This window comes from Pseudomonas sp. G166, assembly GCF_037027455.2.
GTDB lineage: Bacteria > Pseudomonadota > Gammaproteobacteria > Pseudomonadales > Pseudomonadaceae > Aquipseudomonas.
Map to the genome: position 1 here is coordinate 6532814 of NZ_CP146985.1, position 80769 is coordinate 6613582.

71 protein-coding genes are annotated in these 80769 nt (G+C 58.7%); 22 read left to right on the forward strand and 49 right to left on the reverse strand.

Annotated features, from left to right (window positions below):
- Positions 1-131: 131 nt before the first annotated feature.
- Positions 132-1094: a LysR family transcriptional regulator gene (locus tag SGN16_RS29065; RefSeq protein WP_246883063.1), complete on the forward strand. Its 963-nt coding sequence runs from the start codon at positions 132-134 to the stop codon at positions 1092-1094.
- Here the strand turns inward: SGN16_RS29065 and SGN16_RS29070 are convergent.
- Positions 1036-1245 (reverse strand): hypothetical protein, encoded by a 210-nt coding sequence (locus SGN16_RS29070; RefSeq protein ID WP_109752921.1) that lies wholly within the window; start codon positions 1243-1245, stop codon positions 1036-1038. The genes SGN16_RS29065 and SGN16_RS29070 overlap by 59 nt on opposite strands.
- 140 nt (positions 1246-1385) lie before the next feature.
- Positions 1386-2252, reverse strand: coding sequence for a transcriptional regulator HexR (gene hexR / locus SGN16_RS29075; protein WP_003187110.1), 867 nt, complete (start codon positions 2250-2252; stop codon positions 1386-1388).
- A 439-nt stretch (positions 2253-2691) separates the two neighbouring features.
- Between hexR and SGN16_RS29080 the strand changes: the two genes are divergently transcribed.
- Complete coding sequence (locus tag SGN16_RS29080; RefSeq protein WP_335944969.1) at positions 2692-3006, forward strand: hypothetical protein; 315 nt, start codon at positions 2692-2694, stop codon at positions 3004-3006.
- A 56-nt stretch (positions 3007-3062) separates the two neighbouring features.
- Here the strand turns inward: SGN16_RS29080 and SGN16_RS29085 are convergent, their stop codons facing one another.
- The gene (locus SGN16_RS29085; RefSeq protein ID WP_210642100.1) at positions 3063-5933 is read right to left on the reverse strand and encodes an EAL domain-containing protein; all 2871 of its coding nucleotides are present in this window, start codon (positions 5931-5933) and stop codon (positions 3063-3065) included.
- 260 nt (positions 5934-6193) lie between these two features.
- On the opposite strand from SGN16_RS29085, the gene uvrD reads away from it, so the two are divergent.
- The 3 genes from uvrD (at position 6194) to SGN16_RS29100 (ending at position 10080) form a co-directional block, all read left to right on the forward strand.
- The gene (gene uvrD / locus SGN16_RS29090) at positions 6194-8377 is read left to right on the forward strand and encodes a DNA helicase II (RefSeq protein ID WP_210642101.1); all 2184 of its coding nucleotides are present in this window, start codon (positions 6194-6196) and stop codon (positions 8375-8377) included.
- A 281-nt stretch (positions 8378-8658) separates the two neighbouring features.
- Positions 8659-9534 carry a Tim44 domain-containing protein gene (locus SGN16_RS29095; protein ID WP_210642102.1) on the forward strand — a complete coding sequence of 292 codons (876 nt, stop codon included), beginning with the start codon at positions 8659-8661 and terminating at the stop codon, positions 9532-9534.
- A 138-nt stretch (positions 9535-9672) separates the two neighbouring features.
- A complete protein-coding gene (locus SGN16_RS29100) occupies positions 9673-10080 on the forward strand; it encodes an SMI1/KNR4 family protein (RefSeq protein WP_003187120.1) in 408 nt (135 codons plus the stop codon).
- 22 nt (positions 10081-10102) lie between these two features.
- On the opposite strand, the gene SGN16_RS29105 is transcribed toward SGN16_RS29100, so the two are convergent.
- Entirely contained in the window at positions 10103-11866 is a 1764-nt protein-coding gene (locus tag SGN16_RS29105) for a cation:proton antiporter (protein WP_335944970.1), read from the reverse strand.
- Positions 11867-12145: 279 nt separating this feature from the next.
- On the opposite strand from SGN16_RS29105, the gene SGN16_RS29110 reads away from it, so the two are divergent.
- On the forward strand, positions 12146-12631 hold the full coding sequence (locus SGN16_RS29110) for an acyl-CoA thioesterase (RefSeq protein WP_210642104.1): 486 nt from the start codon (positions 12146-12148) through the stop codon (positions 12629-12631).
- A 139-nt stretch (positions 12632-12770) separates the two neighbouring features.
- Here the strand turns inward: SGN16_RS29110 and pdxY are convergent, their stop codons facing one another.
- Positions 12771-13643 (reverse strand): pyridoxal kinase PdxY, encoded by an 873-nt coding sequence (gene pdxY / locus SGN16_RS29115; RefSeq protein WP_335944971.1) that lies wholly within the window; start codon positions 13641-13643, stop codon positions 12771-12773.
- Positions 13644-13762: 119 nt separating this feature from the next.
- Here pdxY and SGN16_RS29120 point away from each other — a divergent pair, with 119 nt between their 5' ends.
- Complete coding sequence (locus SGN16_RS29120; RefSeq protein WP_335944972.1) at positions 13763-14185, forward strand: DUF3301 domain-containing protein; 423 nt, start codon at positions 13763-13765, stop codon at positions 14183-14185.
- A 12-nt stretch (positions 14186-14197) separates the two neighbouring features.
- On the opposite strand, the gene SGN16_RS29125 is transcribed toward SGN16_RS29120, so the two are convergent.
- A complete protein-coding gene (locus tag SGN16_RS29125) occupies positions 14198-15163 on the reverse strand; it encodes a CobW-like GTP-binding protein (protein ID WP_335944973.1) in 966 nt (321 codons plus the stop codon).
- A gap of 27 nt (positions 15164-15190) precedes the next feature.
- Between SGN16_RS29125 and SGN16_RS29130 the strand changes: the two genes are divergently transcribed.
- Positions 15191-15544, forward strand: coding sequence for an NADH:ubiquinone oxidoreductase (locus SGN16_RS29130; RefSeq protein WP_335944974.1), 354 nt, complete (start codon positions 15191-15193; stop codon positions 15542-15544).
- Here the strand turns inward: SGN16_RS29130 and SGN16_RS29135 are convergent.
- Both SGN16_RS29135 and zigA read right to left on the reverse strand, forming a co-directional pair.
- Positions 15541-16191 (reverse strand): DUF1826 domain-containing protein, encoded by a 651-nt coding sequence (locus SGN16_RS29135; RefSeq protein ID WP_335944975.1) that lies wholly within the window; start codon positions 16189-16191, stop codon positions 15541-15543. The two genes, SGN16_RS29130 and SGN16_RS29135, sit on opposite strands and share 4 nt — an antisense overlap.
- Positions 16191-17399 carry a zinc metallochaperone GTPase ZigA gene (gene zigA / locus SGN16_RS29140; RefSeq protein ID WP_335944976.1) on the reverse strand — a complete coding sequence of 403 codons (1209 nt, stop codon included), beginning with the start codon at positions 17397-17399 and terminating at the stop codon, positions 16191-16193. The genes SGN16_RS29135 and zigA overlap by 1 nt, the downstream gene beginning before the upstream one ends.
- 162 nt (positions 17400-17561) lie before the next feature.
- Between zigA and SGN16_RS29145 the strand changes: the two genes are divergently transcribed.
- The 5 genes from SGN16_RS29145 to SGN16_RS29165 all read left to right on the forward strand — a co-directional run bounded on the left by SGN16_RS29145 (position 17562) and on the right by SGN16_RS29165 (position 21391).
- The gene (locus tag SGN16_RS29145) at positions 17562-17963 is read left to right on the forward strand and encodes a glutamine synthetase (protein ID WP_335944977.1); all 402 of its coding nucleotides are present in this window, start codon (positions 17562-17564) and stop codon (positions 17961-17963) included.
- Between the two features lie 113 nt (positions 17964-18076).
- Entirely contained in the window at positions 18077-18973 is an 897-nt protein-coding gene (folE2, locus tag SGN16_RS29150; RefSeq protein ID WP_210642111.1) for a GTP cyclohydrolase FolE2, read from the forward strand.
- On the forward strand, positions 18970-19638 hold the full coding sequence (locus SGN16_RS29155) for an ATP-binding cassette domain-containing protein (RefSeq protein ID WP_335944978.1): 669 nt from the start codon (positions 18970-18972) through the stop codon (positions 19636-19638). The genes folE2 and SGN16_RS29155 overlap by 4 nt, the downstream gene beginning before the upstream one ends.
- Positions 19638-20504, forward strand: a complete 867-nt coding sequence (locus SGN16_RS29160; RefSeq protein WP_210642113.1) for a metal ABC transporter permease — start codon at positions 19638-19640, stop codon at positions 20502-20504. Before SGN16_RS29155 ends, SGN16_RS29160 begins: the two co-directional genes overlap by 1 nt.
- 11 nt (positions 20505-20515) lie before the next feature.
- Positions 20516-21391, forward strand: coding sequence for a metal ABC transporter substrate-binding protein (locus SGN16_RS29165; protein WP_335944979.1), 876 nt, complete (start codon positions 20516-20518; stop codon positions 21389-21391).
- A gap of 131 nt (positions 21392-21522) precedes the next feature.
- Here SGN16_RS29165 and SGN16_RS29170 read toward each other — a convergent pair whose 3' ends face one another.
- Positions 21523-22044, reverse strand: coding sequence for a DUF3617 domain-containing protein (locus tag SGN16_RS29170; protein ID WP_335944980.1), 522 nt, complete (start codon positions 22042-22044; stop codon positions 21523-21525).
- 142 nt (positions 22045-22186) lie between these two features.
- Here SGN16_RS29170 and cls point away from each other — a divergent pair, with 142 nt between their 5' ends.
- Positions 22187-23626 (forward strand): cardiolipin synthase, encoded by a 1440-nt coding sequence (gene cls / locus SGN16_RS29175; protein ID WP_335944981.1) that lies wholly within the window; start codon positions 22187-22189, stop codon positions 23624-23626.
- Here the strand turns inward: cls and cfaB are convergent.
- The 5 genes from cfaB to SGN16_RS29200 form a co-directional block, all read right to left on the reverse strand.
- Entirely contained in the window at positions 23623-24810 is a 1188-nt protein-coding gene (cfaB, locus tag SGN16_RS29180) for a C17 cyclopropane fatty acid synthase CfaB (RefSeq protein WP_210642117.1), read from the reverse strand. The genes cls and cfaB overlap by 4 nt on opposite strands.
- A 184-nt stretch (positions 24811-24994) precedes the next feature.
- Positions 24995-26911, reverse strand: a complete 1917-nt coding sequence (locus SGN16_RS29185) for a heavy metal translocating P-type ATPase (protein WP_210642118.1) — start codon at positions 26909-26911, stop codon at positions 24995-24997.
- Positions 26908-27960 (reverse strand): protease modulator HflK, encoded by a 1053-nt coding sequence (locus SGN16_RS29190; protein ID WP_335944982.1) that lies wholly within the window; start codon positions 27958-27960, stop codon positions 26908-26910. The genes SGN16_RS29185 and SGN16_RS29190 overlap by 4 nt, the downstream gene beginning before the upstream one ends.
- Entirely contained in the window at positions 27957-28994 is a 1038-nt protein-coding gene (locus SGN16_RS29195) for a protease modulator HflC (RefSeq protein ID WP_335944983.1), read from the reverse strand. The genes SGN16_RS29190 and SGN16_RS29195 overlap by 4 nt, the downstream gene beginning before the upstream one ends.
- Positions 28991-30952 (reverse strand): protease modulator HflK, encoded by a 1962-nt coding sequence (locus SGN16_RS29200; protein ID WP_335944984.1) that lies wholly within the window; start codon positions 30950-30952, stop codon positions 28991-28993. Before SGN16_RS29200 ends, SGN16_RS29195 begins: the two co-directional genes overlap by 4 nt.
- Positions 30953-31173: 221 nt before the next feature.
- On the opposite strand from SGN16_RS29200, the gene lpdA reads away from it, so the two are divergent.
- Positions 31174-32574: a dihydrolipoyl dehydrogenase gene (gene lpdA / locus SGN16_RS29205; RefSeq protein WP_335944985.1), complete on the forward strand. Its 1401-nt coding sequence runs from the start codon at positions 31174-31176 to the stop codon at positions 32572-32574.
- 138 nt (positions 32575-32712) lie between these two features.
- Here lpdA and SGN16_RS29210 read toward each other — a convergent pair whose 3' ends face one another.
- The 4 genes from SGN16_RS29210 to SGN16_RS29225 all read right to left on the reverse strand — a co-directional run bounded on the left by SGN16_RS29210 (position 32713) and on the right by SGN16_RS29225 (position 37893).
- Complete coding sequence (locus SGN16_RS29210) at positions 32713-34863, reverse strand: hypothetical protein (RefSeq protein WP_335944986.1); 2151 nt, start codon at positions 34861-34863, stop codon at positions 32713-32715.
- The gene (locus SGN16_RS29215; RefSeq protein WP_335944987.1) at positions 34850-36043 is read right to left on the reverse strand and encodes a DUF3142 domain-containing protein; all 1194 of its coding nucleotides are present in this window, start codon (positions 36041-36043) and stop codon (positions 34850-34852) included. Before SGN16_RS29215 ends, SGN16_RS29210 begins: the two co-directional genes overlap by 14 nt.
- Positions 36044-36239: 196 nt before the next feature.
- Entirely contained in the window at positions 36240-36866 is a 627-nt protein-coding gene (locus tag SGN16_RS29220) for a glutathione S-transferase (protein ID WP_335944988.1), read from the reverse strand.
- Positions 36867-36990: 124 nt separating this feature from the next.
- Complete coding sequence (locus tag SGN16_RS29225) at positions 36991-37893, reverse strand: LysR family transcriptional regulator (RefSeq protein WP_210642125.1); 903 nt, start codon at positions 37891-37893, stop codon at positions 36991-36993.
- Positions 37894-38224: 331 nt separating this feature from the next.
- Between SGN16_RS29225 and SGN16_RS29230 the strand changes: the two genes are divergently transcribed.
- Positions 38225-40438 (forward strand): LTA synthase family protein, encoded by a 2214-nt coding sequence (locus tag SGN16_RS29230; protein WP_335944989.1) that lies wholly within the window; start codon positions 38225-38227, stop codon positions 40436-40438.
- Between the two features lie 47 nt (positions 40439-40485).
- On the opposite strand, the gene nudK is transcribed toward SGN16_RS29230, so the two are convergent.
- Entirely contained in the window at positions 40486-41082 is a 597-nt protein-coding gene (gene nudK / locus SGN16_RS29235) for a GDP-mannose pyrophosphatase NudK (RefSeq protein ID WP_210642127.1), read from the reverse strand.
- 191 nt (positions 41083-41273) lie between these two features.
- Between nudK and SGN16_RS29240 the strand changes: the two genes are divergently transcribed.
- Positions 41274-43163 (forward strand): methyl-accepting chemotaxis protein, encoded by a 1890-nt coding sequence (locus tag SGN16_RS29240; RefSeq protein ID WP_335944990.1) that lies wholly within the window; start codon positions 41274-41276, stop codon positions 43161-43163.
- 7 nt (positions 43164-43170) lie between these two features.
- Here SGN16_RS29240 and nadE read toward each other — a convergent pair whose 3' ends face one another.
- Genes nadE through SGN16_RS29255 form a run of 3 tightly spaced genes read right to left on the reverse strand, consistent with a single transcriptional unit; the run spans position 43171 to position 45895 of the window.
- Positions 43171-44007 carry an ammonia-dependent NAD(+) synthetase gene (gene nadE / locus SGN16_RS29245; protein WP_335944991.1) on the reverse strand — a complete coding sequence of 279 codons (837 nt, stop codon included), beginning with the start codon at positions 44005-44007 and terminating at the stop codon, positions 43171-43173.
- 1 nt (position 44008) lies between these two features.
- Entirely contained in the window at positions 44009-45238 is a 1230-nt protein-coding gene (gene pncB, locus SGN16_RS29250; RefSeq protein ID WP_210642130.1) for a nicotinate phosphoribosyltransferase, read from the reverse strand.
- Positions 45239-45247: 9 nt separating this feature from the next.
- Positions 45248-45895 (reverse strand): isochorismatase family protein, encoded by a 648-nt coding sequence (locus SGN16_RS29255; RefSeq protein WP_210642131.1) that lies wholly within the window; start codon positions 45893-45895, stop codon positions 45248-45250.
- Positions 45896-46076: 181 nt separating this feature from the next.
- On the opposite strand from SGN16_RS29255, the gene SGN16_RS29260 reads away from it, so the two are divergent.
- Both SGN16_RS29260 and SGN16_RS29265 read left to right on the forward strand, forming a co-directional pair.
- Positions 46077-46622 carry an adenylyltransferase/cytidyltransferase family protein gene (locus SGN16_RS29260; RefSeq protein WP_335944992.1) on the forward strand — a complete coding sequence of 182 codons (546 nt, stop codon included), beginning with the start codon at positions 46077-46079 and terminating at the stop codon, positions 46620-46622.
- A 1-nt stretch (position 46623) separates the two neighbouring features.
- A complete protein-coding gene (locus SGN16_RS29265) occupies positions 46624-47331 on the forward strand; it encodes an NUDIX hydrolase (RefSeq protein WP_210642133.1) in 708 nt (235 codons plus the stop codon).
- 244 nt (positions 47332-47575) lie between these two features.
- On the opposite strand, the gene SGN16_RS29270 is transcribed toward SGN16_RS29265, so the two are convergent.
- From SGN16_RS29270 to SGN16_RS29295, 6 genes are all read right to left on the reverse strand, one after another.
- Positions 47576-48574 (reverse strand): DUF4917 family protein, encoded by a 999-nt coding sequence (locus SGN16_RS29270; protein WP_335944993.1) that lies wholly within the window; start codon positions 48572-48574, stop codon positions 47576-47578.
- A gap of 372 nt (positions 48575-48946) precedes the next feature.
- Entirely contained in the window at positions 48947-49630 is a 684-nt protein-coding gene (locus tag SGN16_RS29275) for a helix-turn-helix transcriptional regulator (protein WP_335944994.1), read from the reverse strand.
- A gap of 215 nt (positions 49631-49845) precedes the next feature.
- Positions 49846-51780, reverse strand: a complete 1935-nt coding sequence (locus SGN16_RS29280; protein ID WP_335944995.1) for a hypothetical protein — start codon at positions 51778-51780, stop codon at positions 49846-49848.
- 114 nt (positions 51781-51894) lie between these two features.
- Complete coding sequence (locus tag SGN16_RS29285; protein WP_335944996.1) at positions 51895-52812, reverse strand: SIR2 family protein; 918 nt, start codon at positions 52810-52812, stop codon at positions 51895-51897.
- 82 nt (positions 52813-52894) lie between these two features.
- Complete coding sequence (locus tag SGN16_RS29290; RefSeq protein WP_335944997.1) at positions 52895-54151, reverse strand: hypothetical protein; 1257 nt, start codon at positions 54149-54151, stop codon at positions 52895-52897.
- A gap of 24 nt (positions 54152-54175) precedes the next feature.
- Positions 54176-54604 (reverse strand): hypothetical protein, encoded by a 429-nt coding sequence (locus SGN16_RS29295; protein ID WP_335944998.1) that lies wholly within the window; start codon positions 54602-54604, stop codon positions 54176-54178.
- Between the two features lie 324 nt (positions 54605-54928).
- On the opposite strand from SGN16_RS29295, the gene SGN16_RS29300 reads away from it, so the two are divergent.
- From SGN16_RS29300 to SGN16_RS29310, 3 genes are all read left to right on the forward strand, one after another.
- A complete protein-coding gene (locus tag SGN16_RS29300; protein ID WP_335944999.1) occupies positions 54929-56644 on the forward strand; it encodes an AAA family ATPase in 1716 nt (571 codons plus the stop codon).
- Complete coding sequence (locus tag SGN16_RS29305) at positions 56637-58013, forward strand: UvrD-helicase domain-containing protein (RefSeq protein ID WP_335945000.1); 1377 nt, start codon at positions 56637-56639, stop codon at positions 58011-58013. The genes SGN16_RS29300 and SGN16_RS29305 overlap by 8 nt, the downstream gene beginning before the upstream one ends.
- Positions 58014-58446: 433 nt before the next feature.
- Complete coding sequence (locus SGN16_RS29310) at positions 58447-59121, forward strand: hypothetical protein (protein WP_335945001.1); 675 nt, start codon at positions 58447-58449, stop codon at positions 59119-59121.
- A gap of 798 nt (positions 59122-59919) precedes the next feature.
- Here SGN16_RS29310 and glmS read toward each other — a convergent pair.
- From glmS to rpmH, 21 genes are all read right to left on the reverse strand, one after another.
- On the reverse strand, positions 59920-61752 hold the full coding sequence (gene glmS / locus SGN16_RS29315; RefSeq protein ID WP_335945002.1) for a glutamine--fructose-6-phosphate transaminase (isomerizing): 1833 nt from the start codon (positions 61750-61752) through the stop codon (positions 59920-59922).
- 1 nt (position 61753) lies between these two features.
- On the reverse strand, positions 61754-62530 hold the full coding sequence (locus tag SGN16_RS29320; protein ID WP_210642141.1) for a DeoR family transcriptional regulator: 777 nt from the start codon (positions 62528-62530) through the stop codon (positions 61754-61756).
- Positions 62531-62739: 209 nt separating this feature from the next.
- Positions 62740-64107, reverse strand: a complete 1368-nt coding sequence (gene glmU / locus SGN16_RS29325) for a bifunctional UDP-N-acetylglucosamine diphosphorylase/glucosamine-1-phosphate N-acetyltransferase GlmU (protein WP_210642142.1) — start codon at positions 64105-64107, stop codon at positions 62740-62742.
- Between the two features lie 114 nt (positions 64108-64221).
- On the reverse strand, positions 64222-64647 hold the full coding sequence (locus SGN16_RS29330; RefSeq protein ID WP_003207087.1) for a F0F1 ATP synthase subunit epsilon: 426 nt from the start codon (positions 64645-64647) through the stop codon (positions 64222-64224).
- Between the two features lie 45 nt (positions 64648-64692).
- On the reverse strand, positions 64693-66069 hold the full coding sequence (gene atpD / locus SGN16_RS29335; protein ID WP_014340987.1) for a F0F1 ATP synthase subunit beta: 1377 nt from the start codon (positions 66067-66069) through the stop codon (positions 64693-64695).
- A 27-nt stretch (positions 66070-66096) separates the two neighbouring features.
- Positions 66097-66957: a F0F1 ATP synthase subunit gamma gene (atpG, locus tag SGN16_RS29340; protein ID WP_135847917.1), complete on the reverse strand. Its 861-nt coding sequence runs from the start codon at positions 66955-66957 to the stop codon at positions 66097-66099.
- A 50-nt stretch (positions 66958-67007) separates the two neighbouring features.
- Positions 67008-68552, reverse strand: a complete 1545-nt coding sequence (atpA, locus tag SGN16_RS29345) for a F0F1 ATP synthase subunit alpha (RefSeq protein WP_003207093.1) — start codon at positions 68550-68552, stop codon at positions 67008-67010.
- Positions 68553-68573: 21 nt separating this feature from the next.
- On the reverse strand, positions 68574-69110 hold the full coding sequence (locus SGN16_RS29350; RefSeq protein WP_210642143.1) for a F0F1 ATP synthase subunit delta: 537 nt from the start codon (positions 69108-69110) through the stop codon (positions 68574-68576).
- A gap of 12 nt (positions 69111-69122) precedes the next feature.
- A complete protein-coding gene (locus tag SGN16_RS29355; RefSeq protein ID WP_047230097.1) occupies positions 69123-69593 on the reverse strand; it encodes a F0F1 ATP synthase subunit B in 471 nt (156 codons plus the stop codon).
- Between the two features lie 58 nt (positions 69594-69651).
- Complete coding sequence (atpE, locus tag SGN16_RS29360; RefSeq protein WP_003097235.1) at positions 69652-69909, reverse strand: F0F1 ATP synthase subunit C; 258 nt, start codon at positions 69907-69909, stop codon at positions 69652-69654.
- Positions 69910-70040: 131 nt separating this feature from the next.
- Complete coding sequence (gene atpB, locus SGN16_RS29365; RefSeq protein WP_003187195.1) at positions 70041-70910, reverse strand: F0F1 ATP synthase subunit A; 870 nt, start codon at positions 70908-70910, stop codon at positions 70041-70043.
- Positions 70911-70926: 16 nt separating this feature from the next.
- Positions 70927-71334, reverse strand: coding sequence for a F0F1 ATP synthase subunit I (locus tag SGN16_RS29370; RefSeq protein WP_210642144.1), 408 nt, complete (start codon positions 71332-71334; stop codon positions 70927-70929).
- Positions 71335-71482: 148 nt separating this feature from the next.
- On the reverse strand, positions 71483-72355 hold the full coding sequence (locus SGN16_RS29375) for a ParB/RepB/Spo0J family partition protein (protein ID WP_053161608.1): 873 nt from the start codon (positions 72353-72355) through the stop codon (positions 71483-71485).
- Positions 72356-72364: 9 nt separating this feature from the next.
- Positions 72365-73162 (reverse strand): ParA family protein, encoded by a 798-nt coding sequence (locus SGN16_RS29380; RefSeq protein ID WP_003187199.1) that lies wholly within the window; start codon positions 73160-73162, stop codon positions 72365-72367.
- An 18-nt stretch (positions 73163-73180) separates the two neighbouring features.
- Positions 73181-73816, reverse strand: coding sequence for a 16S rRNA (guanine(527)-N(7))-methyltransferase RsmG (gene rsmG, locus SGN16_RS29385; protein WP_335945059.1), 636 nt, complete (start codon positions 73814-73816; stop codon positions 73181-73183).
- Positions 73817-73821: 5 nt separating this feature from the next.
- Positions 73822-75714, reverse strand: a complete 1893-nt coding sequence (gene mnmG / locus SGN16_RS29390) for a tRNA uridine-5-carboxymethylaminomethyl(34) synthesis enzyme MnmG (RefSeq protein ID WP_210642145.1) — start codon at positions 75712-75714, stop codon at positions 73822-73824.
- Positions 75715-76277: 563 nt separating this feature from the next.
- Positions 76278-77648, reverse strand: coding sequence for a tRNA uridine-5-carboxymethylaminomethyl(34) synthesis GTPase MnmE (gene mnmE, locus SGN16_RS29395; protein ID WP_335945003.1), 1371 nt, complete (start codon positions 77646-77648; stop codon positions 76278-76280).
- Between the two features lie 79 nt (positions 77649-77727).
- Positions 77728-79410, reverse strand: a complete 1683-nt coding sequence (yidC, locus tag SGN16_RS29400) for a membrane protein insertase YidC (protein WP_210642147.1) — start codon at positions 79408-79410, stop codon at positions 77728-77730.
- A gap of 2 nt (positions 79411-79412) precedes the next feature.
- Positions 79413-79658: a membrane protein insertion efficiency factor YidD gene (yidD, locus tag SGN16_RS29405; RefSeq protein ID WP_010465488.1), complete on the reverse strand. Its 246-nt coding sequence runs from the start codon at positions 79656-79658 to the stop codon at positions 79413-79415.
- Positions 79651-80052: a ribonuclease P protein component gene (gene rnpA, locus SGN16_RS29410; protein ID WP_003207107.1), complete on the reverse strand. Its 402-nt coding sequence runs from the start codon at positions 80050-80052 to the stop codon at positions 79651-79653. The genes yidD and rnpA overlap by 8 nt, the downstream gene beginning before the upstream one ends.
- Positions 80053-80068: 16 nt before the next feature.
- Positions 80069-80203: a 50S ribosomal protein L34 gene (gene rpmH / locus SGN16_RS29415; RefSeq protein ID WP_003213577.1), complete on the reverse strand. Its 135-nt coding sequence runs from the start codon at positions 80201-80203 to the stop codon at positions 80069-80071.
- Positions 80204-80769: the final 566 nt, after the last annotated feature.

An 80769-nucleotide genomic window follows, 5' to 3' on the forward strand; every position in this document is an offset into this window, starting at 1 on the left:
CCAGATGTAACAATTGGTCGCAGCTCCACACTAGTCCTGGCTGGGGATTAACAAAAATGAATAATTATTGGGTCATGCATAAGCAAAGACTTATAGTTGCGCTATCCATTTCGCTCCCGAGTGCTTAGAAAATGCGTAAGTCATTGATGCGTATGACATTGCGTCAATTGCAGATTTTCAACGAGGTGTGTGACCTGAGGTCCTACAGCCGTGCAGCTGACGAAATGTCTCTCACACAACCGGCCGTTAGCCTACAGATTCGATCCCTTGAAGAGCTGATAGGCCAACCGCTGTTCGAGTATGTCGGCAAAAAACTCTATATGACCGAAGCCGCCGAAGCGCTGCAACGCGCCAGCCGGGATATCTTCGGGCGCCTGGAAAACCTCGACATGCAGCTCTCGGACATGCAGGGTTCGCTGCAAGGGCAGCTCAAGCTTGCAGTGGAGTCCAGCGCCAAGTATTTCGTGCCGCACCTGTTCGCTGCGTTCAAGCGCCAGCACCCGGAGGTCAACCTCAACCTCACGGTGGTCAATCGCGGGCAGGTCATTCGACGGCTTTCGGACAACCGGGATGACTTGGTCATCATGTCCATGGTGCCTCAGGACATGGGGCTCGAGTTCCTGCCGTTTCTCAACAATCCGATCGTCGCCGTGGCACCGCCCGACCATCCACTGTGCCACATGGGCCCACTGCGCCTGCAGGATCTGGAGCCGTATACGCTGTTGCTGCGCGAGCCTGGCTCAGGCACACGGCTGGCTTGCGAGGAGTATTTCAAGGAGAAACGGGTGCACTTCACCCAGACACTGGAGGTGGCGTCAGCAGAAGCCCAGCGCGAATGCGTGGTGGCCGGGCTGGGCGTGGCGCTATTGACGCGCCACGCCGTGAGCCGGGAGCTGTCGTCCGGCGCACTCATCGAGTTGCCGGTGGAGGAACTGCCGCTGTACCGCAGTTGGTGCCTGGTACAGGCCAGGGCGAAACGCTTGTCACCCGTGGCCCACGCCTTCCTGGCGTTCGTTCGCGGCGAGCGCGCTCAGATCACTGGCCTGGTTGAGCGTTTCGACGGGAAGCCGCCGGTGTTGCCTGCCAATAATTGAATTCTGTCGCATCGGGAAATTCGCTGATCTCTGCCAGGAGCTGGCGCTGCTCATAGCGGTCTTCGATCGCACGACGGAACGCCATGCGACGCTGGTCTTCCTGTTGACGACGGGTTTTGACGGCGCTGCGTTCTTCGTAGGACTGGGTCATGTCGAGTCTCCCAAGACGTATACGGGAGCTTTACGATGAAGGCGCGCGATGACCGTTTGGCGGCGCATGCGTTACAGAACGATGAATTCTCAGATGCCCCCTCGCCGCCAATAATCCCCTGTCCCATTCGTAGCAACCGATCAGTCGTCCAGCGCTTTTACCGACTTGGGCGACAGCCGCAGGCTGCGCAGGCTGCGCTTCACGCTCTTGAGATGGTTGACCAGGCTCGGGCCGCGCGCCATGGCGACGCCCATCGCCAATACATCGATCACCACCAAGTGGGCGATGCGCGAGGTCAACGGCGTGTAGATCTCAGTGTCTTCATGCACGTCGATGGCCAGGTTCACCGTCGAGAGCTCGGCCAATGGGGTCTGGCTTGGGCACAAGGTAATCAGCGAGGCACCGCTTTCGCGAACCAGGTTGGCGGTGATCAGCAGGTCCTTGGAACGCCCCGACTGCGAAATGCAGATCGCCACATCGGTGGGTTTCAACGTCACCGCCGACATCGCCTGCATATGCGGGTCGGAATAGGCCGCCGCCGTGAGCAGCAACCGGAAAAACTTGTGCTGGGCATCGGCCGCTACCGCGCCCGAAGCACCAAAGCCATAGAACTCGACACGCTGGGCCTGGGACATGGCGGTGACGGCCTTTTGCAACGCCACCGGATCGAGCTTCTCGCGAACTTCCATCAGCGTGTGCAGGGTCGTGTCGAAGATTTTCAGGCTGTAGTCCGCGACCGAGTCGTCCTCATGGATCGCAAACTGGCCGAAGCTTGCCCCGGCTGCCAGGCTTTGCGCCAACTTGAGCTTCAGGTCCTGGAAACCCGAGCAACCGATGGCCCGGCAGAAACGCACGATGGTCGGTTCGCTGATGCCGACGCTGTGGGCAAGATCAGCCATGGAGCTGTGCATCACGGCCGCAGGATCAAGCAGTACGTGATCGGCGACTTTCAGCTCCGACTTGCGCAGCAGGTGGCGTGACTGGGCGATGTGTTGCAACAGGTTCAAGGGACTGGACTCTTGTTATTGGCAGCTGCCGGGATGTAGCAAGCTTGTAGTTATACTACAAGAATCGGCTCTTTGCCCGCCCCAATACGTAACCGAATCAGCTTGCCACCCCTTGTTTTCGCGGAGAGCGCGCCATGTAGCCATTCGGGCCGGCTGTGATGAGGGAGAAAATTTCATTCATCCCGGGACCTGGGACTCCTTCGCCCCTCTTGCTTGGCGAAAGCGGCTGTCAGGTTAGTTAGTTCACGCGGTATAAAAACCAAATACGAACTCGCTCTATATACTTTTTCACAGCCACTCACTTTCATGTGCACTTACAACAAATCGCGCACACATACTCTTTCAAATTCTCAGCACTTACCTCTTTCCCAAGCGGCAGCGCATACTTATATTAGCGACGCAGGACGCAATTCAATCTCAACTACAGGAGTTACTTAATATGACCATTAACACCAAAGACTGGACCGCACAAATTGACCGGATGCCCGGCGCAGCCTCCTTCCGCGCCTATGGAACGGTAGAGGTATCGAACGGCGGCATCACACCTAAACTGGTACTGAGTGAAAAACAGGATAAATCCTTCGATCTGCGCCTGGATCTGGTACTCGAACAAAGTGAAGAAGTTTCGCTACAAGTGATCACGCACAAACATGTCGAGTATAAAGTTCTCGGTGATTCTAACGTAACCGGCGTCAGCATCTTCTTCGAAGATGAACTCGTTCATCATATTGATGAAGTCATCATCACGCATTAATACATAATAATCTTCCCGTCGGAGCGACACCGGGCGTGACACTCCGGCGGGAAGCTTCATTCCAAGCGCTGCTCTCGCAGCAGTTGGGCCAGCCCCTCGGCCTCAACCGGCCGGCTGATGAGGTAGCCCTGGACCTCGTCGCAGCGTTCGGCCTTCAGAAACTCAAGCTGCTCCTGGCGCTCGACACCTTCGGCCACTACCTTGAGCGACAACCCATGGGCCATTGCAATGATCGCCCGGGTAATCGCCGCATCCTCTCCCCCCTCCTCCAAGCCACGAATGAACGCCTGGTCGATCTTCACGTAATCCACCGGGATGCGCTTGAGGTAACTCAGGGACGAGTAGCCGGTGCCAAAATCGTCGATCGCCAGCTTGACCCCAAGGTCGCGCAGTTGCTGGAACGTCGCGATGATGTGTTCAACGCTGTCGAGTAGTTGGCTTTCGGTCAGCTCCAACTCCAAGTACCGGGGCTCCAGGCCGGTTTCTTCCAGCACTTGCCGCACGAGGCTGACCAACTTGCCCTGGCGCAACTGGTGCACCGACAGGTTGACCGACACCCTGATCGGCGCAAGGCCCTGACGCTGCCATTCGCAAGCCTGCCAGCAGGCTTGGCGCAACACGAACTCGCCAATCGGCCCGATCAGCCCGGTCTCTTCCGCCAGGCCGATGAAGTCCACCGGCGGAACCTGGCCCATGACCGGATGATCCCAGCGCACCAACGCCTCGGCGGCGTTCAGGCGGCCCGTTACCAGGCACAACTTGGGTTGGTAGAAGACCTTCAATTGATGCTCTTCAAGGGCCTTGCGCAGTTGATTCTCCAGCTGCAGGCGCTCCAGCGTGCTGGCCTGGAGGCTGTCGGTATAGAACTGGAAATTGTTGCCGCCCAGATGCTTGGCATGTTGCATGGCCATGTTTGCCTGGCTGACCAACGTAGAAATTTCCCGCGCGTTATCGGGCAGCATGCTGATACCGATGGAGGCACTGACCACCAGTTCATGACCTTCGATGGTCAGCGGCAAGCGCAGCTTGGCGGACAAACGGGTCGTCACCCGCGCCAGGCTGGAAAGGTTGCCGTAGGCGTCGAACAGCACGGCGAACTCATCGCCGGACAATCGAGCGATGGTGTCGGCTTCGGGCAGTGCATTGATCAGGCGCCGGGCCATTTTCTGCAACAGCTGATCGGCAATGTCATGGCCGAGGCTGTCGTTGAGCAATTTGAAGCGATCCAGGTTGATATGCAGCAACGCCAGGCTGCGCCGTCCGCCCTGGCGCACCCGCTGGTGGGCCTCGTGCAGGCGCTCGCGGAACAGCGAGCGATTGGCCAACCCGGTCAACTCGTCGTAATGGGTGAGGTAGCGCATCCGTTCTTCGGATTCGCGTCGCGCCGACAGATCGGCGAAGAAGCCTACTATGTGGCTGACATTTCCCCGGCTATCACGCACCACATTCAGTTGCAGCCACTGTGGATAAAGTTCGCCGTTGGCCCGTGCTTCCACCAGCTCACCCTGCCAGGTGCCATGTTGCTTGAGGGCTTGGCGGATGACGGGGTAGTGCCGGCGCGCGTCGCGACTGCAGGGCAGGTCCACGACGTTGTGCCCGAGCATGTCCTCGATATTGAAACCGGTGACCCGGGTGAACGCCTGATTAGCGGCGAGCAGCACGAAGCCGGGATCGAAAATCACAATGCCTTCGCTGGCGGCCTCGAATACCGTAGCCGCCAGCTGTTGTTGCTGCTCGAGCTCTTTACTGGTGCTGATGTCTCGCCGGGTGCCGACCATGCGCAATACCCGACCGCTCGCGCTGCGTTCCACCGCACGTCCACGGTCCTCGATCCACACCCAATGACCGTCGCCGTGGCGCACACGATATTCGATCTGGTAATCCTCGCTGCGGCCTTTGAGGTGCTCGACAAGTGCACGCTTGAGCGCCGGCAGGTCCTGGGGATGCAGGCGCGGCGTGAGATGGCTGAGCATGGCCGTGACGTACTCAGGCTCCAGGCCGAACAATTCCTTGAGTTGGGTGTGATGGACTTCGTCGGTCTGCAGGTTCCAGTCCCACAAACCCAGCTCACTGGCCTTGAGGGCCAGGGCCAGGCGCGCCTCGCTCTTGCTCAGGGCTTGGCTGGCCGCGTCCAGTTCGAGGCTGCGCTGCGCGACCCGCGCCTCCAGGCCTACCTGGGCCGTCCGCAGTTTCTCCTCGGCGCAGCGCCGTTGATCGACCTCTCGGGCCAACGCCTCGTTGAGTTGTGCGCTGCGGGTTTGCGCCTGCTGCAAATGCTCGATCAATGCCTGGTTCTGGAACCGGCGCAATAGGCCATTTTGGATCAAGCGGTTGACTTGCCAGGCCACCACACTCAGCGAGATCAGCACTACCAACCCAAGCCAGCCCCAGCCGTGTTGCTGCTCATCACCGCCCCAGAAGAGATAGCCGATGGCCGGTAACAGGCACGGCAAGGTAAAGGACAGAAACGCCGGAAGGCTCACGGCATAGGCAACGCTGGCCGACAGGGTGGCCGCGCCAATCAGGCCGAACACCCAGGCCTGCTGCTGGAAGCTGTCGGCCGGAACCAGGGCGATGCCAGCCCCGGCCAGCGTCAGGCCGGTCATCGCCGAGCCGAGCAAAAACATACGCAACCAGACAGGGTGTGCCTGACGGCTGGGCATCGCCGAATCGAAGGCGGCCACCTGAATCACCCGCAATGCCACCAGTGACAGCAACCAGACCAGCCAGACGCTGACCAGAAAATAGCGAGCCGGCTCCCATAACAGGACGGCGCAGACCAGGCCGTTGACCAGCATGAACAGCGTGGGCAGCAATGAACCCTGGTACAGCAGACGTGTGCGTTCGACCGCCATTTCCATGGCGTACTGCTTGCAGATGACCCGCGGTTCCACACAGGGGCCCGCCAGATCGGAATTGAGGGTCATAGGCACTGTTCTTGTTCTTATTCAGTAGAGCGTGGAGAACCCGAAACGAGCACCGAGCATACACAAGCCAAACGCCATCCCACACTGCCCCAGCTCATAAAAGTGCGGAAAAAGTCGCTATTTTATTGGGCCGCGCGGCCTTCAAGCGAGCCCCGCCAGGGCCTGCAGCCAATGACCAACCGGTCATCATCAAGCGGTCTTTTATCGGCTGAGGCAAAGCTCGGTTTGCCCGGGGTGACGCCGCACCCTAGAATGCTCCGATGCGCGATGATCTCTCCCTTCTGCTGAACTCTCTCAACGATGCCCAACGCCAGGCCGTAGCCGCCTCCGTGGGTCGTCAGTTGGTCCTGGCCGGTGCCGGCTCCGGTAAGACCCGAGTGCTGGTGCACCGTATCGCCTGGTTGATCCAGGTCGAAAACGCCTCGCCCCATTCGATCCTGTCGGTGACCTTCACCAACAAGGCCGCTGCCGAGATGCGTCATCGCATCGAGCAGTTGATGGGCATCAACCCGGCTGGGATGTGGGTCGGTACCTTCCACGGCCTGGCGCACCGCCTGCTGCGGGCGCACTGGCAGGAAGCCGGCTTGAGCCAGACCTTCCAGATTCTGGACAGCGACGACCAGCAACGGTTGGTCAAGCGGGTGATCCGCGAGCTGGGCCTGGACGAACAGCGCTGGCCGGCCCGCCAGGCCCAGTGGTTCATCAATGGCCAGAAAGACGAAGGACTGCGTCCACAGCATATCCAGGCCAGTGGCGATCTGTTCCTGGCGACCATGCGTAGCATCTACGAAGCCTACGAGGCGGCGTGCCAGCGCGCAGGCGTCATCGACTTTTCCGAGCTGCTGCTGCGTGCGCTGGATCTGTGGCGCGATCACCCGGGCCTGCTGGCTCATTATCAGAAGCGCTTCCGGCATGTATTGGTGGACGAATTCCAGGACACCAACGCCGTGCAATACGCCTGGTTGCGCCTGCTGGCCAAGGGCGGCGACAGCCTGATGGTGGTGGGCGACGACGACCAGTCGATCTACGGCTGGCGCGGCGCCAAGATCGAGAATATTCACCAGTATTCGGCGGACTTCCCCGACGCAGAAGTCATCCGGCTGGAACAGAACTACCGCTCCACCGCCGGCATCCTCAAGGCCGCCAACGCCTTGATCGCTAACAACACCGGGCGCCTGGGCAAGGAATTGTGGACCGATGGCGGCGAAGGCGAAGCGATCAACCTCTATGCCGCCTTCAACGAGCACGATGAAGCCCGCTACGTGGTGGAAACCATCGAAAGCGCGCTGAAAACCGGCCTGGCCCGCAGCGACATTGCCATTCTGTATCGCTCCAACGCCCAGTCGCGGGTGCTGGAAGAAGCCTTGTTGCGCGAACGGATCCCGTACCGCATCTATGGCGGCCAGCGCTTCTTCGAACGTGCCGAAATCAAGAACGCCATGGCTTATCTGCGCCTGCTCGAAGGGCGCGGCAACGACGCGGCCCTGGAGCGAGTGATCAACGTACCCACTCGGGGCATTGGTGAGAAAACCGTCGAAGCCATTCGTGATCACGCCCGCCACAGCCACGTGTCCATGTGGGAAGGCATGCGTCAGCTAGTCGCCAACAAAGGCGTGACCGGTCGCGCCGCCGGTGCACTCAAAGCGTTCATGGACCTGATTGAAGACCTGGCCGCCAAGTGCGGGGAGATGCCGCTGCACTTGATGACCCAGACAGTCATCGAGCAATCCGGCCTGATCGCCTACCACGAAGCGGAAAAGGGCGAGAAAGGCCAGGCACGGGTAGAAAACCTTGAGGAACTGGTAAGCGCCGCGCGCAACTTCGAGAACACCGAAGAAGACGCAGATCTGTCACCGCTATCGGCCTTCCTGGGCCATGCCTCTCTGGAGGCCGGCGACACCCAGGCCGACGAGCATGAAGACAGCATCCAGCTGATGACCCTGCACAGCGCCAAAGGCCTGGAATTCCCCTACGTGTTCCTCGTGGGCATGGAGGAAGGCCTGTTTCCTCACAAAATGAGCCTGGAAGAGCCCGGGCGCCTGGAAGAGGAACGCCGCTTGGCCTACGTCGGCATCACCCGCGCCATGCAGAATCTGGTGCTGACCTATGCCGAAACCCGACGTTTGTACGGCAGCGAGACCTACAACAAGGTGTCGCGCTTCGTACGCGAAGTACCGAAGGGCCTGATTCAGGAGGTCCGGCTGTCCAACAGCGTCAGCCGTCCATTCGGCGGCGGCCAGCAACAAAGCACCAGCAGCCTGTTCGGCGGCAGCGATATCCCGGAAACCGGCTTCAGCCTCGGCCAGACCGTGCGGCACTCGGTATTTGGCGACGGCGTGATCCTCAATTTCGAAGGCGCCGGGGCCCAGGCCAGGGTCCAGGTGAACTTCAGCGAAGGCAGCAAGTGGCTGATGCTGGGGTATGCCAAGCTGGAAGCAATCTAGAGACTTTCGCAGAACCTTGTGGGAGCGAGCTTGCTCGCGATAACGGTGGGTCACGCTGCTATCGCGAGCAAGCTCGCTCCCACAGGTCGATCGACTCGCCGTATACCTTTCCGATAGAACTTGTCCCCCTTTCCTACAGCCAAAAGCCAACAAGTCCTCTTGCGCGGCTGAAGCTGAACCTAACCTGTCACGCAAAAGCCCGAAACACTCTGCCGCTAGCCAGCAACAGTTCAGCTGTGCAACATGGCGCGCGTGCTATCCACAAATGGGAATGCCTTTATATGAAACGTTTTCTTAGCATCGCCATGGCGTTGTGCATCGGCCTGACGATGGCCATCGACGCCAATGCCGCCAAGCGCTTTGGCGGTGGTAAAAGCTCGGGCGCGGCCCCGACTCACCAGACCAGCCAGATGGCGCCGTCCTCTGCCGCCGGATCCACTGCTGCTACCGCAGGCGCGGCGGGTGCCGCTGGCGCTGCCACCAAGGCCAGCGGTGCTTCGCGCTGGCTCGGCCCTCTGGCCGGCATCGCCGCCGGTGGCTTGCTCGCGTCCATGTTCATGGGCGACGGCTTCCAGGGCATGCAGATCTTCGACATCCTGATCATGGCGGTCATCGCCTTCCTGGTCTTCCGCTTCATTGCCGCCCGTCGTCGCAAGCAGCAAGAGCAATTGGCTCCGGCAGGCCACGCGCCTATGCAGCGCGAAGTGTTCAACCAGCAACCCGCCAGCGCTTCGATCTTCGGTGGTTCGGCAGCGCCTGTGGCCGCCCGTCCGGTGATCAATGCACCGGCCTGGTTCAACGAGCAACGCTTCATCGAAGCCGCACGCAGCCACTTCATGTCCTTGCAGCAACATTGGGACGCGAACGAGATGGACAAGATCGCCGAGTTCGTGACCCCGCAATTGCTGGAATTCCTCAAGCGCGAGCGGGCCGAGCTGGGTGATGGCTTCCAGTCCACCTACATCGACAATCTGCAAGTGCAACTGGACGGTGTCGACGATCGCGCCGACAAGACCATCGCCACCCTGACCTTCAGCGGTGTATCGAAGGACTCTCGCTTCGACAAGGGCGAAGCGTTCAGCGAAAGCTGGAACATGGAACGCGCCCAGGGCGATGACCAGCCTTGGCTGGTGGCCGGTATCCGCCAGAACAGTTGAACCTTTGCACGTTTCGCATGTTGAAATAAAAGAACCCCGGCGCAAGCCGGGGTTTTCTATTTCGCGGTTGCATCTATAGCGAGCTACTGTATAAACCGCTCCATATAAACCGCGCCATCGAGAAAGAGGATCCCGGACGTGGAAGAAATCATCGAACAATTGCGTGAAGCCAACGAGCCCGTACCGGTTCCGCTGGAGTTACCTGACGAAGACTTGCTGGTAGAGATCGAAGAGCAGCTGTTCATCGATATCCCGTTCGTTTTCAGGGAATTTCTGCTGACCGTCAGCGATGTCGTCTATGGCAGCCTGGAGCCGGTCACCGTCACCGATCCACAGTCCCACACCTACCTGCCGGACGTGGCCGCCAATGCCTGGGATGCCGGTGTCGACCGCAGCCTGATTCCGATCTGCCAGGACGGTGACGATTATTACTGTGTCGAAGAAGACGGCACCGTGGTGCTGTGGCAGGCCGAAGAGGAATTGATTGCTGAAGAGACCTGGGAGTCGGTTTGGCATTGGGCACGGGACGTCTGGCTGGAAAGCTGATCCGCAGGTGCTCCAACGCCGGTCAATGCCCGGACGACTCGTTGTGGTTGTCCAGGGTTTCGAGCAAGGCCACCTGCATCCGCGTATGCAGGCGGATGAACCAGCGCCAGAGCAACGCCGCGACGGCAATCGCCACCAATGCAATCAACACCAGCAACTTGTTGGTCGGCAGGATACTGGCCGACAAGGCCGCCAATAGCAGGAAAATCACCAGCAACGAGAGGATCGGGATCACTTCGGCGATCACTCGACGCACACGCTGAGTGTGGCGGCCTGCCATCTCTGGCTTGACGCTCATTTCTGCCAGCAACATCGACAGCGCCTTGAGCTTGCGATACGCGGCGATCAGGAACGGTAGCGATAGCAATAACGCCCCGCCCCAGATCAATGCTTTGTGCCAGCTCGGGTCGCTGATCCACATTTGCAGGTAAGCCGACATCCGTTCGGCAAAAAAACCACCCGAGACAAAAATCGCGATAACCAGTGCGAGGTTGACGCCAACCTGTAGCAAGATCCGCCTGATCATCGAGGCCACCACCGCTCCTTCCCCATGGGGCTGGATGCTGCGCAGCCATTCGCCATACATCCCCAGCACTCGCGTCAACCGTTGCGGCATGACCGTCGCCAACTTGACGGACAACGGATCGGCGGCCCGGATCAGGTAAGGCGTGAGCAGCGTGGTCAATACCGAGACAGCGACCGCGACCGGATAGAGAAAGTCGCTGGTGACCTGCAGGGTCATCCCCAGCGACGCGATGATGAAGGAGAATTCGCCGATCTGCGAAAGTCCCATCCCCACTCGCAGGGAGGTACGTCCATCGTTGCCGGCAATAAACGCACCGAGGCCACAGGACAGCATCTTGCCGAGCACCACTGCGCCAGTGATCACGGCAATCGGCCAGGCGTACTGCAGCAATATCGCGGGATCGAGCATCAGTCCGATCGCCACGAAAAAAATCGCGCTGAACAGATCGCGCACCGGCTCCACCAGGCGCTCGATTTTCAGCAACTGCCGGGACTCGGCCATGATCGCACCGATCAGGAACGCCCCGAGAACCATGCTGTATTCCAACTTCACCACCAGCAGGCAGAAGCCGAAACACAGGCCCAGCACCGTGATCAGCAGCATTTCGTTACTGTCGAATTTCGCCACGTAGGCCAGCAGCCTGGGCACCAGCAGAATGCCAATGACCAGCGCGACGATCATGAATAGCGACAACTTGCCAACCGTGGAAAAAACTTCGCCGGAGCTCACGGTACCGCTCACGGCAATACTCGACAGTAAGGCGATGATGCCTATGCCCAGAATGTCCTCGACGATCAACACCCCGAAAATCAGCTGTGCGAAGCGCTCGTTTTTCATCTTCAGATCGTTGAGCGCCTTGACGATGATGGTGGTCGAGGAGATGGCCAGGATCGCGCCCAGGAACAGCGAGTCCATGGTGCTCCAGTCGAACCAGCGACCAATCTCGTAGCCGATCCAGATCATCAGCACGATCTCGAGGAATGCCGCGATAAACGCCGTGGCCCCCACCTTGAACAACTTGCGCAGGCTGAACTCCAGGCCCAGGCAAAACATCAGGAAAATCACCCCGAGCTCGGCCAGTGTCTTGATCGTATCTTCGTCGTGGATGAAACCGAACGGCGGTGTGTGCGGGCCAATGATGAAGCCGGCCACAATGTAGCCCAGCACAACCGGTTGCTTGAAACGATGAAAGAGCACGGTTACCAGCCCCGCCGCCATCATGATGATCGCCAGGTCTTGAATGAAACTGATGGCATGCATGGTTTGGGGCTCCCTGTTCAAAATGACTCATCGCCGAGCTGGATAAGTCCGTTTCCTTTGTAGGAAAAGCCCTCGCAACGGGCTTTTGAAGGGTAACACCGCGACTTCCGACAAAAAGTCGGTGCAATATATGGAAACAGATCCATCGGGGCGTGACGGCAACCACAGGCGCAGCGTCCCGATATCGGTGGTTTTGAAAACCTAGTGGCCTGTACAAGCCACTCACCAGCACCCGCAGAGGTGCATCCCCGAATTGCTGCCTTGAACCGTGAGTACGTTATGGAACCCGGAAACGCCCAGCTGTCGATGACGGTGTTGATGACCCCCGATATGGCCAACTTCTCTGGCAATGTCCATGGCGGCACCTTGCTCAAATACCTCGACGAAGTCGCTTACGCCTGCGCCAGCCGCTACGCCGGGCGCTACGTGGTGACCTTGTCGGTTGACCAAGTGATCTTCCGTGAGCCGATTCACGTCGGCGAACTGGTGACCTTCCTGGCGTCGGTGAACTACACCGGCAACACGTCGATGGAAGTGGGTATCAAAGTCGTGACCGAAAACATTCGCGAACGCTCGGTGCGCCACACCAACAGCTGCTTCTTCACCATGGTCGCGGTGGACGATCAGCGTAAACCCGCCACCGTCCCGCCATTGCAACCGCAGAACGGCGAAGCAAAACGCCGTTACGAACAAGCCCAGCAGCGCCGGCAGATTCGCCAGGAACTGGAAAAGCGTTACCAGGAGATCAAGGCGGACGGGCCTTAACAGATCGACGAAAACCACAATGTGGGGGCGAGCTTGCTCGCGATGAGGGCATCACATTCAACATAAATGTTGGCTGTGATATCTCCATCACGAGCAAGCTCGCTCCCACTGGGATTTGCAGCATTTTTCACGGGTGCGATCAAAGGCTGATCGGCACTGCCTCAAACCGCACTCGCGGATGGGCGATCCGGTCCTGGGCGCGGACCAGTTCCAGCTCGTAGCTGGCGCATGCCTGGGTTTCCAGCAACACTTCATGCACAGCGGCAGCGGCAAACTCGAACGCCATCACCAGACTGTCCCCCAACAATATCCGCGCCAGGAATAGCCCCGACGTCAGGTCCCCCACGCCCACTGGCTGACGAGGGAAAGCCAGCAGCGGACGGCGTAGATGCCAGCTACCGTCGGCGGTCACCAGCAGCATTTCGAAGCTGTCTTCAGTTTTGCCGGGGTAGACCAGATGTTTGACCAGCACCGCCTTCGGTCCGCGAGCCAATAGCGCGCGGGCCATGGCCAGGCAGTCCAGCAGCGACTGCGCCTTGCGCCCGGAGAAACTGTCCAACTCCAGTTGGTTCGGGCACATGAGGTCCGCCACGGCCGCGGCCTCTTCCAACAGAAACTCACTCACCTCGGGCGCCACGATACAGCCCTTCTCTGGATGCCCCATGACCGGATCACACAGGTACAGCGCCTTGGGATTAGCGACCTTGATCCGCGCCACCCCCGTCAGGATCGCTCGCCCCTGAGCGGCGCTGCCCAGGTAACCGGACAGGACCGCATCGCAATTGCCCAACTCGCCAATCGCCGCGATACCCTCCACCAATGCCGGTATCTGATGAGGTGCGAGCACCTCCCCGGTCCATTGGCCGTACTGAGTGTGATTGGAAAACTGTACGGTATTGAGCGGCCATACGTTCACCCCGACCCGCTGCATCGGAAACACTGCAGCGCTGTTGCCAGCGTGACCGAATACCACGTGAGACTGGATGGCAAGCAGATGAGGTGTACGTTTCATGCGGGAAGTTTCCGTAAAACGATTGAAATTCAAGCCGCGCAGTATGCGACTAAACGCAGCCTGTACGACAGACCGGCGAGACAGTTAAGCTGACCGCAACTTGTTGGAGCACTTCGTTCATGCTGACCCTTGGAAACATTTTCGTGCTGATGCTGCTGGCTACCGGCGGCGCCTGGCTGTGGCACAACCATGGCCTGCGCGAACGGGCCCTGGCGAGGGTCATGCAACATTGCGCCAACCTCAAGATCGAGTTGCTGGACGGCAACGTGGCGCTGAAAAAGATCGGGTTCGTGAAGGATGCAAATGGACGGCGACGCCTGGCGCGTATCTATAATTTCGAATTTACCGTCACGGGTGAGACCCGCCATTCGGGCACCATTACCCAATTCGGCGCCCACAGTGCGCAAATCGAGCTGGCGCCTTACCCGATGCCATTCGAAGAGGCACCCCAGGCGCCTATTGAAGCGGTCCAGCCCAGGCCTCGGGCTGAAGTGATCGAGTTGAGTCAGTGGCGCCAGGAACACAACAAGTGGAAGCCTTGAAACAGCGCTGACTCACTCAGACCGACAACTCACCAGACCTGCTTGCAGAACATCGACATCCTGCGGCTCAGCGAAAATCAGCTCGATCCGTGAGTCTTGTCGCCATTCGCTGGGTAGCCACTGCGCAGCGGCGCCGTCCAAGGCATTGGCCGACACCCAGCCATCGGTGCTGTGGACAACCATCTTCGCCCGTTTCCAGTCTTGGTCTTGCAGCCATCGAGTCAACGCCACCGTGTCGAAGTGCTGGCTCGGGTGCCAGCGCCAGCCGACACTCCAGCTACCTTCCTGTTGCTGGTACAGACAGATCGGCAACTTCGGGTCGGTCCAGATAGCCTGCATCTGGCCTTTGTCCTCGGGCAGCTTGAAGTTGTCCACAGCCCCACACCCCCGAGCCGCAACTCCCGGTAGTCGACCGATGGGTAGCGCCGCCTGTTTCGTCCAGTACAGCACAAGCTCGGGCAACTGCGCAGTGATGCGAGCACGGTCATCCTCGGTGAGGTTCTCGGATTTGTTCAACACCAGCAGGCCGGCGCTGTCCAAGGCTTGTCGTTGTGCATCGGGCAATGGCTTGCCGTCCGCTATCGCCTGGGCATCCAGCACCAGCACGCAAGGCTGCACCGCCAGCACGCCGAGCCACGGCGCTTCGTTCAGTTGTCGTATCAGTTGCGCTGGATGGCCGAGCCCGGAAGGCTCGATGAACAGCCGGTGCGGTCGAGCCTTGCGCAGCAAACGAGCAAGGCCGATCTGGAATGGCGCGCCGTTGACGCAACACAAACAGCCCCCGGCCACTTCGCCCAGTGCGATACCATCGGCGGCCTGGGTCAGCAACGCGGCATCCAGGCCGATCTGACCGAATTCGTTGATCAGCACCGCCCAGCGTTCATTGACCGGGCGCTGTGTCAGCAGGTGCTTGATCAAGCTGGTCTTGCCCGCCCCCAAGGGACCGGCGATGACATGGGTGGGAATGTTCTGCAACATAATCGAAGGCTTTCGATGGAGGTGAAAATGCGGATGATTGGCTGGTTGTTGCTGGCACTGACTTCGAACCAGGCATTGGCCCAGGCTTGTGTGGTGCACAGTCAGGCGGAACGACTCGATGTAAAAGTCTGCCAGCAGAACCGCAACATCCCGCAGAAACTGTTCGCCGACGGCTTCTGCCAGCCAAGCCTCTCCGGGCAAAAAGTCGAGGTGCAGTACGTCGATCAGTGCCCCGGCGGCGCATTTGGCATCTGCAGCAACGCCCAGGTTGCCAATATGCCTTACCGCCAGGATATTCACTATTACGGTGTGGCCACTGACGCAGCTTATCTCCAACCGTATTGTGAAGGTCAAAGCCAGGGCACCTGGCTCAAACCTTAAGCCAGCCAGTCCAGCGTGAGGATCAATCGGCGTTCTCCCGGGCCCAGCTCCGGCGAGCGATGGATCAGGCCGAAACCCTCATTACCGTGCCACTTCTCGCCTTTAAGCAACGCCACATCACCGCTGCAAAGCTGCTGGATCACGCGCGAATCGCCGGGCTTGGCTTGCGGCTGCGACAGCCCCTGCCGGTCCATGGCGCCCTCCTTGAGCCACTGACTGCCGGCGCCGATATAAGTGGTGATTAGCCGTACCGGTACATGGTCAACGTGAAAGCGCGGGCACATTGCCTTGTCCAGGGCGCGCAGACGCAGGCCGACACGTTTGGCACCCAACAGGCAGGTAAACGCACTGACCAGCCAAGAGACATCGGCGACAAAGCCCTCGTAGCCTTGCAGATCGCTGAATCCTGCGGCGAGACCGTGCAGCACTGGCTGAGTGTCTTCCTCCGGCAAATCGAGCACCAGCGACTCGGCCAATGGTTGCTCCATCGAAAGCACCATGGCCGCGAAGTCGCTGATATGCGCCGGAAGCTGACGTTGCCAGACCGCCAGGTTGGTGCCGTCCTCCAGAATTTGTGTCAGGACTCGTGGCGTTTCGTCCCGGACCTGGCGTACCGGTGCAGCCCTTTTCAGGCTGGGCGCCAACATCACGCCGCGACCTCGTCATGCCACGGACCGAACGGATCCGGCAGCAAGCGCCAACTTTCGACACCCTGAGCCATTTCCGCGTCGGTGAGCAGGCAAGCGTCCAGTTCAACGCTGAGCCGGCTGAAGTCGATGTCTTGTCCGATGAATACCAGTTCCTGACGGCAGTCGCCCGTGGCGGGCAGCCAGTTTTTAAGGATGGCAGCGCTACTTTCTTCATCCTGCGGCCATTGGCTTTTCGGCACAAAGCGCCACCAACGCCCGGCAAATCCGTGACGCATCAAGCCGCCGGCTTGGGACCAACTGCCCGCTTCCTCAGGTTTACTGGCAAGCCAGAAGAAGCCCTTGGAGCGCAGGAGTTTACCGTTGGTCCACGGACGGTCGATGAAGCTGAAAAAACGCTGGGGATGAAACGGTCGACGTGCCCGATAAGCCGTCGAAGCAATACCGTATTCTTCGGTCTCGGGCACATGCGCGCCACGCAGTTCCTGTAGCCAGCCGGGTGCTTGAGCGGCACGTTCAAAGTCGAAAAGACCGGTGTCGAGGATGCGCCCCAGGGGAACCTGCCCCATGACCATGGGAATGATCTGCGCCTGGGCGTTGAGGCGCTGCAGAATCGCAATCAATTCTTCCCGTTCATCACGGCTGATCAGGTCGATTTTGCTGATTAAAATCACGTCGGCGAACTCGATCTGCTCGATCAGTAGGTCAGTAATCGAGCGCTCGTCTTCCTCACCCAAGGTTTCGCCTCGCGACGCAAGGCTTTCGGCGGCCTGGAAATCGACCAGGAAATTCACCCCATCAACCACCGTCACCATCGTGTCGAGCCGAGCGACATCGGCCAGGCTGCGACCCTCTTCATCACGAAACGTGAAGGTTTCCGCCACCGGCAAGGGTTCAGAAATTCCCGTGGATTCGATCAGCAGATAATCGAAGCGCCCTTCTCTGGCGAGCTGGCCGACTGCTTCCAGCAAGTCCTCACGCAGTGTGCAGCAGATGCAGCCGTTGCTCATTTCCACCAGCTTTTCTTCGGCGCGGTTCAGGGTTACATCTCGCTGGACTTCGCTGCCATCGATGTTGATCTCGCTCATATCGTTAACGATCACCGCAACCCGTAGATTGTCGCGATTACGCAAAATGTAGTTAAGCAGCGTGCTTTTACCGGCACCAAGAAATCCAGACAGTACCGTTACGGGAAGGCGATTGGGCATCAGGTATATCCTCATCGGGGGCGGCCGTTGCTGACGCTGTTCACGCGCGTCATGGCTCGTTTTTCAGGCTTTGGCTCGGTTCAGGGCCTGGCTGATTTTTATGTTATAGTATAACAACACCATTCAACCAGTCCTGTCACCTCATTGGTCTGAGAACTATCAATGCGCAACTGTCTGAAACTCGTATTTGTCGCGGGCCCATTGTTGCTGTGGGCATTGAGCGCGTCAGCTCAGAGCCCGCTCTTGGCCAACTGCACCCGCAGTGCCAACTTGTTGGCTTGCGTTGACGGGCAAGGCAATACCTACAGCGTCGCAACGAGCGGAAACACCCTGTATTTGCGTGGTTTTGAAGCGTTCAGCCATCGTTATTGGGCACAAACGAACAGTCGTTACGGGCAACTCACCTTTTTTACAGGCTTGGCGTCCGATGGAGAAAGTTGGGTTGGATACAGCCGGCGCGTTGGCTGGACGACTATCAACCGCTTCTCCAGTTCAGGCGGCGGTGGTAGTGCCGGCGCGTTTACATGCGGTCGCATGAACGGTTGCCAGGATTCTTCGCGCTGATGTTTCACGTGGAACATGGAAGGGAGGAAATGAAACTCTGTTCATAAAAGAGGTATCTTCGAACTTACTGTTATACTATAACATTAAATTCGAACCCACGATGGACCTCTCCCATGAACGCGTTAACGCTGCCAGACGTTGCTACGCAGGCTTCACGCCAAGCCCTACCCCTCGATTGGGTCGGCATGTGTGGCATCGCCACACCGGTGTTGATCGACGGTCAGCGTCTGATCGCGACCGCCGACGCAGGTGTCAGCCTCGACGACGGTGAAGCTCGAGGCATCCACATGTCACGTTTGTACCTGGCGTTGGAGTTGCTTGACGGCACGCCACTTTGTGCATCGCTGTTGCGTCGCATCCTGCAGCAGTTTCTCGATAGCCATGAGGGCTTATCTCATAAAGCCTCCCTGAAAATTCACACCGACTTGTTGTTCAAACGCGCGGCATTAATCAGCCCCTTGGCAGGCTGGAAGCGCTATCCAGTGAGTATCGAAGCGCATCTGAGCAGCACAGTGTTCCACGTGGAACTGAAAATCCAGGTCCCCTATTCTTCTACCTGCCCCTGCTCAGCCGCACTCGCTCGGCAGTTGATCCAACAGCAATTCGTAGACGATTTCGCTAACAAGACACTCGGGCATGCAGAAATACTGGCCTGGTTGGGTTCAGCAAACGGCATTGTCGCGACGCCTCATAGTCAACGGAGTACGGCCACTCTGAATCTTCGGTTGAGCGCCGACGTCGACGAATTGCCTCTACTGTCCCTGATCAACGACGCCGAAGCGGCTCTAGGCACCGCGGTGCAAACCGCGGTCAAGCGCGCCGATGAGCAGGCCTTCGCGCTCGCCAACGGCCAGAATCTGATGTTCTGCGAAGACGCCGCTCGACGACTGAGCACGGCCTTGAGAAAGTCGTCCGCCATCGCCGCCCTGGATGTACGCGTCGTCCACGCCGAGAGCCTGCATGCCCATGACGCCGTGGCCCAAAGCCGTTGGCAGCGGGAGGCATCATGATCCGTTGCCAAACCTTGTGCTGGGGTGCTCCCGGGCAACCTCTCACGCCACCGCTGAACATGGAGCGGCCAACGGGCAGCCTGACGGCCATCATCGGCGCCAACGGTTCGGGCAAAAGCAGCCTTCTGAAAGTCCTCGCGGGGCTGCAAAAACCTCTATCCGGCAAAGTTACGCTGGATGTTCCACGCCGCGGCGGTGTCTCATTCCTGCCGCAGCAGCAACATCTGGATCGGCAATTCCCCATCAGCTTGCAAGAGCTGGTGGCCGCCGGTTCCTGGGGTAACGGGCACACACCTGCCATGCGCAGGCAGTTGCTCCAGACAGCTCTGGACGACTGGGCGTTGGCGGGTCTGGAACATCGTCCGTTGATGGCGTTGTCTGGCGGCGAGTTACAGCGCGCCCTGCTCGCTCGCCTGAGCCTGGCCGAAGCGCCGCTGCTGTTGCTCGACGAACCCCACGCCGCACTCGACGAACAAGGCCAGGCGCTATTGTGGAAACACATCCACGGCTGGCACGCGACGGGCAGAACCGTGGTGGTGGTTTGTCATGACTTGGCAGCGGTGCGCGAGCACATTCCTCACACGTTGCTGGTCAGCCACGCCGGCTGCGTACTGAGTCGCAGTGTCGACCTGATCGCCGAACAACCTCGCATGCGGGTGGCCTGATGCTTGCGGCCACCCATCTTTGGCAACCGTTCCAGGAATTCGTGTTCATGCGCCGTGCCTTGCTTGGCGGCCTAGTATTGGCGTGCAGTACAGCCCCGCTGGGAGTGTTTCTGATTCTTCGACGCATGAGCCTGATCGGCGATGCCGTGGCTCACGGCATTTTGCCCGGTGCAGCCCTGGGTTTCTGGTTCGCCGGATTGAGCCTGCCGGCCCTGACACTTGGCGGCTTGGGCGCCGGCCTGGGCATGGCCGGGCTGGCGGCGTGGATTACCCGGCGTACCGGTCTGCGGGAAGACGCCAGCCTCGCGGCGATTTATCCGATCTCCCTTGCCGCTGGCGTGTTGATCCTCGGCATGGCCGGCAAACGCTTGGATTTGCTTCACCTGTTATTCGGCTCAGCACTGGCGGTCGACGGCCCGACACTCACCGGTATGCTTTGGGTTTCCGCGGCCAGCTTGGTGGCCATGGCGCTGATTTATCGGCCACTGTTGCTCGACACCCTGGATCCGTTGTTCCTGCAAACCGTCAGCCGCTTGGGTCCGTGGGCCCATGGCGTATTTCTGACCCTGGTAGTGTTGAATCTGGTGATCGGCTTCCAGGCCATCGGCGCGCTGATGGTGGTTGGCCTGATGATGCTCCCCGCCGCCGCTTCGCGGTTCTGGAGCCGGCGCCTGCCGATTCTCATGATGATCGCGGCGCTGCTCGGTTGCCTATCGGTGTGGCTTGGCCTGTTGTTGTCCTTCTATTTCTCACTGCCCAGCGGACCGGCCATCGTACTGGTAGCCGGGGCGTTGTATCTGTTGTCCGTGGTGTTCGGTCCGGTGCACGGTTTGCTGCGCCGCCCGCCCTTGCTCACATCCCAATGAGGTGTTTCCCGATGCGCGTCCTGTTCGTGCTGTTCAGTCTGATGCTGTCCATGTCCTTGTCCGCTGCCGAAAAACTCCAGGTGGTGACCAGCTTCAGCATCCTCGCCGACATGACCCGACAGGTCGGCGGCGAGCATATCCAACTCACCAACATGGTCGGGCCGGACGCCGATGCGCACACCTATGAACCCACACCGGACGATGCCAAGGCATTGCTCAGCGCAAAACTGATCATCAAGAATGGGTTGGGTTTCGAGCCGTGGTTGGATCGCCTGGTCACCAGCACCGAAACCGGCGCCCCGGTGATCAGCGCCAGTCGCGGAGTGATTCCTCGTTCGCTGGATGAAGATGGCGAGACCATTCCCGACCCGCACGCCTGGCACAATCTGGCGAATGCCGAGCTGTATGTCAGCAACATCACCAAGGCGCTGGAAGCGGCGGACCCAGCTAACAAGGCCGACTACGAACGCAACAGCCAGGCGTATCTGAAGAAGATCTACGCCCTGCTTGCCGAAGCCAAGGCCAAGCTCGGGGGATTGCCGCCAGGCAATCGCAAGATCGTGACGTCCCACGATGCGTTCGGTTACCTGGGCCAGGCCTACGGTATCGAGTTCATGGCGCCGCAGGGTCTATCCACTGAACGTGAGCCTTCGGCCTCAGAGGTCGCGGCGCTGATTACCCAGATTCGCCAGGCGAAAGTCAAAGCGGTGTTCATGGAAAACATCAAGGATGCGCGCCTGCTCAAGCAGATTGCTGACGAAAGCGGCGCGCACATTGGCGGTACGCTGTACTCCGATGCCCTCGCGGCCAGCGGACCGGCCAGCACCTTCACCGGGCTGTTCGAGTACAACCTCAACACACTCTACGAGGCATTGAGCCGGCCCTGATCAAGCTGAGCAAGATCGTGGCAAGGGCGCTTGCTCCTGTTGGCGGCGTAGGCAGTCATTAACGGGGCCACTTCCCGTGCCCAGCGGAAGCAAGCTCCCTCGCCACAGAGTTCTACGCTTGTGAAACAGGTTCAAGCCCTCGGCTTGACCGTCCCGCAATCTTGCCCCAGCCACACAGCGCGTGTGTCGAGGCTACCGTTCTGCTGGATACCCGTGGCGTTGAACGTGCCGTTGACCTTGGTGGTGAACTCACGATCACTCTGGAATGTCGCGACACCATTGCCCTGGGCTTTCGGGCAACTGAAACGAAACTTCCACTGATTGCCGGTGCGCTCGGTGATCTGCTGCTTGCAACCCGATTGCGGGTCTTGCAGGGGAATGTCATTGGTTTGCACCTGAGCAGGGGTCAGGCACACACGAATGCCTTTACCGCCCATGGTGATGCCCTGTTTTTCCAGCATCGCCCGTTGCTCCGGGGTCATCTGGTTTTGCACTTGGCCTAGGATAAGCTGCAAGTCCGGGAGGTTCTGGTTATCGACCTTCATGTTGCTCGTGGTCAGTTCCCACAAGCCCGGTTGAAGCATCTGCGCCTGAGCCGCTATCGGAACCGACAAGCCAACCGCCAAGGCCAAACCCAGCAGACGAACATTCATTGCATAAACTCCAGAGGACAAGTGGCCGTTAGACGCCGTCTACAGGCTTCGGTTCAGGCCGGGGACGAGTGAATTAAATAGCGACATTCGCCATGGAACATGGTCTGTTAAGCATTGAAAATGTCAGGAGCAAGGCTGCCCCATGGATTTTTTTGGCCCACATGTTTTCGGTTACCTGATCGCGCTGCTCCATACCCTGGGATCCATCGCTGCTGTCCATGCGGTGCTGACGGTGCGCACGGCCCAAGGCTCGATTGCCTGGGCCCTGTCGCTGGTATTCATTCCGTACCTGACGTTGATTCCCTACCTGGTTTTCGGGCGCAGCACCTTCGATGGTTACATCAAGGCACGACGGCAAGCCAACGAAGAAATGCGTAAGGCGATCTCCGAGTTGAACTGGCGCCCGTGGGTCGAGGAAGCCCTGGCCGCCCGCGCCTCCCAGGCCTACGCCTCGTTACGGGCCATGCCCAAACTGGGGCGCACACCGTGCCTGGCGAACAATGAAGTGCGATTGTTGGTCAATGGACACGCCACATTCGAGGCGATTTTCCAAGCCATCGATAGTGCCCGCGAGGCCGTGCTGATTCAGTTTTTCATCATCCACGACGACCGTCTCGGCCAACGCCTGCACGCTCTGCTCTTGAAGAAGGCCGCCGAAGGCGTGGCGGTGTATCTGCTTTATGACCGCATCGGCAGCCACTCCCTGCCCCACCACTATGTCCAGGCACTGCGCGACGGCGGTGTCAACGTGAAAGCCTTCGCCACCCGTAGTGGCTGGCTGAACCGGTTTCAGGTCAACTTTCGAAACCATCGCAAGATCGTGGTGGTGGACGGTGTGGTGGGTTTCGTCGGCGGCCACAACGTGGGTGATGAATACCTGGGAGAGAAGCCGCCGTTGGCGCCATGGCGCGACACGCATGTCGAAGTGCGCGGCCCTGTGGTGGGGAGCATGCAAGAGTCGTTTGCCGAAGATTGGTTCTGGGCGGCCCGTTCGTTGCCACCGCTGATCCTGCCAGACACCTACCCGGACGACGGTGTGCTCTGCCAGTTGCTGGCCAGTGGTCCGGCTGACGCCTACGAAACCTGCTCGCTGTTTTTCGTCGAGGCCATTCATGCGGCCAGCGAACGAGTCTGGATCACGACGCCCTACTTTATTCCTGACGAAGCGGTATTCGCGGCATTGCGCCTGGCGGTACTGCGCGGGGTGGATGTGCGCATCCTGCTGCCCTCGCGACCGGATCACAAGGTCGTCTACGCAGCGTCCAGCCTGTATGCGTTTGAAGCGGTGCGGGCCGGAGTGCGGGTGTTCCGTTATCAACCGGGCTTTCTGCATCAAAAGGTGGTGCTGATTGACCAGGAAATCAGCGCCATCGGCAGTGCGAACCTGGACAATCGGTCGTTCAGGTTGAATTTCGAAGTGATGCTGCTGACCGTGGATATCCCATTCGCCACCGAGGTGGAGCAGATGCTCGAGCAGGATTTCGCCCTGGCTCAGGAAATCGACAAACAGGAAAGCCGGGAGACCCACCGCCTGCAAAAGGTCGGCATGCGGATCGCCCGGCTTATTTCCCCGATACTTTAAGGGGTGTAGATGTCGTCACGGGTCCAGGGCAAATCATGGCTGCCGTCCGCGTGGGCCTTCACTGCCAGGATCTGGTGCAGATTGATCCAGCCCTTTGCGAACGCGTAGGCGCAGCCGGCCAAGTACAAGCGCCAGATCCGCAGCGCCTGTTCCGGCACCTCCTTCGCGGCGGCCTCGAGGTTGTCTTCCAAGCGTTCACTCCAGTGATCGAGCGTGCGCGCGTAGTGCATGCGCAGGCTTTCCACATCGACAATTTCCAGCCCCGCTTCGCTGATCTGCGCGGAAATCATCGACAGGTGCGGCAACTCGCCATTTGGGAATACATACTTCTCGATGAACTCGCCGGCGCCACGACCTACTGGACGACCGTCGGTGTGCTTGGCGGTGATGCCGTGGTTCATGACTAACCCACCTTCACGGACGGCGCCGAACAGCGTCTTGCAGTACTGCTGCAGATTGGCGTGGCCGACGTGCTCGAACATGCCCACGCTGACCACCTTGTCAAAGCGACCGTCCTGGGGCAGGTCCCGATAGTCCAGCAACTGCAACTCCACTTGGTCTTCCAGGCCTTCAGCCTTGACCCGCTCCCGGGCCAAAGTCAGCTGCGCTTTGCTCAGGGTAATGCCAAAAACCTTGGCACCGAATTCCCGCGCTGCATAACGCGCCAAGCCACCCCAACCGCAGCCTACATCCAGCAGATAGTCGCCGGGCTGCAGACGCAGCTTGCGACACAAATGGCGGAATTTGGCTTGCTGGGCCTGTTCGAGCGATTCGCTGCCCGTCTCGAAATAGGCGCAGGAATAGGCCATGTCGCTATCGAGCCACAGCTGATAGAACGCATTGGAAAGGTCGTAGTGATAGGAAATTGCCTTGGCGTCGGTTTCCTTGTCATGAAACGAACGCACCGGCAGGCTATCGGCATCGTCCTCAACCAACGCCTGGCTCAATTCATCGCAGACCCGAATCACTTCGTGAATCGAACCTTCAAGTTCGAGTTTGCCTTCTACGAACGCCGTTCCCAATGCGTCCAGGCTCGGGTGGGTGAATTGCGCGACCATTTGTGGGTCCTTGACCACGATCGTGACACTGGGATCGGCACCCAGTGTGAATTCATGGCCATCCCAGAGCCGCAGCCGCAGCGGTAAATGCAGATTCTGTAGGGCCGGTGGAAGTTGCGCGAGCATGAGATATCCCCCTTGTTTCAGACGTCTGAAATGAGGGTAGACCATTGTAGAAAAATAGCAGGCTATCGAATTTATAGCCTTTTTCTATTGCTATCCAAAATTCACTCCTTGTGTCGGATAGTCACCGGCAGTGGTACGCCCTCTCCAACAGCAGACTGCACGTGCGACGTGCAGTTCGCCTAGGCTATCCAACGACTTCTCTCTCTTGGATTTTCAACAGTGGCTCTTGGAACCGCAGCAATCGCCCGGCATTACCTAACACTAGCAGAGTGCTCAGATTGTGCAGCAGCGCCGCGATCATCGCGCCCGCCGCACCGAGCCAACCGAACGCGGCGAAAGCGACGATTGCCAATGTCCAACCCAGGCCGATGATCACATTGACCTGCAGCGTGCGCCTGCATTGGCGGCTGAGCCGGACGCAGGTGCCAAGGCGACGCAGATCGCTACCGATCAACACGATGTCCGCCGAGGCGAGGGCAATGTCTGCGCCACCCGCCCCCATCGCGACGCCCACCACTCCAGCCTTGAGTGCCAGTGAATCGTTGATGCCATCACCCACGACCATAGGCCGGAAGCCGTGGTCGATTTCGGCCATCACACGCTTGAGTTTATCTTCCGGCAAGGCCTGGGCTTGCACATCACCGATACCGATATCCTGGGCCAGGGTGTGGGCCACGCTGCGACGGTCACCGGTCAACAGCAGCTGACGGCCAAGGCCCAACTCCCGCAGTTCAGCCATGGCAGCCCGCGCTTCCGGCTTGACGCTGTCGGCCAGCAGCAGCCAGGCGAGGAATTGTCCATCCAGGGCCAGCCCGGCAATCGGGCCATCATGGTTGGGCACCGCTGAAGTTTCGATGCCCAGCAGGGCGAACAACTCCGGCCGTCCCAGGGCCGCCTCGCCCTGCCCGGTCATCGCCACTACCCCCAGGCCCTGGCGCTCATGGATATCCCTCAGTGGCAGGCAATGTTCCTGTTCCACCAACCCCGCCAGCGCTCGGCTGACCGGATGGCTGCTGGCCGAGCCGAGACTGGCGGCCAACGCCAGTAAAGGCGCGTGATCATCGTAGGCACTTTCGATGGATTGCAGGCGCAGGGAGCCGTACGTCAGAGTGCCGGTCTTGTCGACGACCAACGACGTCAGGTCCGCCAATTCCTCCAGAAAGGCCGAACTACGAATCAGAATCCCGTGGCGCGCCGCTACCGCGATCCCGGCAATAGCCGTCGCTGGCGCCGACAACACTAACGCGCAAGGGCACGCCGCCACCAACACCGCCAGCATTGCCTGGGAGTCGTTAGTGACAAACCAGGTCACCGCCGCCAGCAGCAATACCAACACGAGATAACTGCCAGCGTAGCGTTCCAGCAACCGGGTGATAGGCGGCTTGGAGCGTTCGGCGTTCTGCATCAAGGCAATGACTTTGCCCAGGGTTGACTCATTGCCGGTGCGCGTCACTTCCAAGCGCAACAACCCATCGAGGTTGATCGCGCCACCAAAGACTTCGATACCGACCACAGCCTCCAGCGGCACCGATTCGCCCGTGATCGGCGCGGTGTCGAGGCTGGCCTGACCGGACAACACTCGACCATCGGCCGGCACCCGGTCCCCGGCGCGCACCTCGACCACATCGCCGGGCTGAAGTGTGCTGTTATCGACTTCGATGATCGAACCATCGGCCTGCACCTTGCGACCTTGGCTACGGGTCAGTTGGCCAAGGGCGTGAATCGCCTCCTGGGAACCGATGACACTGCGCTCTTCCAACACATGGCCGAAGATCATGATGATCGGCAATAGCGCTGCCGTCAGCAGATCACCCGTGGCCCAGGCGCCAAGCATCGCCAGGGCAATCAGTTGATCGGTGATCCCGTGCAGGCTCGGATAGCGCAAGCTGTACCAGGCCGAACGCATCACCGGCACCGCCACCAGCAGCGAGGCGCTCCCCAACAGCAGTTGGCTGACCCCGCTCTGCTGGGGTGACCAACCGCGCCACACCAGGCCCAAGGCGAGTAAACCAAGGGCGAGCATCGCCAAGGTCAGCTGGCGGGCGGCCGCACGCTGTTCAGTGGAAGACAACATCGGCATCGCGACGGTCTGAGCGCTCATTGTTCGGCTCCCTGAATAATCAGGCGGGAATCGTCTTTCGGGTCGACCGTCGTCACCGAGCCGGCCTGACGAAGGATAGTGGGCATGCGTTCGCGATAAAGGCGCAACAGCATTTGCGGATCGCTGCTTTGGCTCTTCGCCAGGCCGAGCACCGTGGCGGTGTCGGCCGACGCCTTGGCGAGCCGTTCACTGGCCTGGGCGTGGGCGACTTGCACGGCGCGATCAGCGTCCTGGCGAGCGGTCTGGGTCAACTTCTCGGCTTCGGTCCGAGCGTTGGCCACCACTTTGTCAGCCTGCTGGCTGGCCGTCAGCACCGCATTGAAGGCACTCACAGCCGGCCCTGGCAGACTCGATTGAACGTCCACCCGCACCACTTCGATACCCAACCCCTGCCCTGTCGCGGCAAGCTCGGCCAGCCGTCGGTTAATCCCTTGCACCAGATCGCCACGCAAGCGTTCGCGGCGTTCAGCGGCCTGGTTATCGCTGCCCATCAATTCGGGACGGGCCACCAGAATGGTGTCCAGGTCCCGGGCGGCGGTCAGGGCCACGGCACTGCGAGTCGCCAGTCGATCCAGCGCCGGCAGCACATGTTCGCCCTGTAAAACGAAGGCGTAGGGTTCGGTCACTTTGTAAAACAGCCGCACATCCAGTTGCACCACACCCGCATCACCGGTCAATAAATAACCGGATCCGGCCAGTGCATCACTCACCGGCGTGGCGAAACTGGCAACACGATCTGCCTGTAACGCCGCATCGGCGCGCAGCAGGTTTTCCACCCGTCGTTCAAGAACCCGATCCGCCGCCGGCAGCAGGACCACCTGTTCCACGGGGCGGGGCCAGGCCAGTAGCAGGCCCGCATTCTGGATTCGATCCATGGCCCCAAAGTGCAGTACCACCGCGCGGCTCTGGGGGTCAATCTGCCGCACATTGGAAAAAACCCAGGCCAACGCCGCCAATACGGTTACCGCGTAAAGCGCTAGAAATGCCAGTCGCCCTGCCTGAATCCACGGGCTGGACAAGCCATTTGTTCCACGTGGAACCAAACTCATGGCTGTGTTCCACCTTTGGGTTCCACGGCAGGCGGCCCATCGACCAACACCCGGAATGGCGCGGCGTCGGTGCGCAGAATCAGCTTTGTACCCGGCGAAACAATGGTTCCCAACGTATCCAGCGAACGCAGAAGGTTGTAGAGCTGGGGTGAGCCAGCGTATGCCCTGCCGTAAATGGCAGCCGCCTCCACTCGGGACTGCGCCTCAATGTCAGCGGCTTTCACCGTAGCATCGGCCTGTACGATTCGCGCATCACGCTCCGCGGCAGAACGAATTTGCGCCGCTTCACGCTTGCCGATTGCCGTGCGCTCGGTGGCGATGGTTTCGCGCTCGGCGCGCATGCGATCCACCGTCGCGGTCAGGGTCACCGAGGGCAAGGTCAGGCGCTCGATACCGACTTGCAACACACGCACCCCGTAGGTAGTGAGCAACTGTTGATCAATCTGCTGACGCAACTGAGCTTCGAAATCAGCGATGCGTACCTGGCTGGCATCGGTATTGACCAGGTTCGCCAAGTCAAAGCTGGCGGCCGTGGTTTCCAGCGCCGAACCGACGAAGGTGCGGATTTGCCGTGCAGCTTCGTCCGGCTGGTTCTGCACCGCGCGCATGAAACGCTGCACGTTGTCCGGATCGCCCTGGACCTGCCACGCCACGTACGCCTGAACGATGATTCGCAAGCCGTCGCGCGTGCCGACGTCCTGTAACCCGCTGGAGGTGGTGCGCAATCGCAAGTCCACCGGGATCGCCGCCTCGAACGGCGCCGGCCAGCGCCAGCCCAGGCCCGGTAGCAGCAGCACCCGTGCCGGATTGCCGAAGCGGGTTATCACGGTGGCCTCCCCCGAGCGCACTTGTACCAGGCTGGCGGCGGCCACGGCGAACGCCACCAGCAGCGTCGCCCAGCCCATTCGCCGCCAGGGAAACGGACCGGCTTGCTGTGGGTCGCCGTGATGGTGATGATGCCCATGGTGGTGGCCGGCATGACCGTGATCGTGACCGGCGTGGTCGTGGTGATCGTGTGAAGAAGACGGGCTCAATGGGCAGCTCCTGGCTGGACAGGGTTACGCGGCGACGCGGGGTCTGCCGGCAGCGTGAAGGTTCGTAGGTCAATGGTTGGCGCGTTGCTGCTGCCGCCCAAGCGATGATCGAGAATCAGCAACTTCGCGTTGCCAAGGCCCTGGCTCAATTGGCTGAAGTATTGCTCCAACAAAAACGCATGGCCGGCCGTCGCGTAGGCTTTGCGTTCGGCGTTGAAGCGCAAGTCGGCGGCCTCGGCGGTGGCGTTGATTTCCCGGGCGGAGGCCTGGGCCTGATCATGGGCGATGCTGGCTTGCAGTTGTGCCTGGTTGGTCTGCTCCGCCGCCGCGCCGCGCTCCCGGGCAATCAGTGCCTGGGCACCGATCTGCGCCGCCTGCACGCCGTGGTAGGCATTGGCCGCACCGGCGGGGGGATGAATCGCCTCGACCACGGTCGCCAGAATTTCCACGCCACTGTCGAGCGATTGCAAGTCGGCCTGTACGGCGCGACCGATTTCATCGGCCAGGCTGACACGATCCGCGCCCAGCAAACCGTCCAGCGTGCGGGAGGCGAACTCATGCACCAGGATGCGGCTGGCAGTACTGCGGATCAGCGAGGGCACATCGGCGCTGTTGTAGGACGCCGCCAGCGCCGCTGCGTCAGTCAGGCCAATGCGATAGACGAAGCGCACGTCCATGTTCACGACCTGGAAGCTCTGCTGGTCTGCGCGACGGCTGGCGATCACTTGGGACTTGTCGTTCACGTGACTGGCATCCCATAACCGATTAGCGATCGCCGGGGCCGGCCCCTCGGCCGGATCTGCATCCGTGGGCTGGCGATTATCGCCGACGCTGGTGGCCAGCTCATGGACAACGCCATTCTCGACGCTCAGCACCCGGCCCAGCGGCCAGGGCAAGCCAACCTGCAGGCCAGGGCCAAACACCTCCACCGGTTTACCGAAGCGCTCATAGATACCACGCCCCTGCAGTGGCACTTCATGCACGCCCGTCAGCAACCAACCCACCAGCGCTACCAGCGCCAGCACCGGCAAAAAGGCTCGGCGCATGTAACTGAAGGCCCAGATCTGCCGCAGGTCGATGCCGAAACGGTTGTGCAATTCATGCTGCAAAGCCAATAACGGCTGTGGCGGCCAGCGCAGTAGATCAGCGATGACACTGCGCCCCAACAGGGTCGGCTCCAAGGCATCCCGGCGCGGGTTGAATAACGACAGCAGCGCGCGCAGCAACAGCTCCACCGCCACCAGCCCGGGTAACAATCCAATCAGCACCGCCAGGCGCACCGGCCAAACCGAGGTCTCTACCGCGAACAGCAAGCACAAGGCGCCGAGCACCAGCACGATGATCGCCACCCGAGCCAATTGCGCCAGCGCCGACGCTTCCGGCCACTCCACGGCGGGCTGCTGGGCCAATTGACGTTCGAACACCAGCAACCCAAACGCCAGCAACAATGAAAACGCCGCACCCACGCTGGCTGAGACGCCGAGGGCGGTGCCAGGCAACTCCAGGTTCCAGACTTGCTCCAGACTCAACAATACCAGCACTGACCAACCGGCCAGCCATAGGGTTGGGGCACCGATCTGCTTTAGCAGGCCGACCCAGCGCGCGCCGATTCGCTCGAGTAGCCGCTCGTACCAACCCAAGTTATCAACAGGCTCGTCTTCGGGAATGGAGATATCCACAGCCGGCAGCAGCGCCCTGCCCCGCCATTGCGTAACCCACCAGGCCGATTGCAAACCCGCCACCAGCACCAGCAAACTTGCACTCTGGCCGATCAGCAGCGCCGGCCATAGCGATTGCGGTGAGAACAGTCCGACAAAAAAAGCCAGTACCCAACCCACACACGCCAAGCTACCCAGCCCAAAAGCGATCCGCTTCAAACGTCGCCCTTGAAACTGTGCCTGCTGAAAGCGCGGCCATTCGGCAACCTGTGCCCCCTCGACATCAAGATCGACTTGCATACCACCCCAGCGCTCGTGGCGATCAAAATCCGGGGCCGTGGACAGACGCCACCGCCGCTCCGTTATATACCGTTACCTTATAACGATTACTGTGAAATTTCCGTTTTGAATTCTTCATGACAAGCCCGGCGCCTGCCCCTTGACTAAAGCCTTGACCGAAATCTTCAGAAACGATCATATTACGCTCATAATTTTTTATCAGCCCAAGCGGGAGAACAGCAATGAGCAACTACGACGTGATCATTCTGGGTGGTGGGCCCGGTGGATATAACGCGGCGATTCGCGCCGGGCAGTTGGGGCTGAAGGCCGCCTGTGTCGAAGGTCGTGCAACCCTGGGCGGCACTTGCCTGAACGTTGGCTGCATGCCCTCCAAAGCGTTGCTTCATGCCTCGGAATTGTACGAAGCGGCCATGGGGGCCGAGTTCGCCAACCTCGGCATCGACGTCAAACCCAGCCTCAACCTTGCGCAAATGATGAAACAGAAAGACGAAAGCGTAGCGGGCCTGACCAAGGGCATCGAGTTTCTCTTTCGCAAGAACAAGGTCGACTGGATCAAAGGTTGGGGCCACATCGACGGGCCGGGGAAAGTGACCGTCACCGGCGAGGACGGCGGCAAGACCGAACTGAGCGCCAAGGACATCGTTATTGCCACCGGCTCCGAGCCCACCCCGCTGCCGGGTGTCGAGATTGATAACCGGCGCATCCTCGACTCCACCGGCGCATTATCCCTGAGTGAAGTGCCCCGGCATCTGGTGGTAATTGGCGCAGGCGTCATCGGCCTGGAGCTGGGTTCGGTCTGGCGGCGCCTGGGCGCCGAAGTGACGGTGGTGGAGTACCTTGATCGCATCTGCCCGGGCGTGGATGCTGAGGCCGGCAAAACCCTGCAGCGAGCCCTGGGCAAACAGGGCATCCAATTCAAGCTGAGTTCAAAAGTCACGGGGGCCGTTTCGTCGGCCAGCGGTGTGCAATTGCAGGTTGAACCTGCGGCAGGCGGCGAAGCGCAGACCCTGGACGCCGATTATGTGCTGGTCGCCATTGGCCGGCGGCCCTATACCCAAGGGCTGGGTCTGGAGAACGTCGGGCTGAGTACCGACAAACGCGGCCTGCTCGCCAACCAAGGTCATCGCACCGAAGCGCCCGGCGTTTGGGTGATCGGCGATGTGACGTCCGGGCCGATGCTGGCCCACAAAGCCGAAGACGAAGCCATGGCCTGCATCGAACAGATCGCCGGCAAGGCCGCCGAGGTCAACTATGCGCTGATCCCCAGCGTCATCTACACCCGTCCGGAACTGGCCAGCGTCGGCAAGACCGAAGAACAGCTCAAGGCTGAAGGCCGCGCCTATAAGGTTGGGAAATTTCCGTTCACGGCCAACAGTCGGGCGAAGATCAATCACGAGACCGAGGGTTTCGCCAAAGTCCTGGCCGATGAGCGCACCGACGAAATCCTCGGCGTGCACCTGGTCGGCCCCAGCGTCAGCGAAATGATCGGTGAATACTGCGTGGCCATGGAGTTCAGCGCCTCGGCCGAGGACATCGCCCTCACCTGCCATCCACACCCCACTCGCTCGGAGGCGTTGCGCCAGGCAGCGATGAATGTGGAGGGGATGGCGACGCAGATGTAGAGAGTGCTCTCTATTGGCTAATCACACCTGACCCTGTGGGAGCGAGCTTGCTCGCGAAGACGGCAGCACATCCGACATCGATGCAAGCTGATCCTGCGCCATCGCGAGCAAGCTCGCTCCCACAGTTACATCTTCAGCCTAGTTGGCAGCCACCCGTGCCTTGCGTTGGCGCCGGCTGATCACCCCCAACACCACCGCGACCACCAGCACCAAACCGCCCACTTGCAGCCAGCCCTTATAAGGTCGCAGCATCGAGCGAATGGGCTCCAGGGCCTGGGTGACGTAACGTTTGTTGGCGTTGTGGAATTCCGGTTCCTGGCATTGATGGCCGAAATCCCCGGCCCACTCCACGTAGGGGCCGTCCTTCACGTACCGCTGATACAACGCGCTTTGCTCTTCCAGGCTGGAGTTGTAACCGACCGCTTTGCACAGCACGGCCGCAAACGCCTGGCTGGTATGGGGCAGGTTATCGGCCGCCTGGCTGGCCAGCGCCGTGGCGACAAACCGATAGTGGTAACGCACGTCCGGTTGCGCGGCGCTGGCCTGCTGGCGTTGCACCTCGCCTTCGGCCACCAGGGGGCCGACCTTCAACTCAACGGGCTCGAAGCTATAGCTGCCTCCCAGGCTGGCGTAATCCGGCGCCATCTCGTAGCCGAGCAACTCCATACCCCATTTACGCGCCATCCAGGATGCATTGAAATATGCCTCGGCCCGCCGGGTTGGCCACCATTTGGATTCGGCATCCTGGCGCAATTGCCCATAAGCCCGGGCTTTGTTCTGCAGGTCAACGTTATCGAAATACGCCGGCGCCTCATCGTAGCGCCCTTCCCTGAGCAAGCGACGACCCAGCAAATTGCGCAGGCTCGCGGCCACCGGCAGGGGCACGTAGTTGTCGCGATCCTGTTGGCTCAACGCCGGTGGCGCAGGGACTTGCGCGTCGACGTATTGCTTCAGCTCATCCACCGTCAGCACCCGCTCGGCAACCAAGGCAGCGTCGTACCAATAGTTGGCCTGACCGCGATAAAGCTGATCGAAGGCTTGCAGGTAGTCACCCCGTTGCAGGGCCAGGATCGCGCTTTCGCCTTCGACCCGGCATTTGGGCTGTACCGACTCGAAATCCCAATCCGGTGTGCGTCGACTGCCCCAGGACTCCTCTTTGGGAAACGCCTGGGCCGCTTTGGCGTAAGCCGCCGCCGCAGCGACTTTGTCACCGTCGCGCAGTGCCAGTTTGGCCCGCACCCACCAGGTCAACCCCGTGTCAGGGGCCTTTCCCACCAAGGCCTTGGCACTGGTGTAATCGCCATGCTGGTAGCTCACAGCCGCTAAACGGTCGGCATCGTCCAGGTTGCCCTGGGTGTTGGCCTGCAGCAGCTCGAAGAGTCTTTTCTCACCCGACGGTTCCTCACCGTCCCACCAGCCGACGCGGCTGAGTAAATAGGCGGTCGCCAATCGTTGCACCGCCGAGGTTTTGAGCAGTTGGCTCAAGCGCTCATCCGGCTGGACGCTCAGGTCGCCCGCCAACTGCAGCAACGAGCTGTAACCGACCTGGGAGCCTAGCAGGGACTGGGTCGCATACAGTTTGATGGCACTGTCCCAATCGTCAGCGGTGTAGGCCACCCGGGCTTCTTCGCCGAGGCTGGCAACCCCCAGTTCCAGCGGATCGCTGAAGCCGGCAACACTCAGCTCGCGGGCCTGGCGGAACGCTTCCCGAGCCTGCTGCAGCAACGCTGCGGGTTCACCGCTACCGGCTTCGGTGCTCAGGGCAAACAAGGCCCGGCCCAGGGAATACGCGGCCCAGGTGCTGCGCAGCGGACGTTGATCAGCCGGCAATGCCAGCAACTGTTGGAACGCTTCGGCGGCTCGCTGATGTTCACCGGCGTTGAAAGCCGCCGCGCCAATCGCGTACAGCTGAAGTTCGGCAGGCAGGTTTGCCGCTTCGCTAGCGACCTGCTCGATATCGGTCAGCGCCCGCAAACGCTCCACCACCGCTTGCTGCGGTGGGGTCAGGCCGATCTGTTCGGCCTTGCTGCGTTGTTCGACGTAAGAAGCCATATCGTCATAGCTGTAATCCGGGTTGCGCGTCGCCTCAGTAGCCGGCTTGAGCCCGGCAATCGCCTGGCCGAGACGGCTGACCTCGAAGCGAAAGCTGCCTTCGGGCAACTCGGCCAGTGATTGCGCGCGGTTATCCAGCAGGCGCATCGGGAATTCCGGCCCGCAGGCCAGCGCCTGCCCCAGCGGCAGGCTGAGACTTAGACAGAGCAGACGACGAGGCCACTTACGGGTAAACATTGAAACCTCCTTGGTCAATTTTCGTACAACGCGCCCAGCCAACTGCTCGCTGGGAACCAGCGGCCAGGCGGCCTTCCTGAATGCGGGTGAAGGTAAGCAGTCCGGGAGTTTGTTGCAACGTGTAACCAGCCAAGGCATCGACGCCGTCACACGCGCCGACAGCCAGCGTCAGGCGCTGGGGCCAGGGGCTGTCGAGATTGCCCTGATTCACCAGCCGGATATCGTACAAACCGTCCTGCTCCCCCAGCTGCAAAGCCAGCCGACTGTCCAGGCGATCGCCCCGGGCGACAGCGCCGAGAGTGGTCAGGCTCCAGGCGCGCCGGTCACCCGCCAACGGCAGACGGAACCAGATCAGCCCGGCCAGATGTTTCGGCGGTTCAGCGCGAAGGTCCGCCGCAAGCCCAGCCACTTGTTGTGGATCGGCCAACAGCTCCCGACGCTCGCCGCCTCGATCGATCGGCACTTCGCTTTCCACCACCGGCACGCCGCTCTCCTGGGTCAGCAATGCCACGCCATAGGCCGGCAAGGCCAGGTAGAACGGTCGCGTGGTGACGCCGCTCCAGCGTTCAGCCCAGCGCCGGGCCTGTTTCGGATCGAACAGCCCCTGGCGCGGATCGCTCACCGCGTGAACCTGTAGCACGCTACTGTCTACCGTCGCCAACAGGCCCGGCAACGCGGGGCTGTCGAGCCAGGCCGGCAGCGCCGTGATGCTCAATCCCAGGGTGGCCGGCAAGGCCTGCCGCAGCCGGGTCAGAAAGGCCCCGTAAGCCGGCAAGCGCGCGTTACCGGCATCATGGTCGATCTCCACCCCTACCGGGACCAAACCCTGGGCTTGCCAGTCACTCAACAGCTGTTGGATCTGCGCGATCACATCGTCCTGGTCCAGGGATTTGAGCTGACCGTCCAAGCGAATCACTGCAATCAAAGGTCGGCCATCGCCCTGGAGCATGGCCGGATCGATCCGCGCGCGGCTCCAGCCAGCCCCGGGAAAAGCCTGCAGCGCCAACACCCGCAGGCTGGAGAAGTCGCCATGGCTCTGACGCAACGCCGGTTCGTGGGCCGGCGTCCATTGGCGTTGCCAGATATAGAGTTGTTGATCGAGGGGCGGGGCCGGGGGTTGTTCACAACCACTCAGAAGCAACGCAATGAGGGCCAGCGATAGCCGGCAACGAAAAGTCATGAAACCTCACCACCCCGTAAAAGCTTCGCAGATTAACGCTTTGCACATGACTGTGGGAGCGAGCTTGCTCGCGATAGCGGTGTATCAGGCAACACAACTGCTGCTGATCCAAAGCCATCGCGAGCAAGCCCGCTCCCACAGGGTTGAGAACTTCAGGTTATTCGTCGATGGTCATCAAGACCTCAACGTCATCTTCTCAGGCGGACTTTTGCAGGCCGACAGCCGTACGCGGCATCCCCACGAACCCTGGCAAGGCTTCGATTCGTGCCAGCCAGGCCCGTACATGAACGTAGTCCTCCAGCGACACATTGCCCTCCGGTGCATGGGCGATGTAGCTGTAGCCGGCGACGTCGGCAATGGTCGGAACGTCGCCTGTCAGATAAGCACTGTTGCTCAATTCCTGATCGATGATTTTCAACAGATTGTGGGACCGGGCAATCACGTCTTCGGCGTTGTAAGGTGCGCCGAACACAGTAATCAGTCGCGCCGTGGCCGGCCCCGAATGAATCGGCCCGGCCGCCACCGACAACCAGCGCTGCACCCGGGCGGCACCGATCGGGTCGGTGGGCAGCCAGCGACCCTTGCCATATTTTTGCGCCAGGTACACCAGGATGGCGTTGGAGTCGGCCAGCACCACGCCGTCATCGTCAATCACCGGTACTTGGCCAAATGCATTGAGGGCAAGGAAATCCGCCTGCTTGTGGGCACCTTTGGCCAGATCGACGAAAACTTCCTCGACGGGTAGCTCAAGCAACGACAGCATCAATTGAACACGATGGGAATGGCCAGAAAGCGGAAAGTGGTAGTGCTTGATAGGGTTCATGATCGGCTCCACTGAAATGACGCCATCTGCAGGACAGCGTCGATGGCGTGATCTTCCTCGCAAGCTTGAGACTACAGAATCCCCGAGGAACGCAATCCATTATTTCAACCAGTGAAACAATGCGTCAGCCGCTCAAGGCCGGATGTCCGCGCAATGCGCTGACGGCAAAATCGACAAAACTGCGCACCCGTGCGGGTGCATTGCGCCCGCCCTGATACACCACATGGATCGGCAAGGGTGGCAGTTCAAAGTCTGCCAGGACGATTTCCAGTTCACCGGCTGCAATATTGCTCGCGACTTGATAAGACAGGATCCGTGTCATCCCCAAGCCCTGGCACGCGGCGGTGATCGCGGCCTGGTTGGCGGTCACCACTAACCGAGGCACAGGTCGGACGGCCAACGGTTGGCCGGCCTCGACGAAGGTCCAGCTTTTGATCTGACCGATGGCCGATGACGCCACTACCGGCATTCGTTCCAGGTCCTGCGGATGTCGGGGCCGCCCATGGCGCACGAAGAAATCAGGGGAGCCGCACACCACTCGCCGCACTTCACCGACACGCACGGCGTGCAGGTTGCTGTCCGGCAACTCGCCGATGCGCACGGCAACGTCGATGCCCTCCTCGATCATGCTGACAGTGCGATCCAACAACAAGGCATTGATGCTGACCTCGGGGTACTGATGCAGGTAATCAACCAGCGCCGGCGTGACGAACAACTGGCCAAACAGCACTGGCGCGGTAATCGTCAGCTGACCACGAGGCTGGACGTGACTGCCGGCTGCCGAATCCTCGGCTTCCTGCAACTCGCCGAGGATCCGCCGACAGTCCTCTAGAAAGCGCTGGCCTGCTTCGCTCAGGTACACGTTGCGCGTGGTGCGAATCAGCAACGGCGTACCGATCCGTTGCTCCAACCCCGCCACGGCTCGCGTGACGCTGGCCGCCGACAGGCCCAGGCGCCGCGCCGCCGCCGAAAAACCCGAATCCTGGGCCACGGCGACAAAAACCTGCATTTCCTGAAACCTGTCCATCCGTCCCCCGATGAGAAATCCTGATACAAGTTTTCTACACGGCTCAAAGCCGCGCTACACGGCCATTGTAGAGACCTGGGCCAGTGAACCACAGCGCCGCGCCGCCGGACACCGGGACATTGACCCGGCCGTTGGCGGCTGCGCTTGGTACCATCCATTTTTGTGACAGTTTAATGACTGTAAGACCCGCCCCTCTGTGGGAGCGAGCCTACTCGCGATAGCGGTGGCTCCGCCGATAGGATTTGTGCTGATCCGACGCTATCGCGAGCAAGCTCGCTCCCACAGAGGTTGCGAGTTGTTTAATGGATTGGCTTCAACTGGAAGACCTGCTGTGAAAGTTTTCTCCCGCTATTTAACCCATCCCCTCGCTTCCCTTATCACCCTGGTCGGCTGCGTATTGCTGGTCCCAATGGGCCTACGCCTGGCGTTGGGCTGGTCCGACCCACTGGGCTATCTGTCGGACCTGGGCATCGGTGGGTTACTGATCGCGTTGCTTTACCGTCGCCCCTGGTGGCTGGCTCTGCCGGTATTACTGGCCTGGAGTGCTTTGAGCCTGGCCAGCATCGAGCTGGTCAGCGCGGTCGGGCGGATGCCCAACCCCTCGGACGTGCATTACCTGATTGACCCGCAGTTCGTTGAAAACTCCACCAGCGGCGGCTTCGCCCACCCCTGGCTGGCTGCGACTCAATTGGCCGCGCTGGGGTTTTGGCTGCTTGCCCAAGCCGCCAGCCGTACGCGACGAGCGCCACGTTTGCCTCGCCACGCCTGGGCATTGCCCGTGGTGCTCTTGCTGAGCCACGGCACGCTGCAATCCTGGCGTCCCAGTGAGGCGGACCAATGGAATGTGTTCAACCTGCCCCACCAACTCATCACGGCGGGTATCGCCGCCGGGCAGGACCAAGCCCGGCAATGGTTCGACGGCGATGCAATGGAGCCTGCCCCGCCGATGGAGGGGCTGACCCGCCTGGATCTCGATGGAAATAAACTGCTGGCCGGACCGGGCCGTGCGCGCAACGTCCTGGTCATCGCCCTGGAGGGCATTCCCGGGGCTTACGTGGGCGCCAACCGCCAGGCCTTGAACAGCCGCTATCAAGAGAACCTGACGCCGCACCTCAGCGCATGGGCCGAGCGTGGCATGAACACCCCCGATTACGTCCTGCACAGTCACCAAACCATCCGCGGCCTGTACGCGATGCTGTGTGGCGACTACGACAAACTCAACGATGGCACGCCCAAGGGCGTCGAAATGCTCAACCAGACCCAGCGCAACCAGGCCTGCCTGCCGGCCCAGCTGCGTCAGAACGGCTTTTCCACCCATTTCCTCCAAGGCGCAGGCCTGCGGTTCATGGCCAAGGACCGGATCATGCCGCACATCGGCTTCGACACGACCCTGGGCATGGACTGGTTCACCCGACCCGCCTACCTGGAATTTCCCTGGGGCAAGGACGACAAGACCTTCTTCGAGGGCGCGCTGGACTACGTCGGGCAACTGCAACAGGCTCAAAAGCCCTGGATGCTCACCCTGCTGACCGTGGGCACCCACCAACCGTACTCCGCGCCGGATGACTACCTGCAACGCTACGACACCGCCAAGCAAGCCGCCGTGGGTTACCTGGACGATGCGCTGGAGAGCTTCCTGGCGGGCCTGGAACGCCAGGGCATTCTGGAAAACACTCTGGTGGTCATCACCTCGGACGAGTCCCATGGCATCGACGATGTGCGCCTGGCGTCGTCCTGGGGGTTCAATTTGACGCTGGCGCCGGAGCCATTACCGAGGATCAAGTCAGGGACCTACGGCCATGTCGACCTGACCGCATCGATCCTCGACTACTTCGGTTTCGCGGTGCCCCCGTCATTGTCCGGCCGCTCGCTGTTCCGGGACTACTCGACGGGCCGGGAAATCATGTCGTTCACCAATGGCAAGCTGCGCTATCACGACGGCAAAGGTACGTTCACCGAGTGCGATTTCCTGCAGAACTGCCGCTATTACTCCAGCCCAGGCTTCATCGCCGACCAAGCCAGCTACGGCGGGCAATACAGCGGCCAGCGAGCCAGGCTGATCAACGCCCGGGCCACGGCCCTGGACCAGACCCTGCTACGCACGCCCCTGAACCAGCATTACCAGTTTGGCAGCGCCGATAAAATCCCACTGCCAGCCCAGGTCACCAATGACTGGACCGATAACCTGATCGGCGCTCAATACCTGGAAATGCCCAAGGGCTCACAGACCCGCGTCAGCCTGACCATCCGCGCCGTGGAGGCAGACCATGCCGCCTATATTTCCCTCAAGGCCAAGGAGTTCGAGCGGGATGTGCCGATGGACCTGCCCACAGACGTGGCGGTAACACCCGGGCAGCCGCTGGTGATGAACATCCGTTTCGATAACCCGCAACCGCGCAAGGCGTTTTCCTTCCATTTGCTCGGTCATGGGGTGGGCGCCGTCGAGATCAGTGATTTCAGCGTCGTGACCGAACTGCCGGACCAGACCGACCAACCGGAATACCTGGACGACATGCAGGACGACCGTGAGGCGCAGTCCAGTTGAACAAAACGATTCGGCCCGGATGAGGACCACCAACAGGACGCCTGGGGCTAATCCAGCAACCGATGCAGCTTGGCGTACTGCAACAGCATGATCGTCTTGCCGTCGCAAATCTCCCCGCTTTCGATCATGCCCAAGGCCTGGTCGAGGGGCATCTCCAGCACCTCGATCTCCTCGCCCTCGGCTTCCAGCCCGCCGCCTTCGTGCTGCTTATCCTCGTCAAAGTATTCACCAACGAAAAAATGCACCCGCTCAGTCACCGAGCCCGGGCTCATGAAGGCGTCGAACACCTTGCGCACGTCCTGGATGATATAGCCGGTTTCCTCCTGGGTTTCCTTGCGGATACAGGTATGCGGGTCGTCGTTGTCCAGCAGGCCGGCGCAGGTTTCGATCAGCAAGTCATCGTGCCCGTTGACGAAGGCCGGGAAGCGGAACTGCCGGGTCAACACCACGGTCTGCTTGGCCTTGCTGTACAGCAAGATGGTGGCGCCGTTGCCACGGTCATAGGTCTCGCGCGTCAGCTCGCGCCATTGGCCGTTGCGGCCGAGGTAGTCATAGGTGGTCTTGCGCAGCACGTACCAGTTGTCTGAGAGGACTTCGACGTTCTTGATGCGTACGCGATCCTTGATGCTGGTTGCCTGTGTCATTCGCCCGCTCCATTCGGGGCCAGAGGCCCACTTCAAAACCCTATTCACGCTTCTTTGATACTCACAAAAAAAATCACGATGGCCCATCGTCTTTTCTAGTTCGACAAAACCTGTGCGCTCATTAAATCTTCGACCAGCCCTGAGCCTGCGGGGATTCCATAAATAAAAAAGAGACCAGACGAGAATTCCTCATGGGCATCAATCTGAAATTCGGTCAAAAGATTCTTCTCGGTGCCTGCGTCATCGTGATGGCGGTATTCCTGTCTTTCTCGTTGTTCAACGACCATCGCCAGCAAGCAAGTACCCGCGAAGCACTGCACAGCAACTTGCAGACCACGGGCAAGTTGCTCGGCGCGAACCTCGACAGCTGGCTGGCCGGCCGAATCCTGTTGATCGAAGGTGCCGCCGAAACCGTCGCCGCCAATCCCACGCCAGATACCATCGGTGCCATTCTCTCCCAGGACATCATTACAAAGACCTTCATAGCCAGCTATGTCGGCCTTGAAGACAGTCGTTTCTTTATTCATCCCGAGCGGGTGATGCCGGATGGGTATGACGTTCGCCAGCGTGCCTGGTACAAAGATGCGGTTCGCACCCTTAAACCCGTACTGACCGAACCCTACATCGGTGCTGGCATCGATTATCTGATCATGACCCAAGCGGCTCCGATCAAGATCAATGGCAAAGCCGCTGGTGTACTGGGTGCGAGTCTGAGCCTGGAACAACTCGCGAAAATCATCAATGCCGTGGACCTCAACGGCATAGGTTATGCCTTCCTGATCAGCGACGATGGCAAGATCCTGGTGCACCCGGACAACACACTGGTGACCAAGACTCTCACGCAAGCGTTCCCCGAAGGCCCGCCGAGCATCAACAGCGCCTTGAGTGAAGTGCAGGAAAACGGCCGAACGCGGATCGTCACGTTTACGCCGATCAATGGCCTACCTTCGCTGCACTGGTCCATCGGACTTTCAGTGGATAAAGACGAAGCCTACGCCGCACTCCACGAGTTTCGCACTTCGGCGCTGGTCGCCACATTGATCGCCATGCTGGTCACGGTCGGTTTGCTCGGCCTGTTGATCAACGCCCTGATGCGACCATTACGCAGCATGGGCTCGGCCATGCAATCCATCGCCGATGGCGAAGGCGACCTGACCCAGCGCCTGCACAGCTTGTCCCGGGACGAGTTCGGCATGATGGCCGGAGGATTCAACCGCTTCGTCGAACGTATCCAGCAGTCGATCCGAGAAGTCCTGGCGTCCAGTATCCAGCTCACCCAATTGGCGGCACAGGTCAGCCAGGCGTCGCATTCATCCCTGAAGAGCTCCGACACGCAAGCAGCCCTGACCCATAACGTCGCCACGGCTATCAATGAGCTTGGGGCCGCAGCCCAGGAAATCGCCCGCAGCGCCGCTCATGCATCAAGCCGCGCCTCTGATACCAGGGATCAGACCCAGGAAGGTCAATCTGTGGTGCAGCGCAATATCAACGCCATGTCGCAGCTCTCCTCGCAAGTGGTCAATACTCGCCAGGACATCGAAAGCCTGAACGAAAAAACGCTGAAGATCGGACGTATTCTCGACGTCATCAAAGGCATCTCCGACCAGACCAACTTGCTGGCCCTCAACGCTGCCATCGAGGCCGCCCGCGCCGGGGATGCCGGACGCGGTTTTGCGGTGGTCTCGGACGAAGTACGTACGCTCGCCCATCGCACCCAACAATCAGCTCAGGAAATCCACAGCATGATCGAGGAGCTGCAGGCAGGTGCCGGCAACGCCGTGAGCGCCATGCTCGAAAGCCAGCGTCACAGCGACGACAACGTCAATACCGCCAAGCTCGCGGGCGAGCGACTCAATCGCGTGCTGCTGGGTATCGGCGAGATCGACGAGATCAACTTGTCCGTGGCCACCGCCACCGAAGAGCAAACCTCAGTGGTGGACAATCTGGATCGCGACATCAGTCACATCAACAGCCTGAATCAGGAAATGGTCGGCAATCTGCAATCCACCTTGCAGGCCTGCACTGAACTGGAAAACCAGTCACGCCGCCTGCAACAAATGGTCAACACCTTCAAAATCTGAACGTCATTCAGAAGCGGGTTGGCGGGACCCGCGGCAATGCTCGTTTGTGGGCCGTTTTGATATAGGCGCGTTCGATGATCTGTCGCGCCTGAGGCGATACCTTTTCGCCCATCAGATACGCATCGATCTGCGCGTAACTGCATCCATACGCCACTTCATCCAACTTACCAGGTGCCAAGTCTTCCAAATCAGCGGTTGGAGACTTGTGCACCAGGTACGCAGGCGCGCCCATCGCCTCGGCCAACAACCGCACCTGGGTCTTCGTCAGCCCGGACAGCGGCGCCAGATCGCACGCGCCGTCGCCGAATTTGGTGAAGAAGCCCATCACCGCCTCTGCGCTATGATCAGTGCCGACCACCAACCCATTGCTTAAATTGGCAATGGCGTATTGCGCCAGCATCCGTGCTCGGGCCTTGGCATTGCCCTTGGCGAAGTCGGTGAGTTCGGCCGAAGGCTGCAAGCCGTCGATTGCGATATTGGTCATCAACCCGTCAACACAAGCGGCGATGTTGCTGGTGGTGATCAAGTCCGGCCGGATGAAGTCCAGAGCAGCCTGGGCGTCTTGCTCATCGGCCTGGGTCTTGTACGGCAAGCGGACTGCGATAAAACGCGCCGCGTAGTCTTGATTGCGCAGTTGTTCCACCGCCAACTGGCACAGCAGGCCGGCAGTGAGAGAATCGACGCCACCACTGATACCGAGTACCAGGGACTGGCAGCCCGACTCGCGCAAAATCTGCTTTATAAACTCAACGCGGCGGGCAATTTCAGTCTCTTCGCCGCCCTGTGTGAGTTGGCGGTCGACGCCCAGTTCCCGGGCAATGCTCTCTTGCACAAGCGCAGTCATATCAGGCTCCCAGCTGTGGATTGACAAGGGCGACGTTGAAAACTTGGGCGGCGTAGCGCAGAAATGAGGCATCTTCACAGACGTTCTTGATCGGGTCGTCGGAGAACTTAACCACCGGCTCACCGTGGACCCGAACCAACTTCATGACGATGCTCAGCGGTTCGACACCGTCAACATCACAGGCCAGGCTGGTGCCCATGCCAAAACCGAATTTGGCCTTGCCACGAACGTGGCGCAGGATCGGCAGGCATTTTTCGAAATTGAGGCCATCGGAGAACATCAGGTCCTTGGTGCGCGGATCGACGCCCAGTTCCTTGTAACGCCCCAGCACCTTATCCGCCCAGACGATAGGGTCACCGGAATCCTGGCGCAGGCCGTCATAGAGCTTGGCGAAGTACAGATCGAAATCCTTGAGGAAGAAGTCGGTGCTGATGCAGTCCGTAAGGGCGATACCGAGCCGGCCTCGATACTCGTGCACCCAGTTTTCCAGCGCGGCATTCTGGCTCTCGCGTAACCGCCCCAGTTGCTGATGCACCATCAGCCATTGGTGGGCCATGGTGCCAATCAGTGGCAGATTGAACTCGTAAGCCAAGTGCGCGTTGCTGGTGCCGACAAAGACGCCAGGAAAATCGCTGCGCATGACATTTACTACTTCACGCTGGGCTCTGAATGACAGCCGCCGCCGGGTGGAGAAGTCGGAAACACGAAACTCGGCGAGTTCCTCACGACTGGCATTTTTTTCCAGCCATTCGAACTTTTGGTACAGCTTGCGGGTGACGTCGGCCAACTCGACTTCGGGATACTTCTCGCGGTTGCGCAGTTCGCTGACCATTGCCAACACCGGTTGCTCGAACATGATGCAATGCAACATCGGACCACGGACGCGGATGTGCAGTTGGCCGTCGACTTGCGCAACGTGTATGTAGCGCAGATTGAAGCGAAACAGACCGAGAAACTGTTCGAAGTCCGGGGTCAGGTATTCACGGAAACGCTTGTTGAACAGAAACCGCTGCTCCCCTTCGCGCAGCTGCAACCCGGCAAGCTTTTCCAGTTCGACACGAATGTCCGGGATCAGGTGACCGAGCCGCTCTTTGGAACGCACGATGAACTGGTATTCCACCTCTACATTCGGGTGCTGGTGCAAGACCGCCTGCATCATGGTGAAGGTGTAGTAGTCGGTATCCAGAAGACTCTGGATGACGCCGTTGCTTGAATCGTATGCACTGTCCATGCTTCGTCCTTATGCGCTTGCCAAGCGGATAGTTTCTTCGCGAGTCGCGGCAACCGAGACCCCCACCTGTTGCAGCTCTTGAATGGCTTGAAGAGCGCCCTCCTCACTGATGGCCCGGCAAGCCGGGAGGTGAATGATCACCTTGAAGCCGGCGGCGGCCAGTTGCAGAGCGGTGGTTTTGACGCAGAAATCCAGCGCCAACCCGCCAACAATCACCTGCTGCACACCCAGGCCGTTCAGGTACTCGATCACCCCGGTGGAAAGCTTGCCGTGCAGGTCGTGGTAGCAGGCGCCGTAGGGGTGCAAATCCGGCTCGACACCCTTCCAGACGAAATAATCGTAATCGTAGGGGGTCGGCAGTTGATCCAGCAGGGCAAAACCTTCGGTGCCGGGGACACAGTGGCTGACCCAAGTGATATCGGCGTGCTCGAGCCCGGTCGGCGAGAACATCTGTGAGTGATCGGCAACCACCCAGGGGGCCAGGGGCGTATGGGCGTCCTTGCTACCGATGCGAACGCTGGCCAGGGATGCGATGAAATTCAGCTCACCGCCAATCTGGTCGCCGCCCGGCACCGGAAGCTCATCAGGGCATAGCGGTGTAAAGCTCTTTTGTGCATCGACATCGAAGGAAGCCGTTTTCCGGGTCAGGCTGTTCATGCTGGGGTTCTCCTCTTCATGGCCACGAGAGTACATAAGGTGTACTTTCATAACAAGCCATTCGTAGAAAAGATTTTCAACGTCTTGCCTATACCCAATCGTACTCACATGACAAAAGCAGATTTTCATCAAAAAGATTTTACTGTTAAAGTACATGTTATGTACTAACAGAGGATGAGCCATGTTCGAGATTGCCCTTTATGGCGGCGCCTTCAATCCCCCTCATGCCGGTCACGCCCAGGTGATGATCGAGGCCTCACGCCAGGCCAGACGCTTGCTGGTGGTCCCAAGCTTGCGGCATCCATACGGCAAGCGAATGGTCGACTATGAAGTTCGCTTGAACTGGCTGGAATCGATCGTCGAGAACGTTCAGCCGCTGTGCTGCGCCGAAGTGCGTGCGAGCCGGGTGGAGCAGGTGGTGGCCCGCGGCGTTGAAGGCGCAATCTACAGCTACATCCTGCTTGCTCACCTCGCCGACAGCCTGGCCCTGGATGGCAAGCGAATCGCGTTGGTGGTGGGTCAGGATGTCGCGGATCTGCTACCAACCTTCTATCGCGGCCAAGAATTGCTGGAGCGTTTTTCCATCCTTTGCGTGGAGGAAAAAATCCATGTGCGTAGCACGGTGGTTCGCGAACGACTGGCTTTGGGCAAGCCGCTTCCCACCGGCTGGATGGCACCCGGGATGGACCCGTTAAACTATGACCTTTACGCTACCTACGGAAACTGACATGCCGACTAGCACAGCCCCCACGCAGGATTATTTGCACACTATCGACCTCTGTGTGCTGCGCTTCTGCCGGGAGACCCAGGCGCTTGAAATCCTCCTGAATCGACGGGAAGCCGAGCCGTTCGCCGGTCATTGGGCGCTGCCCGGGATTGTGGTCAATGGTGGCGTCGAAGATCTCACGCTGAACGACGCCGTGGAGCGCCTGCGTAATTCAAACAAGGTAGGCATGCCGCTGGCCTGGATCGAACAAGTCGGCACCGTCGGCGATGCGTTCCGCGATCCGCGCTGCTGGTCGTCCTCGACGTTCTATCTGGCGATTGTCAGCGATGCGGTCCAGCTCGCCGAACACCAGGGATTTTTCCCACTCAAGGACGTCGCTGACGCCTCGATCAAACTCCCTTTCGATCACAACAGCCTGGTGGCGGCTGTCCAGGAGCGGTTGTTGTCCAAGGCCCTCTACAGCAGCCTGCCACTGATGTTCCTGGGCCCGGAGTTCAGTGCGCCGGAAGCGGTGAGCATTTTCTCCGTGGTGCTCGACCGCCCGGTGCTCAAGACCAGCATGCGCCAGCGGTTGCTGAAGATGACCGAGGCCGGTTACTTGCAGGAAACCGGCCGCAAGAAAAGCGGCGACGGCGGCCGCCCGCAACGCACGGTGGAAAATCTCAAGCCAGCCCGAGTTTACCTTTTCGATCGTTGTTTTCTGGAGTGATACTCGGCAAACAGACGCAGGCCCTGGCTGTGCGAGCCCAGGGTGAATTTTGAGAATTAAAACTGTCGCAGCAGGGGCACACAATCTGCGGCCTGCAGCCCCGGCTTGAGGAAACGCAAAACTGTCGCAACTATCCGAATTGACAGTTCAGACGATTCCCCCCGGAGAATTAAAACTGTCGCCGCCAGCATCGACGCGGCCTGGAGGCAATCGGTGCAGCATACTCCCACCTAGTCGATCAGTCCTATTCCGCTGGATGAATCCAGCATCCTGGGCTTTCACTGTCAAAGAATTCTACCTCTACAGGACCGAGGTCATCCTGGATAACCTGGTAAGCCATGTTGCAGTATGGCTGGTCCCCTCGGAAAACCGAGACGGCTACGCGCTGAATGCCAGTTCCCCGCATACGCTTAAGCAAGTGCCTGTCATGCTCCCCTAGCCCCCACCCGAACAGCGTCAGTGTCAGCCGCGTCGAAGTGAGCACTTCCCGATAAACGGTCGACAGGTAGTAGCTGTTCTGAATCGATGCGATCTTCTGCTTCATGGTCCCTTCGCTGACGAAAAGCGGCACAAAGCGCTCACCGCGCCACTCATCGAGAATGGCCTCCAGCAGACTTCCCCCCGCAGAGTGGATTTTGAACTCCTGCTCCACGTTGTTGCGACAAAGCGCAAGGCTTCCGTGTGGGTAGAAGACCAGGGTGTTGACCTTCTCTCGGAAAAGCTTTCGAAAGCGTCCCCAGTCATCATCAAACTCACCATTGATGAAACAGTCCTTGAACAGGTGCCCGTCTTGAACTCCCAATCCGTACATTACCGTCCAGTAGACCAGCAAGTCGTAGTTCAGCGACAGAACGGTATCGAAACCCTTTAAATACTCGTACATCAGGGGAAGATGTTCAGTGATCTGATGGTGTTCAGGATGAACGTTACGCACCGCCTGAATAAGGCAATCTCGGACACGCACGTATGCTTGATGCGTGCGCTCATCCGCAATCGCCAACGATTTGTTGACGTTGGACGCTTGCCAGACCAGGCGCAAAACCAGCTCAAAATCCGTGGTTTCGAAGAATTCGAACAAGCGCCCCACGTCCCCCTCAAGTAGCCCCTTATGCTGTGCGTGGTCCAGCAAAGAGCCATAACCAAAGCTTCGCGACACAGCGATGCTTGCGCCGTTACCAAGCAAAATGGTGCCACGTTGATACTTCTGAGCAATTTCTGCCCACTGCACTACTGGATATGGCATAGCGTGCCCTTTCAGGATATAGGTGCCGGATCATATCCACGTCAGACCAAGTAAGTCACCGACGGAACAGGCCTTCGACCGCTGCGCGCATCGCTTCATGGCATCCGCCGAGCTTTCTTGGGTTCGCTTCATGCTCACTGCTTTAAACCAGCAATGGTGATGACGGGCTATGAGTTCGGTGCCTTTCGGATTGGCTGATTTGATTAAATTGCAGCTTGTCGCGGCAACTAGAATGCGGTCAGAAACAGTCAGTCCCTAACAACTGTTTTCGATCCGAAGCAATCGGTAAGGACCGGCAGAGGTCGGCCAAACGCAGCCCACAGGTTACATTTGGCGCACGGACTTCCGACGTGTAAATCACTGTGGGCCCTATCAAAGCAGAGAGGCCGTCCCGGTACCTGGCGACGGGGTCAATTGTGTGCCTCGAAAATCTTGGTCAAGGGCGAATCGGAACGTACCAGCGACCATAATCTTGTTGTCGAAACTGGTCTGCGGGCCATTCAGCACTGGAATTGGCGATCTAGGCAAACGATTCGCTATTGCACTACGGCACCCTGGCGAGGACCAGTATTCTTGGGCAAGACGGAGCAGGCTATCCTCATCGCTGTCAAGCTCAGATGCCAAAACGGCCCAGCCGCAATTTACAAGCAAAGCCTCGTATCGCTCTGCAGTGGCGAGAACAGTAGACGGCCAGACTTGGAAGCTTTTGCAAACCCTCACAAACGTGTCGAATGGCAACGGGCTTTTGCCTGATTCAACTTTCGTCCAGGCGCTTGGTGTTTTCCCAATCCAGTCAGCTACCTGCGCTTGATGGATGCCTTTCTCGGTTCGTAGCTCCCGAAGGAGGATCGTGCAGATGCTGGTAATAGTGGTTACTTTATCAATTTCGGCTGTCACGGACTCGGCTCCAGGCGGTTTATCAACACCCAGATGATACCTCGCAAGATTCCATTTGAGAACACCAATATTCCCAGCAGGAACACGCAACTTCCCCTTGCGATCATCAATGGGTTGGGTACCGTCCCAAATCCTGCAGTGCATAAAGCCGGTCGGCACCCACACTCTCTCTTCGCAGATTCGGTGAGGAAGGTTATGTGTAGCCATTGATCGAGGCCAAGCAGAGGCAGATACGCCTCCAATCAGCAAAGCCCAGGACAGGCAATAGATTGCGAGGGATTAGGCTCAGCCAGTGAGATCTCGGAAACAGCGTCAATTCGGGGGTAAGCGACGGACGCCCTTGATCGCCCGCCCTTAGCCCAATTTCGGAGCGATCAGGTTTGAATGGCGATCGTTCCGTCTGCATTGACCAGCAAGACTGCCATCCTCCAATCGCCCAAGTGCACTCCATGCTTAGGCGGGTTTACCACGAGAATGCTGTTCCCAAGAGTGATCCGGCCGCGCAGATGTCCCGCAGGAAAATGACCTGGCTCGCTGTAATTACGCACGATGACGTCGTAACGCTTTGCATTGAATTTGTAGATGTTGATCGACTCGATACCTGGTCCTTCTCGCACGTCTTCTAGTAGTTGCGCAAAGAACGGTGCCCCGAGCCCTCCTCGATTTTTGAAGTCAACCATGACTTGCTCGTTGGTGGTTTCGAAATCCAAGGCAAGTGCCAGATCTATGTCTTTAAGGGTCTCGTCCCACTCCACTTCTAACAACACCAGTGGGTGCGCTAACTCTCCTGCCGGTATGACAACACTTGCAGCATTAGCGCGCGGTTGCGCACGCTGGACTGGGGCCGATGACAGAGTCGCGGGTGCCGAAAACAGAGTTGTTCGCAAGAATGCTTGTAGTCCATCTGAAGCGTTCGGCATCACATCGCCAATGAACCGTGTGCGGTTGCGAACCTCTGGCTCTGCGGCATCGAGCAATGCGGATTCGGTCACCGGGCCATGGTTAACTACCAATACGGTTGCAAAACAACAACTGCGCGCATAGTCATTAGCTGCATTTGAGAAGTTAGAAATGCTTGGCTGCAGGTAATGCTTGCACTCAACCACCAAGCGGGTGGCATCGTTCGTTGTAGCCGTCCCGCCTTCACGAAGCACCCTGAAATCCGGCTGGATGGAACGCTTGCGTTTACGGCTAGTTCCCACCAGTTCACTGCGTACCTCACAGTGAATGGAGAAACGTTCGCCATGCGTCACGTAACTGGCCAACGAACTGCCCCCAAAGGCGAACGACAGCACCCCATCGCGAGGATGGAATTCAAGTTGGTTCGCATGCTGCTTCGCGACGTTCAGCAGGCGTGTCCCAACCCAGACCGAATAGAGTTCATGGCGTCGTTTCCAGGTGGGCAGGTTTAACAGGTCGAGTAACTCCTGGTAACTCTCATCGATCCACTGTTGCTTGACCGGTATCAATTCCACCGCCCGCATAAGGGTTTCGAAAGTACGGTCTGGGTTTAGGCCCCGTGTACTAAGACCGTCCTTGATGAAGTTGATGCTTTCGACGATTGAAACGTCCCAGAAATCGGTTGCATCCAGAATCCTCTCGAATTCTTCCTGTTGCTCCGCAGTCCTGGGCTTACCTTCTGGTTGCTCATTTAGGCGACGAAAGTTTCCTGTCCGTGATAGCCCAACGAAGCGGCAGCGCTGCAGAAAATCTGCCACGGCAGCTTCCAACGCCAGCAAAGGCACATGAAATCGTGTAGGAGCGGATCTAGCATTGACCTGAGGGGCGCTTGGCAAGCTATCGTCCGGGCGACTTCCCCAATGGGAGCGGAAGTCGGACAGTAAGCTAGTGATTTGCCACCGCTGTTGCTGGGACAGCGGCACAAAGCGGCTGGCGCACACCCGACGCGTACGCTCCTCATACGATCGGAACTGCTCGAGAGTCAACCTCAGCGGACCTGCCACCGCATCAAAGTTGAATTCGAACTCAATGTTGCTCTCACCCAAAGTAGCCTCCGCCATGACGAGCGTTTCGAGAATCTCGTTCATCATGGCGGCAAAGCCTTTCTGCGATTCCAGTACGGCAATCAACAAGCGCTCCACCGTAATAGCCGGTGCAGGTGAAGCCTGGTCAGCCTTAAGCAAAGCTTTGATCGTTGGGTGCGCCCTGCCGGGATCTAACTGCTGGAGCACGGCCAGTTCCAGATCCGCATCCCGTCCCTGCCTTTGCTTAAGCCGAAGCTCTAGGCCGGCCTCTTTGATCAACCGCTCCCATAGCTGGCTGGGTGTCAATTTCTTTCTGCTTGGCATTGCTCATCCATGACATGTTGGAGAAAGTGCAAATGCTAAAGCCACATCACCGCGGGATGTCAATATGCCAGCTCTTTTCCGCCCGAGGACTTGGCTTTCTCCTCTTGCATCGCTCTATCTACATTCGACGCTTTTCACTGGCATCGATAACAGTTCTGGGAATGCCTTGATCCGGCCTTCAATCTCATCAGCGATGTGCAAGTAACACTCGGCATAGCTATCCGCAATCACAGGAATAACTTCAACGTTGAGCGACCTCATGAGCGAGGTAACAGGCGTATCGCTGCTGGGTGTTAGTCCTGCCTGGTAGTAGAAAACCTTGCCAGTCTGATTGGTACGTCTGCGCTTGTGGAGCAGCAACCACCAAAGATCTATCTCAGTGAAATTCATGCCCAACCCAACGATGTGCAGGTGGTCCCTGAGGAAATGGTCAACCCATGAGTAAACACTTCGATTGCGCTCAAACTCAATAACGCCATTTTTGACCGCGGATGAGAGCCGATAGTCGAGCGCTTTGATCTTCACGCCTTCAGTGACGTAATTGCGGATCTTTTGCAGACTGCCTGCGTACTGGTCGTAACCCAACACCATGGAGCTGGGTCTAGCTGAGTCACCATGAACATGCCAAACGTCCTTGGTGCCTGCCTGATAGCGGCGGAATAAACTGTAGCGAGATTCAGGATAAAGAAAGGCCGGGTTATAGAGCGGTCCTGCAAAGGTCTCTTCAATCGTAAAGTCGTAATTGGTGGTGAGGATGACTCGGAAAGGGTCGCAGATCCGTCGATGCGCCTCGATAGGGGTGATCTGTTCGAGCAGCTTGGCAAACGCCACTTTTACGGTGTGCTCGGTATTCCGGAAGACACCCGTGGACCGAGCGCAGAGCTCCTCGATGAACATCGAGAGCGGCTTAGAGCCTAGATGATGGACTAGCTCGTCAGCTTTAAACTGGGCGGCAAGCTCGCGTAAAAGCTGTGTCCAATCTTTCTGCAATGCAGCCCGGTTGACGCCGTTCCCTAGCAGCAGGCTATGCATGGAATACTCGCTCTTGGTGTTTACGCTGCCGATGACAGCGGTTGCCCATGGATGAGGTTGGTCATGGAGAGTGCTAACGCTTTCAGGGGACAAGTTTGTCTGCATGGATAAAAGCCGACGCATAGAACGTGTCATCGTATATGGGCGACATGACGAATCCCGCATCACGCGTCAACTTACAGTACAAGCGCAGCAACCGAAGGATGGTCTTGTTCATCATCGAATGACTTCGGTAGAGCGTGTCGGGATTGATTTTTAGACCGTACTCCGAAAGCCTCTCCTTCACGAATTCGGTGATGGTGTGCTGGTTATCACACGCATTGAAGATTGCCGGTACCTTCAACTCGGCGATCGCAACGGTCCCGGTGGTATTGGGGTACTTTTTCCGAGCAGCATGATCGTATTCTCCCCACAGTTGCAGCTCAACCATTCCCGCCCCCAGGATGCCCAGCCAACTTGCTAGTGTCCCGGTGTGCATACGCAATCGCACCTTGCGAATGCCCCAACGTTCGAAAAAATCCTGGACCTGCTCCATGCTCGACAAGTCCCGGATATTGATAAGCGGGATTCCCTGCAAGCTCGATTTGGTAACTGCCTCATTGAAATGTTTTTGTATATCCAGAAGGCGATCGACCGTCGTCTCCGTCAAATTGAACTCCCGCTTACCGAGAAATACGCAAATAGAGTTATCCTTACTTATCATCATGTTCAAGCCGTGCGTAATCATTTCGTAGTCGGCAAGCAAGGCAAGACGTGTTATGAACATCTCATCAAACTCACTACAAATCCGACCCGGACTATTTTTTGTCACCAGCAGCACCCCCGCAACGGTCAGCCAGCAATAGACGCCTACGGACGCTTCCTTGAACTCGCGGACAAAGCAGCGTTTGAGCAAATCACGCCGGACTAGCGCCGAGTAGCCAACGAACTCCCCCTTCAAGGTATCTGCGATTTCCAAAGCGTAGCCAGCATCAACCTTCGTGGAAATTCGTGTCATCGCAAGCATGAATGCCATCTGGACAGTATCGCGATGGCGATCGAGAGCTTCTATTGTCTCCCGTGACAAGTCTAGCGGAGGCAGCGAAACCGGGGCAGCCTGTCTCAACTCCTCAGTGGTGTTGGCCAGGCTCACCTCCAGGAAGAAGTACGCGAGATGCTTGATGATTTCGCACTCAGGACCCGAGTATCGATTCTCAGCCATCTGCGTGACCCGCTGAATGACCGTTTCAAGCTGTAGGCGCTCCTCGGCGTCCATGCCTCGGTAAACGACGAGCTCGTTAAAGAAAACCATGTCTAGAAAATCTAAGCCGGCTTTCTGTGCCTTGGTGATACGAGCCATTTACTCCTACCCTTTCCGCTCTGCCTATGCGGTTCCTGCCGCAACACCGATGCCTGCTGCAGCACCCGCTGCCGCCCCGGTTGTCGCCACTATCGTAGCACCCGCCGCCATGCCTCCCCCGCCTGCAGCGATAGCACCGCCACCCAAAGCAGCCAGTGAGGCGTTGGTCAGCGCTACCCCTGAAAGCGAGCTGATCGCAGTACCGGAAGCCGTTGCCCCCAACAGCCCCGTCGTACCAACAGCGGCGGCGATAGGGCCCGCAAAGGCCGCGGCGACACCACCGGTGGCAATGGTGCCGAGGCACACCAAGGCTGTTTTACCAGGGTTCTCAATCACCGTCTCGACTGCCAAACCGGCCAGGTCCCCCACCGTACCGACCGTCGCAACCGCCAGATCGCTTACCGTATCAACCGTACTGCCAACAAAATCAAAAACCGAATCGAAGAAAGACATATTGAGCTCCAGATTCTGCCCGGAAGACATTTCCGGACGGCTTGGACGCTATTGTGTTGGGTCGACTACGTACGGGCTATTAGTAAAAAAGTCGTACTTTTTCCTACACCAGTACAACCAGTGGAAAGCTCTCACGCGCGCGAGCTAAAGCTCCACCAAAGCGGATAGGGCATCCCATATGCCTCATGTCGTGTGAAAGCGAGCTAGTCGACGGCACCACTCGCACCGAGACGGCTTTGAGCTAGGCTGATTAACGGAAGCACAAGGGCCGTTACGCACGGCCAAAGCTCCTCTGATCAACCTGGTAAGAGCAAAGGACTGCCCATGCGCATTGCACACGTCCAGATCCAAAACTTCCGTGGTATCACCGCACTCAACTGGACGCCAGGTGCCGAACCTATCTGCTGCATCATCGGGCCAGGCGATAGCTCGAAAACCACCGTACTGGATGCTATCGAGGCGGTTCTGTCACCGCGATGGATTACGTTTTCCGAGGTCGATTTCGTTGGCGGAGATACCGAACAAGAGATCCAGGTCGAAGTAACGGTCACAGAGTTGTCGCAGGCGCTGCTGGCAGACAACCGCTTCGGCTTGTACATCCGGGGCATAGCTCCAGATGGAACCATCCACGATGAACCAGAGGACGGTGATGATCCTGCGTTAACGGTGCGCCTCTCGGTCGACGCAACGATGGAGCCAGTCTGGGCGCTGATTTGTGAGCGATACGCTGTACCGCGCATCCTGTCTAACCGCGATCGAGCCATGTTTTGTCTGGTCCGTCTCGCGGGAGAAGAGTCCAGGCACTTGACCTGGGCGCAAGGTTCAATGCTTGCTCGTATGACTGGTCGTGCCGAGGGAGCAGCCCAACAACTGGCGGCCGCGTACCGGTCAGCCAGGCAGAACGCTAACCTCGATTCCATCCGAGAACTTGTCGAAACAGCGCAGGCCGCAGAAGGCTATGCACGCGGAATCGGAGCCTACATCAACAATCGGTACCGGCCAGACTTGGAGTTGGGCCGTGGGGGCTTCAACTCGGGCTCCATTGCCCTGCATGACGGTACCGTCCCGTTGCGATTAGCAGGCCTGGGAACGCGCCGGCTGGCTACACTAGCGGTCCAGCGATCCGCGCTGCAGGAAGGCGCCATTGTCCTGGTTGACGAGCTTGAACAGGGTCTGGAGCCGCATCGCATTTTGGGGGCAGTGTCCCAGCTCAAACGCTCACAAGCCGAGGCTGCTCAGCAGCACCGTCCGATCGGACAGATTCTGATGACTACGCACTCGGATGTTGTCATTAGTGAGCTGAACGCCACCTCACTGTTCATCATGCGCAAGAACCAAGCGACTGGCGCCTCTAGCCTGCAGCAGGCATCGCTGGCTGGTGACCTAACGCCCATCATGAAGCACTCTCCGCGATCGTTGTTTGGGCGGCGGATATTGATTTGCGAAGGGGCAACTGAGCTCGGGCTGATGCTGGGCATGAGAGATTTCTATCCGGCACGTCACGATGATGTCCCGGTTGAGCACCACGGTGCAGCCATCATTGATGGTAGAGGAGCTGCAGCACCTCCTTTGGCTCGTGCATTAGCAATTCTTGGGTATCCAGTCGCGCTCTTCCGAGATTCTGATCGCCCCCTCGACGCTCGATGGTGTCGGACCCTCCAAGAGCTGAATGTGCAGATCATCGAGTACGCAGAGGGTCTCAATACTGAGCACGCGATTTTTCGCGCGGCCCCCGATGAGTTGATAGATCTCTTGCTTGGTCTCGTCCGAGGCTTCATCAACGAGCACAACGTCAGAGACCAGTTGGTGCGGGCCATCCCTGGCCTCGATCCACAAGCCCCGTTTTCAGAGTGGGACCTGATTGGAGATGATGCCAATGAGAGAACCGCATTGAGCGCGGTCGCGGTAGCCAATAATTGGTTTAAGACTGAAGCCCGCGGGCGCGCCATAGCACCGGCCATTAACCAGGTAATTGCACGAGTCCCACAAAGCCCGCTCGCACAATGCCTCGCCAGCGTGGAGCGTTGGTTGTATGCCTGAGCCGCGCGCAATCTGGGATCTAACCCGCAGAGCCGTCATAGCCCCAGCCGGACACGGCAAAACCGAACTCCTAGCGAGAGCCTCTGCCTTGGGCCGAAGAACATTGATCCTGACGCACACGCACGCCGGTGTTCATGCGTTGCGGGCCAGGCTCAACAGGCTGCAAGTACCGTCCGAAATTGTCTCCGTCGATACCATAGCGTCCTGGGCCAATAAGTACGTCCAGGCTTTCCCACGCCTCGCTAATTACCCCCCAGCAAATCCACGGGGAGCGCAATGGAACCAGGTATACGAGTCGGCAGCCCATATCCTGGGAAGCAGAGTGGTCCAAACCGTTATCAGGGCGTCCTATGACCGTATCTTGATCGACGAGTACCAGGATTGTGAGCTACACCAGCACCAGATTGCCATGGGGCTCTCGTCGATCGTTCCAACAGTCGTCTTCGGCGATCCCATGCAGGGGATCTTCGAATTTGTCGACACGCGGATCCGGTGGAGTGAGCACATCGACAACAGCTTCACCACCGCTTATGAGCTGACAGAGCCCCATCGATGGACCAATGCCAATTCGGAGTTGGGCCGGTGGATTTCCTACGCGCGCCAGCAACTCATGACCGGGCAGCCACTGGACCTGCGAACCGGCCCGCTGAACTTCCTGCAGTGCAACGACGCGTTCGAAATGGGATTGTTCTTCAATGGCTTCGACCAGAGAGAAGGGACCACAGCCGCCATTCATTGCCGGCGCGGCATCTGCAACCGACTCGCCCAATCCACGAACGGGGCTTACCAGGCGATTGAAGAGATCGCCGCAGCACGGTTGATGGAATTCGCGGCGGGGTGGGACGGAGCCCAAACCCCCGATGAACGAGCCAATGCCCTCCGCGCCATTTTGAACGATACGATGACTCAGGCGAACGCTAACGGCGAGGTGTCAGCGGATCACACGGCGTCCATCGCAGCAGCCTGGCAATCCTTGCGCCAGACAGGCTCACCCACTCACGCTTTGGAGGTGATCTCTCGTGAGCGTGCCCATCCTCTGGCCAGAACCTATCGCGCGGAGTTGCTCAACGATGCAAAAAGGGCACTCAAAGACTTGGAAGCTGGAAGGCGTGTGAACCTTGTTGTGGCCTGTGAAGCTGTCCGGCACCGGTTGAGCCATACTGGGCGCGCGCCAACAGTGCGCACGATCTCCACGCCTCTGCTACTCAAAGGGCTTGAGTACGACCACGTGCTGATTCCTGACGCCACGCATTTCCTGAATGAAATGGCCGCTGCGAAACTCTTCTATGTGGCGATATCCAGGGCACGCTGGTCACTGACCATCGCGTCTCGGAACCCAGTGCTTCAGTTCCCGATACCCAACTTGTGAGTCTTTTGCCACTCGCTTGGGATCTCTGCCTCTTCTCTAGCGGACATGGATATGGGCTCCATGGTCCGATATTGATGAAGGCGATCGTGCCTTCAGGTGCGAAAAATGGATGCTACCCCCACCTTGCCATACCCCTCTTCCCGCACCCAACACCCAGCAGCACGGCGAGCACACTGAGCACGCTGAGTACATTCAGCACAACTGAGCACCGAAAAACAAAAATAAAAACATGAGATTCAGTAGGTTATAAATACTTTCTGCGCGATATCGCGCAATTCGACTATCTGAACTAGTCTCATATCAGGAATTTGAATGGTCTGTATCGTTCATTCACGCGCATAGAAATGCGCGATATGAGCGTGTAATGACGGTTTGCCATCGTCAACAGAGGCCCGGAAACTGGACCCAACAGAAAACGGATAAGGGCTGCCCAATGGCCAACGCAAAACAGTCAGCAAAACGCCGCTTAACGATGGCGGAACGTGCTCAGCAACTGATGCTGGTCCACTTTCCCAACATTCCCGATGCGTTGAAATGGACGCGAAAAACCCACGACGGCTTTAGCACGATTCCTCGAACCCTGCCCATTGCCATGCAGATTATTGACGCCGATTCGAAGGGGCAGCCTGCCGGGCACGTGCTGTTTTGTCTATGGGCGCGTATGCCCGATCATCCGGTCATAACGATCGAGAACCCCAGCACGTTTGCGGCTGAAGCCGGGTTTCTCGGGGAGCGGGCCGTGGACACCTGGCGTCGCCGGATGAAGAAGCTCCGAGAGTTGAACTTCATCATGACCAAGCCAGGCGCATCCGGCGAATTTCACTACGTGATGCTCACCAATCCTAACGCTGCGGTCGAGTGGATGCGCAGCCACAGCAAGGTTCAGGATGGCCTGTATAGCCGCTTCATCGAGCGACTTCCGGAGATCGGTGCCTATGGCGACATAGAAGCGCTCCATGCCTATTGGGCCGCGCTCAAAGAAGCAGAGAAGGTGGCGGTGGCGGCTGAAGTTGCTAAGCAGGCATCGAGCCCCTCCGTATTGGACGAGCCGGCTCCAGCTCCACCCACCAAACCCAAGCGGATCAGGAGGACGAATGCTAATACGTAGGAGAATACGGGGCGCTAAGTGCTAATTCACCCACATCGGCGCCCTCAAAAGTAAAGCCTTGAACCAACTGAGGGTCGAGTCTTGATTGGTCAGGGCTGTGGTGGTGCAACGCTTAGCTGATTGATACAACCTGGAGGAGGCCGAAAATGCCGTTACTGAGAAGAAGAGTTGCGGGCGCCGAGTGCCAATCCACCCACCTCGGTGCCCTCAAAAATAAAGCCCTGGACCAGCTGAGGGTCGAGTCTTGACTGGTCAGGGCTGTGGTGGTGCAACGCTTAGCTGATCGATACATCCTAGAGGAGGCCGAAAATGCAGTTACTGAGGAGAAGAGTCTCGGGCGCCGAGTGCCAATCCACCTACCTCGTCGCTCTCAAAAATAAAGCCCTGAACCAGCTGAGGGTCGAGTCTTGACTGGTCAAGGCTGTGGTGGTGCAACGTTAGGGGGGCTAGACCTCGCAAGGAGTCTAGCACCCCTTTATCTTTTACCCATTGCTGATGCGATAGTTCTCATATCCGAAAACAGTAGAACTGATTTGGAGAATGGTCTGAAAAAATCAACGGTCGAGCTTTTCCAGTTTAGGAAGATGTTCCTGTCCACGTAGGATTGAAGGGATTCGTCGCTTTGAATCGTCAAAAGCATTGTTGATCACGAAGAAGGCTGCCTAAACCAGGCGCAAATTAAGAAATGAGGCATGCCACAGGGATGAGAGACCTCCAGGCCTCCACCCTCTGCGACAGTTTTTATTCCCCAGCGACAGTTCTTATTCTCTAAATTTACTTGGGATCAGCAGGAACGACTCACTCCACCGTCACAGACTTCGCCAAATTCCGCGGCTGGTCCACATCCGTGCCCTTGAGCACCGCGACGTAGTACGACAGCAGTTGCAACGGGATGGTGTAGAGGATCGGCGACAGGATGTCGTGGATGTGCGGCATGTGCACCACGTGGGTGCCTTCGCCGTTGGTCATACCTGCCTTCTCGTCGGCAAAGACAATCAGTTGGCCGCCGCGGGCGCGCACTTCCTGCAGGTTGGACTTGAGCTTTTCCAGCAGCTCGTTATTCGGTGCCACGGTGACCACCGGCATGTCGTTGTCCACCAGGGCCAGCGGGCCGTGCTTGAGCTCACCGGCTGGGTAGGCCTCGGCGTGGATGTAGGAAATCTCCTTGAGTTTCAAGGCGCCTTCCATCGCCACCGGGAATTGCGCACCACGGCCCAGGAACAGCGTGTGGTTCTTCTCGGCGAACAGCTCGGCGATTTTCTCCACCGTGCTGTCCATTGCCAAGGCTTCGCCCAGGCGGGCCGGCAAGCGCCGCAGCTCTTCGACCAATGTTGCCTCGACCCCCTTGCCCAGAGTGCCGCGTACCTGGCCCAGGGACAGGGTCAGCAACAGCAGGCCCACCAGTTGCGTGGTGAACGCCTTGGTCGAGGCCACACCGATTTCGCGACCGGCCTGGGTCAGCAGGGTCAGGTCGGATTCACGCACCAGCGAGCTGATACCGACGTTACAGATCGCCAGGCTGGCGAGGTAGCCCAGCTCCTTGGCATTGCGCAGGGCGGCCAGGGTGTCGGCAGTTTCACCCGATTGGGAAATGGTGACGAACAGCGTATCAGGCTGCACCACCACCTTGCGGTAGCGGAATTCACTGGCCACTTCGACCTGGCACGGGATACCGGCCAACTCTTCCAGCCAGTAACGGGCGACCATGCCAGCGTGATAGCTGGTGCCACAGGCCACGATTTGCACGTTGCGCACCTTGGCGAACAACTCGGGCGCCTGTGGCCCGAAGGCCTGTACCAGCACCTGGCTCTGGCTCATGCGCCCTTCCAGGGTACGTTGCACTACGGCGGGTTGTTCGTGGATTTCCTTGAGCATGAAGTGGCGGAATTCGCCCTTGTCGGCGGCTTCGGCACCGTCGCGGTATTGCACGGTCTCACGCTCTACGGCTTTGCCGCTAATGTCCCAGATCTGCACGCTGTCGCGGCGGATCTCGGCGATGTCGCCTTCTTCCAGGTACATGAAGCGGTCAGTGACCTGACGCAGCGCCAACTGATCGGAGGCCAGGAAGTTTTCCCCCAGGCCCAGGCCAATAACCAATGGGCTACCACTGCGCGCCGCCACCAGACGATCCGGTTGTTTCGCACTGACGACCGCCAGACCATAAGCACCATGCAATTCCTTGACGGTCGCCTTGAGCGCCACGGTCAAGTCCACCAGTTCCTTGAGCTTGTGACTGAGCAAATGTGCGATGACTTCGGTGTCGGTGTCCGACGTAAACACGTAGCCCAAGGCCTTGAGCTGTTCACGCAGGGCTTCGTGGTTTTCGATGATACCGTTGTGCACCACCGCCAGGTCGCCGGAGAAATGCGGGTGGGCATTGCGCTCACAGGGCGCGCCGTGGGTAGCCCAGCGGGTGTGGGCGACGCCCAGGCGACCGATCAGCGGTTCGGCGTCCAGCGCCTGTTCCAACTCACTGACCTTGCCCGGCCGACGCATGCGCTCGAGCTTCTCATCATTGGTAAACACCGCCACACCGGCGCTGTCGTAGCCGCGGTATTCCAGGCGCTTGAGGCCTTCGAGCAAGATTGCAGTGATGTTGCGTTCAGCAACGGCGCCGACAATTCCACACATGCTATTTCTCCTGGCTGACAGGCGCGCAGATCACATTGATGCCGCGGGCCTGAATCTGATCGCGGGCCGCTACGGGCAGGCGATCATCGGTAATGAGGGTATGGACGCTGCTCCACGGCAGTTCCAGGTTGGGGATTTTGCGGCCGATCTTGTCGGCCTCCACCATCACGATCACTTCACGGGCTACCTCTGCCATTACACGGCTCAGGCCCAGCAGTTCGTTGAAGGTGGTGGTGCCACGGACCAGATCGATACCGTCGGCACCGATAAACAATTGGTCGAAATCGTAGGAACGCAGGACTTGCTCGGCGACCTGGCCTTGGAACGACTCAGAATGAGGGTCCCAGGTGCCGCCGGTCATCAACAGCACAGGTTCATGCTCCAGCTCGTTCAAGGCACTGGCGACATGCAGCGAATTGGTCATCACTACCAGGCCGGGCTGCAGGCCGAGTTCGGGAATCATTGCCGCCGTCGTGCTGCCGCTGTCGATGATGATTCGCGCATGTTCACGGATCCGCTTCACAGCAGCCCGGGCGATGGCTTGTTTGTATTTGGAGACCGTCTGCCCGCTGTCAGCCACCAATTCCTGCGGCATGGGGACCGCGCCACCGTAACGACGCAGCAGCAGGCCATTGGATTCCAGGGCGGCGAGGTCCTTGCGAATCGTAACTTCTGAGGTTTCGAAGCGTTTGGCCAGTTCATCCACACTCACCTCGCCCTGCTCCTGAAGCAAGGCAAGAATGTTGTGGCGGCGTTGTGGCGTATTGCGCTTGGACATGGCGAGATAAGTTTCGATTCGAAAGATAACGTAACTAATCAAAACCTATCGCAGAGAAATCGTCAAGGCGAGAGAAGAAAAATTCAGAAATCATGAGATCAATGTGGGAGTGAACTTGCTCGCAAAAGCGTCGCGTCAGGCTAAAGCAGTGCCGCCTGACAGGACCCCTTCGCGAGCAAGCTCGCTCCCAGAAAAGACCTGTGGATAACTTAGCTTTTCTTGATTTTGACCGGGCGCTTCCAGCCATCGATATTGCGCTGACGCGCGCGTGCCACAGCCAATTGGGACTTATCCACATCCTGATTGATGGTCGAACCCGCAGCCGTGTTTGACCCATCACCGATAGTCACGGGGGCTACCAACGAGTTGTTGGAGCCGATGAACACGTCTTCCCCAATGGTCGTGCGGTACTTATTGGCACCATCGTAATTGCAGGTGATGGTCCCGGCGCCGATATTGGTACGAGCGCCGATTTCCGCGTCCCCCAGATAGGTCAAGTGACCGGCCTTGGCCCCTTCGCCCATGTGAGCGTTCTTCAGCTCGACAAAGTTACCCACATGGGCGCGGGCGTCCAGCACGGTGCCGGGACGCAGGCGGGCAAACGGGCCGGCGTCGCTACCCTCCCCCATGACCGCACCGTCGAGGTGACTGTTGGCCTTGATCACCACGCCTTTGCGCAGGGTGCTGTCCTTGATCACGCAGTTCGGGCCGATGACCACGTCGTCTTCGATGACGACTTTGCCTTCAAGGATAACGTTGATGTCGATGACCACGTCGCGACCCACGCTGACTTCACCGCGCACGTCGAAACGGGCCGGGTCGCGCAGGGTCACGCCTTGCGCCATCAGGCGGCGGGCGGCACGCAATTGATAGTGGCGCTCCAACTCGGCCAGTTGCCGGCGATCATTGGCGCCCTGCACTTCCATGGCGTCCAGCGGCTGCTCGGTGGCGACCACCAGGCCGTCGTTGACCGCCATGGCAATCACGTCGGTCAGGTAGTACTCGCCCTGGGCGTTGTTGTTCGATAGACGACTCATCCAGTCAGCCAGGCGCTCAGCCGGTACGGCAAGAATCCCGGTGTTGCCTTCGGTGATCGCGCGCTGAGTTTCATTGGCATCCTTCTGCTCGACGATGGCGGTCACTTGGCCGTCAACATTACGCACGATGCGGCCATAGCCAGTGGGGTCGTCCAGCTCGACGGTCAACAAGCCCAACTGTTGTGGAGCTGCGTGCCTGAGCAGGCGCTGCAAGGTATCGACTTCTATAAGTGGCACGTCGCCGTAGAGAATCAGTACCGTGTCGGCGGTAATGAATGGCACGGCCTGGGCCACGGCATGGCCGGTCCCCAGTTGTTTATCCTGCAATACGAAATTCAGATCATCAGCCGCCAGGCGCTGGCGCACCGCATCGGCGCCATGGCCGATCACCACGTGGATGCGCTGTGGATCAAGTTGCCGGGCGCTGTGGATAACATGACCAAGCATGGAGTTGCCGGCTACCGGGTGCAGGACCTTGGGCAGCGCCGAACGCATGCGGGTGCCTTGACCGGCCGCGAGGATAACGATTTCGAGAGACATGACTGGCTACCAATCCTGGGTGGTCAGCGGCTGTGACCAGAAGATGAATGTCGGGAAAAGAAAAAGGGTAGCCGAGGCTACCCTTTTTAATCAATCGCACAGGAAGCAGACAGCTTAGCCGCCAAACTTCTTGCGGATCTGCTGGACGGTGCGCAGCTGGGCTGCGGCCTCGGCCAGACGTGCAGCAGCAGAACCGTAATCGAACTCCGCGCCTCGCTCGTGCAGGGCCTTCTCGGCAGCCTTGACGGCTTCCTGAGCGGAGGCTTCGTCCAGGTCGGCAGCACGTTGCACAGTGTCGGCAAGGACCTTGACCATGTTCGGCTGAACCTCGAGGAAACCACCGGAGATGTAGTACACCTCGGCTTCCCCGCCCTGCTTGATCAAGCGGATCGGACCTGGTTTCAGATTAGTGATCAGCGGTGCGTGACCCAGAGCGATACCAAGATCACCCAGCTCACCATGCGCAATCACCATCTCGACCAGACCGGAGAAGATTTCCCCTTCCGCACTGACGATATCGCAATGGACTGTCATAGCCATCTGATTGCCTCAACCTAAATTAGCGCCCGTTGCCGGGCGCCGGGATTACAGTTTCTTGGCTTTCTCGATCGCTTCTTCGATGCCGCCGACCATGTAGAACGCTTGTTCTGGCAGGTGGTCGTAGTCACCGTTGAGGATGCCTTTGAAGCCAGCAATGGTGTCTTTCAGGGAAACGTATTTACCCGAAGCACCGGTGAAGACTTCAGCCACGAAGAACGGCTGCGACAAGAAGCGCTGGATCTTACGAGCACGGGATACCAACTGCTTGTCGGCTTCCGACAGCTCGTCCATACCCAGGATCGCAATGATGTCCTTCAGCTCTTTGTAGCGCTGCAGCACGTACTGGACGCCGCGAGCGGTGTCGTAGTGCTCCTGGCCGATCACGTTCGGGTCCAGCTGGCGCGAAGTCGAGTCCAGTGGGTCAACCGCTGGGTAGATACCCAGGGAAGCGATGTCACGGGACAGAACGACGGTAGCGTCCAAGTGGGCGAAGGTGGTCGCTGGCGACGGGTCGGTCAAGTCATCCGCAGGTACGTATACCGCTTGGATCGAAGTGATCGAACCTTCCTTGGTCGAAGTGATACGTTCTTGCAGAACGCCCATCTCTTCAGCCAGGGTCGGCTGGTAACCTACTGCCGAAGGCATACGGCCCAGCAGTGCGGATACTTCGGTACCGGCCAGGGTGTAACGGTAGATGTTGTCGACGAACAGCAGAACGTCGTTACCTTCGTCACGGAACTTCTCGGCCATGGTCAGGCCAGTCAGGGCTACGCGCAGACGGTTTCCCGGCGGCTCGTTCATCTGACCGTAAACCAGTGCCACTTTGTCCAGAACGTTGGAATCCTTCATCTCGTGGTAGAAGTCGTTACCCTCACGAGTACGCTCACCCACACCGGCGAACACGGAATAACCGCTGTGCTCGATGGCGATGTTACGGATCAGTTCCATCATGTTTACGGTCTTGCCCACACCGGCACCACCGAACAGACCCACTTTACCGCCCTTGGCGAACGGGCAAACCAGGTCGATAACCTTGATGCCGGTTTCCAGCAGGTCGTTACCGCCTGCCTGTTCAGCGAAGGATGGCGCAGGACGGTGAATGCCCCAGCGCTCTTCGGTGTCGATCGGACCAGCTTCGTCGATCGGGTTGCCCAGTACGTCCATGATCCGGCCCAGGGTCGCTTTACCGACCGGTACGGAGATGGCAGCGCCAGAGTCGACAACGTCCAGACCGCGCTTCAAGCCCTCGGTGGAACCCATCGCAATGGTACGAACGATGCCGTCGCCCAGCTGCTGCTGAACTTCCAGGGTAGTTTCCGCGCCTTGTACTTTCAGCGCGTTGTAGATGCTCGGTACGCTGTCGCGTGGAAATTCCACGTCGATAACGGCGCCGATGATTTGAACGATACGTCCGCTACTCATAGCTGGATCCTCTGAATATTTGAACCGTTAAACCGCGGCAGCGCCGCCGACGATTTCCGAGATCTCTTGGGTGATCGCAGCCTGACGCGCCTTGTTGTAGATCAGCTGCAAATCGCTGATCAAATCACCGGCGTTGTCGGTAGCGTTCTTCATCGCGATCATCCGCGCTGCTTGTTCAGCTGCGTTGTTCTCGACCACCGCCTGGTACACCTGCGACTCCACGTAGCGGACCATCAAGCCGTCAAGCAGCTCCTTGGCATCCGGTTCGTAGAGATAGTCCCAGTGGTGCTTGAGTTCCTGTTCCGGGGTCGCCACCAGTGGGATCAATTGCTCCACGGTAGGCTGTTGCGTCATGGTGTTGATGAACTTGTTGGATACCACGGACAGGCGGTCAATCCGGCCTTCCAGGTAAGCATCCAGCATCACCTTGACGCTGCCGATCAGATCATTGATCGACGGCTCTTCACCCAGGTGGTTGATAGCGGCAACGACGTTACCGCCGAAGTTGCGGAAGAAAGCCGCACCCTTGCTACCAATCACGCACAGATCGATCTCGACGCCTTGTTCGCGGTTTACAGCCATGTCCTTGACCAGGGCCTTGAACAGGTTGGTGTTCAAGCCACCACACAGACCACGGTCACTGCTCACCACGACGTAACCGACGCGCTTGATAGCACGGTCGATCATGAACGGGTGGCGATATTCCGGGTTGGCGTTGGCCAGATGACCAATAACCTGGCGGATGCGCTCCGCATAAGGGCGGCTAGCAGCCATGCGCATTTGTGCCTTGCGCATTTTGCTGACCGCCACTTTTTCCATGGCGCTGGTAATTTTTTGCGTGCTTTTGATGCTCGCAATCTTACTGCGAATCTCTTTTGCGCCTGCCATGTAACACCTATCAGGTTAGCAAGCGGGAGCCTTGCGACTCCCGCTGCGGCTTACCAGGTTTGGGTGGCCTTGAACTTCTCGATACCGGCTTTCATGCCAGCGTCGATTTCGTCATTGAAGTCACCCTTCACGTTGATCTTGGCCAACAAGTCGGCGTGATCGCGGTTGAAGTAAGCAATCAGCGCTTGTTCAAAGCTGCCGACCTTGGCGATTTCAACGTCAGTCAGGAACCCACGCTCAGCGGCATACAGCGACAGCGCCATGTCAGCGATCGACATTGGTGCGTATTGCTTCTGCTTCATCAGCTCGGTAACGCGCTGACCATGCTCAAGTTGCTTACGGGTCGCTTCGTCCAGGTCAGAAGCGAACTGGGCGAATGCCGCCAGTTCACGGTACTGAGCCAGGGCGGTACGGATGCCACCGGACAGCTTCTTGATGATCTTGGTCTGAGCGGCACCACCCACACGGGACACCGAAACACCGGCGTTCACAGCAGGACGGATCCCGGAGTTGAACATGGCCGATTCCAGGAAGATCTGACCGTCGGTGATGGAAATCACGTTGGTCGGAACGAACGCGGAAACGTCGCCAGCCTGGGTTTCGATGATCGGCAGTGCGGTCAGGGAACCGGTTTTGCCGGTCACTGCGCCGTTGGTGAACTTCTCTACGTACTCTTCCGAAACGCGGGATGCGCGCTCCAGCAGACGGGAGTGGAGATAGAACACGTCGCCTGGGTAAGCTTCACGGCCTGGTGGACGGCGCAGCAGCAGGGAGATCTGGCGGTAAGCCACTGCCTGCTTGGACAGATCGTCATAAACGATCAGCGCGTCTTCACCGCGGTCGCGGAAGTATTCGCCCATGGTGCAACCGGAGTACGGTGCCAGGAACTGCAGCGCAGGAGATTCCGAAGCACTGGCCGCCACGATGATCGTGTTGGCCAGGGCGCCGTTTTCTTCCAGCTTGCGAACCACGTTGGCGATGGTCGATTGCTTCTGACCGATGGCTACGTAGACGCAGAAAATGCCGCTGTTCTTCTGGTTGATGATCGCGTCGATCGCCAGAGCGGTCTTACCGATCTGACGGTCACCGATGATCAGCTCACGCTGGCCACGGCCGACTGGGATCATGGCATCGACTGCCTTGTAGCCAGTCTGTACAGGCTGGTCTACCGACTTACGCCAGATCACGCCTGGAGCAACTTTCTCGACCGCGTCGGTCTCGGTGTTGTTCAGCGGACCTTTGCCGTCAACAGGGTTACCCAATGCGTCGACCACGCGACCCAGCAGTTCCTTACCAACCGGAACTTCGAGGATGCGGCCGGTGCACTTGGCGCTCATGCCTTCGGCCAGCGACTGGTAGGAGCCCAGTACAACGGCACCTACGGAGTCTTGCTCCAGGTTGAGGGCCATACCGTAGACGCCGCCCGGAAACTCGATCATCTCGCCGTACATGACGTCGGCCAGACCGTGAATCCGCACGATACCGTCAGATACGCTGACGACAGTGCCTTCGTTACGGGCTTGGGAGGTCACATCGAGCTTGTCGATGCGGCCCTTGATAATTTCACTTATTTCGGAAGGATTGAGTTGCTGCATTGCTCTGCTGCCCCTTCAAACTCAAGATTTCAATGCTTCGGCAAGTTTCGCGATTTTGCCGCGAATCGAGCCATCGATAACCAGGTCGCCGGCGCGGATTACAACGCCCCCTATCAGGGACTTGTCTTCCTCGACTTGCAGGCGCACTTCCCGGTTGAGTCGTGCACTGAGAACCTTGGCGAGTTTGTCTTGCTGTTCTTGGTTCAATGCAAAAGCACTGGTCACTTCCACGTCTACCGACTTCTCTTGCTCGGCCTTGTACAGGTCGAACAGGGCGGCGATCTCCGGCAGAAGCGGGAGACGGTCGTTTTCGGCAACGACGTGAATGAAATTCTGTGCCTTGACATCGAACTTGTCGCCGCACACGTCAATGAACGTGGCGGCCTTTTGTGCGCTCGTCAGTCGCGGGGCCTTGAGCACGCGCTGCATGGTGTCGTCTTGCGACACCGCTGCTGCCAGGCCGAGCATGGCTGACCAATTGGCCAGTTGCTGGTGGGCCTGAGCGTGCTCGAAGGCCGCCTTAGCGTAAGGTCGGGCCAACGTGGTCAGTTCTGCCATGATCGCCCTCGCTTAGATTTCAGCAGCCAGTTTGTTTACCAGCTCTGCGTGCGCGTTTTGATCGATTGTGGCACCCAGGATCTTCGAAGCACCGCCAACGGCCAGGGCACCCACTTGGGCACGCAGCGCGTCTTTGACACTGTTGAGTTCCTGTTCGATCTCGGCTTGAGCCTGAGCCTTCACACGGTCAGCTTCGACGCGAGCCTGTTCACGGGCTTCGTCGACAATCTGGGTACCGCGTTTCTTGGCTTGCTCGATGATTTCAGCTGCCTGAGCTTTCGCTTCGCGCAGTTGCTGACCCACTTTTTCATGGGCCAACTCCAGGTCGCGAGCTGCACGGCTGGCAGCGTCCAGACCATCAGCGATCTTCTTTTGACGTTCGTGCAATGCCGCAATGACCGGAGGCCATACGAACTTCATGCAGAACAGTACAAAAATCAGGAACGCAACGGACTGGCCAATCAGGGTCGCATTAATGTTCACGCCAACACCTCGCAGTTACGTTGTCCATCACACCAATCTACTCGAGACATCCGAGTAATTAGCCAGCGATTTGACCAACGAACGGGTTCGCAAAGGTGAAGAACAGAGCGATACCAACACCGATCATGGTCACGGCGTCGAGCAGACCAGCCACGATGAACATTTTAACTTGCAGCATTGGAACCATTTCTGGCTGACGCGCTGCGCCTTCCAGGAACTTGCCGCCCAACAGGCCGAAACCAATTGCGGTACCCAGTGCGCCCAGGCCGATCAACAGTGCAACAGCGATAGCGGTTAGACCAACTACAGTTTCCATCTTTCCTCCCGACTTTTACGTCGTATGGTTTAGGTTTTTTAGATTAAAGCGGTAAAACAAATCGTTTCATGCCCTGGTCGGGCCCCTTCCCGTTTGACCGGGAAGGAACATCAGACTAGTCGAGACTGGCCTTAATGGTTTTCTTCGTGCGCCATCGACAGGTAGACGATGGTCAGCATCATGAAGATGAACGCCTGCAGGGTGATGATCAGGATGTGGAACACAGCCCACGCCCACTGCAGAACTACACCCAGGCCGCTGAGCCACAGCAGGCCGCTGCCGAACATCACGGCGATCAGGATGAACACCAGCTCGCCGGCATACATGTTGCCGAACAGACGCAGTGCCAGAGAAATCGGTTTGGCGATCAGGGTCACGAATTCGAGCAGGAAGTTCACCGGGATCAGCAGGGCTTGAACCAGGATGTTCTTGCTGCCGAACGGGTGCAGGGTCAGTTCGCCGATGAAGCCGCCGATGCCCTTGACCTTGATGCTATAGAAAATGATCAGCGCGAAGACCGAGAACGCCATGCCCAGGGTCGCGTTCGGGTCGGTGGTCGACACGGCGCGGAATGGAATGTGGTGGTCACCGGAGATCAGGATGGCCAGCTGAGGAATCCAGTCGACCGGTACCAGGTCGACGGCGTTCATCAGGAACACCCAGACGAAGATGGTCAGTGCCAGCGGTGCGATCACCGGGCTACGGCCGTGGAAGCTGTCTTTCACGCTGCCATCGACGAATTCGACCAGTACTTCAACGAAGTTCTGCAGTGCACCTGGCTGACCGGAAGTCGCCTTCTTCGCCGCCATGCGGAAAAGAAGGACGAAGATCAGACCCAATGCGACCGACCAGCCGAGGGTATCGACGTGGAAAGCCCAGAAGCCCATTTCCTTGGCTTCTGCTGCGGAGTGGGCAAAGCCCCAGCCGCCGTTAGGTAGCTGACCGAAGGTCAGGTTCTGCAAGTGGTGCTGGATATAGCCCGAAGCGGTTGTCTCTGCCATGGTTGCCTCAAACGCCCTAAGGTCTCGAAAGTCTTGTTCTCATTAGCAGGGGAGCGAACCAGCTAACCAGTTGGGTCAGCAAGAAGACACCAAATACAGCCAGTGGTGCCAATGGCTTCACACCTGCGAACGTCAATGCAAACAGCACTGCCGTCAAAATCAGTTTCCCCGCCTCGCCGGCATAAAAAGACCGGACAATGGCTTGGGCTGCTCGGGCGCCGGAAAACCGAAAGGCCCTGTGAGCGAAATAAATATTGGGGAGCAAGGCTATCAGGCCTCCGCAAAGCCCTGAGTATCCGGCGACGACTCCTTTCCATTGCCAGAGCGCCAATGCGGCGATCAGTACAACGACGAACTGAGTCATCAAAACCGGGAAAACTGCCAGACGATGGAACGGCAAGCGGTTTGGCGTGCGGGTTTCCATCGCTTCTGCTCTCCAAGAGTCGGCCGCCATAATTCAATAACTTGGCATAATTTGTGCCGACAAAATGCGCGCAGAGTATAGGGGCGGTTCTGCCCCTATTCAACTGCCAGGTAGTGATTTCCGACTGCGCGCTACAAGAGCAATTGTTTCAGCGAATGTGCGCAAGGACACCCTGTAGCTCATCGAGGGAGTTATAACCGATCACCAATTGCCCTTTGCCCTTCTTACCGTGGCGGATCTGCACCGCAGAGCCCAGGCGCTCGGCCAGGCGCTGTTCCAGGCGAGCGATATCAGGATCGATTTTGGGGGCTTCGACGGGGGCCGGTTTGCCGCTGAGCCACTGACGAACCAGTGCCTCGGTTTGGCGCACAGTCAGGCCTCGTGCGACAACATGTCGCGCCCCTTCAACTTGTTGATTTTCCGGCAAACCGAGCAACGCCCGGGCATGACCCATTTCCAGATCGCCATGGGACAGCATGGTCTTGATGACTTCCGGCAATGCAATCAGGCGCAACAGGTTGGCCACCGTCACGCGGGACTTGCCCACCGCCTCGGCGACCTGTTGCTGAGTCAGCTGGAACTCCTGCTGCAAACGCTGCAGGGCTACGGCCTCTTCAATCGGGTTGAGGTCTTCACGCTGGATGTTCTCGATCAGCGCCATGGCGATGGCGGTTTCATCCGGCACATCGCGAACCATCGCCGGAATGGTTTCCTGGCCAGCCTGCTGGCTTGCGCGCCAGCGGCGTTCGCCGGCGATGATCTCGAAACGCCCGTTGGCGATCGGACGCACCACGATCGGCTGCATGACGCCCTGGCTCTTGATCGACTGGGCCAGCTCTTCCAGGGCCTGGGGGTCCATGTCCCGGCGCGGTTGATATTTGCCGCGCTGGATCAGGTCCAGCGGCAGGTGCTGCAACTCGCGCTGGTCGACCTGTACGGCCTGCTCTTCCAGCGAGCTGACAGTGGGACCACTGAGCAGTGCATCCAGTCCACGTCCGAGACCTCGTTTCTTGACGGCCATGGGGTTTCCTTAAGTTGGCTGGGCTGCAGCGGTGCGTGGGTTACGGCGTTGACGGCGAACCATCTCGCCCGCCAGGGCCAGGTAAGCCAGCGCACCACGGGATTGTTTGTCATAGGCCAGGGCCGGCATGCCGTAGCTTGGCGCTTCGGCCAGGCGGATGTTACGCGGAATGACCGTGTCGTAGAGCTGCTCGCCGAAGTGTTCCTTGAGCTGGGCCGATACGTCGTTCATCAGGCTCAGGCGCGGGTCGTACATGGTCCGCAGCAGGCCTTCGACTTTCAGTTCCGGGTTCAGCAACTCGGCAATGCGCTTGATGTTATCCACAAGGTCGCTCAACCCTTCCAGGGCGAAGTACTCGCACTGCATGGGGATAATGACCCCATCGGCGGCCACCAGCGCGTTGAGGGTCAGCATCGACAGCGACGGCGGGCAGTCGATCAGGATGTAATCGTAGTTTTCCCGGATCGGCGCCAACGCGCTGCGCAGACGGCTTTCCTTCATCTGCATTTCCAGCAGCACCACTTCGGCCGCCGTCAAATCACGGTTGGCCGGCAGCAGTTGATAACCGCCGTGCTCGGAGAAATGCATGGCCTGACCCAGATCGCATTCACCGATCAGTACGTCGTAAATGGAGTTTTCCAGGCCATGTTTATCCACACCGCTACCCATGGTGGCGTTGCCCTGTGGATCGAGATCGATCAACAGCACCCGACGCTTGGTCGCGACCAGGGATGCTGCGAGGTTGATACAGGTGGTGGTCTTGCCCACACCACCCTTCTGGTTCGCTATCGCGAATACCTTAGCCATTCTTGCTTGTGTTCCCAATCATGCCGTGCGGCGCAGTATCAGCAGATGGCGTTGGCCTTGGCAACCGGGTACGGCCAGGGCGTGTTCGCTATCGAGGTGGAAGTCTGCCGGCAATGCTACCAGCTCATCGGCCGGATGAACGCCCTTCATTGCCAGCCAGCGCGTATTGGCATCGCCCAGGTGGCGAGTCCAGTTACTGAAGTTCTCCATGCTGCTGAATGCCCGGGAGATGATCCCGTTGAACGGCTCTGCAGGCTGGAACGCTTCGACGCGGCTGTGGATAACTTGCAGGTTATCCAGTTTGAGTTCGAGTTTGACCTGGGTCAGGAAGCGGGTTTTCTTGCCGTTGCTGTCCAGACAGGTCACTTGCGACTCAGGAAACAGGATCGCCAGCGGGATTCCCGGCATGCCGCCGCCACTGCCCACATCGAGCCAACGACCGTTTTCGATGAAGGACATGACGCTCAGGCTGTCGAGCAGATGGCGGGAGACCATTTCATCCGGATCGCGCACTGCGGTCAGGTTGTAGGCCTTGTTCCATTTGATCAACAACGCCAGGTAGCCCAGCAATTGCGCGTGCTGGGCCTCGCTCAGGCTGACGCCGAGCTGACGGGCACCTGTGGATAACTCTTCGGCGTGTTGCGAGGTGACCATCGAACTCAAGCGCTTTGCTCCAACTGACGGCCCGCGCCGCGTTTTTTCAAATGAATCATCAACAGCGAAATTGCCGCCGGGGTCACACCTGGGATGCGTGAAGCCTGGCCCAGCGTCTCTGGACGGGTTGCGCCGAGCTTGCTCTGGATTTCTTTCGACAACCCGGAAATGCCCGTGTAATCGATATCCACAGGCAGCTTCGTGTCCTCGCTGGCGCGCAGGCGGGCGATTTCGTCCTGCTGGCGGTCGATGTAACCGGCGTATTTGGTCTTGATCTCGACCTGTTCGGCCACCTGCGGATCTTCCGCTCCCTGACCGGTCACTTCCACCAGCCCGGCGTAATCGATTTCCGGGCGACTCAACAGGTTGAGCAAGTTGTATTCATGGGTCAGCGGTGTGCCGAATTTCTCCGCGATAGCATCGCCTTGCTCGGTACCGGGACGAACCCAGGTGCTTTTCAGGCGTTGCTCTTCGAGCTCGATACTTTCGCGTTTGGTGCAGAACGCGGCCCAACGCACGTCATCCACCAACCCTAGCTCACGACCTTTTTCGGTCAGGCGTAGGTCGGCGTTGTCTTCTCGCAGGATCAGCCGATATTCGGCGCGGGAGGTGAACATCCGATACGGTTCCTGGGTGCCCAGGGTTATCAGGTCGTCCACGAGCACACCGATGTACGCCTCATCGCGACGCGGGCACCAGCTGTCTTTGCCCTGGGCACGCAACGCAGCGTTGGCCCCGGCCAACAACCCTTGAGCGCCGGCCTCTTCGTAACCGGTGGTGCCGTTGATTTGCCCAGCAAAGAACAGGCCGCCAATGACTTTGGTTTCCAGGCTGTACTTCAGGTCACGCGGATCGAAGTAATCGTATTCGATGGCGTAACCCGGGCGAACAATGTGAGCGTTTTCCATGCCGCGAATCGATTGGACGATCTGCAGTTGCACATCGAACGGCAAGGACGTGGAGATTCCGTTCGGGTACAGCTCATGAGTCGTCAGGCCTTCCGGCTCGATGAAGACCTGGTGGCTTTGCTTGTCGGCAAACCGATGGATCTTGTCTTCGATCGATGGGCAATAACGCGGGCCGATGCCTTCGATCACACCGGAGTACATCGGCGAGCGATCCAGGTTGGCAGCAATGATTTCATGGGTGCGTGCGTTGGTATGGGTGATCCAGCAGCTCACCTGCTTGGGGTGCTGAGCTTTCGATCCCATGAACGACATCACCGGAATCGGCGTATCGCCCGGTTGTTCGGTCATCACCGAGAAATCCACAGACCGGCCATCGATACGCGGTGGGGTGCCGGTTTTCAGCCGGCCAACGCGCAAGGGCAATTCACGCAGGCGCTGGGCCAGGGCGATCGATGGCGGATCGCCGGCACGGCCGCCGGAGTAGTTCTGCATCCCAATGTGGATAAGTCCGCCGAGGAAGGTCCCAGTTGTCAGCACCACGGAATCGGCGAAGAAACGCAGGCCCATTTGCGTAACGACACCGCGTACCTGGTCCTGCTCGACGATCAGATCATCGGCCGCTTGTTGAAATATCCACAGGTTCGGCTGGTTTTCCAGGATTTCGCGCACGGCGGCCTTGTACAGGACACGGTCGGCCTGGGCACGTGTAGCCCGTACCGCCGGGCCTTTGCGGCTGTTCAATACACGAAACTGGATACCACCTTTATCGGTAGCCATGGCCATCGCACCGCCGAGGGCGTCGATTTCCTTGACCAGATGGCTTTTTCCGATCCCACCAATGGCGGGGTTGCAGCTCATGGCACCGAGGGTTTCCACGTTATGCGTCAGCAACAGGGTCTTTGCTCCCATGCGTGCTGATGCAAGTGCTGCCTCGGTACCGGCATGACCGCCGCCGATGACGATCACTTCAAAACGGGAAGGGAAATCCACCACGCACCTCGTGCCTGCTTAATTCAGGTAATTCGGAAATTAGGTCTTGAGCCTGGCCAGAGCGTTTTTCGAGCCAGGTCGGCAAGTATAGGGACTTCCCCTTTCCTAAAGAACCCTTTGCACAAAATTTAACCAGCTGTGGAAAACTCACGGTTAAAGAAATTAAAAAGAAAGAAATTTATAAAACCTTTGTTTTTATGTTTATTCTTACTGAGCCACCTATCTGTGGATAAATCTCTACAGACCTTTATTTTCAATATGTACAGAGATTCAAAACCCTGTGGTCAGGTGGCCATGAGAGGGTTGGATAACCGGTGTAAGCCTGTGGATGAATGGGCCTGTTATCCACAGAGGCGGTTATCTCCTGGTTTGAAGGGGGGTTATCAACCGACCTCAGTGCCAGTTATTCACAGGGCTTAATCCACAGAAATCCGCTGCCTGCCGGGCAGGCACAGCTCCACAGACAAGCCGCCATGAGTGGCAATCGTTCTAAATAGGAAGGAAACCGGGTCTGCTTCAGCTCGTTAGCCGTTCGGGAGCAGCCCGATTTTTAGGGAAGGGGTCTATTTGCCGATGCAGAAGCTGGAAAAAATCCGCCCCAGCAGGTCATCGGAGCTGAAGGCGCCGGTGATTTCTCCCAGGGCATGTTGAGCCTGGCGCAAATCTTCGGCCAGGAGCTCGCCGGCCCCCGCCAGGGTCAGTTGTGCGCGACCGTGCTCCAGCGCCGCACTGGCGTGGCGCAACGCTTCAAGGTGCCGCCGGCGGGCACTGAAGCTGCTTTCTGCCGTTTGCTCATAGCCCATGCAGGCCTTGAGGTGTTCGCGCAGCAATTCCAAGCCTTCTCCTGCGGACTTCGCACTCAGGCTGATGGTCACGTGGCCATCGTCGCTGACTTCAAGAACAATCGCTTCCCCGCTCAAATCGGCCTTATTGCGGATCAAGGTGACTTTGGCCGGATCCGGGCGGACTTCGAGGAATTCCGGCCACAAGGCAAATGGATCGTCCGCTTCCGGGGCAGTGGCATCCACCACCAGCAACACGCGGTCAGCCTCGCCAATGGCCTTTAAAGCTCGTTCAACCCCGATTTTTTCCACCTGGTCGTCGGTATCTCGCAGACCTGCGGTATCCACCACATGCAGTGGCATGCCATCGATGTGGATATGTTCGCGCAAGATATCCCGCGTGGTGCCGGCAATCTCCGTGACAATTGCAGCCTCACGGCCGGCCAAGGCGTTCAAGAGGCTGGATTTTCCAGCGTTGGGTCGTCCGGCGATTACCACGGTCATACCGTCGCGCAACAGGGCTCCCTGCCCCGCCTCACGCAGTACTGTGGATAACTCATCGCGAACTTTGTCGAGCATGCTCAGCACGTGGCCGTCGGCGAGAAAGTCGATTTCCTCTTCGGGGAAGTCGATCGCCGCCTCGACGTAGATCCGCAGGCTGATCAATTGCTCGGTAAGGTTATGCACACGCTGGGAAAACGCACCCTGCAAGGAACGCAGCGCATTGCGTGCGGCCTGTGCAGAACTGGCTTCGATCAAATCGGCAATGGCTTCAGCCTGGGCGAGGTCGAGCTTGTCATTGAGGAACGCCCGTTCACTGAATTCGCCTGGCCTGGCCAGGCGGCAGCCCAGCTCCAGGCAGCGCTTGAGCAACATGTCCAGCACGATCGGGCCGCCATGTCCCTGCAGCTCCAGCACGTCCTCACCGGTAAACGAGTTGGGTCCCGGGAAATACAAGGCCAGGCCTTCATCCAGCACCTGCTGGTCTTCACTGAAGAACGGCCCGTAGTGAGCAAATCGCGGCTTGAGTTCACGACCGCTGATAGCCTTGGCTGCGACGCTGGCCAAGGGCCCGGAAATACGGACGATGCCGACGCCGCCGCGCCCTTGGGCAGTGGCAACGGCGGCGATGGTTTCACGAGGTGCGCTCATAAACCGGTATCCAGACAAAAGTGGCAGATAGCAAAACGCCCCACTAGGGGGCGTTTTGTGTGGTTATCCACAGAGCAAGTTACGCCTCGGCTTTTTTCGTAGCCGCTTCGATCTTACGCGTGATGTACCACTGCTGGGTAATCGACAACACGTTGTTCACAACCCAGTACAGCACCAGGCCAGCCGGGAACCACAGGAAGAAGAAGGTGAAGATGATCGGCATCATCTTCATGACCTTCGCCTGCATCGGGTCCGGAGGAGTCGGGTTCAGTTGCTGCTGGATGAACATGGTGGCGCCCATGATGATCGGCAGGATGAAGAACGGATCCTTGATCGACAGGTCGGTAATCCACAGCATGAATGGTGCCTGACGCATCTCCACGCTTTCCAGCAACACCCAGTACAGCGACAGGAACACGGGCATCTGCACAAGAATCGGCAAGCATCCACCCAGCGGGTTGATCTTCTCTTTCTTGTACAGCTCCATCATGGCCTGGGACATTTTCTGCCGGTCATCGCCATGTTGCTCTTTCAGCGCTGCCAGTTTCGGAGCCACGGCGCGCATGCGGGCCATGGATTTGTAGCTGGCGGCCGACAATGGGAAGAACAGACCCTTGATCAGCATGGTCAGGAAGATGATCGACCAGCCCCAGTTACCAACAATGCTGTGGATATGTTGCAGCAGCCAGAAGATCGGCTGGGCAATGAACCACAGGAAACCGTAGTCCACGGTCAATTCCAGGCCTGGGGACAACTCTTTCAGCACGGCTTGGCTTTTAGGACCGGCATACAGGATGGCGCTGGTTTCGGCTTTTGCACCTGGCGCAGCGGTCAGTGCCGGGCCGGTGTAACCGATGATGTAGTTGCCTTTGCTGTCTTTGCGCGTCTGGACGATATTGCTTTCGCCTTTCTGCGGGATCCAGGCGGTTACAAAATAGTGCTGCAACCAGGCAACCCAGCCACCTTGAACGGTTTCCTTGAGCTGTGCCTTGTCCATGTCCTTCATGGACACTTTCTTGTACGGCTCCGAACTTGTCCACAGGGCGGCGCCCAGGTAGGTCGCGGTGCCGGTGGCGGTGCTCGAAGACGGATCGGAGCTGGCATCACGCTTCAACTGCGCGAACATCGCACCGGACCAGGGCTGTGCGCTCTGGTTATCGATCAGGTAGGAAACGGTCACGTCATACAAGCCACGTTTCAACGCGAAACGCTTGATGTAATTGACGCCATCCTTGCTGAACTTCAGGTCCACGACCAATTGGTCCTGACCATCAGCCAGTTGATAACTCTTCTTCTCTGCGGAGTAAACCGGGCGACCGCTCGGGCTTGCATCCGGGCCGTTGGTGCCAATCAGGCCACTTTGGGCCAGATAGGTCCGCTCGTTGCCGTTGTCGAACAACTGGAACGGAATTTCCGGATGGTCCTGGCGACGCGGATACAACGGCAGCTTCAGCTGGGCGACGTCACCACCTTGTGGATCGATTGCCAGCTCGAGCACATCGGTCTTGATCTGGATCAGATCCTTGCTGGCAGCCACGGGGGCTTCGGCTGGGGCACTGGTATCGTTTGCCGCGCGCGGAATATCGTCATTGCTGGCAGCGCTGGTACCGCTAGGGGTATCAGGCAGGCTCGGTGCGGTATTGCTGGCTGCAACATTCTGAGTCGGCAGGGCAGCCTGGCCATAGTCCTGGTTCCATTTAAGAACCATGACGTAGGACACGATTGCCAGGGCGACGATCAGGATCGTGCGTTTGATATCCATGATTACTCGGCCATCGAAGAAGAACGGGAGGTAGGGATAGGCGGAACCGGGTCATAACCGCCGGGATTCCACGGATGACAGCGACCTAAACGACGAAAGGTCAGCCAGCCACCGCGCAGAAGGCCATGATTTTCTATGGCTTCATACGCGTAGCAGGAACAACTGGGGTAGAAACGACAGTGACTGGCCATCAGGGGACTAATGGCATAGCGATAAAACTGGATCGGAACGAGTGCCAGTTTACGCATCGGGACTGTCTACCCCTACAGTTTCGGTGTTGACTGCTGGTACTGGCTTATTGCGTGCCAGACGCTTCCAGAGCTTGCCGAAATGCTGAATCAATTCGGGGTTTTCTACATCACCCAAACCTTTGCGCGCGACGATAACGATGTCCCAGCCGACCAGTGAATCCTGGTTCAGGCGAAACGATTCGCGCATCAGACGTTTGAGGCGATTGCGCTGAACGGAGAGCTTTACGCTCTTTTTCCCGATAACCAGCCCTAGTCGGGGGTGATCGAGATCGTTACTGCGCGCAAGGAGCAGGAGATTTTTCCCCGGAACCTTGCCGGTAGGGGAGTCAAAGACTGCCTTGAAATGCCGGGGTGTAAGCAGACGCTTTTCCCGACTGAAGTCCTGACTCACCTCCAGTGCCGGATTATCAAACTGCCAGACGCGCACGACCTTTGGCGCGACGACGCGACAGGACGGCACGACCGTTCTTGGTAGCCATGCGAGCACGGAAACCGTGGGTACGAGCGCGTTTGATAGTGCTTGGTTGGAAAGTACGTTTCATGTCGTGTTACCTGGTTCGTCCACAACGGGCCGGAATGGCCCCCGTTTTAAGAGACCGGGGATTCTAGAGAAAGCAAGCCTCTAGGTCAATTTCCAACCAGCGTTTCCTTTAAATAGATATCCAGCCTCTGCGGCGGATTCGTCACACAGCGTTAGATATAGAAATAAAGAAGGGAATTATTTAAAGCTTTTCTGTAAAGCTTATAAAAGCAAGGCAGCCAGCTGTCTGTGGATAACCATGCTCAGCCCTTGTAATCCGCCATGTACAAAGAATGACAACTACAGGGGAAAACGGTGGCAAGCCTGTGCTGCGCTGTCGGATAAGCTGTGTGTGGAATGGCTAGTTATCCACAGGCAGGTTATCCACCGACTTTCACCCCCACTTGTGCAATGCCCTCAGGGGCGGTTATCCACAGAGCTTATCCACCGACCGTCTGTCGCCTTTCTGTTCGTTAAGGCATTGATAAATCATGCGCGATGAGCAACCTGCATGTGGATAAGTGGGCGTCTGCTCGCTACAATGGCCGCTTGTTTTTGCCTCACCGGCTTTCAACTTAGGGGATATCC

Excerpts from the sequence above, each read along its gene's own strand:
- SGN16_RS29165 (WP_335944979.1), top strand. The coding sequence starts at position 20,516 with ATGCGCGTCCTGTTCGTGCTGTTCAGTCTGATGCTGTCCATGTCCTTG.
- SGN16_RS29370 (WP_210642144.1), bottom strand. The coding sequence starts at position 71,334 with ATGGAAACCCGCACGCCAAACCGCTTGCCGTTCCATCGTCTGGCAGTT.
- SGN16_RS29200 (WP_335944984.1), bottom strand. The coding sequence starts at position 30,952 with ATGCAAGTCGATCTTGATGTCGAGGGGGCACAGGTTGCCGAATGGCCG.
- nudK (WP_210642127.1), bottom strand. The coding sequence starts at position 41,082 with ATGACACAGGCAACCAGCATCAAGGATCGCGTACGCATCAAGAACGTC.
- SGN16_RS29295 (WP_335944998.1), bottom strand. The coding sequence starts at position 54,604 with ATGTCTTTCTTCGATTCGGTTTTTGATTTTGTTGGCAGTACGGTTGAT.
- rpmH (WP_003213577.1), bottom strand. The coding sequence starts at position 80,203 with ATGAAACGTACTTTCCAACCAAGCACTATCAAACGCGCTCGTACCCAC.
- SGN16_RS29065 (WP_246883063.1), top strand. The coding sequence starts at position 132 with ATGCGTAAGTCATTGATGCGTATGACATTGCGTCAATTGCAGATTTTC.
- SGN16_RS29380 (WP_003187199.1), bottom strand. The coding sequence starts at position 73,162 with ATGGCTAAGGTATTCGCGATAGCGAACCAGAAGGGTGGTGTGGGCAAG.
- SGN16_RS29350 (WP_210642143.1), bottom strand. The coding sequence starts at position 69,110 with ATGGCAGAACTGACCACGTTGGCCCGACCTTACGCTAAGGCGGCCTTC.
- SGN16_RS29120 (WP_335944972.1), top strand. The coding sequence starts at position 13,763 with ATGCTGACCCTTGGAAACATTTTCGTGCTGATGCTGCTGGCTACCGGC.
- SGN16_RS29170 (WP_335944980.1), bottom strand. The coding sequence starts at position 22,044 with ATGAATGTTCGTCTGCTGGGTTTGGCCTTGGCGGTTGGCTTGTCGGTT.
- SGN16_RS29310 (WP_335945001.1), top strand. The coding sequence starts at position 58,447 with ATGGCCAACGCAAAACAGTCAGCAAAACGCCGCTTAACGATGGCGGAA.
- yidC (WP_210642147.1), bottom strand. The coding sequence starts at position 79,410 with ATGGATATCAAACGCACGATCCTGATCGTCGCCCTGGCAATCGTGTCC.
- atpG (WP_135847917.1), bottom strand. The coding sequence starts at position 66,957 with ATGGCAGGCGCAAAAGAGATTCGCAGTAAGATTGCGAGCATCAAAAGC.
- SGN16_RS29080 (WP_335944969.1), top strand. The coding sequence starts at position 2,692 with ATGACCATTAACACCAAAGACTGGACCGCACAAATTGACCGGATGCCC.
- atpA (WP_003207093.1), bottom strand. The coding sequence starts at position 68,552 with ATGCAGCAACTCAATCCTTCCGAAATAAGTGAAATTATCAAGGGCCGC.
- glmU (WP_210642142.1), bottom strand. The coding sequence starts at position 64,107 with ATGTCTCTCGAAATCGTTATCCTCGCGGCCGGTCAAGGCACCCGCATG.
- SGN16_RS29265 (WP_210642133.1), top strand. The coding sequence starts at position 46,624 with ATGCCGACTAGCACAGCCCCCACGCAGGATTATTTGCACACTATCGAC.
- SGN16_RS29190 (WP_335944982.1), bottom strand. The coding sequence starts at position 27,960 with ATGAGTTTGGTTCCACGTGGAACAAATGGCTTGTCCAGCCCGTGGATT.
- SGN16_RS29225 (WP_210642125.1), bottom strand. The coding sequence starts at position 37,893 with ATGGACAGGTTTCAGGAAATGCAGGTTTTTGTCGCCGTGGCCCAGGAT.
- glmS (WP_335945002.1), bottom strand. The coding sequence starts at position 61,752 with ATGTGTGGAATTGTCGGCGCCGTTGCTGAACGCAACATCACTGCAATC.
- SGN16_RS29375 (WP_053161608.1), bottom strand. The coding sequence starts at position 72,355 with ATGGCCGTCAAGAAACGAGGTCTCGGACGTGGACTGGATGCACTGCTC.
- lpdA (WP_335944985.1), top strand. The coding sequence starts at position 31,174 with ATGAGCAACTACGACGTGATCATTCTGGGTGGTGGGCCCGGTGGATAT.
- SGN16_RS29270 (WP_335944993.1), bottom strand. The coding sequence starts at position 48,574 with ATGCCATATCCAGTAGTGCAGTGGGCAGAAATTGCTCAGAAGTATCAA.
- pdxY (WP_335944971.1), bottom strand. The coding sequence starts at position 13,643 with ATGAAACGTACACCTCATCTGCTTGCCATCCAGTCTCACGTGGTATTC.
- SGN16_RS29285 (WP_335944996.1), bottom strand. The coding sequence starts at position 52,812 with ATGCATAGCCTGCTGCTAGGGAACGGCGTCAACCGGGCTGCATTGCAG.
- SGN16_RS29130 (WP_335944974.1), top strand. The coding sequence starts at position 15,191 with ATGCGGATGATTGGCTGGTTGTTGCTGGCACTGACTTCGAACCAGGCA.
- SGN16_RS29255 (WP_210642131.1), bottom strand. The coding sequence starts at position 45,895 with ATGAACAGCCTGACCCGGAAAACGGCTTCCTTCGATGTCGATGCACAA.
- SGN16_RS29290 (WP_335944997.1), bottom strand. The coding sequence starts at position 54,151 with ATGGCTCGTATCACCAAGGCACAGAAAGCCGGCTTAGATTTTCTAGAC.
- atpD (WP_014340987.1), bottom strand. The coding sequence starts at position 66,069 with ATGAGTAGCGGACGTATCGTTCAAATCATCGGCGCCGTTATCGACGTG.
- atpE (WP_003097235.1), bottom strand. The coding sequence starts at position 69,909 with ATGGAAACTGTAGTTGGTCTAACCGCTATCGCTGTTGCACTGTTGATC.
- zigA (WP_335944976.1), bottom strand. The coding sequence starts at position 17,399 with ATGCCCAATCGCCTTCCCGTAACGGTACTGTCTGGATTTCTTGGTGCC.
- SGN16_RS29125 (WP_335944973.1), bottom strand. The coding sequence starts at position 15,163 with ATGTTGCAGAACATTCCCACCCATGTCATCGCCGGTCCCTTGGGGGCG.
- SGN16_RS29185 (WP_210642118.1), bottom strand. The coding sequence starts at position 26,911 with ATGAGCGCTCAGACCGTCGCGATGCCGATGTTGTCTTCCACTGAACAG.
- SGN16_RS29320 (WP_210642141.1), bottom strand. The coding sequence starts at position 62,530 with ATGTCCAAGCGCAATACGCCACAACGCCGCCACAACATTCTTGCCTTG.
- SGN16_RS29155 (WP_335944978.1), top strand. The coding sequence starts at position 18,970 with ATGATCCGTTGCCAAACCTTGTGCTGGGGTGCTCCCGGGCAACCTCTC.
- SGN16_RS29160 (WP_210642113.1), top strand. The coding sequence starts at position 19,638 with ATGCTTGCGGCCACCCATCTTTGGCAACCGTTCCAGGAATTCGTGTTC.
- pncB (WP_210642130.1), bottom strand. The coding sequence starts at position 45,238 with ATGGACAGTGCATACGATTCAAGCAACGGCGTCATCCAGAGTCTTCTG.
- SGN16_RS29210 (WP_335944986.1), bottom strand. The coding sequence starts at position 34,863 with ATGTTTACCCGTAAGTGGCCTCGTCGTCTGCTCTGTCTAAGTCTCAGC.
- SGN16_RS29105 (WP_335944970.1), bottom strand. The coding sequence starts at position 11,866 with ATGCATGCCATCAGTTTCATTCAAGACCTGGCGATCATCATGATGGCG.
- SGN16_RS29220 (WP_335944988.1), bottom strand. The coding sequence starts at position 36,866 with ATGAACCCTATCAAGCACTACCACTTTCCGCTTTCTGGCCATTCCCAT.
- mnmE (WP_335945003.1), bottom strand. The coding sequence starts at position 77,648 with ATGAGCGCACCTCGTGAAACCATCGCCGCCGTTGCCACTGCCCAAGGG.
- yidD (WP_010465488.1), bottom strand. The coding sequence starts at position 79,658 with ATGCGTAAACTGGCACTCGTTCCGATCCAGTTTTATCGCTATGCCATT.
- SGN16_RS29260 (WP_335944992.1), top strand. The coding sequence starts at position 46,077 with ATGTTCGAGATTGCCCTTTATGGCGGCGCCTTCAATCCCCCTCATGCC.
- SGN16_RS29145 (WP_335944977.1), top strand. The coding sequence starts at position 17,562 with ATGCGCAACTGTCTGAAACTCGTATTTGTCGCGGGCCCATTGTTGCTG.
- SGN16_RS29095 (WP_210642102.1), top strand. The coding sequence starts at position 8,659 with ATGAAACGTTTTCTTAGCATCGCCATGGCGTTGTGCATCGGCCTGACG.
- cfaB (WP_210642117.1), bottom strand. The coding sequence starts at position 24,810 with ATGCTCGCGCAACTTCCACCGGCCCTACAGAATCTGCATTTACCGCTG.
- SGN16_RS29305 (WP_335945000.1), top strand. The coding sequence starts at position 56,637 with ATGCCTGAGCCGCGCGCAATCTGGGATCTAACCCGCAGAGCCGTCATA.
- SGN16_RS29135 (WP_335944975.1), bottom strand. The coding sequence starts at position 16,191 with ATGTTGGCGCCCAGCCTGAAAAGGGCTGCACCGGTACGCCAGGTCCGG.
- SGN16_RS29240 (WP_335944990.1), top strand. The coding sequence starts at position 41,274 with ATGGGCATCAATCTGAAATTCGGTCAAAAGATTCTTCTCGGTGCCTGC.
- SGN16_RS29280 (WP_335944995.1), bottom strand. The coding sequence starts at position 51,780 with ATGCCAAGCAGAAAGAAATTGACACCCAGCCAGCTATGGGAGCGGTTG.
- SGN16_RS29215 (WP_335944987.1), bottom strand. The coding sequence starts at position 36,043 with ATGACTTTTCGTTGCCGGCTATCGCTGGCCCTCATTGCGTTGCTTCTG.
- uvrD (WP_210642101.1), top strand. The coding sequence starts at position 6,194 with ATGCGCGATGATCTCTCCCTTCTGCTGAACTCTCTCAACGATGCCCAA.
- SGN16_RS29330 (WP_003207087.1), bottom strand. The coding sequence starts at position 64,647 with ATGGCTATGACAGTCCATTGCGATATCGTCAGTGCGGAAGGGGAAATC.
- folE2 (WP_210642111.1), top strand. The coding sequence starts at position 18,077 with ATGAACGCGTTAACGCTGCCAGACGTTGCTACGCAGGCTTCACGCCAA.
- SGN16_RS29110 (WP_210642104.1), top strand. The coding sequence starts at position 12,146 with ATGGAACCCGGAAACGCCCAGCTGTCGATGACGGTGTTGATGACCCCC.
- nadE (WP_335944991.1), bottom strand. The coding sequence starts at position 44,007 with ATGACTGCGCTTGTGCAAGAGAGCATTGCCCGGGAACTGGGCGTCGAC.
- cls (WP_335944981.1), top strand. The coding sequence starts at position 22,187 with ATGGATTTTTTTGGCCCACATGTTTTCGGTTACCTGATCGCGCTGCTC.
- SGN16_RS29085 (WP_210642100.1), bottom strand. The coding sequence starts at position 5,933 with ATGACCCTCAATTCCGATCTGGCGGGCCCCTGTGTGGAACCGCGGGTC.
- atpB (WP_003187195.1), bottom strand. The coding sequence starts at position 70,910 with ATGGCAGAGACAACCGCTTCGGGCTATATCCAGCACCACTTGCAGAAC.
- rsmG (WP_335945059.1), bottom strand. The coding sequence starts at position 73,816 with ATGGTCACCTCGCAACACGCCGAAGAGTTATCCACAGGTGCCCGTCAG.
- SGN16_RS29300 (WP_335944999.1), top strand. The coding sequence starts at position 54,929 with ATGCGCATTGCACACGTCCAGATCCAAAACTTCCGTGGTATCACCGCA.
- SGN16_RS29070 (WP_109752921.1), bottom strand. The coding sequence starts at position 1,245 with ATGACCCAGTCCTACGAAGAACGCAGCGCCGTCAAAACCCGTCGTCAA.